Origin of the sequence: Nocardiopsis flavescens (genome assembly GCF_900141985.1) — a bacterium.
Classification (GTDB): domain Bacteria; phylum Actinomycetota; class Actinomycetes; order Streptosporangiales; family Streptosporangiaceae; genus Nocardiopsis; species Nocardiopsis flavescens.
In genome coordinates this window covers 1-115,343 of record NZ_FQZK01000002.1, presented here as the reverse complement: position 1 = coordinate 115,343, position 115,343 = coordinate 1, and the positions used below count along the sequence as shown (strand labels likewise).

General features: G+C 73.2%; 81 protein-coding genes, 2 tRNA genes and 2 pseudogenes (1 of these 85 running past the window's edge). 35 read left to right on the top strand and 50 right to left on the bottom strand.

Annotated features, from left to right (window positions below):
• Positions 1-607 carry the 3' end of a DUF418 domain-containing protein gene (locus BUE45_RS04910; protein ID WP_073375637.1) on the top strand. Its footprint begins 614 nt before the window's first position, so only the last 607 of its 1,221 coding nucleotides appear in the window; the start codon falls outside the window, past its left edge; it ends in the stop codon at positions 605-607.
• A gap of 107 nt (positions 608-714) precedes the next feature.
• Here the strand turns inward: BUE45_RS04910 and BUE45_RS04905 are convergent, their stop codons facing one another.
• On the bottom strand, positions 715-2,811 hold the full coding sequence (locus tag BUE45_RS04905; protein ID WP_073375635.1) for a serine/threonine protein kinase: 2,097 nt from the start codon (positions 2,809-2,811) through the stop codon (positions 715-717).
• A 1,380-nt stretch (positions 2,812-4,191) separates the two neighbouring features.
• Complete coding sequence (locus BUE45_RS33205) at positions 4,192-4,578, bottom strand: ArsR/SmtB family transcription factor (RefSeq protein WP_073375633.1); 387 nt, start codon at positions 4,576-4,578, stop codon at positions 4,192-4,194.
• 91 nt (positions 4,579-4,669) lie between these two features.
• Between BUE45_RS33205 and BUE45_RS04895 the strand changes: the two genes are divergently transcribed.
• From BUE45_RS04895 to BUE45_RS04860, 6 genes are all read left to right on the top strand, one after another.
• The gene (locus BUE45_RS04895; RefSeq protein WP_073375631.1) at positions 4,670-5,659 is read left to right on the top strand and encodes an LLM class flavin-dependent oxidoreductase; all 990 of its coding nucleotides are present in this window, start codon (positions 4,670-4,672) and stop codon (positions 5,657-5,659) included.
• A 738-nt stretch (positions 5,660-6,397) separates the two neighbouring features.
• Complete coding sequence (locus tag BUE45_RS04890) at positions 6,398-6,610, top strand: hypothetical protein (RefSeq protein WP_084736951.1); 213 nt, start codon at positions 6,398-6,400, stop codon at positions 6,608-6,610.
• A gap of 122 nt (positions 6,611-6,732) precedes the next feature.
• Positions 6,733-7,725, top strand: a complete 993-nt coding sequence (locus BUE45_RS31145) for an OmpA family protein (RefSeq protein ID WP_084736950.1) — start codon at positions 6,733-6,735, stop codon at positions 7,723-7,725.
• A 74-nt stretch (positions 7,726-7,799) separates the two neighbouring features.
• Positions 7,800-8,261: a hypothetical protein gene (locus tag BUE45_RS04870; RefSeq protein WP_245832813.1), complete on the top strand. Its 462-nt coding sequence runs from the start codon at positions 7,800-7,802 to the stop codon at positions 8,259-8,261.
• A 200-nt stretch (positions 8,262-8,461) separates the two neighbouring features.
• Positions 8,462-8,944 (top strand): aggregation-promoting factor C-terminal-like domain-containing protein, encoded by a 483-nt coding sequence (locus BUE45_RS04865; RefSeq protein ID WP_245832811.1) that lies wholly within the window; start codon positions 8,462-8,464, stop codon positions 8,942-8,944.
• 629 nt (positions 8,945-9,573) lie between these two features.
• Entirely contained in the window at positions 9,574-11,985 is a 2,412-nt protein-coding gene (locus BUE45_RS04860; protein WP_073375623.1) for a glycosyltransferase family 4 protein, read from the top strand.
• Here BUE45_RS04860 and BUE45_RS04855 read toward each other — a convergent pair.
• Entirely contained in the window at positions 11,966-12,937 is a 972-nt protein-coding gene (locus BUE45_RS04855) for a hypothetical protein (RefSeq protein ID WP_143173273.1), read from the bottom strand. The genes BUE45_RS04860 and BUE45_RS04855 overlap by 20 nt on opposite strands.
• Before the next feature lie 373 nt (positions 12,938-13,310).
• Here BUE45_RS04855 and BUE45_RS04850 point away from each other — a divergent pair, with 373 nt between their 5' ends.
• From BUE45_RS04850 to BUE45_RS04840, 3 genes are all read left to right on the top strand, one after another.
• Positions 13,311-14,384 carry a VldE C-terminal domain-containing protein gene (locus BUE45_RS04850; protein ID WP_073375619.1) on the top strand — a complete coding sequence of 358 codons (1,074 nt, stop codon included), beginning with the start codon at positions 13,311-13,313 and terminating at the stop codon, positions 14,382-14,384.
• A 68-nt stretch (positions 14,385-14,452) separates the two neighbouring features.
• Positions 14,453-15,346, top strand: a complete 894-nt coding sequence (locus BUE45_RS04845; RefSeq protein ID WP_073375617.1) for a hypothetical protein — start codon at positions 14,453-14,455, stop codon at positions 15,344-15,346.
• A 671-nt stretch (positions 15,347-16,017) separates the two neighbouring features.
• A complete protein-coding gene (locus tag BUE45_RS04840) occupies positions 16,018-16,767 on the top strand; it encodes a hypothetical protein (protein WP_143173272.1) in 750 nt (249 codons plus the stop codon).
• A gap of 342 nt (positions 16,768-17,109) precedes the next feature.
• Here the strand turns inward: BUE45_RS04840 and BUE45_RS04835 are convergent, their stop codons facing one another.
• The 5 genes from BUE45_RS04835 to BUE45_RS04815 form a co-directional block, all read right to left on the bottom strand.
• A complete protein-coding gene (locus BUE45_RS04835; protein WP_073375613.1) occupies positions 17,110-18,156 on the bottom strand; it encodes a pectate lyase family protein in 1,047 nt (348 codons plus the stop codon).
• Positions 18,157-18,348: 192 nt separating this feature from the next.
• A complete protein-coding gene (locus tag BUE45_RS04830) occupies positions 18,349-20,058 on the bottom strand; it encodes an ABC transporter family substrate-binding protein (protein ID WP_073375611.1) in 1,710 nt (569 codons plus the stop codon).
• Positions 20,059-20,134: 76 nt separating this feature from the next.
• The gene (locus tag BUE45_RS04825; RefSeq protein ID WP_073375609.1) at positions 20,135-22,336 is read right to left on the bottom strand and encodes a dipeptide ABC transporter ATP-binding protein; all 2,202 of its coding nucleotides are present in this window, start codon (positions 22,334-22,336) and stop codon (positions 20,135-20,137) included.
• 13 nt (positions 22,337-22,349) lie between these two features.
• Positions 22,350-23,258, bottom strand: coding sequence for an ABC transporter permease (locus BUE45_RS04820; RefSeq protein ID WP_073375607.1), 909 nt, complete (start codon positions 23,256-23,258; stop codon positions 22,350-22,352).
• Positions 23,259-23,337: 79 nt separating this feature from the next.
• Complete coding sequence (locus tag BUE45_RS04815) at positions 23,338-24,318, bottom strand: ABC transporter permease (protein WP_073375605.1); 981 nt, start codon at positions 24,316-24,318, stop codon at positions 23,338-23,340.
• 1,704 nt (positions 24,319-26,022) lie between these two features.
• Between BUE45_RS04815 and BUE45_RS04805 the strand changes: the two genes are divergently transcribed.
• A complete protein-coding gene (locus tag BUE45_RS04805) occupies positions 26,023-26,448 on the top strand; it encodes an ATP-binding protein (RefSeq protein ID WP_084736943.1) in 426 nt (141 codons plus the stop codon).
• A 7-nt stretch (positions 26,449-26,455) separates the two neighbouring features.
• On the opposite strand, the gene BUE45_RS32410 is transcribed toward BUE45_RS04805, so the two are convergent.
• The 3 genes from BUE45_RS32410 to cmtR all read right to left on the bottom strand — a co-directional run bounded on the left by BUE45_RS32410 (position 26,456) and on the right by cmtR (position 30,855).
• On the bottom strand, positions 26,456-26,617 hold the full coding sequence (locus BUE45_RS32410) for a hypothetical protein (protein WP_178378457.1): 162 nt from the start codon (positions 26,615-26,617) through the stop codon (positions 26,456-26,458).
• Between the two features lie 135 nt (positions 26,618-26,752).
• Positions 26,753-29,956, bottom strand: a complete 3,204-nt coding sequence (locus tag BUE45_RS04800) for an efflux RND transporter permease subunit (protein ID WP_073375600.1) — start codon at positions 29,954-29,956, stop codon at positions 26,753-26,755.
• A gap of 542 nt (positions 29,957-30,498) precedes the next feature.
• On the bottom strand, positions 30,499-30,855 hold the full coding sequence (gene cmtR, locus BUE45_RS04795) for a Cd(II)/Pb(II)-sensing metalloregulatory transcriptional regulator CmtR (RefSeq protein WP_073375598.1): 357 nt from the start codon (positions 30,853-30,855) through the stop codon (positions 30,499-30,501).
• 95 nt (positions 30,856-30,950) lie between these two features.
• Here cmtR and BUE45_RS04790 point away from each other — a divergent pair, with 95 nt between their 5' ends.
• From BUE45_RS04790 to BUE45_RS04770, 5 genes are all read left to right on the top strand, one after another.
• Positions 30,951-31,871 carry a cation diffusion facilitator family transporter gene (locus tag BUE45_RS04790; RefSeq protein ID WP_073375596.1) on the top strand — a complete coding sequence of 307 codons (921 nt, stop codon included), beginning with the start codon at positions 30,951-30,953 and terminating at the stop codon, positions 31,869-31,871.
• Positions 31,872-32,114: 243 nt separating this feature from the next.
• Positions 32,115-33,473, top strand: a complete 1,359-nt coding sequence (locus BUE45_RS04785) for a TrkH family potassium uptake protein (protein ID WP_084736988.1) — start codon at positions 32,115-32,117, stop codon at positions 33,471-33,473.
• A gap of 29 nt (positions 33,474-33,502) precedes the next feature.
• On the top strand, positions 33,503-34,174 hold the full coding sequence (locus tag BUE45_RS04780; RefSeq protein WP_073375594.1) for a potassium channel family protein: 672 nt from the start codon (positions 33,503-33,505) through the stop codon (positions 34,172-34,174).
• Positions 34,175-34,257: 83 nt separating this feature from the next.
• Entirely contained in the window at positions 34,258-35,301 is a 1,044-nt protein-coding gene (locus BUE45_RS04775; protein WP_073376399.1) for a metal ABC transporter substrate-binding protein, read from the top strand.
• A gap of 274 nt (positions 35,302-35,575) precedes the next feature.
• The gene (locus BUE45_RS04770) at positions 35,576-35,809 is read left to right on the top strand and encodes a DUF397 domain-containing protein (protein WP_073375592.1); all 234 of its coding nucleotides are present in this window, start codon (positions 35,576-35,578) and stop codon (positions 35,807-35,809) included.
• Between the two features lie 295 nt (positions 35,810-36,104).
• Here the strand turns inward: BUE45_RS04770 and BUE45_RS04765 are convergent, their stop codons facing one another.
• On the bottom strand, positions 36,105-36,986 hold the full coding sequence (locus BUE45_RS04765) for a helix-turn-helix domain-containing protein (RefSeq protein ID WP_073375590.1): 882 nt from the start codon (positions 36,984-36,986) through the stop codon (positions 36,105-36,107).
• 222 nt (positions 36,987-37,208) lie between these two features.
• A complete protein-coding gene (locus BUE45_RS04760; RefSeq protein WP_073375588.1) occupies positions 37,209-37,706 on the bottom strand; it encodes an ATP-binding protein in 498 nt (165 codons plus the stop codon).
• Positions 37,707-38,005: 299 nt separating this feature from the next.
• Between BUE45_RS04760 and BUE45_RS04755 the strand changes: the two genes are divergently transcribed.
• A complete protein-coding gene (locus tag BUE45_RS04755; RefSeq protein WP_245832808.1) occupies positions 38,006-38,746 on the top strand; it encodes an SDR family oxidoreductase in 741 nt (246 codons plus the stop codon).
• 9 nt (positions 38,747-38,755) lie between these two features.
• On the opposite strand, the gene BUE45_RS04750 is transcribed toward BUE45_RS04755, so the two are convergent.
• From BUE45_RS04750 to BUE45_RS04730, 5 genes are all read right to left on the bottom strand, one after another.
• Positions 38,756-39,682 (bottom strand): serine hydrolase, encoded by a 927-nt coding sequence (locus BUE45_RS04750; RefSeq protein ID WP_245832806.1) that lies wholly within the window; start codon positions 39,680-39,682, stop codon positions 38,756-38,758.
• Positions 39,683-39,886: 204 nt separating this feature from the next.
• Entirely contained in the window at positions 39,887-40,501 is a 615-nt protein-coding gene (locus tag BUE45_RS04745) for an energy-coupling factor transporter transmembrane component T family protein (RefSeq protein WP_073375582.1), read from the bottom strand.
• The gene (locus tag BUE45_RS04740) at positions 40,498-41,178 is read right to left on the bottom strand and encodes an energy-coupling factor ABC transporter ATP-binding protein (protein WP_073375579.1); all 681 of its coding nucleotides are present in this window, start codon (positions 41,176-41,178) and stop codon (positions 40,498-40,500) included. The genes BUE45_RS04745 and BUE45_RS04740 overlap by 4 nt, the downstream gene beginning before the upstream one ends.
• Positions 41,178-41,813 carry a biotin transporter BioY gene (locus BUE45_RS04735; RefSeq protein ID WP_073375577.1) on the bottom strand — a complete coding sequence of 212 codons (636 nt, stop codon included), beginning with the start codon at positions 41,811-41,813 and terminating at the stop codon, positions 41,178-41,180. Before BUE45_RS04735 ends, BUE45_RS04740 begins: the two co-directional genes overlap by 1 nt.
• A 587-nt stretch (positions 41,814-42,400) precedes the next feature.
• Positions 42,401-43,600, bottom strand: a complete 1,200-nt coding sequence (locus tag BUE45_RS04730; RefSeq protein ID WP_073375575.1) for a lactonase family protein — start codon at positions 43,598-43,600, stop codon at positions 42,401-42,403.
• A 430-nt stretch (positions 43,601-44,030) separates the two neighbouring features.
• On the opposite strand from BUE45_RS04730, the gene BUE45_RS33200 reads away from it, so the two are divergent.
• Both BUE45_RS33200 and BUE45_RS04720 read left to right on the top strand, forming a co-directional pair.
• Entirely contained in the window at positions 44,031-44,747 is a 717-nt protein-coding gene (locus tag BUE45_RS33200) for a globin domain-containing protein (protein ID WP_084736941.1), read from the top strand.
• 58 nt (positions 44,748-44,805) lie between these two features.
• Complete coding sequence (locus BUE45_RS04720) at positions 44,806-45,456, top strand: pyridoxamine 5'-phosphate oxidase family protein (RefSeq protein WP_073375572.1); 651 nt, start codon at positions 44,806-44,808, stop codon at positions 45,454-45,456.
• A 358-nt stretch (positions 45,457-45,814) separates the two neighbouring features.
• Here the strand turns inward: BUE45_RS04720 and hrpA are convergent, their stop codons facing one another.
• Positions 45,815-49,765 carry an ATP-dependent RNA helicase HrpA gene (hrpA, locus tag BUE45_RS04715; RefSeq protein ID WP_073375570.1) on the bottom strand — a complete coding sequence of 1,317 codons (3,951 nt, stop codon included), beginning with the start codon at positions 49,763-49,765 and terminating at the stop codon, positions 45,815-45,817.
• Between the two features lie 174 nt (positions 49,766-49,939).
• On the opposite strand from hrpA, the gene BUE45_RS04710 reads away from it, so the two are divergent.
• Positions 49,940-50,503 carry a TetR/AcrR family transcriptional regulator gene (locus BUE45_RS04710; RefSeq protein ID WP_073375568.1) on the top strand — a complete coding sequence of 188 codons (564 nt, stop codon included), beginning with the start codon at positions 49,940-49,942 and terminating at the stop codon, positions 50,501-50,503.
• Between the two features lie 127 nt (positions 50,504-50,630).
• Here BUE45_RS04710 and BUE45_RS04705 read toward each other — a convergent pair whose 3' ends face one another.
• The 15 genes and pseudogenes from BUE45_RS04705 to BUE45_RS04635 all read right to left on the bottom strand — a co-directional run bounded on the left by BUE45_RS04705 (position 50,631) and on the right by BUE45_RS04635 (position 82,044).
• Positions 50,631-56,822, bottom strand: a complete 6,192-nt coding sequence (locus BUE45_RS04705; protein ID WP_084736940.1) for a type I polyketide synthase — start codon at positions 56,820-56,822, stop codon at positions 50,631-50,633.
• A gap of 49 nt (positions 56,823-56,871) precedes the next feature.
• Positions 56,872-60,189: a type I polyketide synthase gene (locus tag BUE45_RS04700; protein WP_073375564.1), complete on the bottom strand. Its 3,318-nt coding sequence runs from the start codon at positions 60,187-60,189 to the stop codon at positions 56,872-56,874.
• A complete protein-coding gene (locus tag BUE45_RS04695) occupies positions 60,176-68,239 on the bottom strand; it encodes a type I polyketide synthase (protein WP_073375562.1) in 8,064 nt (2,687 codons plus the stop codon). Before BUE45_RS04695 ends, BUE45_RS04700 begins: the two co-directional genes overlap by 14 nt.
• Before the next feature lie 387 nt (positions 68,240-68,626).
• A complete protein-coding gene (locus tag BUE45_RS04690) occupies positions 68,627-69,886 on the bottom strand; it encodes a styrene monooxygenase/indole monooxygenase family protein (RefSeq protein WP_073375560.1) in 1,260 nt (419 codons plus the stop codon).
• Between the two features lie 70 nt (positions 69,887-69,956).
• Positions 69,957-70,513: pseudogene (locus BUE45_RS04685) on the bottom strand (GTP-binding protein).
• Between the two features lie 22 nt (positions 70,514-70,535).
• Positions 70,536-70,895 (bottom strand): DUF742 domain-containing protein, encoded by a 360-nt coding sequence (locus tag BUE45_RS04680; protein ID WP_073375558.1) that lies wholly within the window; start codon positions 70,893-70,895, stop codon positions 70,536-70,538.
• A gap of 46 nt (positions 70,896-70,941) precedes the next feature.
• Positions 70,942-71,367 carry a roadblock/LC7 domain-containing protein gene (locus BUE45_RS04675; protein WP_073375556.1) on the bottom strand — a complete coding sequence of 142 codons (426 nt, stop codon included), beginning with the start codon at positions 71,365-71,367 and terminating at the stop codon, positions 70,942-70,944.
• 83 nt (positions 71,368-71,450) lie between these two features.
• A complete protein-coding gene (locus BUE45_RS04670; protein WP_245832804.1) occupies positions 71,451-73,961 on the bottom strand; it encodes an ATP-binding protein in 2,511 nt (836 codons plus the stop codon).
• Positions 73,962-74,483: 522 nt separating this feature from the next.
• The gene (gene ccrA, locus BUE45_RS04665) at positions 74,484-75,719 is read right to left on the bottom strand and encodes a crotonyl-CoA carboxylase/reductase (protein WP_073375552.1); all 1,236 of its coding nucleotides are present in this window, start codon (positions 75,717-75,719) and stop codon (positions 74,484-74,486) included.
• A 247-nt stretch (positions 75,720-75,966) separates the two neighbouring features.
• The gene (locus BUE45_RS04660) at positions 75,967-77,775 is read right to left on the bottom strand and encodes an ABC transporter substrate-binding protein (RefSeq protein WP_073375550.1); all 1,809 of its coding nucleotides are present in this window, start codon (positions 77,773-77,775) and stop codon (positions 75,967-75,969) included.
• Positions 77,772-77,960: a hypothetical protein gene (locus BUE45_RS04655; protein WP_073375548.1), complete on the bottom strand. Its 189-nt coding sequence runs from the start codon at positions 77,958-77,960 to the stop codon at positions 77,772-77,774. Before BUE45_RS04655 ends, BUE45_RS04660 begins: the two co-directional genes overlap by 4 nt.
• A gap of 4 nt (positions 77,961-77,964) precedes the next feature.
• On the bottom strand, positions 77,965-79,002 hold the full coding sequence (locus BUE45_RS04650; protein WP_073375546.1) for an ABC transporter ATP-binding protein: 1,038 nt from the start codon (positions 79,000-79,002) through the stop codon (positions 77,965-77,967).
• Positions 78,995-80,068 (bottom strand): ABC transporter ATP-binding protein, encoded by a 1,074-nt coding sequence (locus BUE45_RS04645; RefSeq protein WP_178378456.1) that lies wholly within the window; start codon positions 80,066-80,068, stop codon positions 78,995-78,997. Before BUE45_RS04645 ends, BUE45_RS04650 begins: the two co-directional genes overlap by 8 nt.
• Entirely contained in the window at positions 80,065-80,946 is an 882-nt protein-coding gene (locus BUE45_RS04640) for an ABC transporter permease (RefSeq protein ID WP_073375544.1), read from the bottom strand. The genes BUE45_RS04645 and BUE45_RS04640 overlap by 4 nt, the downstream gene beginning before the upstream one ends.
• A 6-nt stretch (positions 80,947-80,952) precedes the next feature.
• Positions 80,953-82,044, bottom strand: a complete 1,092-nt coding sequence (locus tag BUE45_RS04635) for an ABC transporter permease (RefSeq protein ID WP_073375541.1) — start codon at positions 82,042-82,044, stop codon at positions 80,953-80,955.
• A gap of 400 nt (positions 82,045-82,444) precedes the next feature.
• On the opposite strand from BUE45_RS04635, the gene BUE45_RS04630 reads away from it, so the two are divergent.
• Positions 82,445-84,076 (top strand): alpha/beta fold hydrolase, encoded by a 1,632-nt coding sequence (locus BUE45_RS04630; RefSeq protein WP_245832802.1) that lies wholly within the window; start codon positions 82,445-82,447, stop codon positions 84,074-84,076.
• Between the two features lie 62 nt (positions 84,077-84,138).
• Here the strand turns inward: BUE45_RS04630 and BUE45_RS04625 are convergent, their stop codons facing one another.
• The 5 genes from BUE45_RS04625 to BUE45_RS04605 all read right to left on the bottom strand — a co-directional run bounded on the left by BUE45_RS04625 (position 84,139) and on the right by BUE45_RS04605 (position 86,231).
• Positions 84,139-84,723: a septum formation family protein gene (locus tag BUE45_RS04625; protein WP_073375539.1), complete on the bottom strand. Its 585-nt coding sequence runs from the start codon at positions 84,721-84,723 to the stop codon at positions 84,139-84,141.
• Positions 84,724-84,860: 137 nt separating this feature from the next.
• Complete coding sequence (locus BUE45_RS04620; RefSeq protein ID WP_073375537.1) at positions 84,861-85,349, bottom strand: septum formation family protein; 489 nt, start codon at positions 85,347-85,349, stop codon at positions 84,861-84,863.
• A gap of 279 nt (positions 85,350-85,628) precedes the next feature.
• Positions 85,629-85,701 (bottom strand) — tRNA-Lys (locus tag BUE45_RS04615).
• A gap of 160 nt (positions 85,702-85,861) precedes the next feature.
• Positions 85,862-85,934: transfer RNA gene (locus tag BUE45_RS04610), tRNA-Lys, on the bottom strand.
• A gap of 111 nt (positions 85,935-86,045) precedes the next feature.
• Positions 86,046-86,231: a hypothetical protein gene (locus tag BUE45_RS04605; protein WP_073375535.1), complete on the bottom strand. Its 186-nt coding sequence runs from the start codon at positions 86,229-86,231 to the stop codon at positions 86,046-86,048.
• Between the two features lie 414 nt (positions 86,232-86,645).
• Here BUE45_RS04605 and BUE45_RS04600 point away from each other — a divergent pair, with 414 nt between their 5' ends.
• Complete coding sequence (locus BUE45_RS04600) at positions 86,646-87,614, top strand: MurR/RpiR family transcriptional regulator (protein WP_073375533.1); 969 nt, start codon at positions 86,646-86,648, stop codon at positions 87,612-87,614.
• Between the two features lie 51 nt (positions 87,615-87,665).
• Positions 87,666-88,619: an N-acetylmuramic acid 6-phosphate etherase gene (locus BUE45_RS04595; protein ID WP_073375531.1), complete on the top strand. Its 954-nt coding sequence runs from the start codon at positions 87,666-87,668 to the stop codon at positions 88,617-88,619.
• A 72-nt stretch (positions 88,620-88,691) separates the two neighbouring features.
• On the opposite strand, the gene BUE45_RS04590 is transcribed toward BUE45_RS04595, so the two are convergent.
• Positions 88,692-89,474, bottom strand: a complete 783-nt coding sequence (locus BUE45_RS04590) for a SanA/YdcF family protein (RefSeq protein WP_143173271.1) — start codon at positions 89,472-89,474, stop codon at positions 88,692-88,694.
• A gap of 50 nt (positions 89,475-89,524) precedes the next feature.
• Here BUE45_RS04590 and BUE45_RS04585 point away from each other — a divergent pair, with 50 nt between their 5' ends.
• On the top strand, positions 89,525-91,090 hold the full coding sequence (locus BUE45_RS04585) for a DUF885 family protein (RefSeq protein ID WP_073375527.1): 1,566 nt from the start codon (positions 89,525-89,527) through the stop codon (positions 91,088-91,090).
• 94 nt (positions 91,091-91,184) lie between these two features.
• Here the strand turns inward: BUE45_RS04585 and BUE45_RS04580 are convergent, their stop codons facing one another.
• The 3 genes from BUE45_RS04580 to BUE45_RS04570 all read right to left on the bottom strand — a co-directional run bounded on the left by BUE45_RS04580 (position 91,185) and on the right by BUE45_RS04570 (position 93,980).
• Positions 91,185-92,618, bottom strand: a complete 1,434-nt coding sequence (locus BUE45_RS04580) for a hypothetical protein (RefSeq protein ID WP_073375525.1) — start codon at positions 92,616-92,618, stop codon at positions 91,185-91,187.
• A gap of 19 nt (positions 92,619-92,637) precedes the next feature.
• Positions 92,638-93,237: a SanA/YdcF family protein gene (locus tag BUE45_RS04575; protein WP_073375523.1), complete on the bottom strand. Its 600-nt coding sequence runs from the start codon at positions 93,235-93,237 to the stop codon at positions 92,638-92,640.
• A gap of 80 nt (positions 93,238-93,317) precedes the next feature.
• Complete coding sequence (locus tag BUE45_RS04570; RefSeq protein ID WP_342745999.1) at positions 93,318-93,980, bottom strand: DUF1707 SHOCT-like domain-containing protein; 663 nt, start codon at positions 93,978-93,980, stop codon at positions 93,318-93,320.
• Positions 93,981-94,809: 829 nt separating this feature from the next.
• Between BUE45_RS04570 and BUE45_RS04565 the strand changes: the two genes are divergently transcribed.
• Complete coding sequence (locus tag BUE45_RS04565) at positions 94,810-96,636, top strand: UvrD-helicase domain-containing protein (RefSeq protein WP_073375521.1); 1,827 nt, start codon at positions 94,810-94,812, stop codon at positions 96,634-96,636.
• A 53-nt stretch (positions 96,637-96,689) separates the two neighbouring features.
• On the opposite strand, the gene BUE45_RS04560 is transcribed toward BUE45_RS04565, so the two are convergent.
• Positions 96,690-98,000, bottom strand: a complete 1,311-nt coding sequence (locus BUE45_RS04560) for a DUF6114 domain-containing protein (protein ID WP_073375519.1) — start codon at positions 97,998-98,000, stop codon at positions 96,690-96,692.
• 4 nt (positions 98,001-98,004) lie between these two features.
• Positions 98,005-98,652, bottom strand: a complete 648-nt coding sequence (locus tag BUE45_RS04555) for a DUF6230 family protein (protein WP_073375517.1) — start codon at positions 98,650-98,652, stop codon at positions 98,005-98,007.
• A gap of 310 nt (positions 98,653-98,962) precedes the next feature.
• Between BUE45_RS04555 and BUE45_RS04550 the strand changes: the two genes are divergently transcribed.
• Positions 98,963-100,732 (top strand): GMC oxidoreductase, encoded by a 1,770-nt coding sequence (locus BUE45_RS04550; protein ID WP_073376390.1) that lies wholly within the window; start codon positions 98,963-98,965, stop codon positions 100,730-100,732.
• Between the two features lie 25 nt (positions 100,733-100,757).
• Here BUE45_RS04550 and BUE45_RS04545 read toward each other — a convergent pair whose 3' ends face one another.
• Positions 100,758-101,546: a MerR family transcriptional regulator gene (locus BUE45_RS04545; RefSeq protein ID WP_073375515.1), complete on the bottom strand. Its 789-nt coding sequence runs from the start codon at positions 101,544-101,546 to the stop codon at positions 100,758-100,760.
• Positions 101,547-101,950: 404 nt separating this feature from the next.
• Between BUE45_RS04545 and BUE45_RS04540 the strand changes: the two genes are divergently transcribed.
• The 5 genes from BUE45_RS04540 to BUE45_RS04520 all read left to right on the top strand — a co-directional run bounded on the left by BUE45_RS04540 (position 101,951) and on the right by BUE45_RS04520 (position 106,765).
• Positions 101,951-102,820: an SDR family NAD(P)-dependent oxidoreductase gene (locus BUE45_RS04540; protein WP_073375513.1), complete on the top strand. Its 870-nt coding sequence runs from the start codon at positions 101,951-101,953 to the stop codon at positions 102,818-102,820.
• Positions 102,817-103,731, top strand: coding sequence for an AurF N-oxygenase family protein (locus BUE45_RS04535; protein ID WP_073375511.1), 915 nt, complete (start codon positions 102,817-102,819; stop codon positions 103,729-103,731). The genes BUE45_RS04540 and BUE45_RS04535 overlap by 4 nt, the downstream gene beginning before the upstream one ends.
• Before the next feature lie 197 nt (positions 103,732-103,928).
• Positions 103,929-105,458, top strand: coding sequence for a flavin-containing monooxygenase (locus BUE45_RS04530; RefSeq protein ID WP_178378455.1), 1,530 nt, complete (start codon positions 103,929-103,931; stop codon positions 105,456-105,458).
• Between the two features lie 34 nt (positions 105,459-105,492).
• The gene (locus tag BUE45_RS04525) at positions 105,493-105,843 is read left to right on the top strand and encodes a DUF4873 domain-containing protein (protein ID WP_073375507.1); all 351 of its coding nucleotides are present in this window, start codon (positions 105,493-105,495) and stop codon (positions 105,841-105,843) included.
• Between the two features lie 22 nt (positions 105,844-105,865).
• A complete protein-coding gene (locus BUE45_RS04520; RefSeq protein WP_073375505.1) occupies positions 105,866-106,765 on the top strand; it encodes an alpha/beta fold hydrolase in 900 nt (299 codons plus the stop codon).
• 48 nt (positions 106,766-106,813) lie between these two features.
• On the opposite strand, the gene BUE45_RS04515 is transcribed toward BUE45_RS04520, so the two are convergent.
• Both BUE45_RS04515 and BUE45_RS04510 read right to left on the bottom strand, forming a co-directional pair.
• On the bottom strand, positions 106,814-108,175 hold the full coding sequence (locus BUE45_RS04515) for a four-carbon acid sugar kinase family protein (protein WP_073375503.1): 1,362 nt from the start codon (positions 108,173-108,175) through the stop codon (positions 106,814-106,816).
• Positions 108,176-108,318: 143 nt separating this feature from the next.
• Entirely contained in the window at positions 108,319-109,410 is a 1,092-nt protein-coding gene (locus BUE45_RS04510; protein ID WP_073375501.1) for a Gfo/Idh/MocA family protein, read from the bottom strand.
• A 213-nt stretch (positions 109,411-109,623) separates the two neighbouring features.
• Between BUE45_RS04510 and BUE45_RS04505 the strand changes: the two genes are divergently transcribed.
• From BUE45_RS04505 to BUE45_RS04495, 3 genes are all read left to right on the top strand, one after another.
• Positions 109,624-110,982, top strand: coding sequence for an ABC transporter substrate-binding protein (locus BUE45_RS04505; RefSeq protein ID WP_073375498.1), 1,359 nt, complete (start codon positions 109,624-109,626; stop codon positions 110,980-110,982).
• A gap of 81 nt (positions 110,983-111,063) precedes the next feature.
• Positions 111,064-112,041: a carbohydrate ABC transporter permease gene (locus BUE45_RS04500; RefSeq protein WP_073375496.1), complete on the top strand. Its 978-nt coding sequence runs from the start codon at positions 111,064-111,066 to the stop codon at positions 112,039-112,041.
• Positions 112,038-112,982: a carbohydrate ABC transporter permease gene (locus BUE45_RS04495; RefSeq protein WP_073375494.1), complete on the top strand. Its 945-nt coding sequence runs from the start codon at positions 112,038-112,040 to the stop codon at positions 112,980-112,982. The genes BUE45_RS04500 and BUE45_RS04495 overlap by 4 nt, the downstream gene beginning before the upstream one ends.
• Before the next feature lie 228 nt (positions 112,983-113,210).
• Here BUE45_RS04495 and BUE45_RS04490 read toward each other — a convergent pair whose 3' ends face one another.
• Both BUE45_RS04490 and BUE45_RS04485 read right to left on the bottom strand, forming a co-directional pair.
• Positions 113,211-114,062: a fructosamine kinase family protein gene (locus BUE45_RS04490; RefSeq protein WP_084736987.1), complete on the bottom strand. Its 852-nt coding sequence runs from the start codon at positions 114,060-114,062 to the stop codon at positions 113,211-113,213.
• Positions 114,063-114,141: 79 nt separating this feature from the next.
• Entirely contained in the window at positions 114,142-114,672 is a 531-nt protein-coding gene (locus BUE45_RS04485; protein WP_073375491.1) for a low molecular weight protein-tyrosine-phosphatase, read from the bottom strand.
• 463 nt (positions 114,673-115,135) lie between these two features.
• Here BUE45_RS04485 and BUE45_RS32905 point away from each other — a divergent pair.
• Positions 115,136-115,343, top strand: a pseudogene (locus BUE45_RS32905) (NF041680 family putative transposase); the annotation flags it as partial.

Sequence of the window (115,343 nt, the reverse complement as noted above, 5' to 3'; positions counted from 1 at the left end):
CACGATGCTGCTCGTGGCGATGCCGGTGATCGCCGTGGGGATCTGGGCGGGGCACCGCCGTCTCCTGGAGGAGCCGGCCGTGCACCGGCCGCTGCTGCGGGCGGCGGCGGGCTGGGGGCTGGGCGGCGGCGTGCTGTCCGGGCTGCCGGACGCCCTGGCGACGGCGGGGGCGTTCGCCGCGGGGCCGCGGCTGGGCGGCGCGCTGGCGGTACTGCACGACCTGGGCGGCTGGGCGGGCGGTATCGGCTGGGCCGCCGTGCTCGCCCTGTTCGCGGCCCGCTGGGAACGGGGGAGCACGACGGCGGCCCCCGCGGAGCGCGCGCCCCGCATCGCCCGGACCGCGGTGACCGCCGTCGCGGCCGTGGGAGAGCGTTCGCTGAGCTGCTACCTGTGGCAGTCGCTGGTGTTCACCGCCGTCTTCGCGCCCTACGGCCTGGGGCTGGGCGCCTCGCTGGGGGCCGCGGAGGCGGCGGCCGTGGCGGTGGGGACCTGGCTCGCGTCGGTGGCGGCGGCCGAGGCCCTGCGCCGGGCGGGCCGCCGCGGACCCGCCGAGGTGCTGGTGCGCCGCCTGGTGCGGCCGCGTGAGCCCCTGGTCCAACCCTGCTGACCTCGACGTCCTCACCCCCGGGAGGGGCGGAGCCGCCGTTCCGGGGCAAGCGGGTGGACGCGCCCGGTCCCGCCACCGGTGCTCCGCCTCCGGGCCGACGCCGTCCGCTAGCGCTGGACCTCCTCCGGAGCCGGGACGCCCACGTCCAGGTCGGCGTCCAGGCCCGCGAACGTGTACCGGGTGTACCAGGTGGCGGGCGCCGGGACCGGCTCCGCGAAGGCCGCCGGCACGGTCTGCGCCACCGGCCGACCGTTGAGCACACCGCCGGCCTGGGGCGCGCCCTCGGTGGCGAACGCCAGGGGCTCGCCGTCCTCCGTCGCCACCAGCGTGAACGTCGACTCCTGCGCCGCCCCCGCCGAGGGCGTGAACGTCCCCTCGACCAGCACCACCGGGGCACCGTCCGGCGGCTCCTCCCCGGCCAGGTGCCCGTAGGCGTCCTCGGTCGGTCCGGGCGCGGTGAACACCGCCTCCTCCTCGGAGGTGACGGTGCCGGTCTCCACCACCCGGGCCAGCGGCTCCAGGATCCGCCCGACCTCGAACGCCTCCGCGGACGCGCCCGGTTCGGCGGAGGCCGCCGGACGCCACACGGCGGGCCCGTTCCAGGCGGTGCTGTCGCTCTGCAGCAGCTCCCCGTCCACCAGCAGGAGGTCGCTGGCCCGGGCTCCGCTGACGGTGCTGGTCCAGCGCACGGCCTCGGGGTCGGACCGGTACAGCACCCGGTCGAACAGGGTGGGTGCGGCGGCGGTGTCGACGGGAGGCGGCTGGCCGTACCCCTCGCCGTTCCCGGCGTGGGTGAGGATGGTCATCTCCAGGCTGCGCGCCGCCGTCAACCGCTCCAGGGAGGCCGACACCAGGTCCATACCGGTGGGCACGGCGCCCTCCCGGGCACCGTCCGGCTCCTCGCCGGGTGTCTCGGAGACGGGTTCGGCGTCCTGGGCGAGGGCGTCGAACAGCGCGTAGCCGCCGCCCCCGGCCACCGCCAGGACGAAGCAGCAGGCGGCCCCGACGGCGAACACGCGCCCGGCACCGCCGCGGCGCTCCCGGCGGCGGAGCCGGGACCGCCCTCCGCCCGCGCCGCTCCTGCGGTCCGGGCGGTCCCCTGGACCGCTCCGCGCCTCCTGCCGGGCTTCGGAGCCCTCGTCGGGCGCGGGCACCATGATCAGCTCGCCGGTGATGGGGTCGCGGGTGCTCACCAGCCGCCGCGCGTCGCGCACCCTGGTGCCCGGCTTCCAGGTGCGCCGCCCCGAGGCCGCCGCCTCCTCGTCCAGGCCCTGGGCGGCCCGTGTCCACCGCTCGGGGCGGTGCCAGGCCGTGTCCACGTACGGCCAGTGCGTGCGCACGAACCCGCGGAGCCGGTCGCCCCACTCCTCGCGGACGGTGTCTTCGGGGACCCCCAGCAGGGACAGGCACTCCAGGTGGGCCTCCTCGGCGGAGGGCCGCCGCGCCGGGTCCGGATCCAGCGCCCGCTCCAGGACGCGCGCCACCCCGGGCCGGAGGGCGGAGAGGTCCACGGGGCCGCGCACCAGGGCGGCCGCGCGGGCATGGGTGCCGACGGTGCCGAACGGCGGCAGGCCGGTGCCCGCGAAGAGGACGGTGCACGCCCACGAGAACACGTCGGAGGCCTCGTCGGGCCGGCTGCCGGCGTAGCGCTCCGGGGCCAGCCAGCCGGGGCCGCCGGTGGAGGCGAGGGTGTCCCCGTCGTCGACCTGGCGGGCGAGGCCGAAGTCGATCAGCCGGGGACCGGTGGCCGTGACCAGGACGTTCCCGGGTTTGACGTCGCCGTGCGGGACACGGCTGTCGTGCACGTCCGCGAGCGCCCCCGCGATACCGGCCGCCAGCACCAGCAGCGCCGCCCCGCCCATCGGGCCGCGCACCCCCGTGTGGCGCGCGAGGTCGAGGGCGGGCAGGTACTCGACGGCGGCCCAGGGGCGGTTGCGGTGGACGCCGCTGTCCAGCACCCCGAGCACACAGGATCCGGGAAGCCGGCGCACGTGGACGACCTTGCCGGAGGGGTCGGTCGCGGACACCCACTCCTCGCCCATGGCCTTGAGCGCTAGCGGGTGCCCCTCGGGGGTGAGGGCCGCGTAGACGGCGCCCAGCGCGGAGTCGCCCAGGCGCCCGATCAGACGGTGGGCACCCACCCAGGACGGGTCGTCGGGCACGAGGGGCCGGACGTTCGGTGGTAAGACGACTGTCGGTGCCATGGGGGGTTCGCTTTCCACTCTCCCGCATGCGGGGGTCGGGGCCCCGGGCGCCCGCGCCCGGTGGACACCGCGCTTCCGTTTCCCGCGCCCGGGCCGACGGGCCGTACGGGGCCGGTTCTCGTACCGCGGTGAGAACCCCGGCGGGGCCCGGAGGCTCACTTCATGGCCGAATACCGACCGACCTTTGTACAAAAAAGGATATGTGTACCAGCGGTCCCGCACACCCCGGCCACGATCCTGTGCGTGGCCGATGACGGCCACGGGCGGCGGGCGGGCCGCGGCGGCACGAAAGGGGACCATGACCCGTTCCGCACCGTTTTCTCATTGATCACACTGATAAACCTGAAAAGACACAGAAAAGCCTTCTCCGTCCGATCGGGGCGGACCTCCGGACCCGGTCGGCCCGGCGGCGGCCGGCGGCGGCCTCCACCCGTACCGTCCCCGCGGATCCGCGGCGCCCGGCCGGGAGGGCGCGGGCACGGCCCGCACCCCTGCGCCACGCTCCCGCCGAGAGCCCCCGGCCGGGTCGGACCGGCGGCGGCCGGCGGAGACTGGGCGGGAGGGGTGCGGGGCCGGGACCGGATCCACCGCGGAGAGCAGGGGACGAAAGGCGGGAGGAAGCCCGGAACAGCGGACCGGACGACAAAAAGGAGAACCCGCACGGAAGGAATTTCACAACCGCGGAGAATGACAGGGGAAACCACGGATGATCGCGTGTGATGTGCGACACCGCCCCCCGGATCCGGCACTTCGGGCCGGCCGAACGCCCGCCGGCCGCACTCGAACACCGACTCCCGGACCCGCCGCGGCGAGAACCCGCGTCCACAGCACCCTTTTCGCCGTATAACGCGCCGATCCGCACGGACATCTTCGCCGAAACACCTCCGCGGACGGACGTACTCGTGCATACTCAGAGCAGCGGCTCCGGGAACGGCACCCCCGGCGGGGCGGGCGCGCGGGCGCGCACGCACACCCGTCACCGGAACGAGCCGCGGGCACCGCGTTCGAACACCTCATTTGCACAGGGTTCACATGAAGGTATAGAACTTGGTCAGGGGCCGAGGAAAGAAACCGTGTTTTCAGAACCCGGCCCCGGCATGCCGCAATGCAACGGGGGATGGCAGGTGGATCCGAAAACCGGGGGGTGAAACGGATCCACCTGCCACTTGTCGTGTCCGGCCACATATTTTCGAGAACGCGTCCGAGCCTTCGCCTTTTCCTCTAAAATGGGTTTCCGGGGCCGCCGGACGGCCCCGGGGCGGGCGGCACCCCGCACTCCCGTTCACTCCTACTCCCGGGGGTACGGGGTTCCGCCCGCCTCTCTGCGCGGACCGGGTCCGCCGACGGACTCCCGCGCCGCCACGCCCCGGCGGAGTGCGGCTAGGGCAGCGGCCGACCGCCGACCGCGGATACCCCTCCCCCGTCCGCGGGCACCCCCGCCCCGCAGGACGTCGCACCGCCCCCGCACGAGAGCACCGTCTCCAGCAGCCCAGGGAACCGCTCCGAGACGTCCCCCTCACGCAGCGAGATGAAGCAGCGGGTACCCTCCGTACGGCTCTGCACCAGGCCCGCGTTGCGCAGGATCTTCAGGTGGTGGCTCAGCGTCGACTGCGCGATCGGCAGGTCGATGTCCTTCCAGGCGCGCTCGCCGTCCCGGGCCGCGAGCATCCGCACGATCTTCAACCGCGTGGGTTCGGCCAGCGCGGCCAGCACCGTCACCAGCTCGACCCCGTCGAGCGGCGGATGGTGTTGCTCCCTCGCCCCCACGCGAACCTCCTCACACCGAATGGTCGCACCAGCATAGTGGGGCGGGTGTATCTTCGATATTCGACGATCATCGAACACCCGGGGGACAAGCATGCCCATCACCCTGTCCGTGCTCGACCATGCGAGCATCACCGAGGGATCCACCCCGGGACAGGCCCTGCGCGACGCCCGCGACCTGGCCCGGCACGCCGAATCGCTCGGCTACCGCCGCTTCTGGCTGTCCGAGCACCACAACATGCAGGCGATCGCCAGCGCCGCCACCTCCGTCTCGCTCGGCTTCATCGCCGAGGGCACCTCGACGATCCGCGTCGGCGCGGGCGGCGTCATGCTGCCCAACCACTCGCCGCTGATCATCGCGGAGCAGTTCGGGACCCTGGAGTCCCTCTACCCGGGCAGGGTGGACCTGGGCCTGGGCCGGGCGCCCGGCACCGACCCGCGCACCATGATGGCGCTGCGCCGCGACCACACCGCGGCCTCCGCGTTCCCGCACGACGTCCAGGAGCTCCAGTCCTACTTCGAGCCCGCCGAACCGGGCCAGCCGGTGCGCGCCGTGCCCGGTGAGGGACTGCGGGTGCCGCTGTGGATCCTGGGGTCGAGCCTGTTCGGCGCCCAGCTCGCCGCGCAGCTCGGCCTGCCGTACGCGTTCGCCTCGCACTTCGCGCCCGACGCCCTGTACGAGGCGCTGAAGGCCTACCGGGAGAACTTCACGCCTTCCGAGCAGCAGGAGACCCCGTACGCGATGGCGGGGGTGAACGCCTTCGTCGCCGACACCGACGAGGAGGCGAAACGCCTGTTCACCACCATGCAGCAGGCCTTCCTCGGCACGGTGCGCGGAGCGCGCGGCCTGCTGCGCCCGCCGGTCGACTCGCTCGACACCCTCTGGCGCCCGGGGGAACGGGAACGCCTGGACCACATGCTTCGTTACTCGTTCGTGGGCTCCCCGGAAACGGTGCGCCGCAAGCTCGAGCTGTTCGTCACCGACACCGGTGTGGACGAGCTGATGGTGTCGTCGATGATCTACGACAAGCAGGCCCGTCTGCGCTCTTTCGAGCTGTTGGCGGACGTCGCCGATCCGGGCTGAGTCCCGCCCCCGCCCCGGAGGGGACACCGGACAAGGGTGGCGGCCGATGGGCGCTGTTGGCAGGCGGCGCCGGCCGCCCCCTCCGGGAGGGGAGCACGGTGGGCCGGGCACCCCGGGTAGGGGGTGCCCGGCCCTTCCGCATCCGGTCGGAGCGCGGGCGAAACCCACGTGAACGACAGGTGAGGGGAGGCCGGGGGCGACGCGAAGAGCGGGCGCCCCGGTGGTCCGTGCGCGCCCCGGACCACGAGCGTCCCCGCCGGCCACCGGGCTGCGGCCCTCGCATCGCCCTCCTGGTGATGACTTCTCCTGGGGAGGCTGGGATGATGGTGACCCGTCGAGCACCGACCGTTATACGACCTTCTGCGCGCCCTGACTGAATGCGGTTCCGCACCGGGGAAGGGGCGAGGCACCGAAGCGGGTATCCCCACCTGCGCTTTCCCCGGTTGCGGGAACGTGCCTGTGGACAAGGTGTGGTGGCCGGGGCCGACGGGCATCGTGAAGAAGGATGGCCGCTTCCGGCCAGATCAGGGCATAGGCCCGGGATCGGTGCCGGATAGTGGGAATCCCGGGGCGTCTGCGCACGCAGGAGCCCCGCCGTGACCGAGTCCGCTGACAACGGTGGATCCCCGCCCCCGACCCACCCTGACAACGGCCCCCAGGCCGCAGAGGCGCACGGCCGCCAGACCACGGAACAGTGGCCTGCGGCCCGCGTCTCCTCCCCCAAGGAGCTGACCCCTTGTGAACGAGACAATGAGCAGGTTGTGGGCGACCCTGAGCGCCCTGATCGCCCCCCCGCCCAGGCAGAACGACGACGGCGCGACCATCATCGAGTACGCGGCGATACTCCTTCTCGTCGCCGCCGCCGCAACCCTCATCTGGGGCCTGGGGATTCCCGAGGACATCAGCGGATCGATCGGTACCGCCGTCTCAGACATTCTCAGCGGCCCCTGACTAGAAGCTCGAAGACGACCGTCAAGCCAATTGCCGACAGAAATGTAATGAATACTCCCAAAAGAGAGAAACCAGCCCGCCGAAAGCCAACCAAAAAAAGAAGAAAAAATACCACCCGCGGGATGTCTTCGCTGAGCGTGGCCACGCTCGTCATGCTTGCGTCCGGGTGCGTCATCTCTCCCGAGGACAGCGGATCCCAGAACACCCCCGAACCGGCACCCGAAGCCGCCCCCGGGCAAGAACCAGATCAGCCAGCAGGCGTCATCGCCGAAACCGTGACCACGACGACAGATCTGGGAAGCGACCTCAAAATCGAGGTCCTCGCCCTGGAGAACCTAGCAAACAACATCCTCCGCCTCAGAATCAGGATAAGAAACGACTCCCCAGAATCCTTCTCTCTCTCGAACGCGCTTTCCGAGGAGCGGGACAGAAATACAGCCAGCAGCATCACCCTCATAGACGCCGTCAATCAAAAAAGGTACCTCAGCTACGACTTGAGCAACGGCACATGCTTCTGCTCAAAGCCGCTCGAAGGCCCCATCGCAAGTGGATCAAGCGAAGAACTATGGATCGCCTACCCGGGGCCGGCGGATGAAATAGAGTCCATGACGATCGTCACACCCTTGACTCCGCCGATGTTGGACATCCCCGTCACGGAATCTACTGAAAGCATTGAGAACGAATCCCTGGGACCCGATCAGATACTCGATCTGACCCTGATATCAGACGGCCTCGAAGATCAAACAGGCCGGACCGAGAGCGGGGACGAAGTCAGCATCATTCTCTCTTCGGACGTTCTGTTCGAAACCGACAGCGCAGAACTGAGCCCTGAAGCCCGAGAGATACTCGAGCAGGTGGCACAAGAAATTGATGACGCAACCTCATCGGTAGTCAATATCGACGGACATGCCGACAACACCGGCAACGATGCCACCAATATACCCCTCTCCGAAAGCCGAGCATCGGCGGTCGAAGGAATACTCTCAGAACTCGTCACACGGGAGGGCTTGACGTTCGAATCCGCCGGGCACGGGTCAAGCCAACCCATCGCGGAAAACAGCACCGAAGAAGGTCGCGAGAGAAACAGGCGCGTCAGTGTCACCTTTGAAAAGTAGGGGACATGAAAAATAAATCAACCCGACGAATAGGGCTTTTCTCTGCAACCGTGGGGCTCTCAATAATTTTCTCCATGGGAGTCGTCTCCGCCGCCCCCGCAACCAGGTCCGGCGATCTGGAAACCCTCGGATCATCCCAGGGCAACGACGAACAATCAGCCAACCTCACAGCAGAAGCAAACCAGGCAAGTCGCAACACGGAAGGAAATATCCTCTCCATTACATGGAGCATAAAAAATGAAGGAAACGAGCGAGTAGTACTGACTTGGCTTGCCGGACGCTCTTATTTGTACACAGGAGGGAACTACGCAGGGGTCACCATTGTCGACTCCAACGGGGCTTCCAGATATCACCCCATCATGGACAATCTGGGATCCTGCTTGTGCTCCGGGAGTTCATCTTCAACTTTCAAAAAGAGGATAGAACCCGGAGAGCAGGTCGCCTACTGGTCCATGTACTCCGTACCCGAAAACGTGGACAGCGTGACTTTGGAGATACCCGGGTTCGAGCCGATCGAGGACGTTCCGATCTCCTGAACCGCATCCCTCAACCACCCCTGGAGACTTTTTTGTTCGCCTCCCGACACACGCGTTCAGGAGAGCCCCGGAGGCCGTCGCCTTCGCGGCCGTCCGGGCGCGCGGGGGAACGTGGTGGACCCCCGCGGATCCGGCGTCGGCCGTGGCCCGCGGATTCCCGTGACGGGGACCGGGGCGCCGCGCTCACCGAGACCGCGGCCGTGCTGATCCTGGTGGCCGCCGTCATGGTCGCGGTGTACCAGCTGGAGCTGAGCAGGACCTTCAACGAAGGCGTGCGGCAGATGGTGTGCCTGGTGCGCGGCCCCTCCTGCGGGGAGACGTGGACCGAGGCCGACCGGCCGGAGGAGCCGGAGCAGTACGAGTGGGGCGGGGGCAACCCGAACAGGCTCGACAACCAGAACATCGCCCGGAACCTCGCCGAGGGCTACGACTGGCGCGACACCGAATGGCAGTGCCTGGACAACCTCTGGGGAGCGATGTCCCACTGGGACCACACGGTCACCGACCCGGACTCCGGGGCCGTCGGCATCCCGGGGTTCGTCCCGGGAGCGCACGGCAGCCTGCCCACGGGTTTCCGGGACAGCGCGCAGGCGCAGATCGAGTGGGGCCTGCAGCACATCAGCGAGGCCCACGGGACCCCGTGCGCGGCCTGGTCGTACTGGCAGGGCAGCGGCTCCTACTGAGCGCCCGCCGGGGCCGCGCACCCCGCCTCGAACCGCCTTCGCGCGTACCGGCCCGCGCCCCCGCCGCAGCCGGCCGGACCACCCGGCCCCGGTCCCCCGTGTTCGCGGGCACCGTCCCGCCACCGGCCGGACGCACCGGACGAGGAGCCCCTCCCGTATGTCCCAGGGGAGCCGCGCTGAGAGCCCGGGAAGGGCCGAGGATCGGCCGTCCGGTGCCCTGCACGGGACACCGAGGCCCCGGTGCCAGGGGTGGTGGCGACCGGGCTCGGGGCCGCGCCGATACGGCCCGTCGGTACGACCGCCCGTCGGTACGACCGCCCGCCGCCGTCGGCCCGCGGACCACGCCGCAGGCCCCGCCTGGGCCGTCCAGGGCAGGGCCCCCGCCCGCGCCGCCGGGCCCGGTTCGGGCTCCGTACACCGGGAACGGCGGGCAAAACACCGACATGGCGCGGCAAACGTTGCGGCAGGAATCCACATAAGGGCACTTATGGGTTGATCGGCGCTTTTAGCCTGATCATTCCTGCTACCGCTCCCGCCGCCCCGGCGGTGGGGGCGTCCGGTGCGGGGAGGAGACACCCGGGGCCGATCCGTGCGGGGGCGCGGACCGGCCCCGAGAACACGGGGGCCCGGTGAAGATCGCCTATCTGATCAACGACATGTACGGCATCGGGGGCACCATCCGCACCGTCGCCAACCAGGCGGCCGCCCTGGCGTCCCGGCACGACGTGGAGGTCGTCTCGGTGTTCCGCCACCGGGACGAGCCCGCCCTGCCCATGCCCCCCGGGGTCGGCCTGCGCCCGCTCGTCGACGTGCGCGAGCACGACGGCTCCACGGGGGTCGGCGGCCGGCCGCTGTACGAGGGATCGGAGCGGGCCGGTCTGCCCCCCGTGCTCTTCCCGCCGGAGGACTCCAGGGGCTCCACCCACAGCAGGCTCACCGACGACCGGTTGGAGGAGTACCTGACCACCACGGACGCCGATGTCGTCGTCGGCACCCGGCCCGGGCTCAACATCGCCGTGGCCCGGTGCGCGCCCGGGAACGTGGTCAAGGTGGGCCAGGAGCACCTCACCTACGAGCAGCACTCCGAGGCTCTGCGGCGGGTGATGGCGCGGGAGTACGCGGGCCTGGACGCCTTCGTCACCGTCACCGAGGCCGACGCCCGCACCTATTCCCGGAACATGCCGCTGCCGGGGGTTCGGGTGCTGTCCATCCCCAACTCGGTCCCCGCGCCGCCGTTCACCGCCAACGGGCACAACAGCCGCACCATCGTCTCCGCCGGCCGGCTGGCGCCCAGCAAGCGGCACGACCTGCTGGTGAAGGCGTTCGCGTCACTGGCCGAGGAGTACCCCGAATGGACGCTGCGCATCTACGGGCGGGGCGGGCGCCGCGGGGCCCTGGCCAAACTGGTGGGGTCTCTGGGGCTACAGGATCGGGTGTGGCTGATGGGGCCGCACACCCATGTGGAGGAGGCCTGGGCGCAGGGGGCGTTCGCGGCGGTGACCTCCAGCGAGGAGCCGTTCGGGATGACCATCGTGGAGGCCATGCGCTCCGGTCTGCCGGTCGTGAGCACGGACTGCCCGCACGGGCCAGCGTCCATCATCCGCGACGAGGAGGACGGCTTCCTGGTGCCCAACAGGTCCGTGAGCGGCATCGCCGAGGGCATGGCCCGGCTCATGGCCGACGACCCGCTGCGGCGCCGCATGTCGGCGGCGGCGCTGGCCGACTCCGAGCGGTTCGACCCGGCGAACGTGGTGCGCCTGCACGAGGGCCTGTTCTCCGAGCTGGCCGGAACGCCGCTGACGGCCTCCGACGCCGCTCCCCCCGTCCCCGCGCCGCGCGCCGAGCCCCCCGTGGCCTGCCGGGTGCGGGCGGGCGGCGACGGGCTGGTGACGCTGACCTTCACGGACCCGCCCGACCTGATCGAGCTGGTGCGCGCGGGGCAGCGCGTCACCCTGGCCCCCGACTGGCGCGGTCAGGTGGTGGTCGACCCGGCCCGGGAGCGGCTGGCCGCCGACACCTGGGAGGTGACCCGGGTGGACGGGGACTCCGTCGCCCCGGTACGGGACGTGGAGATCCACCAGCAGGGCTACCCGCTGCAGGCGCGGCGGACCCCGGAGCTGTCCCTGGTGGTCCCGACCCGCTCGGCCAAGGGCGGCCTGCTGCTGCACGTGCGCCGGTCGGCCCACCACGCCGAGGTCGGGCACGTGGAGGTCGCCGAGGGGCTCATCACCGTCCAGGGGCGGGTGCTGGGGCGCGAGGAGGCCGACGCCCGCGCCCGGATGGTGGTGCGGCTGCGGACCACCCGCCGGACCCTGCGGGAGTTCTCCTCCCCGGTGGCGTTCGGCGGGCTGTTCACCGCCGTGATCGACCCGGAGGCGGTGGTGCGCGGGCGTCACGGCGACTCCGAGGCGTGGGAGATGCGCCTGGTGCTGTCCGACGGCACCGAGTGCACCGTGGGCCGCCACCTGTCGGGGGTCGTCGGGTACAAGAAGATCATCGAGTACCCCGCCCAGGACGTGCGGCCCGCCCGCGGGCCCGGGTCCCGGGTGCGGCCCTACTACACGGTCAACGACCGGCTGGGGCTGAAGACCTCGGCGCTGGCGCCCACCGTGGAGGTCGAGGAGGTCCGGGTGCGCGCGGCCGGGGGCGGCGACCGCCTGCGCTTCGCGTTCCGGCTCACCGACACCCTGCCGGAGGGGGTGGAGGCGGCGGTGGAGGTCGTGCGGGGCACCGACGCCGGGCAGCGGTACCCGCTGGAGGTCGAGGGCCGCCTGCTCACCGGGGCCCCGCCGCTGCCCGCGCACCCCGACCACGCCGGCGTCGAAGGCCTGCGGGCCTCCTGGCAGGTGCGGCTGCTGGCGGGCCCGGCGGGGGCGCTGAGCCGGATCGGCGCCGGGAGCGTGCCGGGGCACACCGCCCGGCGCTGGAACCACGGCCCCTACGTGCGGTCGGTGACGGCGTCACCGCTGGCCAACGGCGACCTGAAGGTCACCGTGGCCGACGTGCACATGTGGTCGGCGCTCAACCGGCGGCTCCGGTGAACGGGTCGCGGCCGCCGTGCTCGGCGCGGAGCATGCGCTGGGCGCGGCCGAGCCGTTCCAGCAGCCAGTCGGGCATGTGGTCGGCGCTGCGCGGGAAGCGCACCGCGTCGCGGTAGAAGTCCCGGGGGTCGGGTTCGGCGTCGAACTCCGGCGGGTTGCCGTGGTCGAAGTGGATGCCGATCTCGCGGGACTCCTTGACGGTGAGCCGGGCGGTGAACCAGGTGCCCTTGCCGCGCTGGTACATGCCGGTGCGCAGCCGGTCGAGCAGGCGGGACGCCTCCGGCGGCAGCAGTTCCCACTCGCTGCCGCCCTCCCGGGCGACCGCGACGCGGGTGGAGGCCACGCCGACCAGGGCCTTGTGGTCGATGACGATCTCCCGCCACTCGTCCCAGACGGCCGCCATCGTGCGGTCGGCGATCTCCTGGACGGTGTCCATCATCTCCTCGGGGGTCATGTCCCCGGGGTCGATCCGGGACTCGCGCGAGGCGCCCGGGGCGGCCAGCGCCATCCACGGGGACACCGACTCGGGGACCAGGTCCCCCTCCAGCCGCTCCAGCAGCCAGTCCGGCATGTGGGCCCGGTCCCGGGGGAAGTGCTCCAGGTCCCTCAGGTAGCTGTCGTTGTCGCGGGGCTCGTCGAAGTGGGGCTCGTTCTCGTGGTCGTAGCGGACCCGGTAGCGCGCCGGGCGCTCCAGGTCGTAGTAGACCGTGTACCAGGTGCCGGTGCCGGGCCTGGACATGCCCGCGCGCAACTGCCGGAACTCGTGGAGCAGCGCCAGGGGCGGTACGCAGCCGACGCCGCTGCCGTCGGGGCGCAGCGCCTCCAGGTGGACCGACTCGCAGTCGACCAGCCCCGAGTACACCAGGCGGAGCTTGGTCCAGTCCTCAGGGGCGGCGTCCAGTAGCGCCGTCCCGATCCGACGGAGGGACCGGTCCTGTTCTACCGCTGTCATCGGAGTACGGGGATTCATACTCTCGCCTTCTGGTCAACGGACCACCGCCGATCGGGCGGTGGATCTACTGATACGGAATGTGTCGGACAGCGTCCATCCTCTCCGTTGGAGTCGGTTTTTGTCGGACACACGCGCTGAAAAGCGGGGTGTGTCACGCAACCGATGCCGAACACCCCCTCCCCCGTTCCGGGCCGCGCGCACCGTCCGCGACCGCACCCGGCCACGGTCCGCCCGTCCACAGGGACCGGGGTTCCCCTACCCATCATGGTGGCCTCGGGGTAGGCTGCGCCCGGTGGCCCCGCCGTGGTCGGGCGCTCACCCCGCGCCATCGCACACGCCTCCCCTCCCACCCCTGCACCCCCGGGACGCCAGCATGGGACCCCTGCCCCCCGCACCCCGACGACGCCACCTGCTCTGCCGCCGCGACGACGGGCAGGCCAACATCCTGCTCCTGTTCGGGCTGACCCTGGCCCTGCTGGCGCTGACGCTGCTGTTCGTGCGCGTGGGCGCCGCCGGCGACCAGCGCTCGCGGGTGCAGACGGCGGCGGACTCCGCCGCCCTGGCCGCGGTGAGCGCCCTACAGGAGTCGGCGGCGCAGGACCTGGTGGAGGGGCGGTTCCCCATGCCGCTGTTCGACGAGGACGTCGCCCGCGACCGCGCCGACGAGTACGCGCGGGCCAACGACGCCGTGGTGACCGACATCCGTGCCAGTGACAACGTGATGGGGCGCAACGGCAACATCGTGCGGGTCGAGGTGCGCGGGGCGATCTGCCAGAAGGAGCTGGAGGAGGACGGCTCCCGGCACTGGGGCGACGTCACCTGTGACGGCGAGGAGGACGGGAACACCCAGGTGGGGACGGCGGCGGCGATCGCGATCGCGGAGTTCCCCGAGTGCGGGCGCAACGCCGGGGGCATCTACTGCGCCGGCGCCGACATCACGAGCCTGGACCAGGCGCGCCGGGTGGTGGACGTGCACCTGGTGGACGCCGAGGGGCGCTACAGGTTCGACCCGAGCCGGGTGGTGTTCGGCGGCGGGGCGATCGTGGACTGCGCCTCGCTGGGCCAGCTGCACCCGGTCATGTGCCAGGTGCACGAGACGCTCCAGACGGAGTTCCCCGGGTTCTACATCAGCGCGGGCGGCTACCGCTACGAGCCCACCAGCGACCACGGCTACGGAATGGCCGTGGACTACATGATGGCGCCGCTGGGCGGGGTCCCCTCACCGGAGATGCACCAGACGGCGATCGGCGTGATCGACTGGACCATCCAGAACGCCCACCGGCTGGGCGTCAAGGGGGTCATCTACGACTACAGCATCTGGAACGCGGCCTTCGACCGGGTGGGACCCTGGACGGAGGTCAAGCGGGGCCTGTCCGATCGGGGCAGCAACACCCAGAACCACGTGGACCACATCCACCTGGCCGCCGGGCCGGGCGACATGCGCTGACCGGACGGGTTCTCCACAGGTCCGGAGAAGGGGTTGTCCCGGACGCGGCGCCCGCCGACCCTGGATCCATGACCCCTGGTAACCCCCTGGAATCCGAGCGTGGCACCGCGCCCGCGCACACGCACCTGCCCGACCGGGACCTGCTGCTGCGGACCCTGCGGCCGATCGTCCCCGTCCTGTCCCCGGACGCCGTGGTGCGGGACGTGACCGCCGCCTACCTGTGGGGGGTGGACCTGGTCTCCCCCGGGGAGCGCATCACCCGGCTGCCGCCACGGGTGGCGCTACCGGCCGGCAGGGCGCTGCGGGGCATGCCGGTCGCGGTGCGCCGGGAGTGCGTGCCGTCCGCCGACCGGGTGGCGGTGGAGGGGATCCCCGTCACTTCCGCGGAGCGCACCGCGGCGGAGGTGGCGGCGCTGGCCCCGTCGGTCCCGGTGGCCACCGCGCGGCTGGACGCCTTCCTCGCCCGCGGGCTGGTCGATCCGCGGCGGCTGGCGGAGCACCGCGCGCCGTTCACCCGGGCCCAGTACGCGCGGTTGTGCACGGCGGCGGGCTACGCGTCGCCGCTGAGCCAGTCCCCGGCCGAGTCGTGGCTGCGGGCCGTCGTCCTCCAGGCGGGGCTGCCCCCGCCGGTGGTGCAGTGCCCCGTGGCGGTGCACCGCCGGGTGCTCCACGCCGACCTGGGGTGGCCCGAGTACCGGGTGGCGGTGGAGTACGACAGCCTGCTGCACCACTCCGGGCGCCGGCGGGAGTACCGCGACCGGGCCCGGTACGCACTGATGCGCGCGGCGGAGTGGGAGGTCGTCCCGGTGACGGTCTACGCGCTGCGGCTCCACCCGGTGGAACTCCTCCTGCGGATCCGCGACGTGCTGGAGTCCCGGGGCTGGAGCTGCCCCCCGCAACGGCGGGAGCGGATCCGCCGCGACATCCGGAGCCTGCGGCGCAGGCCGCCCCGGCTGCGGTGAGGGGGCGGACATGGATCGCGGACACGCGCTGATCGAGTACGCGGCGGTGCTGACGCTGGTGGCGGTGCTGGTCGCCGCGGTGCTCCCCGCCCGGCCGGGATGGGAGGGCGTGGAGCGCGCCCTGGACCGGGTGACGCGGGGCCCCGGCCCGTCCCCGGACCGGACACCGGACCCGGCCGCCGCCGCCGAGGCCCTGCTGCGGTGCGGCCGCGGGCTGCCGGGACCGGACCCGGTGGGCCGGGTGGACTGCGCGCTGGCCGTGCTGGCCCTGCTGGACTCGGACGTGCTGGAGGCGACGGTCCTGCGGCTGGAGGCGGACGAGCTGTACGAGCTCTTCTCCAGCCGCTCCTTCTCCGACGGCCCGGCCGCCCGGATCGTCGTCCGGTGGCTGTGGGAGCACGCCTCGGAGGAGGTGCTGCGCCGCCTGTCCCGGACCGCCACGTTCGGGTTCCTGGAACAGGCCCTGGACTCCCCCGCGGGAGACTGGGTCCTGGGGTTCGCGAGCACGGGTGGTGACCACTTGTACGCGATCATCGAACGGAACACCGCTCCGCCGCGTCGTACCGGGCGCACGCACAACACCGCGATGTCGTCCGGGTACTCCGGGCGACGACCCCCACCCCCCGCGGTCCGCGCACGCACGCGCGCACCGCAGAATCGAGGTCGAGGCCGTGTCGTCGATGTCGTCGTTGCCCGACACCGCGTCCGAGAACGAACCGCCGGTCCCCGGCGGACGCCCGGGGTGGCCGATGACCCTGGCCATCCTCGCCGTGTGCCTGGCCGTGGTGGCCAGCGGCTGGTGGGTGGCCCAGGTGGTCTTCAAGGAACCCGCCACCGCGCGGCCCGATCCCGAGGACGCGGCGGCGTTCGTGCTGGACGCCGCCGACCGGATGGACCTGGCCGACTCCTACGCGCTGTCCTTCACGCGGCTCCTGGACGGGACCGCCGTGGGCGAGGGCGCCGCCGCCTACGAGGTGTCCGGGAACCCGCGGTTCGAGCTGTCGTTCGCCTACACGGACGGCCCGGAGGTGTACCACTACGACCTGGGGGACGGTGTCCCCATCACGACGGCGGGACACGGGCTGCTGATCCCGGAGGAGCCGTCCGAGGCGGACCGGTACCTGTGCTCGGCGGAGTTCGGCTCCGCCAAGCTGCACGAGATCGCCGGTACGTCGACCGACCTGGGCCTGACCGCCCGGGAGGAGCTGGACACGGAGGAGGGCGGGCGCAACGCCCTGCGCTACGAGGGGACGTTCACCGCGCGGGTCGGCGGCTACGACGCCGAGGAGGGGGCGAACACCCTGGAGTCGGTGGCCGGGGCGGCGTTCACCCTGTGGCTGTCCCCCGACGGGCACCCGCTGCGGCTCGCCTACGGCACCCCGGACGGCCTGGAGGAGATCTACGAGTACGCGGCCCCATGAGACCCGCGCCCGCCCGGTCCCCGCGGCCGCGGCCGGAGGGCGGAGCGGCCGGGGCGCCGGGGGCCTTCCGGGGAGGGCGGACGTCCCCCGGTCCGGCGGCGACGGCGGCGCGCAACCCACAGGAGAGGCGGACGCCCCGGTCCGCGGTCGACCATGACGCGGGACCCCGGGGAGAGCGGACGTCCCCTGTCGGGCGGCGCGCACACGCGCCGCCCGCGGAAGTGGCGGCCGGGGCGCACGGCGCCGGTCGGACCGCCGGGAGGCTACCGGGGTACCGGGCCGGGTGACGCGGGAGGGGCCGCGGGCCCGGGCGGGGCCGCTGGCGCAGGTACGGGAACGGGGTCAGGAGGCTCCGGCGGTGGCGGAGACGATGTCGGGGACGTCGGCGGTGTCGTCGAGCTCGTAGGCGTAGGGGGGGTCGTCGACGGTGCCGAACAGCTCGGGCTGGGCGGTGTCCACCAGGAGGTTGTCGCGGGTGACCGTGGCCCCGGGGGCCTCGGCGTCCACGCGGACGGAGAGGCCGTAGCCGTCGAAGTAGTTGCCCTCCACGAGCACCGCCGCCCCGTGCCCGGACTCCACACCGTACTCGGCCGCGCCCCGGTAGAGGTTGTTGAACACGTGCACCTCTCCGCCGCGGACCCGGGGGCTGCGGGTGTCGGTCCCGTCGAAGAGGTTGTGGTGGACGCTCACGCGCAGCGCGCCCGGAGCCTCCTCCTCGCCGCCGATGCTCAGCGCCGCGTCGGCGTCGCGGAAGTGGTTGCGGGAGACCGTCACGTGGTCGGCGCCGTCGGTGACGCCGACCAGCGGGTCGCCGCCGCCGTCGCGCAGGGTGTTGCCGTCGATCCACACGTGGTGGGCGCCGCCGCGCACGACCACCGCCGTGCCGTCGGTCTCCAGCGCCAGGCCGCGGACGACGACGTTGGCCGCCCCGTCCACGACCAGGTGCCCGCCGGTGAGTTCGGCGGCCTCCTCGGGCGCGGCCACCAGGGTCTTGTCGGAGCCGATCTCCACGGCTCCGTCCAGGTCGATCTCCCCGGCCACCTCGACCACGAGGGGCTCCTCGGCGGCCAGGTGCCGGGCGAGCTCGTCGGCGTCGGCCGCGGTCACGGTCTCGCCGGCGGACCCGCCGGTGACCGCCGGGTACTCCTCGCCGTCCAGGTCCAGGGGCTGGGCCGCCCAGCCGAGGGCGGTGTCCGGGGCGCCGTCGCCGGGAGCGGGGCCCGAGGGGCTCGCACTCTCGTCACCGGTGTCGGGGGCGGGGGTCTCGACGCCGGCCTGGGCGGGTTCGGAGGCGGGGGCGGGAGCGGGGTCCTCCCCACCGGAGCAGGCGGCCAGGGCGGCGCCGAGCGCCAGGGCCGTCGCGACGGTGAGGAGCGAGCGTGCGGTCATGGGGAGCTTTCCAGCGAGCGGGGCGGTCCGGGGGTACCGAGGGGGTCGAGCCACACCTTGCCACAGCCCGGGCCGCGGTCCCAACCCGGCCCTGAGACGACGGGAGGGCGCCGCCCCGGTGAGGGGCGGCGCCCGAAAGGACGTCCGCCTGCGGCGCGGAGCCGCCGGCGGGCGCGTGGCGCGACCGGGAGGCTACTCCGCGGCCCAGCCGATGTTCTCGTAGACGTAGTCGCCGGTGAGGCCGTACTCACCCCAGTTGTGCAGGTTGTCCTTGAGGACGTACTGGCCGGGGCGCTCGAACATGGGGATGGTCAGGACCTCTTCCCACAGGGCGGCGTCGATCTGGTTGGCGATCTCGGCGTACCGGTCGGGGTCGGTCTCCTGGGACAGCTCCTCGAAGAGGTCGTTGATCTCCTCGGTGGAGTGGAAGCTGGTGTTGTTGCCCCAGTCGGTGCCCTCGTCGTTGTACGGGCCGCCGTAGTTGCCGGCGCTGTCGGTCGGGTACGGGTTGCTGCCGGTCAGCACGAACGCGGCCAGCTCGTAGTTGCCCGGGACGATGTAGTCCGAGAACAGGGCGTTGCCCGGCACGTGCTGGACGTCGACCTCGATGCCGATCTCCGCGAGCATCTCGCGGGTGATGTCGGCCTCGTCCTTGGCCAGCTGCATGTCGTCGGAGGCGACGTAGCTGAGGGTCAGGGTGTCGCCGTCGGCGTTGGTGCGGAAGTCGGCGCCCTCTTCGAGGGTCCAGCCGGCCTCGTCGAGGAGCTCGCCGGCCCGCTCCGGGTTGTAGTCGCCGATGTCGCCGCTGTTGTCCTGGTAGCCGTGCTGGCTGGAGCGCAGGAGGCGGTTGACATCGCCGGTGATGGGCCAGTCGACGGGGCTAAGGGCGACCTCGGCCAGGGTGTCGCGGTTGATGCCCATGGAGAGCGCGTGGCGGACGTTCTTGTCCTGGAGGATCTCGCTGCCGGCGTTCACCGAGACGAAGCGGTGGCCGTTGTTGACGGCGCGGGTGAAGTAGGAGCCCTCCTTGCCCTCGAGGAGCTGGTACCCGGCGGCGTCGTAGCCGAGGTAGAAGCCGTCGATCTCACCGTTGTTGAACGCGGTGGCCTGGCCGTCGATCGCCACGTTCACGAAGATGATCTCGTCGAGCAGGGCGAGGTCGCCCCACCAGTCCTCGTTGCGGGTGACGGTGATGCGCTGGGTGACCTCGTCGAACTGCGGGTCCGCGAACGGGCCGGCGGTGACGAACTCCTCGCCCTCGGTGTAGCCGTCGGCGAACAGCTCCTCGTCCTCCATGTACTCCTTGGGGTACACGATGTCGAAGAGCGCGGGCCAGTCGGCGTAGGGCTGGGAGAACTCCAGGCTGAAGGAGAACTCGTCCTCGCCCTCGACGACCTCCTCGATGTACTTGTAGCCGTCGTCGCCCCGGATCTCGAACTCGCCGTCGGTCTCGCCCTTGATGACGTCGACCATGGCGGCGTAGTCCTCCCAGGTCACCGGCTCGCCGGTGGACCAGGTGGCCTCGGGGTTGAGGGTGAAGTCGACCGTGAGGCCGTCATCGCTCACCCCGTAGTCGAGCACGAACTCCTCGCGCGGCTCGTAGGTGCCGTCGGGCTGGAAGCGCGTGATGGAGGGCATCAGGGCGGCCATGACGCGGCGGACGTCGCCCTTGTTGCCCTGGATGTGGACCATGTTGTACTGGTCCTCGTACTCGCTGAGGGCCCAGATGAACTGGCCGCCCTCCTGCAGGTCCTCGCGCGCGGCCGGGTTGAGGTCGGTCGCCTCCAGGGACGCGACCTCCTCCGAGGCCTCGTCGGGCGACTGCTCGTCGTTGCTGCACGCGCTGGCCGCGACGACCAGTGCGGCGACGGGGGCGAGATAACGCGCCTTCCCGATTCGCATGGGGATTCCTCCTATGGGGATGAGAAGGCCGACGCGCGGGGCGGCGCCGGCCCGTGCCGTACCGGACCGTCCGGGTTCAGAGGACCGTCTGCCGCTCCGCGAAGTGGCAGGCGGCCGCCTGGTCGCCACCGTTGGTGGCTTCGAGCGCCGGTTCGATGCTCATGCACCTCTCCTGTTCGGGTTCGGAGAGGGTGATGAACTTCTGGCACCTGGTGCGGAACCTGCAACCCGACGGCGGGTTGGCGGGGCTGGGCAGGTCGCCGTCCAAGACGATGTGCGTGCGGGCGCGCTCCTTCTCCGGGTCGGGGATGGGGATCGCGGACAGCAGCGCCTGGGTGTAGGGGTGGGCGGGGCGGGTGTACACCGCATCGGTGTCGCCGATCTCGACGATCTTGCCCAGGTACATCACGGCCACGCGGTCGGCGATGTGCCGGACCACGGACAGGTCGTGCGCGACGAAGAGGTACGACAGGCCCAGGCGGGCCTGGAGTTCCTCCAGGAGGTTGACCACGCCCGCCTGGATGGACACGTCCAGGGCGGACACGGGCTCGTCCAGCACGAGGAGCCTGGGCTCCAGGGCCAGGGCGCGGGCGATGCCGATGCGCTGGCGCTGTCCGCCGGAGAACTCCGCCGGGTAGCGGGTGGCGTGCTCGGTGTTGAGCCCGACCAGGTCCAGGAGCTCGTAGACGCGGGCGGTGGTCTCGGCCGCGGGGCGGCGGTGGGTGCGCAGCGGCTCCGCGATGATGTCGAAGACCGGCATGCGCGGGTCCAGCGAGCTCATCGGGTCCTGGAAGACGATCTGCATGTCGCGGCGGAGCGCGAACCGGTCCGCGCCGCCGAGGCCGGAGGTGTCGCGCCCCATGACGCTGACGCTGCCGCCCTGCGGCTTCTCCAGCCCCATGATCTCCATCAGGGTGGTGGACTTGCCGCAGCCGGACTCGCCGACCAGCGCCAGGGTCTCGCCCTCCCGGATGTCGAAGTCGATGCCGTCGACCGCGTAGACGGTCCCGACCCGGCGCTTGAACACCGCGCCCTTGGTCAGCGCGTGGTGCTTGATCAGCGACTCCACCCGCAGCATCTCGGGGCGGTCCTCGCGGCGCGTCTTCGCGGCGGGGACCTCGGGGATCTCCGGGATGGGGTAGATGTCCTGGGCGGTCCAGGCGTTGTCGGCGATCTCCCCGGAGCGGATGCACGCCACCCGCTGGACCCCGGTGTCGCTGACGCCGGCGGCCTCGGCGGGGGCGCCCGCCTCCCGGGCGGCCCGGATCTGCGCCTCGGAGGGCTGCTCGCCCACCGGGAGCAGGTCGGGCTCGGCCAGCGAGCACTCGGGCCGGACGATGGGGCAGCGCGGCGCGAAGGGGCAGCCGGGCGGCAGAGCGCTCAGCGAGGGCGGGGTGCCCTTGATGGGGACGAGGGCGCCCTGGCGCTCCAGGTCCATCCGGGGCACGGCGCCGAGCAGGCCCATGGTGTAGGGCATGCGGCTGCCGTAGTAGATCTCGTCGACGGTGCCCATCTCGACGGGGCGGCCCGCGTACATGACGAGCATCCGGTCGACGAACCCGGCGACGACGCCGAGGTCGTGGGTGATCATCACGATCGCCGCGCCGGTCTCCTCGCGGGCGGTGCGCAGCAGGTCCAGGATCTGCGCCTGGATGGTGACGTCCAGCGCGGTGGTGGGCTCGTCGCAGATGATGACGTCGGGGTCGTTGGCCATCGCCATGGCGATCATGACGCGCTGGCGCATGCCGCCGGAGAACTCGTGCGGGAACGACCGGTAGCGGCCCTCGGGGTTGGGGATGCCCACCAGGTCGAGCAGGCGGACGGCGCGCTCGCGCGCCTGCGCCTTGCCGGCCCCGGGGTTGTGCACCAGGACGGCCTCGGCCAGCTGGTCCCCCACGGTGTACACGGGGGTCAGGCCCGACAGCGGGTCCTGGAACACCATGGAGATGACCTTGCCGCGGCGGGTGGCCATCTCGCGGTCGTCCAGGCCCAGCAGCTCCTCGCCGTGCAGTTTGACCGAGCCGGTGATGACGGCGTGGTCGGGCAGCAGGCCCATGGCGGCCATGGACGAGACGGACTTGCCCGAGCCGGACTCGCCGACGATGCCGAGCACCTCGCCGCGGTGGACCGAGTAGCTGACGCCCCGCACGGCGTTCACGTCGGCGTTGCCGCCGAGCCCGCGGAAGGTGACGTGGAGGTCCCTGACCTCCAGCACCGGGGTCTCGTCGCCGGATCGCCCCGAGGCGGCCTCGGTGTTCTCGATGGTCTGTGCGCTCATGTGTGCTTCCCCCCTAGGACCGGCGCGACTTGGACTGCGGGTCCAGGGCGTCACGCAGCCCGTCCCCGATCATGTTCACCGCGAGCACCAGGATCACCAGGAGCAGCGTGGGGAACGCGAAGATCCACCAGCTGCTGTTGGCGAACTTGGACCCGTCCGCGATCACCACGCCCAGGCTGATGTCGGGCGGCTGGACGCCGAAGCCGAAGTAGCTCAGCGAGGTCTCGCCGATGATCGCGGTGCTCACCGCGATGGTGGCGTCCGCGATGAGCAGGGACGACATGTTGGGCAGGATGTGCCGGAGGATGATCTTGTGCGAGGGGACGCCCATGAACCGGGCGGCGTGGATGTACTCGCGCTCGCGCAGCGAGATGGTCATGCCGCGGATCATCTTGGACGTGACCATCCAGCTGAACGCCGCCAGGAGGATCACCAGGACGAACCAGCCGCCGTCGCCGAAGTGCTTGGACAGGATGGCCAGGATGACGAAGCTGGGCAGGACCAGGGCCAGGTCGGCGATCCACATCAGGGCCCGGTCGGTGATGCTGCCGAAGTAGCCGGCGAACGCGCCGACCAGGGCCGCGATCCCGGTGGAGAGCAGGGCCACCAGCAGTCCGATGAGCAGCGACTTCTGCAGGCCGGCGGTGGCCTGGGTGAAGACGTCCTGGCCGGTCTTGTTGGTGCCCATCCAGTGCTCGGGCGAGGGCTCGTCCAGGAGGGCGGTGAAGTCGCGCTCACCGACCTCCCAGCCGGTCATGAGCGGGCCGGTGAAGGCGAAGACGGCGAGCAGGGCCAGCAGGGCCAGCCCGATGATCACCCGGGGGGTGCCCAGGAGCTGGCGGACGATGGTCTTGACCCGGTTGGGCGCCGGCGGCACGGCGGGTGCCTTGGCTGCCTCCGTGCTCGTTTCGGTCGTGCTCATGACTGGCTCTCCAGCTCGACTGCGGCGGGAACGTACTGGCGGGGCGGGGTGTGCGCGGACGCGCGGTTCCGTGTCACGGTCACACCCGCACCCTCGGGTCGAGCCAGGCGTAGAGGATGTCCGAGAGGAAGGACGCCACCATGATGGTCACGGCCATGAAGCAGGAGGCAGCGGCCACGACGTGGACGTCCTGCTGGAAGATCGCGTCGATGAGCCAGGCGCCCATGCCGTGCCAGCCGTAGATCTTCTCGGTGAAGGTCGCGCCGGAGACCATCACTCCGAAGGTGAAGGTGAAGTACGTGATCGTGGGGATCAGGGCGGTGCGCAGGGCGTGCTTGAACAGCGCCTTGCGGCGGGTGAGGCCCTTGGCCATGGCCGTGCGCACGAAGTCGGACCCGAGCACGTCCAGCATCATGTTGCGCTGGTAGCGGGCGAAGGCCGCGAAGAGCGCGACGGCGAGCACGAACGTCGGCAGGATGGCATGGTGGACCCGGTTGAGCAGGAGCTCCCACCACTCCCCCCGGAAACCCGCCGAATACTCCCCGGAGAACAGGAAGAGCTGGAAGCCGGCCACCCCGTTGATCGCGGTGGCGCCCACCTGGACGCTGAGCGCGATGACCACGGTGGGGATGGCGAGCACGACGAACGAGGCCACGGTGGCGGCCTTGTCGAACATCCGGTACTGGCGCACCGCCGCGTAGGCGCCGATGGCGATGCCCAGGGCGCTGCCCAGGATGGTGGCGACGGTGATGAGCCGCAGGGTGACCCCGGCCTTGAGCCAGATCTGCGGGGTGACCTCGCGTCCCTGGATGGTCTGTCCGAAGTCGCCCTGGACCACGCCGCCGAGCCAGGTGACGTACCGCTGCGCCAGCGGCGTCTGGTCGTTCAGGTTCAGGGTGTCGAGCTGTGTGTTGATCGCCTCGGGGGTCGGCGGGGGCTGCATCTGCTCGAAGTAGCCGCGCGGGTACAGGTTGGTGGCGGCGAGCAGGTACGCGAAACTCGTCGCGAGGAAGATCAGGACGACGTAGTTCAACAGTCGCCTGACCAGGAACTTACCCAAAACTCTCTCCGAACCTCACTGCCGAGCCCGGCGCGGTGGTCTGCTGACAGGGGCGGTCTTTCGCCGAGGGCACTGGTGGTGAGCGGTTCGGAGCCGGTGCGGCGGGCGGCCGGTCGAGCGTCCGTGGTCCCGCTACCACCGGTGGGGGTCACTCCCGGTGACTGCCGAAACACTATTGCGTCCGATTCACGATCCGTGACCGGAATGTCAAGAGTCTGGGGCATCGCTGGACACTCGACGGTAACCAGTGCATCAAGAAAAGACAACGGAGCCGCTTTTCCCTACCAACAGATGGCGATTTGTCAAGCTTTACACATAAAGCAACGAGTGCATCACATATAGCAATAAAAGCCCGTTGAGCTGCACGGATGCCCGTACCGCCCCACACACTACGTCATCAGTGTTTACACCAAACCCGACAAAACCGGCAACCCTCCCACCAAGAGACGACAAGCCTTCGTCCGCCGGAAACCGTCCTCCGAAGTCCGCCGGGTCCGCGACAGCGTGTCCGGCGAACGCCCGCCCGCGGAAAGCCCCGAAGGCCTCCGGAGTGGATATCACCCAGCGTGAGTCCGCTCAACCCGGCCTCACGAGGACGCGTGAGGCCCCCTCGGCGCCGCCGATCACCGCGGCGACACGACCGGAGAGGGCCGGCCGGGGGAGCAGCGGGACCGTGCTGCGCCACCGTGCCATCCCCCGCCAGGCGCCCGGGCCGCGGGAGGCGTCGCCCGCGATGCCCGGCACGGTCCGGGCCGGCGGGTCGACGGGGGCCGTTCCACGTGAGGTGGGCCGGGCCGCCGGGTGCGGCGCCACCAGCGCGGCCGGGGGCCACCGGGCTCCCCGCGCCGCCCGCGACACGGCCGGGGCCCGGCGCGCGGATCCGGCCGCGACCGCCGGGATCGCACGGCCCGGGGGCGCGCCCGCGGCGATCAGCACCGCCGCCGGCCAGGGCCGACCCCGGGCGGCCGACCGACAGCGCGGTCGGGGCCGCCGCACCGGCCGGGGAGAGGTCGCCGCCGACGAGAACGTGCCCTTCGTCGGCGATACGGACGGCGGGGTCGGGTCGGAAGCCGAGGCCGGGCGGCAGCGGGGAGCGGGAGGCCATGCCCCTTACCTTGACGGGTCGCCGACGGGGTGCGCAAGACCCCGCGGAGGACGAAGAACCCCAGGGCGTTATCGCATCGTTACTCATTCCCCTGCGTCCCACCAGTCACGGATTCCCGCCCTTGACCGGTGGCATACCCTGGCCGAACACCCTCTTTATCCAGGTCAAGAGGGGTTGTTCTGACCCGGCCAGGTCGGCCGGGTCCCCGGGAGAGCACGGAGCGTATGCTATGCGCGAATACGCCCTTCAGTGTCGTGGGGCACATCCGCTACCGGACGGGGCCGACCGCCCCGGCCCGGCCCCCGTATTCCGACCGTCGCCGCCCTCCGGCCGTGCGCCCCGCCGCGCGGCGCCGCGCCCCTCCCTGCACCCGGGGGCCTCGACCAGTGTGTCCACCCAGCGCCGTGACCCCTCGGGGCATGGACGCGACACCGAGGGACAGGCGCCACCGCGCCCTGTCCGCCGAGAACACACCGGGGAGTGAACCGCCCGTGACCGCAGCAGCACCCCATGACCCCCTCGTCCACCCCGGTGCGAGCGGTGCGCGCCCGCCGGGGCGGCCCGGGGCACCCGACCCTTCCTCCGCGCACCGGCCCACCATGGAAGAACAGCGCAGATCCACCCGTCGCCGCTTTCCCGGCATGCCGAGCCAGATCGCCTACGCGCGCAGGTTCGTCGCCAGGCAGCTGGCCGACTGCCCCGACCCCACCACCGCCACGCTGCTGACCAGCGAGCTGGCGACCAACGCCATCACGCACAGCGGCTCGGGGGACTCCACCGGCAAGTTCGAGGTGTGCGTCCACCGCGCTCCGGGCTGGGCCCGGGTGGAGGTCCGCGACCTGGGCAACATGAACGAGACGCCCCGGCCCCAGCACCGGGACCCCTACGACACGGCCGAGCACGGCCGTGGCCTGGACCTGGTCGAGGCGCTCTCCAGCAAGTGGGGCAGCGAGCCCCGCGGCGACGGTATGGGCCGCCAGGTGTGGTTCGAGCTGGTGTGGGACGAGGCCGAAGAGGAGGCGTGACCCCGGGTCACTCCCCCGCCGCGGCGTCCTCCCCCGCGGTCCCGGGCGCCTCCGGCAGCCGGTAGCGCTCGTACAGCAGGCGCGCGTAGTCCTTCGCCTCCTGGGAGGGTTCGGCGCCCAGTTCCTCGCGAACGAGATCGTCGAGTGACTTCTTCTGCGTTTCCGTCATGTGTCGCAGCCTGCCGTTTCTGCGGCGATGACACAAATCAACGCTCCGGTCACAGGATGCCACTTGCGCCCCGGGAAAGGCGCGGGGCGCCCCGTGCCGCAGCACGGGACGCCCTCTGCCTCGGAAGGTTCGGCGCTAGCCGACGGTCTCCTTGGCGCGCTCCGCGTCGACCGCGGCGCGCTTGGACCGGCGCAGCTCCTCGCGGGAGGCCCGGCGGGCCGCCCGGCGCTGCTTGCCCCACTCCACCAGCTGGTAGAGGACCGGGACCAGGACCAGCGTCAGCAGGGTGGAGGTCACCAGGCCGCCGATCACCACCATCGCCAGCGGAGCGGAGATGAACGCGCCGCCGCCGGTGATCCCCAGGGCCATCGGGGTCAGCGCCGCGATGGTGGCCAGGGCCGTCATGAGGATCGGGCGCAGACGGTGCCGGGCACCCTCCACGATCGCCTCCGTGAGCGGCATCCCCCGGTTCTGGTTCTGGTTGATCAGGTCCATCAGGACGATGGCGTTGGTGATGACCACGCCGATGAGCATCAGCATGCCGACCAGGCCCGCGATGCCCAGCGCCGTGCCGGTGATCAGCAGCAGCGCCAGCGAGCCGGTGATCGCGAACGGGATCGAGATCAGCAGCATGAACGGCTGGAGCAGGCTCTTGAAGGTCGCCACCATGATGAGGTAGCAGATGACCACGGCGGCCAGCATGGCCAGCGCCATCTGCATGAAGCCCTCGCTCTGCTCCTGGCTGACGCCGCCCAGCGTGGCGGTGGCGCCCTGGGGCAGGTCCAGCGTGTCGAGCGCCGCGGTGATCTCGGTGCTGACGGCGCCGAGGTCGGAGGCGGTGACACTGGCCTCGACGGTGGTACTGGTGATGCCGTCGATGCGGGTGAGCTGCGGCGGCTGTTCCACCTCCACCACGTCGGCGACCTCGGACAGCTCCACCGGTCCGGAGACCGGCGACATGACGACCAGTTCCTCCAGGTCCCCGACCCCGGTGGGCGCCTCGACGGCGCGGACCACGATGTCGCGGCGGCTGTCGTCGACGGTGACGGTCCCGGCGGTCTGCCCGTTGAAGGCGGCGCTCACCTGGCCGCCGACGGCGGCCTCGGTCAGGCCCAGCTCGGCGGCCTTCTCCGCGTCGACGCGGACCTCCATCGCGGGCTGGGAGGCGGAGATGCCGTTGGTGACGTCGGCGGCGCCGTCGATCCCCTTCAGCTCCTCCTCCACCAGGCCGGCGGCCTCGGCCAGGACCTCCTGGTCGTCGGCGGTGACCCGGACCTCGATGCCCGAGCCCGCGCCCATCGCGCCCATGGCGCTCATGGTCGGCTCGTACTCGGTCTCCAGGTCGGCCAGGGAGTCGCGCAGCACGCCGCGGTTGCGCTCCTGGTCGGTGTCGGCGTCCGCGGTGATCGTGTAGTCGATCTGGGAGGCGCCGCCGCCGCCGAACGGGCCGGCCATGGCGCTGCCGCCGACGTTGGTCTGGTAGGACTCCACCCACGCGAACCCGGCGAGCATCTCCTCGACCTTGACGGCCTCGGCGTCGGCCTCCTCCAGCGAGGTGCCCGGGGGCAGCTCCTGGACGAGGGCGTAGGTGTTCTCCTCCGACTGGCCCATCCAGTCGGTCTCCAGCTGCCCGGCCATGTAGACCGTGCCGCCGAAGATGACCGCGGAGGCGGCCAGGGTGACGATCGTGGCCTGCCTGCGCTTGGTGGTGATCCAGCGGATGACCGGCAGGTAGGCGCGCTGCAGGGGGCTGCGGAGCTCGCGCTCGGTCTCCTCGCGCTCGACCTCCTCCTGGGTGGCGTCACCGATGTCGCGCGGCTTGAGGAACCAGTAGCAGAGCACCGGGATGATCGTGATCGACACGATCAGCGAGGCCAGCAGCGCCAGGCTGGCGGTGACCGCGAACGGCATGAACAGCTCGCCGACCATGCCGCCGACGAAGGCCAGCGGCAGGAAGACCGCCACGGTGGCGAGGGTGGAGGAGACCACCGCGCCCGCGACCTCGCGGACACCGGTCTTGACCGCCTCCAGCTTCTCCTTGCCGTAGTCCAGGTGCCTGCGGATGTTCTCCAGGACCACGATGGAGTCGTCGACGACGCGGCCGATGGAGATCGTGATGGCCGCGAGGGTGAGCATGTTCAGGGAGAACCCGAACACCTGCATGCCCAGGAAGGCGATCAGCACCGACACCGGGATGGACACCGCGGTGACCAGGGTGGAGCGGATCGACAGCAGGAAGACCAGGATGACCACCACAGCGGCGATCAGGCCCATGCCGCCCTCTTCGAGCATCGCGAGGATGGACTCGTTGATGTAGGGCGCCTGGTCGAAGACCACGGTGATGTCGATGTCGTCGCCGAGGACGTCGGCCTGCTCGTCGAGGACGCGCTCGACGCCCTCGGAGACCTCGACGGTGTTGCCGTCGGGGGTCTTCATGATCATGACGCCGACGCTCGGGTCGCCGTTGACGCGGGCCAGGGTGGTGGCGTCGTCGCGGACCAGCTCGACGTCGGCGACCTCGGAGAGGCGGACCGGCTCGGGCTGGGCGGCCGGGGGCGCGCCGGGCATCGCCGAGGTGGCGCCGGCCTCCGGGGCGGCCGGTCGGATCCAGATGTCCTCGACCTGCTCGACCGAGGTGAACTGGGAGCCGGTGGTGACGTTGAGGGTGCGGCCGTCGGAGTCGATGTCCCCGCCGGGCATGAGCTGCCCGCTGCCCTGGAGGGCCTCGGTGATGTCCTGGGCGGTGACGCCCGCGTCGGCCAGCTCGTCCTCGTCCGGGGTGATGACCAGGTCGGAGGAGATCGCGCCGGTGACCATCGCCGACCGGACGCCCTCGACGGACTCCAGCTCGGGGATGAGGTGGGTCTCCAGCGGCTCGATCATGGCCTGGTCGTCGCCGTCCCCGGCGCCCGCGGCGAGCATGACGACGGGCATCATGTCGAGGCTGAAGGAGGTGACACTGGTCTCCACGCCGTCGGGCAGCATGCCCGCGACCTGGTCGACCGCGATCTGGGTCTGGCGGACCAGGTCGTCCTGGTCGGAGCCGTAGTCGAACTCGACCGTGACCTGGGCCGACCCGCCGCTGGAGGTCGAGGTGACCGAGGTGGCCCCCGCGACGCCCTGCACGGCCTGCTCCAGCGGCACGGTGACCTGGTTCTCCACGACCTGCGGGGAGGCTCCCTGGTAGGTGCCGGAGACCATCACCATCGGCAGGGACATCTGCGGGAAGAGCTCCCGCTTGGCGGCCCCCGCGGCGAGCACCCCGAAGAAGAGCACGGCCAGGGTGATGAGCAGTACCAGCGCCCGGTTCTTGAGGGACATGACCGCTAGACGGTTCATCCGGTCACCCCTTCCGGGCGGGCGGAGCCCGCGGGCGGGGTCCTGAAAGCCGATCTGGACATGAGAGGTTCTCGCTCCTACTCGCTGCGGACGTCGGACCGGTCGGTGCCGTGCGCACCGGTCGTCGCCGCGGGGCGGCGGTCCGGTCCTCAAGACGTGGGGTGGGGATGCCGTGCCCGTCCGGACGGAATCCGGTCGCGGGACCGTCCCGTCCCGCGGGGTGTTCCGCCGGGCACCGCATCCGCCGGGCGCATCCCCACAATACGTCGCGTTATATCTGGACTTCTCGTCCTCGGACCTTGTTCGGGGGCCTTTCAGGGGCGCGTCAGTCTTCTGTCAGGGTCCGGCCCTGACCAAAGTTAGGGACACGCGACAGAAGTCGGAGATCCACCGCCCGGACATGGGTGTTCGCTACGTTCAGCGACCCCTTCGCGCCTGTAACGGGCATCACAGTGCCAGGTTCCGGACATCCGCAACGGCGGCCACAGGAGCACGGGAAGGGAAAGAGGAGTGCGGGGTGGGGCCGGGGGGCAGGGAGGGGATCAGCCGGCCCGGAGCCCGGGCCCGTCGGCCTCCCCGGATCCTCCGGCGGGGGCCTCGTGCGGGCGCCCGGTGCCCCAGACGACGCGGAGCAGGTCCTCCAGGGCGTGGGCGAGCGAGGCGTCGACGAGTTCGTAGGCGACCCGGCGCCCGTGGGCGTGGGTGCGCACCAGTCCGCAGTCCCGCAGGCAGGACAGGTGGTTCGAGACGTTCTGCCGGGTCAGGCCGAGGCGTTCGGCCAGTTCGGCGGGGTAGCCGGGGCCTTCGAGGAGCGCCAGCAGGAGCCGGCAGCGGGTCGGGTCGGACAGGGCGCGGCCGAGCCGCTGGACGGCGGAGAGGCGCTGCTCGGAGGTCAACATGAAAATCATTATACATGGTTTGCTGTATAGACAGCCCAGGCTGTATAAACGGTGGTGACCGGACAGACGTGCGCACGCACAGGAGGAGGGGACCCATGGGCGCCGGACACGGGCACGGGCACGGACACGGGCACACGGCGGGGGCCGCCCACCGGGGCCGGCTCGCACTCGTGCTCGCGCTCATGCTCTGCGTTGCGGTGGTCCAGGTCGCGGGCGCGGCGTTCAGCGGCAGCCTCGCCCTGCTCGCCGACGCGGGGCACACCGTCACGGACTCCTTCGGGGTGGCCCTGGCCCTGGTCGCCGTGTGGATCGCCGCCCGCCCGGCCCGGGGCCGCAGCACCTTCGGGCACCAGCGGGCCGAGATCCTGGCCGCCGCCGCCAACGCCCTGGTGCTGTTCGCCCTGTGCGGGTTCATCGTGGTGGAGGCCGTGGACCGGCTCCGCTCCCCCGCCGAGGTGTCCGGTCCGGGCATGGTCGCCGTCGCCGCCGTGGGCCTGGTCGCCAACATCGTGGGAGCCCTGGTCCTGCGCTCGGGCGCCCGGGAGAGCCTCAACGTCAAGGGCGCCTACCTGGAGGTCGTCAGCGACGCCCTGGCCTCGGTGGGCGTCATCATCGGAGGCCTCGTCGTCTGGCTCACCGGCTGGACCCAGGCCGACACCGTCGTCTCCCTCGTCATCGCCGCGATCATCGTGCCCCGCGCCTGGTCCCTGCTGCGGGAGGCCGTGCACATCCTGCTGGAGTCCGCGCCCCGCGGCATGGACCTGGACGAGGTGCGCCGCCACCTGCTCGACCACCCGGCCGTGGTGGACGTCCACGACCTGCACATCTGGACCATCACCTCGGGGGTGCCGGTGATGTCGGCGCACGTGGTCGTCCCGCCGGAGCGGCTGCTCGACTCCGGGCGCACCCTGGACGAGTTGCACGCCTGCCTGGCCGGGCACTTCGACGTCGAGCACTCCACCCTCCAGCTGGAGCCCCCCGGGCACACCGACCACGAGGGCGCGCGGCACGTCTGAGCAGGGCGCGCCCCGGCCGGTATCGGACGGTCGCCGTGCCCGTTGCGCAGAGGTTTGGCAGAATCGTTCGCGATCGGAAGAACGAGGAGCCGCAGCCGTGTCGAGTGAACCCGCCGCAGGGTCGTCCGCCTTCACCGCACGGGCGGCGGTCCGGTGACCCGACCGGACGGCCGGGGGCCGCGGGACCGCCCGCCGGAGCGGCGCCGGGGCCCCTTCGCGGCCCTGTCCGGGGCGGTGCGGACGATGCGGGCCAAGGCCCGGCAGGAGCCCAACCCGCACCCGTGGGGAAAACCCGCCCAGCTGTTCCTTCTGGTGTTCGTCACGGTGGACCTGATCGGCACCGGCCTGCTCATGACCCCGGTGACCACCAACGACCTGCACGGCCTGGGCTTCGTCGACGCCCTGTTCACCGCCACCTCGGCCCTCTCGGTCTGTGGCCTGACGGTCCTCACCCTGGGCGAGGAGCTGAACATCGTCGGGCAGCTGATCGTCCTGTTCCTCATGCAGGTCGGGGGCATCGGCATCATGACCCTGGCGTCCCTGCTCGGCGTCGCGGTCATCCACAAGTTCGGCCTGCGGATGCAGCTGGCGGTGCGCGCCGAGCTGCCCACCGTCGCGGCCGGGGACGTGAGCGGCGTGGTCAGCCGGGTCGCGAAGATCTGCCTGATCGTCGAGGGGCTGGTGTTCCTGTGCATCACCCCGCGCCTGTGGCTCGGCTACGACATGTCGCTGGGCGAGGCCGCCTACTCGGGCCTGTTCCACTCGGTGTCGGCGTTCACCAACGCGGGCCTGGCCCTGTACTCCGACAGCTTCATGCGCTTCTCGGGGGACCCGTTCATCCTGGTCCCCTGCGCCGTCGCGATCATCCTGGGGGCGTTCGGGTTCCCCGTGCTGGTCGAGATCCGCCGGCGCCTGCGCACGCCCCGGCGGTGGTCGCTGCACACCAAGCTCACCCTGACGACCACCGTGGTGCTGTACGCGGCGGGCATCGTGCTGGTCACGGCCATGGAGTGGAGCAACCCGGCCACCCTGGGCGCGATGCCGTGGTACGCGCGGTTCACCGACGGCTTCTTCCACGGGGTGGTCCCCCGCAGCGGCGGCTTCAACTCCCTGGCGACCGGGGAGATGCGGGACTCGACCCTGCTGCTGACGATCATGCTGATGTTCGTGGGCGGGGGGAGCGGCGGCACCGCGGGGGGCATCAAGGTCGCCACCCTGGCGGTGATCGTCCTGGTGATCCTCGCCGAGGTGCGCGGCCACAGCACGGTCCACGTGTTCGACCGCCAGCTGCCCAACGAGGTGATCAGGCAGGCGCTGAGCCTCATCTTCCTGTCCGCGACGGTGATCGCCGTGTGCACGATCATCCTGTTGGAGGGCACGCGGTTCCACCTGCTCCCGGTGCTGTTCGAGGTGGTGTCGGCCTTCGGCGTGGTGGGCATGTCGACGGGTATCACCGCGGACCTGCCCGGCTGGGGCCAGTGCATGCTCACCCTCCTCATGGTGGCCGGGCGGATCGGGCCCATCACCTTCGTGACCGCGCTGGCCTTCCGGGACCGCCGCCGCCGCTACTCCCTGGCCGAGTCCCGGCCGATCATCGGCTGACCGCCGCAGCAACGAAAAGAGGTCTCCCCGTGCCGCAGCACAGGCGTCCCGACGACAAGCGCGTCCTGGTCATCGGGCTGGGAAGGTTCGGCAGCTCGCTGGCGCTGGAGCTGGTGGACCGGGGGTGGGAGGTGCTGGGAGTGGACTCCAACGCGCGCCTGGTGCAGACCTTCGCCGACGCCCTGACCCACACGGTGATCGCGGACAGCACCGACGAGGAGGCGCTGCGCCAGATCGGCGCCCCCGAGTTCACCCGGGCGGTGGTGGCGATCGGCACGCACCTGGAGGAGAGCATCCTCACCACGTCCCTCCTGGTCGACATGGGGGTGTCGACGATCTGGGCGAAGGCGACCAGCCGCCGGCACGGGAGGATCCTGGAGCAGGTCGGGGCCCACCACGTGGTCCAGCCCGAGCACGACATGGGCGAGCGGGTGGCCCACCTGCTGTCCGGCCGGATGCTCGACTACGTGGAGCTGGAGGAGGGCTTCTCCCTGGGCAAGACCAAGGCGCCCAAGGAGCTGATCGGCAAGCCCCTGCGCGAGACGAAGGTCCGCCAGAAGTACGGGATCACGGTGGTGTCGGTGAAGCGGATCAACTCGCCCTTCACCTACGCCACCGAGGAGACCGTGCTGCAGAAGGGCGACGTGATCGTGGTGGCGGGCCGGACGGACGACGTGGAGCGGTTCTCCGAGGTCATCTGAGGACCGCGGAGCGCGGATCACCGCATTCGGGGAGATCAGCGGTCAAATTGACAACCGTTTTCATTTTCCCGATCATGGTCCCCATGCGTACGATCCTGCGAACCGCCGCGCTGACCGCGGTGGCACTGATGACGGCCACCGCCTGCGGCGGCGGCGAGGGTTCCACGGCCGGCGGGGAGGGTCCCGCCCCCGCCGACGCCGACCTCACCGTGGTCACCGGCGTCTACCCCCTGGAGTGGCTGGCCCAGGAGGTCGGCGGCGAGGGAGTGGCCGTGCTCCAGCTGACCGAGCCGGGCATGGAGCCCCACGACCTGGAGCTGACGGGCCGCCAGATCGGCGAGCTCACCGAGGCCGACCTCGCGTTCTACGTGTCCGGCCTCCAGCCCGCCGTGGACGAGGCCGTCGAGCAGGAGGCCTCCGACCGGGCGCTGGACGTGGCCGACGTCGTGGAGCTGCACCCCGTCGGGGAGGGCGGCCACGACCACGGGGACGACGACGGCCACGGACACGAGGACGAGCACGGGCACGACGAGGACGGGCACGGCCACGAGGACGAGGACGGGCACGCCGAGGAGGAGGCGCAGGGCGACGGCCACGACCACGGCGACTTCGACCCCCACTTCTGGCTCGACGTCGACCTCATGGCCACGACCGCCCAGGCCCTGGGCGAGCGGCTGGGCGAGCTGAACCCGGACGCCGCCGACGAGTACACCGCCAACGCCGAGGCGGTCTCCGCCGACCTGGAGGCGATCGGCCGGGAGTACGAGGAGGGCCTGGCCTCCTGCGAGCGCAACGAGGTCGTGGTGGGCCACACCGCCTTCTCCTACCTGACCGAGCACTACGGCCTGGAGCAGGTGGGCGTCTCGGGCGTGGACCCCGACAGCGAGCCCTCCCCCACCCAGATCGCGGACATCGCCGACTTCGTCCGCGAGCACGGCGTCACCACGATCTTCACCGAGCCGCTCATGCCCGAGGCGACCGCGCAGACCATCGCCGCGGAGACCGGCGCCTCGGTGGAGGTCCTCGACCCGCTGGAGGGCGTCACCGACGACTCCCCGGGCGACGACTACCCGTCGATCATGCGCGGGAACCTGGAGGCGCTGCGGACCGCGCTGTCCTGCTCCTGACTCCCCCCGGGCCCCGCCGGACGCCGCGAGAGGCGACCGGCGGGGCTCCGTCGTGCGCGGGGGCCGGAGCCGCGGCTTCGGGTGCGCGTTTCGCCCCGAGATGCCCTTCCTGCGGAAGCACCCCGTCCTAGCACGTGCGACTGATGGGCGCGAATCCCGGACAAGTGGCGAGCGTCACGCTATCCTGGGGAACGTGCCAATGCGACTGCACGTGCATTTGGCAGTGCAGACGCACGGCACTTCCCCTCGTTTGACTCCAAAGGAGAACTTCGGCATGACCCCGTACAACGGCATCAACGCGACCGACCTGACCGAGGCCGCCTGGCAGAAGTCCCAGCGCAGCAACTCCCAGGGCGCCTGCGTCGAGATGGCGCGCCTGACCGACGGCTCCATCGCCGTCCGCAACTCCCGGTTCCCGTCCGGACCCGCCCTGGTCTACACCCAGGAGGAGATCGACTGCCTCATCCTGGGCGCCAAGGACGGGGACTTCGACAACCTGCTGGGCTGAGCGGGCCATCGCGCCGGCTTCCCCGCGGAACCCGGTCGGGGGGTCGCACCCGAGGGGTGGGACCCCCCGCACGCGTCGGCCCGGCGGGGCACCGCGGGCAGCGGGACGGCCGCCCCCGCGGCGGGTCCCGCGCACGCCCTCCGGGGGAGGGGGCGGGGGCGCACTCCCCCGGAACCGGGCGCGGGCCGGCGGGGACTCCGGCGGCACGGACGCCCCGGACACCGGCGGCACCGCGGAGAACGACGAAGGACCCCGTCGGGGGACGGGGTCCTTCTGTCGTCGTCGGCCGACCGGCTCAGTCCCGGTCCGCCGCGTCCTCGTCGGGTTCCCCGTCCGGGCCGCCGGAGAAGTCCTTGAGGATGGACCGCAGCATCTCCAGGCTCTCGTCGGGGGTCGCGGCGGAGACGCTCAGCCGGGTCATCGCCTTGGTGTAGGCCTCGACCACGCCCGGGCGGTCGTTCAGCTCCCCGTCGTGGAGCTGCTCCAGGTACACCATGTCGGCGAGCTCGTAGTCGGAGTAGCGCAGCAGGGTGAACGAGCCCGCCTCGGCGGCGTGCGCGCCGACCGAGAAGGGGATGATCTGGATGGTGATGTTGTCCTTCTCCGTGCTGAGCCGGACCAGGTGCTCGATCTGGCGGCGCATCACGCCCAGGCCCTTGGTGGTCACGCCGATGGGGCGGCGGACCGCGGCCTCGTCGAGGATGACCCACATGCGCATCTTGGCGTCGGTCTCGACGCGCTTCTGTCTCTTCAGCCGCGCCGCGAGCCGCTGCTCGGCGACCGTGTCGGCGGCGTCGACGCCGCTGAAGATGATCTCGCGGGCGTACTCCTCCGTCTGGAGCAGACCCGGGATGAACTGCGACTCGTAGATGCGGATCTGGTCGGCGGCCTCCTCGAACCCGATGTAATGGGTCAGCCACTTGTGGAGGGACTCGCCGAACTCCTTCCACCAACCGGGCTTGTTGGATTCCTTCGCGACTTCGAGCATTTCCTTGATCGTGCGGCGGTCGGTGCCGTACAACTTCAGGAGGTCCTCGATATCGCGCAGCTTGAAACCGACCCTGCCGAGTTCCATACGGCTGATCTTGGATGCCGAAGCGCGAATCCGCGCACCCGCGTCCTCCCGGCTGATACCACGCTGTTCGCGTCGGCTGCGCAGTTCGTGGCCGAGCAGCATGCGACGCACGGTGGGGCCACTCCCCTTGCGCAATCGAGCGATATCCACGTTCGCCGCCTCCCTGTCATTCCCGCACCGGGCGTCCGCACGCGCGGGACACCCGAGTACACGATATAGCCGATGTGATCGCGGTACCGGGGCCGGTCGCCTCCGGTCCCCTCCACTCCGCGGATCCGTGTCCGCAGGGGGCGGTGCGGAGGACGCCGTCCCGGCTCCGCCGGTTCACACGAATTGCGCCCAAACGAACTTTCCTCCGGGAGGAGTGGGAATCACACCCCACTCTCGCGCGAAGGCGCTCACCAAGGCAAGTCCCCGGCCGCCCTCCATGGTCGGGTCGGACCTCCTTCTGCGCGGCAGGCGATCTCCTCCGTCACGAACCGCGCAGATGAATTCGCCCCCGCTTCTCATGAGGGAGAGTTGAATACTCCCACCGCCCGGCCCCGCCGACACCAGCGGCCCGCCGTGGCGGACGGCATTGGTGACCAATTCCGAAACGACGACGGCGACATCGGGGGACAAGTGGTCCATCGCCCATTCCCTGAGCAGGGCTTCGGAAATCTCCCGTGCGGCCGACACGGAGTGGGCGCGGGGGGCGAAGGTCCACGTGACGGCGTCGTGCCGGTCGCCGCACAGGGGCGTGTTCCAGCGGCGGGAGCCGTGGGTGAGGACCCTGAGCCACCAGCCCCCGGTGGGCTCCATGACCGTCTCCGCACACTCCATGCCTTCCACTCCTCCCCGAACCGGTCGGGCGCGTGCTGCTGCACGGATCGAATGCACGTGCATCTTGGTCTTGCCAGACATCGTAGGCCACCCGGGGACGGCGTGCAGGAAAACCGGGGGACCGGATCCGGCGCTCGTCCGCACCCGGGGAGACCGCCCAGGTGGCGCCGCGTGCGTCCGGGCCGGGGGGCTTTCCGGATAACACCCCCGCGCACTTACCGACCGGTAGGAATGTCGATAGGATTCCTCCGCGCCCACCCCGAGAATTCTGGAGGTAACCCATGTCCGCAACGCCCCGAGTGGCCATTGTGACCGGAGCGGCCCGTGGTATCGGTGCCGCCACGGCGGAGCGCCTGGCGGCCGAGGGCCGGGCGGTCGCCGTCCTGGACCTGGAGGAGTCCGACGCGCAGCAGGTCGTGGACCGGATCACCGCGGCCGGGGGGACCGCGCTGGCGGTGGGCTGCGACGTCGCCGACGAGGACCGGGTGGCCGCCGCGGTCGACACCGTCGCCGAGCGCCTGGGGGCTCCCTCGATCCTGGTGAACAACGCCGGCGTGCTGCGCGACAACCTGCTGTTCAAGATGTCCGCCTCGGACTGGGACACCGTCATGAACGTGCACCTGCGCGGCTCCTTCCTCATGAGCCGGGCGGCCCAGGCGCACATGACCCCGCAGAACTGGGGCCGGATCGTCAACCTGTCCAGCTCCTCGGCGCTGGGCAACCGGGGCCAGGCCAACTACTCCGCCGCCAAGGCGGGGCTCCAGGGGTTCACCAAGACGCTGGCGATCGAGCTGGGCAGGTTCGGGGTCACCGTCAACGCCGTCGCTCCGGGCTTCGTGGAGACCGCGATGACCCGCGCCACCGCCGAGCGCATCGGCGTCTCCTACGACGACATGAAGAAGTTCAAGGAGGCGGAGATCCCGGTCCGCCGGGTGGGCCTGCCCGAGGACATCGCCAACGCGGTGGCCTTCTTCACCGCCGAGGCCTCCGGGTTCGTCTCCGGCCAGGTGCTGTACGTGGCCGGCGGCCCCCTGGACTAGGGCCGGGCGCTAGCGGCTCAGGTGGCCCGCCGGGTGGCCGACCGGCGGGTCCTCCAGGGTGGCGGCGACCTCCGCGACCAGCTCCTCGACCAGGGCGACCCCCGTGTCGTAGCCCGCGTTGCCCTCGGACATGACCGCGACCAGGTACTGGCGGTGGGGGCCGTCCACGTAGCCGACGCTGTTGACCGCCCAGCGGCCGCCGTCGGACTCCCGGGGCGTCCACCCGTTCTTCAGCCCCACGGTGTCCCGGGGCCCGGCCGCGGCGGACACGCCCCAGGCCTGCTCGGGGGCGACCGACTCCATGAGGCCGCGGACCAGCGCCCGCTGGTCGGCGGTGAGCGGCCCCTCCTCCGTGTACAGGGCCCGCAGCAGCCGGACCTGGTCGGCGGGCGTGGTCACGACGGCGCCCCACACCCCGTGCGGGTGCGGCTCCGTCCCGGTGAGCCCGAGCCGGGCGGCCCCCTCGGAGAAGCCCGGGTTGTAGCCGATCCGCGCGTAGAGCCCGTTGGTGACCTCGTTGTCGCTGTAGCGGATCATGTCCTCGGCCAGGCCGCGCTCGGCCGCGGTCAGGTCCCGGCCCTCGTCTCCCGCGCGCAGCACCAGCAGGGTGAGGATCATCAGCTTGGACACGCTGGCCGTGGGGAAGCCCTCCTGGGCGCCGTGGCTGAACGTCGCCCCGGTGCGCAGGTCCTGCACCGCGATCCCCGCGCGGGCCCCGCTGTCGCCGATGATCCCCTCCACCCGGGCCGCCAGGCCGTCGTACTGGCCCGCGGTGAGGACGGGCCCGCCGGCGGCGGGGGCGGTCACGGGGGCGAAGGGGACCGGCGGCAGCGCGCTCTCGGTCAGCATGGCGCGCACCAGCGCGGGATCGGCCCCGGGCAGGGCGACGGAGGAGGCCTGCGGGGACACGACCAGCAGCAGGACGAGGGCCGCCACCAGGAGGGCGCGCAGGCCGCGCGGGGCACGGGGGAGGCCGGCGGAGGGACACCGGGGCACACGATCACCGGTTCATGGACACGTTGTTCAGTGGCTTGGCTTGTCCATTATCCCGCCCGAATCCCGCACTTTCAGGGGTCGATACGGAATCGGTACGGAGGCGGCACGAAGGCGGGACGGCGTTTCGTGGGTGCGGCGCCCGTTTCAGACGTGGCCGTCCTCGTCGATCCCGCGGGCCACCAGGGCCTCCCCCGTCGCCTCGGCCATCCGGAACAACTGGACGATCAGCGGGGTCACCAGCAGGTACGGGCGCCCCGACAGGCCCCGGGCGCGGTAGCCCTCGACGGCGGAGCGCCAGGCGGCGGCGACCATGGGGATGGAGCGGACCGTCAGCGCCAGGACGAGCGCGACCCGGTCCGGCGAGACCCCGAACCGGGCCAGCGGCCGGGCCAGGTGCTCGAACAGGTCCAGCATCTCGCCGACCCGGGTGGTGAGGGTGACCGCGTTGGCCAGCAGCACCAGTGCCAGCAGCTGGGAGCACAGCCGCACCGCGGCCGAGGGATCGCCGAAGACCGCCTGGAAGAACCCGATGGCCAGCAGGAAGGGCCACAGCCCCCGCAGGATCGCCAGGACGCGCCTGAGCGGCAGCCCCGCCGCGGGGTACAGCAGGACGGCCGCGGCCAGCAGCCCCGCCGACACCCACGGGCTCCCCAGGGCGATGACCGCGACGCAGAGGAGGAGCAGGCCCGCGAGCTTGGCGCCCGCGGTCAGCCGGTACAGCACCCCCTCGCCGGGGACGTAGAGGCCGAGGGTGTTCACCGGCCGTCCATGAGCTTCACGTAGTGGTCGACGGCGTCGGCGGGACGGCCGTCGTAGGCGATCCGGCCGTCGTCGACCACCAGCACCCGGTCGAAGGAGGAGAGCAGGTCGAGGTCGTGGGTGAACAGGACGACCTGCTGCTCCAGGGAGTCGACCACCCGGTGGACCATGCGGGTGTTGGCCAGGTCGAGCAGGGTGGTGGGCTCGTCGCAGACGAGGACCTCCGGCTCGGTGGCCAGCACCGAGGCCAGGGCCAGCAGCTGCTTCTGCCCGCCGGAGAGCAGGTGTCCGGGGTGGTCGCGGTGGTCGGCCAGGCCGTAGCGCTCCAGCAGGGCGTCGACCCGCCGGGCCGTCTCCTGCCGACCCAGTTTGCGGGAGCGCAGGCCGATCTCCACGTCCTCGGCGACCGTGGGCATGATGATCTGGTTGGCGGCGTCGGAGAAGACGAACCCGACCCGGCGGCGGATGTGCCTGGCGTGGCGCCGGGTGTCCCACTCCCCCAGCGTCACCCGGCCGGCGTCGGGGACGACGAGGCCGTTGAGGGTGCGGGCGAGCGTGGACTTGCCCGATCCGTTCGCCCCGATCACGCCGATGCGGTGCTCGGCGAGGTCCAGGGTGATGTCGCGCAGCACCGGCCGCGCCTCGTAGGAGTGGGAGACACCCTCCAGTCGGAGCATCAGGCGTCCTCGCCCGTGGCCGCGGCGTCCTCCTCGATCACCGGTCGGCCGGCGGGCGGGACCGGGTAGGCGCGGTACACGGCGGCGGCGATCAGCGCGGCGGCCACGGCCTTGGCCAGGTCGCCCGGCAGGTAGACGGCCATGGCGGTGAACAGGCCGAGGAGGCCGTCGCCCATGGCGACGCCCATCCAGGGGACGCCGACGGCGTAGACGACGAGGATGCCGCCGACGATGTTGACCCCCAGCCCCGCCCAGAAGCGGTAGCGCCCGCCGCGGGTCAGCAGGTCGGTGAGCAGGCCGATGACCAGGGCCGCGGGGATCCAGCTGACGATGAACCCGGCCGAGGGCCCGGCCAGGACGGCCAGCCCGCCCACCCCGCCCGCGAAGAGCGGCAGCCCCGCCAGGCCCAGGGCGAGGAAGACGGCGACGGCGAGGGCCCCGCGCTTCCACCCCAGCAGGGCGGGGGCGAGCATGATGCCCAGCGTCTGGAGGGTGATCGGCACCGGGGACAGCGGCACGGCGATCTGGCCGGAGACGCTGAGCACGGCGATGAGCGCGGCGAACACGGCGATGAGCGCCAGGTCGCGCGCGGTGAGGCCGCGGTAGCGGACTCCGGGCATCCGGGTCGTGGGCATGCGTTTCCCCTCGGGAGGCGAACGGGAGTGGAACAGCACCCATTGTCCGTTACGGCGGCCCGTCGGCGGGAGGGCGGGGTTGTACAGAACCCGCCCGCCGGGCCTTGTCGACCTTCGCCTGTGTCACGCGTCACGACGGTGTCCGCGCCGGGCGGCCCCGGCCGTACCCGCACCGGTCGGCCGTACCCGGGTACCGGGGACGCCCGCGGGGCCTGTCCGGAGGGCGCCGGGGAGGCCGCCGTACACCGGTTCCGGGCCGGGGACGGCCGGGACGGTGCCCGCCACGGCTCCGGCGGGCTGCGGCTGCTCGTGGACGACGGCCGCGTCCCTGCGCGCCGGGCGGCCCGGTGCGGCCGGCGGGAGGACCCGGGTTCCGTCTCGTTGGCGGAGGAGGCCGCCGGGTCCCCCGGCCACGGCCGGCGCCCCGGCGAGGAGCCGGTGGACGTGCGGGGCACCGCGGCCGGCGAGGGGCCTGCGGCTCTCCCGAAAGGGCCGGCGGGCGCCGGTCGGCCGTGCGGCGACCGACACCCGCACGGACCCGGAGACGGTGCCTTCCCGGGTCGGGGACGACGGCCGACACCGGCCCCTCAGGGGCGGTCGCAGGTGCGGCGGATGCGGTTGATGGGGACCGGAAGGACGCAGACCGGGACGGGGATCTGGAGGCGGTGGCCGGTGTCCGCGGGGATCCCGGTGTCGGGGTCGATGCGCAACGAGCGCAGCTCGTCGCCGTTCTGGGCGGCCACGACGAGGTGGTCGGGCTCCTCGCGGTGGCCGCGGATGACGGCGAAGTGGCGGGGCCAGTCCCCGACGGGGGTGTCGGCCAGGTGCTCCAGGCGGGCGCCCTCGTCGCGGACCGCGAAGGTCGAGACGACGTTCGCGCCCCGGTTGGACACGTACACCCGCCCCTCGTAGGTGGTGGTGATCGGCAGGGCGTCGCCCTCGGCGATGTCGCGGCCCTCGACCTTGAGGCGGTGCAGGGCGATCTCCGCGGGGAAGTTGGCGTCGTGCAGGCCGCCGAGGGAGGGGACCGAGCCCAGGTGCTCGCCGCTGCCGCGGCGCGGGTTCCAGCGGACCACGTGGACGCGGGAGTCGAGCTCTCCGGCGACGTAGACGTGGTCGCCGTTGACGGCCATGTGGCGGGGACCGGTCCCGGCGGGCAGCGCCACCGTGCCGAACAGGCCCTCCTGCGGGTGGGCCGGCTCCTCGTCCTGGACCGGCACCGCGTACTGGTAGACGCGCAGCTCGTCGGTGCCCAGGTCGGCGGTGAGCAGGTAGCGCAGGCGGCGCTCGTGGGAGTTCATGGCCACGGCGGTGCTGTGCGCGTGCGGGCCCTCCTGGCGGTCGGAGACCGGTCCGCCGCCGCGGTGGGAGAGCTCGCGGCCGGCCGGGGACGGAGCCCCGTCGGGGCCGGTGGGCACGAAGGCCACCACGCCGTCGGCGTAGTTGGCCACGGCCACCTGCTCGGGGCCCAGGTAGCGGACGTGGCAGGGCGAGCCGCCCCCGGTGGGGACCCCGCCGAGTTCGGCGAGGTCGGCGTTCCCGTCGACGCGGAAGGCCGTCAGGGTGCCCTCGGCCCGCTCGTTGACCGCGTAGACCGTCGGCGGTTCGGGGCGGTAGGCCAGGAACGAGGGACCGGTGGTGTCCGCCGCGACGCCCTGGTCGAAGAGCTCCCCCGTCACCGGGTCGAAGCCGACCCGGTGGATGCCCCGGCCCCCGCCCGGCGGATCGGAGTCCGGGGTGTAGGTGCCCACGAGCAGGAGTCGTCGTCCGCTTGCCCAGTCGCCCAACGGGGACCTCGTTTCCTCACGTGCCTGCGCCCGGCTGTGGTCTGCGCCACCGCCGCATGCTACCGCTCAGCGGCCGGAGCGGGGGAATCGGTGCGGGGCACCGTGCCGCGGGGCGGCCGGGCCGCGGACAGCGACGGCGCGAACACGCTCCTGCCCGTAGCAGATCTGTTACAGTCCTCCCGAAAAGGCCACAAAAGCAACAAAGAACAACCGACACACCACGCGTACGTTCGTCTCCCCCGCGTCCCGGACCGAATACCGGCGGGCGCGCGAACGCACGTGAGGCCTAGGGCTCCCGCGCGCGCGACCCGCGCCGGACCCGGCGGGGGGCTCCGCGGTGCGGGCCCCTCCGGCCCGGTGGCAGTGGGCGCGCCCCGCCTCGCGCACTCACCCATCGTGGTTCCCCGCTCACCCGACCCTTGGACCGTCCTTGACCATCCGCCGTATATCCGAAGTTCCGCTCCCCGACCGGGAGATCATCGAACTGGTGCGCCACTCCTGCGTCGACGTCCCCGAGGGCTCGGTACGCCTGGCCAGGTCCTTCTACGACAACCTCTTCGAGATGGTCCCCTCCGTGCGGGACATGTTCTCCGCCGACATCAGGCCCCAGCAGCAGCGCATGGCCGACGCCCTGCTGTCGGTGGTCCGCCACCTCGACGACCCCGACGAGGTCGCCCTCCAGCTCCGCCGGCTGGGCCGCCAGCACCAGCGCGACCTGGGGGTCAAACCCGAGCACTACCCCTACGTGGGGCGTGCGCTGGTCCGCGCCGTCAGCGAGGTCTCGCCCACGTGGTCCTCCTCCATGAGCTCGGCCTGGGTGCTGGTCTACCAGTGGGTGACCGCCCACATGCTCGCCGGCGCCGAGGAGGCCGCCGCGCCGCCCCCGCCCGCGCGGAGCCGGTCGCAGGACCCGGTCGCGGCGCAGGACCCGGCACCCGCCCGCCACCGCTCCCCGGGCCGGTCCGGGGAGCGGGACCCGTACCGGGAGCCCGGCCCGGAGCAGGGCCACTACCAGGACCCCTACCGGGACCGCGGCCCCTCCAGGTACCAGGACCCGGGCCGGGGGCCGGAGCGCCCGCAGGAGCGGGCCCGGTACCAGGACCCGGACTTCGCGCAGGCCCGGCCGGCGGGCCGGGGTCCGCGCTGAGGGGTACTCCCCCGCGGCCCCTGCCCTCACGCACGCACACCGTCGAAAGACCCGACTCATGACACAGACCAGCCACACCCCCGCGACCGGTACCGAGGGCGAACGGTACGTCCAGCAGGTCATGGGGACGTCCGACCGCGCTGCGCGCTTCTACAACGACCAGATGCTGGACCACCTCAACATCGACATGCGGGCGTTCATCGCCCGCCAGGAGATGCTCTTCATCGCCACGGCCGACGACCGGGGCGAGTGCGACTCCAGCTTCCGCGCCGGACCCCCCGGGTTCGTCCACGTCATCGACGAGCGGACCCTGGCCTTTCCCGAGTACCGCGGCAACGGCGTCTTCGCCAGCGCGGGCAACGTCACCCAGAACCCGCACATCGGGCTGATGTTCCTCGACTTCCAGCGCGACCGCATCGGCCTGCACGTGAACGGCCGGGTGAAGATCATGGAGGACGACCGGCTGCGGTCGTACGTGCGGGACCTGCCGTTTCCGGAGGTCCCCGGGCAGCGGGCGCAGATGTGGATGCTGGTGCACGTCGAGGAGGCCTACATCCACTGCCGCAAGCACATCCCCCACCTGCGCAAGGTCGGGCCCGAGGAGGACTGGGGCACCGACGACGCGCGGCGCAAGGGCGGAGACTTCTTCGGCGCCAAGCAGCGCGGCGAGGCCCGGCGGCACGGCGGTGCGGGCGCACACGGGTACTGAGACCGCCGCACGGCGCCCGCCGCACCCTCCCCGGGGACCCTCTCGCCCCGCGGCTCCGCGGCCCCCGTGCACGACCTCCGGCCCGCGTTCGTGTGCCCGCCCGTGACGGGCGGGCACACGGGCGCGGGCCTTCGCCATACCGCACGGCGGCCGAAGCGGCGGAGACCCGCGCAAGAGCCCCTCCCGGCCCTCCCGGACACCGATCCCGGCGACGGGCGGGCACGCGGGCGCGGGCCCTCGCGTACCGCACGGAAGCCGAAGCGGCGGGGACCCGCGCTAGAACCCCTCCCGGCCCTCCCCGGACACCGGTCCCGGCGGTCCGCGCCCGTGCCCTCGGGCCGCCCCGGGGCCGGCGGACCTAGCGGCCCGCGGCGCGCAGCGCCTCGACGGCCTTGGCGATCCGCTTGTCGGACACCGGGTAGGCCGTGCGGATCGCCCCCTGGGCGAACAGGCTGACCCGGTACTCCTCCAGCATCCAGCGCAGCTCGACGGCGTCGGGGTCGGCGGACCTGCCCGGCTTGAGGCCGCCGACGGCCTTGGCCACGACCTGGCGCATCTGCTCCACCCTGGACATGTCCACCTGGTCCCGGCGCGGGTTCTCCGGCAGCTTCTGCAACCGGTACTCGATACCGCGCAGGTAGCGGTGCAGGTCGTCGAGGCGGCCCACACCGGCCGCGGAGACGAACCCATCCCCGACGAGCGAGGCCAGCTGGCCCTGGACGTCGTTGAGCGAGGGCAGCACCGCCAGGGACGTGGTGCCCTTCACCTTCTTGGTCACCTTGCGCCACAGCGCCAGCACCCGCGCGGCGGCGGGCAGGACCGCGGCGACCGTGTCGCCCAGGTCGGTGCGCACGCGCTCGGTCAGGGCCGCGAAGTCCGCGGGGTTCCACACCGGCCCGCCCGCGCGGTCGAGCAGGTGGTCGACGGCGGCGGCCTCGGCATCGGCCAGGAGCTTCTTGACCGACCCGTAGGGGCTGTCGGCCAGGGCCAGCTTGTCCGGGTTGTTGAGGCCCTTGCTGACGACGGCCGCCGGCGAGGGCAGGTTGAGCAGCAGGAGCCGGCGGGTGCCCAGCCGCATGGCGGCGCGCTGCTCGGCCTCGGTGTCGAAGATGCGCACGGCGACGCTGTCGCCCTCGTCGACCAGGGCCGGGTACCCCTTGACCCGCGGACCCAGCGCCTTGCGCTCCAGGGTGCGCTCCAGGGGCCCGAAGTCCCAGGCGGTGATCCCCTTCTTCTCCACCCCCTTGGCCTCGGCGGAGATGGCCTCGCGCAGGCGGGGCTTGAGCTTGGCGCGGAGCCGCTCCAGGTCCTTGTCCTCGGCCAGCGTGCGCCCACGGTCGTCCACCGCGCGGAACGTGATGCGCAGGTGGTCGGGCACCCGGGACAGGTCGAAGGCGTCGGCCGGGACGCGGTCCCCCGCCATGGCGGTCAGCTCGGCGGCCAGCGCCGCGGTGAGCGGCCCGCCGTAGGGGGTGAGCCCGCCCAGCGCGCGGTCGGCGTTGTCGGGGACGGGGACGAAGTTGCGGCGCAGCGGCTTGGGCAGCGAGCGGATGAGGGCGGTGACCAGCTCGGCCCGCAGGCCCGGGATCTGCCAGTCGAAGCCGTCGGCCTCCACCTGGTTGAGGACCTTGAGCGGGATGTGCGCGGTGACCCCGTCGGAGTCGCTGCCCGGCTCGAACTGGTAGGTGAGCGGGAAGACCAGGGCCCCCTGCCGCCAGGTGTCGGGGTAGTCGTCCTCGCTGACGGTCTCGACGCCGTCGTTGATGAGGTCCTCGCGGGTGAAGTCCAGGAGCTCGGGCCGCTCCTGCCGGGCCTTCTTCCACCAGGCGTCGAAGTGGGCGGCCGAGACGACGTCCTCGGGGACGCGCGCGTCGTAGAACCGGAACAGGGTCTCGTCGTCCACGACGATGTCGCGGCGCCGGGCCCGGTTCTCCAGGTCCTCCACCTCGTCCAGCAGGGCGCGGTTGTCGCGGAAGAAGTGGTGCCGGGTCTCCCAGTCGCCCTCGACCAGGGCGCGGCGGATGAACAGGTCCCGGGACATCTCCGGGTCGATCGACCCGTAGGACACCTTGCGCTGGACGACGATGGGCACCCCGTAGAGGGTGACCCGCTCGTAGGCGGTGACGGCGCCGCGCTTGCGCTCCCAGTGCGGTTCGCTGTAGCTGCGCTTGACGATGTCCCCGGCCAGCTCCTCGGCCCACTCCGGCTCGATGCGGGCGACCATGCGCCCCCACAGCTTGGAGGTCTCCACGAGTTCGCCGGCCATGACGAAGCGGGGCTGCTTCTTGAACAGCGCCGAGCCCGGGAAGATCGCGAACCGGGCGCCGCGGCCGCCCAGGTACTCGTGCTTCTCGGGGTCCTTGAGCCCCACGTGGGACAGCAGCCCGGACAGCAGCGACATGTGGACGGAGCGCGGGTCGGCGGCCTCGGGGCGCAGCGGCGGCACCTCGACGTCCATCTGCCGCAGCACCTGCTTGAGCTGGCCGTGGATGTCCTGCCACTCGCGCACGCGCAGGTAGTTGAGGAACTCGTCGCGGCACATGCGGCGGAACTGGTTGCCCGACAGCTCCTTCTGCTTGTCGCGCAGGTGGTTCCACAGGTTCAGGTAAGCGAGGAAGTCCGATTCCTTGTCGGTGAACCGGGCGTGCGCCTGCTGGGCCTGCTGCTGCTTGTCCTGGGGCCGCTCGCGCGGGTCCTGGATGGACAGCGCAGAGGTGATGACCAGGACCTCGGCCAGGCAGTCGCGCTTCTCGGCCTCCAGGACCATGCGGCCCAGGCGCGGGTCGACGGGCAGCTGCGCCAGGCGCCGGCCCAGCGGGGTGAGGCGGCGCTTGGCCCCGGAGGGGTCCGGGTGCAGGGCTCCCAGCTCGGTGAGGAGGTTGACGCCGTCCTTGATCTGGCGGTGGTCGGGGCCGTCCACGAACGGGAAGGCGGCGACGTCGCCCAGCCCCAGCGCGGCCATCTGGAGGATGACCGAGGCGAGGTTGGTGCGCAGGATCTCGGGGTCGGTGTACTCGGGGCGGGACAGGAAGTCCTCTTCGGAGTACAGCCGGATGCAGATGCCCTCGGAGACGCGGCCGGAGCGGCCCTTGCGCTGGTTGGCGGAGGCCTGGGAGACCGCCTCGATGGGCAGGCGCTGGACCTTGGTGCGGTGGGAGTAGCGCGAGATGCGCGCGGTGCCCGGGTCGATGACGTACTTGATGCCGGGGACCGTCAGGGAGGTCTCGGCGACGTTGGTGGCCAGGACGACGCGGCGGCCCGAATGGGAGGTCCACACGCGTCTCTGCTCCGCGACCGAGAGCCGGGCGTACAGCGGCAGGATCTCGGTGCCGCGGAGCCTGCGCTTCTCCAGGGCCTCGGCGGTGTCGCGGATCTCGCGCTCGCCGCTGAGGAAGACCAGGACGTCGCCGGGCTCCTCGTGCGAGAGCTCGTCGACGGCGTCGAGGATGGCCTGCGTCTGGTCGCGGTCCGTCCTTCCGTCCGGGTTCTTCTCCTCGGGGTCGAGGATCTCCTCCGAGATCGGCCGGTAGCGGACCTCGACCGGGTACGTGCGGCCGGACACCTCGACGATGGGGGCGTCGTCGAAGTGGCGGGAGAACCGCTCGGGGTCGATGGTCGCCGAGGTGATGACGACCTTCAGGTCGGGGCGCTTGGGCAGCAGCTGTTTGAGGTAGCCCAGCAGGAAGTCGACGTTGAGGCTGCGCTCGTGCGCCTCGTCGATGATGAGCGTGTCGTAGGCCCGCAGCATCCGGTCGTGCTGGATCTCGGCCAGCAGGATGCCGTCGGTCATCAGCTTGACGAGGGTGTCGTCGCCGGAGGTGTCGGTGAAGCGCACCTTGTAGCCGACGGTGGCGCCCAGGGGCGTGCCCACCTCCTCGGCGATGCGCTCGGCGACGGTGCGCGCGGCCAGCCTGCGGGGCTGGGTGTGGCCGATGGTGCCCATGACGCCGCGGCCCAGCTCCAGGCAGATCTTGGGCAGCTGGGTGGTCTTGCCCGAGCCGGTCTCGCCGGCGACGATGACGACCTGGTTGTCGCGGATGGCCTCGGCGATGTCGTCCCGGCGCGCGCTGACCGGCAGCACCTCGGGGTAGGTCAGCTCGGGGACGGACTCGCGGCGCAGGTCGACGCGCAGGCGGGCCTCGTCGACGTCCTTGGCGAGCTGCGCGAGGACGGAGGCGCGGCGGCGCTCGTCGCGCATCTTGGCGAGGCCGTCGATGCGGCGGCGCAGCCGGTGCCGGTCCACGGGCATGAGGTCGCGGAGCCGGGCGCGGAGGTGGTCCGCGGTGGGTGCGGGCGTGGTGGTGCTCATCAATAGTCAAGGGTAGGAGGAGCGGCAACCGGTTTTCGCGGCGGCCGCGCGGGAACGGGTGCGCACGAAGGTCCTCGGCGACCCACCGGCTCAACGCCGGGGCGGCCTCCTTTGTTCCGGTCCGCGTCGGCCGACGGTCCCGGACCGTACCGGCTCTGGCCCTAGCATGGGGGAATGCCCCACGACACACGTACCGTGCTGTTGGCCTCGGCCACCGCCCTGCTGGACGGCGGCGGAGTCGAGGCGGTGACACTCCGGGAGGTCGGCCGTCTGAGCGGGGTGTCCCACATGGCCCCCTACAAGCACTTCCAGGACAAGGAATCCCTGCTGGCGGTGATCGCCACCCGGGAGATGGAGCGCCTGGCCGACATGGTCGGCCACGCCGCGGGGACCCCCCACGACCCCGGCGGAACGCTCCGGTCCGTCCTGCACGCCTACGTCTCGTGGGCGCTGGAGCACCCGGTGCGGTTCCGGCTGATCTACGGCGGCCCCTGGACCTGTCCGCGGCCCGAGCTGGAGCGGGCGGCCGAGCGCACGGCCGGGGTGATGGCGGACGTGGTGCGCCTGTGCCAGAGCAGCGGGGAGATGCCCGACCGCGACCCGGAGCGGTGCACCTGCCTGCTGCTGGCGGCGGTGCACGGCGCCGTCCAGCTGGAGCTGGCCGGGCACCTCACCTCCGGGACCGACCCGGACGCCGTCGTCGACGACCTGCTGGACCTGCTGCGCTCCACCCGCTAGGGAGCGCAGCGGACCGGCCCCCTCCGGAAGCAGGCCCCCGCCGGGAACGCCGCGGCGTTCCCGGCGGGGGCCTTCGCGTGCGCGGTGCCCGGCCGCCCCGGGGCCCGGCGCCGGCGGACCCGCGCGCTCACAGGCCGCGGTCGGCGAGCCACGCGTGGAAGAGCGCGCCGACCACGTCGACGTGGCCCTCCAGCATGGTGAAGTGGTCGCCGGGGACCCGCAGCACCTCGTGCCCGACCGTCCAGGTGAACGGTGCGAGCTCCCGGCCGTCGCGGTCGACGGTGGGCTGCTCGGGGCGGACCTGGAGCACCGGGGTGGACACCGGCGCGGGCCGCCAGTCGCGGAACAGCCCCAGGTAGGCGCCCATCGCGGTGAGGCGGACGCCGTCCATGATGCCGATCATCTCGGCGCGTTCGACCACCCCGGTCTCGATGGTGGGCAGGCCCGACACGTCCAGGTCGGCGGGGTCGGGGGTGTCCATCAGCGCGGTGAGGACCGGGGCCCGGCCGCTCCCCCGCCGCTGGAGGTCCTCCAGCCGGCGCAGGACCTCGTGCGCGACCCAGCCGCCGGAGGACCGGCTGACCAGGACGTAGGGGTCGTCCCCGGCGCAGGCGGCGACCGCCTCGGCCAGGACCTCGGCGACGGCGCCGATGTCGGCCGGCAGGGGTTCGCCGTCGCCGAACCCGGGCTGGGCGATGACGTCCACCTTGCGGTGGCCGCGGATGCGCCCCGCGAACCTGGCGAACTCCTGGACCCCGGAGACCATGAGGATGGACGGCAGGCAGATGAGGCGGGTCGCCTCGCCCTCCCGGGACAGCCGGACCGGGACGCGGGGCGGGCCGGCGTCGGCGGACCCGGTGAAGGTGGGGCGCATCCGGGAGGCCGACCACAGCAGGTCGAGCCCGTCCGCGATGCGCCGGCGGCGGCAGGCGTCCACGAACAGCTCGACCAGGCCGTCGGAGGGCGACGGCGTCCGGACCGGCCCGGGCCCCTCGGCTCCCCCGGGACGCTCGTCCACGGCGGTCCGGGCCGCCAGGTGGGCGGCGAGCGCGCGCGGTGTCGGATGGGCGAAGGCCAGTCCGGCGGGCAGCCGCAGCCCGGTGGCCGCGGCGAGCCGGTTGCGCAGTTCCACGGCGGTGAGCGAGTCGAAGCCCATCTCCAGGAAGGGGTCGTCGGCCCCGATCTCCGCGGCGCCGCCGTGGCCGAGCACCTCCGCGGTGGCGGACAGCACGTGGGCCAGCGCGGCCCCGGGGCGCCGGTCGGCGGGGGTGCGGGCCAGGGTGGCGCGCAGGTCGTCGGCGGCGGGCCCGGAGGTCCCCGCACGGCGGCGGGGCGGGCGCACCAGGCCGGAGAGCATGGCGGAGACCGTCCCGGTGCGGGCGGCCCGGGCGCGGGCGCCGGCCAGGTCCATCGGGACGGGCAGCAGGTGCGGGCGGCCGGCGGCCAGGGCGTCGTCGAACAGGGCCAGCCCGTGCCGGGTGTCCATCGGCCCGGCCAGGCCGAGCCGGGCGTAGCGGCCGATGTCGCTGTCGTCCAGGCGCGCGGTGCCGGAGCCGCGGCGGGCCCACATGCCCCAGGACAGGGAGACCGCGTGCAGGCCGCGGGCCCGCCGGTGGTGGGCGAGCATGTCGGTGTAGGCGTTGGCGGCGCTGTAGTGGGCCTGTCCGGGGCTGCCCAGGGTTCCGGCCGCGGAGGAGAACAGCACGAACGCCGCGGCGTCGGGGACCAGGTCGTCCAGGTGGCGCACGGCGTCGACCTTGGGCCGCAGCACCCGGTCGACGGCCTCGGGGGTGATGGAGGAGAACAGGGCGTCGTCCAGGTCGGCGGCGACGTGCACGACCCCGGTCACCCGGTACCCGGCCAGCAGCGCGGCCAGGGCGTCGCGGTCGGCCGTGTCGCAGGCGGCCAGGGAGGTGCGGGCGCCGCGTCCGGACAGGTCGGCCTCCAGCTCGGCGGCGCCCTTGGCGTCGGGGCCGCTGCGGCTGACCAGGAGCAGGTCGCGCACGCCGTGGCGGTCCACCAGGTGGCGGGCGACCTCTCCGCCCAGGGTGCCGGTGGCGCCGGTGACCAGGACGGTGCCGTCCCCGAAGGAGAGGGGGCCGCCGGTGCGCTCGGTGCGGACCAGGCGGGGCGAGAGCGCGGCGCCGGAGCGGATCGCGGTCTGTTCGGCACCGCCGGTCAGGGCGGCGACCAGGACGGGGGCGCAGCGCCCGGGGTCGTCGGTGTCGACCGCGGCGAAGCGGCCGGGGTGCTCCTGGACGGCGGCGCGCACCAGCCCCCACAGCGGGGCGTGGACGAGGTCGGGGACGTCCTCGCCCTCTGCGGCGGCGACCGCGCCCCGGGTGAGGACGACCTGGCGGGCGTCCCCGGTGCGGGCGTCGGCGAGCAGGCGCTGCATGGCGGCCAGGGTGTCCTTCACGGCGGCGCGCACGTCGGCCGGACCGGGGGCGACCGGGGCGATCAGCCGGGGCAGCAGGACGTGGCCGGGGACGGGCGCGCCCTCGTCGAGGGCGGCCAGCAGGGCGTCGGCGTGGGGGTGGGCGCGGACGGTGTGCCCGGCCGCGGTGAGCGCCGAGGCCGCGTCGAGGAGGTCCTCGCCGACCACGGCCCAGTGCTGGTGCCCCGGCGCGGCCGGGTCGGCGGCCGGCTCCCACGCGATGTGGAAGAGGTCGTCGGAGGGGGGCCGCGGGGCCGGGGCTGCCGCCGCGGCGCGCAGGGTGAGGGATTCGACGGTGGCGACGGGGGCTCCGTCTGCGTCGGCCAGCAGCATCGACACCTCGTCGGCGCCGGTGGGCCGCACGTGGACGCGCAGCCGGGTGGCGCCCGCGGCGTGCAGGGTGACGCCGCTCCAGGCGAAGGGCAGCCGGACCCCGTCGCGGGGCATCCAGGGGGCGCAGCCGACGGCGTGCTGGGCGGCGTCGGCGAGGGCGGGGTGCAGGCCGAACCGGGAGGCCTCGGCGTGCCGGTCGGCGGGCAGCTCGACCTCGGCCCACACCTCGTCGCCGCGGGTCCAGGCGGCGGTGAGCCCGCGGAAGGCGGGCCCGTAGGAGTACCCGATCTCCTCCAGGCCGGAGTAGAGGCCTCCGGTGTCGACCGGGGAGGCGCCGTCCGGCGGCCAGGCGGCGAGGTCGCGCGGCGGGGCGGCGGGGTCGGGGGCCAGGACGCCGGCGGCGTGCCGGGTCCAGGGGCGCCCGCCGAGGTCGGGGGCCCCGGCCCCGCCCGCGGGGCGGGCGTGCACGGTGAGGGCGCGGCGCCCGTCCCGGTCGGCGGCCTCGACGACGACCTGGAGCTGGACGGCGCCCCGCTCGGGCAGCACCAGGGGGGCCTGCACGATCAGCTCGGCGGCGTGGGGCGTCCCGAGGCGCTCGCCGGCGGCGAGGGCCAGTTCGAGGAAGGCGGTGCCGGGCAGCAGCGCGGTGTCGCCGGCGGCGTGGTCCGCCAGCCAGGGGTGGGAGCCGCGGGAGAGGCGCCCGGTGAACACGACCGCGCCGGTGCCGGCCAGCGGCAGGGCGGCGCCCAGCAGCGGGTGCTCCTCGGTCTCCAGCCCGGCTGAGGCGACGTCGCCCCGGGCCGCGTCGGCGGCGAGCCACAGGCGCCGCCGCTGGAAGGCGTAGGTGGGCAGGTCGACGAACCGGGTGTCCCCGCCGAACACCGTGGACCAGTCGGGTGCGGCGCCGTGCGCGAAGGCCTCGGCCAGTGCGGTGCGCAGGCGCTCGGTGCCGCCCTCGCCGCGGCGCAGGGTGGCGACGGCGGCGGCGCCCGTACCCGCCTCGGCGATCGTCTCGGTGACGGGGACGGTGAGCACGGGGTGGGCGCTGACCTCGATGAACCGGGTGTGGCCCGCGGCGAGGAGGTTCTCGGTGGCGCGCTGGAAGAGCACCGGGCCGCTGAGCCCCGCGTACCAGTGTCCGGCGTCGGCGGGCCGGTCCAGCGGGCCGCCGGTGACCGGGGTGTACAGCGGGATGCGCGGGGCGGCGGGGGCCAGGTGCGCCAGGTCCGCGAGGAGTCCGTCGCGGACCGCCTCGGCGTGGGGCGTGTGGGAGATGAGGGAGTCGGCGAACAGCCGCGCCTGGACGCCCCGGGCGGCGCAGTCCTCCAGGAGCCGGCCGATCGCGGCGCGGTCGCCGCCGACGACGGTGGTGCCCGGGCTGTTGACCACGGCGACGTGCAGGTCGCCGAGCTCCGGCAGGCGCGGCGCGAGCGCGGCGGCGCCCTGCGAGACCACGGCCATGGCGACGTCCCCGCGGAGCCGCTCCAGCGCGCGGCTGCGCACGGCGATGACCTCGGCGGACTGTTCGAGGGTGAGGGCGCCGGCGATGTGCGCGGCGGCGACCTCGCCCTGGGAGTGGCCCACGACCGCGTCGGGGTGGACACCGTGGGAGCGCCACACGGCGGTGAGGCCGATCATGACCGCCCACAGCAGCTGGGGGACGATGTCGGCGCGGTCGGCGGCGGGGGCGCCGGGGCGGCCCAGGAGGACGTCGGTGAGCAGCCAGTCGTTGTGGGGGGCCAGGGCCCGCTCGCAGTCGGCGATGGTCCCGGCGAACACGGGCGACTCGGCGAGCAGCCCGCGGGCCATGCCCTCCCATTGGGAGCCCTGGCCGGGGTAGACGAAGACGGTCCGGCCCTCGCGGGCGCGGCCCCGGGCGATGCCGGGTTCGCGCACGGCGCCGGCGGCGAGGGCGTCCAGGCGCTCCAGGAGGGTGGCGCGGTCGGCTCCGACGACGGCGGCGCGGTGGGCGAGCGGGGTGCGGGACGAGGCCAGGGCGGCGCCGACGTCGGCCGGGTCGAGGCCGGGGTCGGCGGCGACCCGGTCGCGCAGGCGCAGGACCTGGTCGGTGAGCGCTTCGGGGGTGTGTCCGGAGAGCACCCACGGCACCGGGGCCGGGGCGCCGCCCGGGGTGAGGACGGCGCGCTCGCGGGCGGGGGCGGGCTCCGGCTCGGGGGCCTGTTCGAGGACGACGTGCACGTTGGTGCCGCTGGCGCCGAACGCGGAGACGCCGGCGCGGCGCGGCCTCCCGGTGGCGGGCCAGGGGCGGGCCTCGGTGAGGGGTGCGACACCCGCCGACGCCCAGTCCACGTGCGGGGTGGGCGCGGACACGTGCAGGGTGGGCGGCAGCGTCCCGTGGCGCAGCGCCTGGACGGTCTTGATGACGCCCGCGACCCCGGCCGCCGCGCCGGTGTGCCCGACGTTGGACTTGAGCGAGCCCAGCCACAGGGGCTCGCCGGCGCGGTCGCGCCCGTAGACGGCGGTGAGCGCGTTCGCCTCGATGGGGTCGCCCAGGCGGGTGCCGGTGCCGTGCGCCTCGACGGCGTCGACGTCGGCGGGGGTGAGGCGGGCGTCGGCCAGGGCGGCGCGGATGACCCGCTCCTGGGCGGGGCCGCTGGGCGCGGTGAGCCCGCTGGAGGCGCCGTCCTGGTTGAGGGCGGCGCCCCGCAGCAGGGCCAGGACGCGTCGGCCGTTGCGCCGGGCGTCGGAGAGGCGTTCGAGGACGACCATGCCCGCGGCCTCGCCCCACCCGGTGCCGTCGGCGTCGGCGGAGAAGGCCTTGCAGCGCCCGTCCGGGGACAGGACGCCGTGCCCGCCGAAGGAGACCCAGGGGGACACGTCGGTGTAGACGCCCGCGCCCCCGGCCAGGGCCAGGGACGACTCCCCGGCGCGCAGGGAGCGCACGGCCAGGGAGATGGCGGTCAGGGACGAGGAGCAGGCGGTGTCGACGGTGACGGCGGGCCCCTCCAGGCCCAGGGTGTAGGAGACCCGCCCGGCGGCGACGGCGGGCATCGCGCCGAGCATCCGGTAGCCGACGAGTTCGGGCGGCGAGTCCTGCACGGGCGGCCCGTAGGTCTGCCCGACCGTTCCCACGAACACCCCGGCGGGGGTGGCGCGCAGGGAGTCGGGGACGATCCCGGCGTGTTCGAGGGCCTCCCAGGCGGTCTCCAGGACCAGCCGGTGCTGGGGGTCCATGGCCAGCGCCTCGCGGGGGTTGATCCCGAAGAACGCCGGGTCGAAGTCCCCGGCGTCGGCGAGGAAGGACGCGGAGCGGACGTAGGTCGCCCCGGGGGCGTCCGGGTCCGGGGACAGCAGCCGGTCCAGGTCCCAGCCCCGGTCCCCGGGGAAGGGGCCCTGGGTCTCGCGGCCCTCCGCGACGAGGTCCCACAGGCCGTCGGGGCCGGAGATCCCGGGGAAGCGGCACCCGATGCCGACGATGGCGATCGGCTCGTGCCCGCGCTCCTCCAGCTCCTCGACCCGGGCCCTGGACCGGCGCAGGTCGACGGCCATCTTCTTGACCAGCTCGCGGAACTTGTCCTCGTTCGTCATTTGCGTCATAGGTGCGCTCTCACAACCGTGGTCGTCGGGTATCCGGGGTTCAGGAGATCCCGAACTCCCGGTCGATGAGGTCCAGGAGCTGGTCGTCGGTGGCCCCGTCCAGGTCGGGGCCGCCCGTCCCGGGCCCGGCCTCGACGCGGCGCAGCAGGCCGCGCAGCCGCTCGGAGAGCTCCCGGCGGACGTCGCCGGGGACGGGTCCGCCGGACTGGGCCGCGGAGACCGCGGTCTCCAGCCGGGCGAGTTCGTCCAGGACCGGCGGCCGGGGCGGCGTGTCGCGCGCGTCGAGCAGGCCGAGCAGGTGGTCGGCCAGGGCGGCCGGGGTGGACCGGTCCAGGACCACCGTCACCGGCAGGTCGATCCCGGTCAGCTCGACGAGGCGGTTGCGCAGGCGGACCGCGCCCAGCGAGCTGCCGCCCGCGTCGAGGAAGCCGCGCAGGGGTTCGACGGCGCCCGGCCCGTCGTGGCCCAAGATGGCGGCGGCCTCGGCCCGCACCAGGTCGAGGACGGCGCGGGAGCGCTCGGCCGGGGCCGCCCCCCGGGGCGGGGCCCAGGCCTCCTCCGCGGGCCCGGCGGCGGACGCGGGCTCGGCCGCGGCGGTCACGGGTGCGGCCGCGGCGGTGCGGGCGCGCCAGTAGCGGCGGCGCTGGAAGGCGTAGGTGGGCAGGTCGACCAGGCGCGCGCCGTCGCCGAACACCGCGGACCAGTCGGGCGCCGCGCCGTACGCGAACGCCTCGGCCAGGGCGAGCCGGAACCGGTCGGTGCCGCCCTCGTCCCGGCGCAGGGTGGAGACCACGGCGGTGTCGCGGACCCCCTGGGCCTCGGCGGTCTCCGCGAGGGCGGAGCCGAGCAGCGGGTGCGGGCCGACCTCGATGAACAGGTCGTGCCCGGTGGCGATGAGGGCCTTGGCGGTGTCGTGGAAGCGGACGGGCTCGGCGAGGTTGCGGTACCAGTAGTCGGCGTCCAGCTCCCCCTCCCCCGCGGGGGCGCCGGTGAGGCAGGAGTAGAAGGGGACCTCGCCCGCCCGGGAGGAGACCCCGGCCAGGTCCGCGCGGACGCGTTCGCGCAGCCGGGCCACGTGCGGGGTGTGCGAGGCGTAGTCCACCGCGATGCGGCGGGCCCGCACGCCCCGCTCCTCGTACTCCTTGACCAGGCACGCGACGTCCTCGGGCTGCCCGGCGACGACGGTGGAGGCGGGGCCGTTGACGACGGCGACGTGCAGGTCGGCCCCGCGCCCGGCCAGGTCGGCGCGGACCCGGTCCTCCGGCAGGGCGACCGAGGCCATGGCTCCGGTGCCGGACAGGTCCAGGACCGCGCGGCTGCGCAGCGCCACCACGGCGGCGCCGTCCTCCAGGGACAGCAGGCCGGCCGCGCAGGCGGCGGCGACCTCGCCCTGGGAGTGGCCCACGACCGCGTCGGGGCGGACGCCGTGGGCGCTCCACATCCCGGCGAGCGCGACCATGACCGCCCACAGCACGGGCTGGACGACGTCGACCCGCTCCAGGGAGGGCGCTCCGGGCTCGCGGCGCAGCACCGCGGTCAGCGACCAGTCGGTGTGGGGCGCCAGGGCCCGCTCGCAGTCGGCGATGGTCCCGGCGAACACCGGGGACGCGGTGAGCAGGTCCGCGGCCATGTCGGCCCACTGCCCGCCCTGTCCGGGGAACACCCAGACGACGCGGCGGTCGGGGCGGGCCCGGCCGGTGACGGCGGCGGGGTCGGGCCGGCGCTCCGCCAGGGCCGACAGCGACGCGGCCAGGGAGTCGCGGTCGTGGCCGGTGGCGACCGCGCGGTGGTCGAAGGCGGTGCGCGAGACCGCCAGGCTCCAGCCGACGTCGACCGGGTCGGCGGCGGGGTCGGCGGTGATCCGGTCGTGCAGCCGGGCGGCCTGCTCGGCGAGGGCGGCGGGGCCGCGGGCCGACAGCGGCCACAGGACCAGGCCGGGGCCGGCCTCCCGCCCGCCGGTCGGCGCGTCCGCCTCCGCCTCCGCCGGCGCCTGCTCGACGACTACGTGGGCGTTGGTGCCGCTCATCCCGAAGGAGGACACGGCGGCGCGGCGCGGCGCTTCCCCGGCCGGCCAGGACCGGGAGCGGTCCACCAGGCGCACGGTGCCCGCGGACCAGTCCACGTGCGAGGTGGGCTCGTCCGCGTGCAGGGTGCGCGGCAGCACGCCGTGGCGCAGGGCCAGGACCAGTTTGATGAGGCCGGAGATCCCGGCGGCGGCCTGCGCGTGCCCCAGGTTGGACTTGAGCGAGCCCAGCCAGAGCGGGCGGTCGGGGGTGTGCGCCCGCCCGTAGGCGGCGATGAGCGCCTGGGCCTCGATGGGGTCCCCCAGAGCGGTGCCGGTGCCGTGCGCCTCGACGAGGTCGATGTCGGCGGGGGTGAGGCGGGCGTCGGCCAGGGCGGCGCGGATGACCCGCTCCTGGGCGGGTCCGTTGGGGGCGGTGAGCCCGTTGGAGGCCCCGTCCTGGTTGACGGCGCTGCCCCGGATCACGGCGAGCACGGGGTGCCCGGCGCGGCGCGCGTCGGAGAGCCGCTCCAGGACGACCATCCCGGCGCCCTCGGAGAACCCGGCGCCGTCGGCCCCGGCGCCGAACGCCTTGCAGCGGCCGTCGGAGGCCAGCCCGCGCAGGTGCGTGAACTCGGTGAGGATGCCGGGCCGGGCCATGACGGTGGCCCCGCCCGCGAGTGCAAGGGAACACTCGCCCGCACGCAGCGCCCGCACGGCCAGATGCACGGCCACCAGAGAGGACGAGCAGGCGGTGTCGATCGTGACCGCAGGGCCGGTCAGGCCCAGGGTGTAGGACAGGCGGCCGGAGGCGACGCTGGTGGTGGTCCCGCTGACCGCGAACCCGTCGTCGGGCGCCTCGGCCAGGGAGGGGCCGTACTCCTGGGCGATGGCGCCCACGTAGACGCCCGCGTCCGTGCCGGAGAGGGAGCCCGGGGGGATCCCGGCGCGCTCCAGGGACTCCCACGCGACCTCCAGCAGCAGCCGCTGCTGCGGTTCCATCGCCTCCGCCTCGCGGGGGGAGATCCCGAAGAAGGCCGGGTCGAAGTCCGCCGCGTCGTCGAGGAACGCCCCCTGGGACATGGCCGACCGGGGGCCGCCCGCGTCGCCGCCGAGCAGGGAGTCCAGGTCCCAGCCGCGGTCGGCGGGCAGGGGGCCCAGCACCTCGTCCCCGCGTTCGAGCAGCTCCCACAGGGCGCCGGGGGTGTCGATGCCGCCGGGCAGCCGGCAGCCCAGGCCGACCACGGCGACGGGCTCGGGCGCCCGGTTCAGCTGCTCCTGGAGTCGCTCGTTCTTCTTCAGCGCCGAGCGCAGGGCCGCGACGAGTTTGGCGTTCTGCTCGCTATCGGTGGCCATCAGCGGTCTCCTGTTCGCCTTCGGTGGGGGACCCGTCGTCGTCCTCGCCCAGGGCGAGGTCCAGGAGTCCCTCCACGTCCAGGCCGTCGATACGGCTGTCCTCGACGGCGTCGTCGTCAGAGGTCTCGGTGGGCGGCGCGTGGTCGTCCGGCGCCTCGGGCCAGAGCGCGGCGGCGACGTGTCGGGCCAGGGCGCGGGGGGTGGGGTGGTCGAACACCACGGTGGCGGGCAGCCGCAGCCCGCAGGCGGCGCCCACGCGGTTGCGCAGCTCGACCCCGGTCAGGGAGTCCAGTCCCAGCTCCCGGAAGGGGCTGTCCGCGGGCACCCGTGCGGCCTCCTCGACGCCCCGGCCGAGCACGACCGCGGTGTGCTCGCGCACCGCCGCGAGGAGGACGCGCTCGCGTTCGGCCCCGGGGAGCCCGGCCAGGCGGTCCGCGGCCAGCGGGGGCCCGGCGGCCTCCGGTCCCGTCCCCGCCCCGTCGCGGGGGCCGGCCAGCCCGCTCAGGATCGGCAGGTCGGGCCCGTGGACGAGGTCGAGCAGGGCGGGCGCGAGCACGGCCCGGTCCAGGTAGAGGGCGGCGTCCATCCGGGCGAGGGCGCGGTCGGTGGCCATGGGCAGCAGCCCGCCCCGGCTCAGCGCGTCCAGGTCGCCGTCGCCGAGGTGGCCGGTCATCCCGCTGCTCTCGCCCCACAGGCCCCAGGCCAGGGACAGGGCGGGCAGGCCGCGCTGGCGGCGGTGGTGGGCGAGCGCGTCGCAGAACACGTTGGCCGCCGCGTAGTTGGCCTGGCCCGGGGAGCCCAGGGTCCCGGTGATCGAGGAGAACAGCAGGAACGTCCCCAGGTCGTGTCCGGCGGTCAGCTCGTGCAGGTTCCAGGCGGCGTCGGCCTTGGGGCGCAGGACCGCCTCCACCTTGGCGGGGTCCAGGGAGAGCACGGTGGCGTCGTCCAAAACCCCGGCGGTGTGCACCACGGCGCCGAGCGGCCGGTCCAGCGACCCGAGCAGGCGGGCCAGCGAGGCGCGGTCGGCGGCGTCGCAGGCGTGCACTTCGACCCGGGCGCCCAGGGCGCGCAGCTCCTCGGTCCGGGCGTCCTGGCCCCGGGCCCCGGCGCCGCTGCGGCTGAGCAGGACCAGGTCGCGCACCCCGTACCAGGTGGCGAGGTGCCGGGCCACCCGGTGGCCCAGGGTGCCGGTGCCCCCCGTGATGAGGACGGCGGCGCCCTCGGGGAAGGGCGCGGGCACGCGGAGCACCGTCTTGCCGGTGGTCTCGCCGCGCTGGAGCGCGCGGAAGGCCTCGCGGGCGTCGCGGATGTCGTGGACGCCCACCGGCAGGGGGCGCAGGGCCCCGGACGCGAAGAGCTCCATGATCCGGTCGAGCATCTGCCCGATCCGCTCCGGGGCCACCTCGGGCAGGACGAACGACTGGTAGCCGCGGCCGGGGTGGGCCGCGGCGACCTCGGACTCCTCGCGGACGTCGGTGCGCCCCATCTCCACGAACCGGCCGCCGGCGCCCGCGCCGTCGCCGGGCGCGCGCAGCAGGCGCAGGGAGGCGTCCACGAACTCCCCGCTGAGGGAGTTGAGGACGACGTCGAAGCCGCGGCCCCCGTTGGCGGCGCGCAGGGACGCCTCGAAGTCCAGGGTGCGGGAGGAGGACAGGTGGTCCCCGGGGACCCCGTACTCGACGGCCACCTTCCACTTGTGCGGGCTGGCGGTGCCGAACACCTTGGCGCCCATGTGGCGGGCGAGCTGGACGGCGGCCAGTCCCACCCCGCCCGCGGCGGCGTGGACCAGGACGCTCTCCCCCGGCCGGACCGCGGCGATGTCGACCAGGGCGTGGTAGGCGGTGAGGAAGACGACGGGGACGGCGGCGGCCTCCTCGAAGGTCCACCCCTCGGGGATGCGGGCGATCCGCCTGCGGTCGGCGACGGCCACCGGTCCGAAGGCCGACCGGAACATGCCGGCGACCCGGTCGCCGGGGGCCAGGTCGGTGACCCCGGGCCCGACCTCCAGGACGGTCCCGGCGCCCTCCAGGCCGATGCCGTGCTCGTCGGGGACCATGCCGAGGGTGACCACGACGTCGCGGAAGTTGACCCCGGCGGCGCGGACGGCGACCCGGACCTGGTGCTCGCCCAGCGGCGAGGCAGCCTCGGGGGCGGGCAGCGGGGTGAGCGCGTCCACGGAGCCCGGGGAGGGCGCGGCGAGCCGCCACAGCGGACCGGGCGGGACGAGCGCGCCCTCGTCGGCGGCGGACACCAGGCGGGGCACCAGGACCCGGCCCGAGCGCAGCGCGATCCGGGGCTCGCCCAGTTCCGCGACGCGGGAGAGGACCCGGTGGGACTCCTCCGAGCCGTCGGAGTCCACGATCACGAGCCGGTCCGGGTGCTCGCGCTGGGCCGAGCTCAGCAGGCCCCACACGGAGGAGGCGGCCAGTCCGCTGAGGCGGTCGTCGGGTCGGGTGACCACCGACCGCCAGGTGACCAGGACCAGGCGGGCCCCCGCGGTGCGGCCGTCGGAGAGCCAGGTGCGGAGCGAGGCCAGGGCCGACTCCAGCCCATCGCGGACGGCGGCGGGCACCGACCCCTGCTCGGCGTAGACGGCGCGGGCGGGCAGTTCGGCGTAGACGACGTCGGGGACCGGGCCCTGGGCCGGCAGCCCGTCCAGGGACGGCAGGTCCGTGGGGACCGCGCCGTCCGTCCCGGGGCCGTCGATCTCCTGCCAGTCCACCCGGTACAGGTCGGGCTCCTCGTCGGGTTCGCCGGGCAGCGCGGCGAGGTCCACGGGGCGCAGGACCAGCTCGTCGACGGTCAGCACCGGGGCGCCGGTGCCGTCTGCGGCGGTGAGCCGGTAGCGGTCGCCGTCCACGTGCTCCAGGAGGGTGCGCAGCACGCGGGCCGGCCGCTGCGCCGGGGTCGCGCGGACCCCGCTCCACGCGAACGGGACCAGCGGGGCTCCGCCGTGGGAGCCGTGGAGCAGCACCGCGTGCAGGGCGGCGTCGAACAGGGCCGGATGCGGCCCGGTGAAGGGCCCGGCGCCGGGGCCGTCGGGCAGGGCGGTCTCGGCGAGCAGGGCGCCGTCGACCCGGCGCCACACCCGGCGCAGGCCGCGAAAGACCGGGCCGTAGGCGTAGCCGCGGCGCAGCAGCCCGGCGTAGGCCTCCCCCTCGTCGAACCCGGCGTCCACGACGCCCTCCCCCGGCCAGTCGGCGGGGACGGTGGCGGGGATCTCCCGCTCCGGCGCGCCGCGGCCCGCGGGGGGCGCGTCCGGGAGGGCCGCGGCCAGGGCCCCCGAGGCGTGGCGGACCCATGGCCCGCCGGAGGCGCGGGCGTGGACCGTGAGCGGCCGGTGGCCGTCGGCGTCCGGGGCGGAGACCGTGACCTGGAGGTCGACGGTGCCCGCCCGCGGGAGCAGGATCGGGCTCTCCAGGGTGAGGTCGGCGATCCGGGGGGCCCCGGTGCGGGCTCCGGCGTGCAGGGCCAGCTCCACCAGGGCGGTGCCGGGCAGCAGGACCCGGTCGAGCAGCCGGTGGTCGGCGGTCCAGGCCTGTGCGCCGACGCCGACCGAACCGGTGAACACGGTGTCGCCGCCGACCAGTTCCAGGCCCGCGTCCAGCAGCGGGGCTCCGGCCGGTGCGGCGGCCCCGGACGCGGGAGCGGGCTCCACCCAGTGGCGGCGCCGCTGGAAGGGCCGGTCCGGCAGGCGCACCGGGGCGCCCTCGTCGGCGACGCCCTCCAGGATCAGGTGGGCGTTGGTGCCGCTGATGCCGAACGAGGACACCGCGGCGCGGCGGGGGCGGCCGGTGTCGGGCCAGGGCTCGTTCGCGGTGAGCAGCCGCACGCCGCTCCCCTCCCACTCCACGGCCGGGGTGGGGGTGTCGGCGTGCAGGGTGCGGGGCAGCCGGCCGTGGCGCAGTGCCTGGACGGTCTTGATCACCCCGGCCACGCCGGCGGCGGCCTGGGAGTGGCCGATGTTGGACTTGAGCGATCCCAGCCGCAGCGGTTCGTCGCGGTCGGGGCCGTAGACGGAGATGAGGGCGCCCGCCTCGATCGGGTCGCCCAGGCGGGTCCCGGTGCCGTGCGCCTCCACGGCGTCCACCTCGCCCGGCCGGAGCCCGGCGGTGGCCAGGGCCTGGCGCAGGACGCGCTCCTGGGCGACGGGGTTGGGGGCGGTGAGCCCGTTGGAGGCCCCGTCGGAGTTGACCGCGCCTCCCCGGAGCAGCGCCAGGACGGGGCGCCCGGCGCGGCGGGCGCAGGAGAGGCGCTCCAGGAGGAGCACGCCGGCCCCCTCGGCCCAGGCGGTGCCGTCGGCGCCCGCGCCGAACGCGCGGCAGCGGCCGTCGGCGGACAGCCCGCGCTGGGCGGAGAACTCCAGGAACATGCCCGGGGTGGCCATGACGGTGACGCCCCCGGCCAGCGCCATGGCGCATTCGTTGCGGCGCAGCGACTCGGCGGCCTGGTGGATCGCCACGAGGGACGAGGAGCAGGCGGTGTCGACGGTCAGCGCCGGTCCGTGCAGGCCCAGCACGTAGGAGATGCGGCCGGAGGCGACGCCGGCGGTGGAGCCGGTGAGGCGGTATCCGCCGTCGCCGTCCCGGGCCGGGTCGGCGAGCCGGGGGCCGTAGTCGGAGGCCATGGCGCCCACGAACACACCCACGGAGGAGCCCCGCAGGTCGTCGGCGGTGAGGCCGGCCCGGTGCACGGCCTCCCAGGAGGTCTCCAGCAGCAGGCGCTGCTGGGGGTCCATCGCGTCGGCCTCGCGGCGGGAGATCCCGAAGAAGTCGGCGTCGAAGAGGTCGGCGTCGTAGAGGAACCCGCCCCGCCGGGTGTAGGTGCGCCCGGGGGTGCCGGGCTCGGGGTGGTAGAGCGCGTCGGTGTCCCAGAAGCGGTTGTCGGGGAAGTCGCCGGTGGCGTCCGTCCCCTCCTCCACCAGGCGCCACAGCTCCTCGGGGGAGTCCGCCCCGCCGGGCAGCCGGCAGGCCATCGCGGTGATGGCGATCGGGTCGTCCTCGACCGCGGCGGGACGGGCCGCGGGAGGCTCCGGCACGGGTTCGGGGACCGGCCGGGGGGCGGCGGCCGGGGCGGTGCCCCCGCCCACGGTGACCTCGTCCCGGCCCAGCTCGCCGGCGAGGAACCGGGCCAGCGCCGCCGGGGTGGGCAGCTCGAACAGGGCGGTGTCGCCCAGGCGCACCCCCGTGGCCCGGTCCAGGGCGTCGCGCAGCTCCAGCATCATGATCGAGTCGAAGCCCAGGTCGCGGAACGCGCGCCGCTCCTCACCCGGCGCCAGGGCCCCGCGGGACAGCACCCGGGCGGCCTTCTCCGACACCAGTTCCAGCACCGGTGCCGTGCGCTCGGGCGACGCCCGCACCTCCTCCGGGGCGGCCGACCAGTCGACGGCCGCGCCGGTGCGGGCGCCGGTGGCGTTGTCGGGCCAGAACCGGCGGCGCTGGAACCGGTAGGAGGGCAGGTCGGTGCGGCGCGCCCCGGTGCCCTCGAACAGGCGCGGCCAGTCGACGTCCACCCCGGCGGTGAAGGCGCGCGCCGCCGAGTTCAGCAGCTGCGCCTGGTCGCCCTCGCCGCGGCGCAGGGTCTTGAGGACGTGCCCGGACACCCCCGCCCGGTCCAGCGACCCGCGCAGGCCGTGCGCGAGCACCGGGTGCGGGCCGACCTCCAGGAACACCCGGTGGCCGTCGCCGACCAGGGCGTCGACGGCGTCGGAGAACCGCACGGGGTTGCGCAGTCCGGCGTACCAGTAGTCGGCGTCCAGCGCCAGGTCGCCGAGTTCGGCCCCGGTGAGCGTGGAGTAGAAGGGGACGTCGGGGACGCGCCACCGGACCCGGCCCAGCGCCCGGGCGACGCGGTCGCGGATGCGCTCCACGTGCGGGGAGTGCGAGGCGTAGTCCACGTCGACGAGCGCGGCGTGCACCCCCCGGTCCGCGCAGTGCTCGACGGCGTCGCGCACGGCGCGCGGGGAGCCCGACACCACGACGGAGTCGGGTCCGTTGACGACGGCGACGTGCAGGTCGGGAAGGGTGCGGGCGAGTTCCACGGCCTCCTCGACAGGGATGCCCAGGGAGGCCATGCCGCCGCTGCCCGCGAGCCCGGTCAGGGCCTGGCTGCGCAGCGCCACGATCCGGGCGGCCTCGTCGACGGTCAGGGCGCCGGCCACGCAGGCCGCGGCCAGTTCGCCCTGGGAGTGGCCGATGACCGCCGCCGGGCGCACGCCCAGCGCGCCCCACACCTGGGCGAGGGAGACCATGACGGCCCACAGCACCGGCTGGATGACGTCGGCCCGCGCCCGGGGGCCGGTGACCGCGGGGGCCTGGGGCTCCCCGCGCAGCACCGAGGACAGGGACCAGTCGATGTAGGGTCCGAGCGCGCGCTCGCACTCTCCGACCCGGGCGGCGAACACCTCGGCCAGGGCTCCGTCGGAGTCCAGCAGGTCGCGGCCCATGCCGATCCACTGGCCGCCCTGTCCGGGGAAGACCAGGACCGGCCCGGGGTCGCCCGCGGAGGCGGCGCCCTCGGGACGGACCGACTCCAGTTCGCGGGCGCCGCCGTCGCCGGGGGCGAACACCACCGCGCGGTGCTCGAACACGTCGCGGGTGGTGGCCAGGGAGAAGCCGATGTCGCGGGCGGTGAGGCCGGGGTGGGCGCTCACGTGCGCGTGCAGGGCGGAGGCCTGGTCGCGCAGGGCCTCCTCCGAGCGCGCCGACAGGACCCACGGCACGGGGTCGAGGGCGCGCGCGGCCGTCGCCTCCGCGGCCCGGCGCCCGGCGGGCGCGGGCCCCAGCACGAGGTGGCAGTTGGTGCCGCCCATGCCGAAGGAGGAGACCCCGGCCAGCGGCGCGCGGCCGGGCCAGGGTTCACGGCGGGTCTGCACGGCCAGGCCCAGGGCGTCCAGGTCGATGCCGGGCGCGGGTTCGGTGAAGTTCAGGGTGGGCGGGATCTGCTGGTGCTCCAGGGCGAGGACGGTCTTGACCAGGCCGACGATCCCCGCGGCGCCCTCCAGGTGCCCCACGTTGGTCTTGGCCGACCCGACGCGCAGCGGCTCCCGCCGGCCGGCCGCGAAGACCTCGCCCAGGGCTGCCGCCTCCACCGGGTCGCCGGTGGGGGTGCCGGTGCCGTGCAGCTCGACGTAGCCGACCCGGTCGGAGCGCTTGCCCGCGTCGGCGTGCGCGGCGCGGATGACCTCGGCCTGTCCCCGGACGGTGGGCCGGGTGAGGAAGGAGTCGCCGCCGACGTGGTTGACGGCGCCCCCGTGGACGACGGCGTGGATCCGGTCCCCGTCGTCCAGGGCCCGGCCGAGCGGCTTGAGGAGGACGACGGCGCCGCCCTCGCCGCGCACGTACCCGTTGGCCCCGGCGTCGAAGGTGCGGATCCGGGCGTCGGGCGACAGACCGCCGAAGCGGGCGACCTGTTCGGTGCTCTCGGGGACGAGGATGAGGTTGACCCCGCCGGCCAGGGCGATCTCGCTCTCGCCCCGGCGCAGGCTCTCCATCGCCAGGTGCACGCCGACCAGGGCGGAGGACTGGCCCGAGTCCACGGTGAGGCTGGGGCCGCGCACCCCCAGGAAGTGGGAGACCCGGTTGGCGATCATGCCCCGGTGGGTGCCGGTGAGGGTGTGGTGGGTGATCGCCCCGGCACCGCCCCGGTCGTGCAGGAGGGCGTAGTCGGAGCCGATGGCGGCGAGGAAGACGCCCACGCGCGCGTCGCGCAGGGCGCCGGGGGCCGTGCGGGAGTTCTCGATCGCCTCGCGGCCGAGTTCGAGCATGAGCCGCTGCTGGGGGTCCATCGCCAGCGCCTCGCGCGGGGAGATCCCGAAGAAGTCGGCGTCGAAGTACTCTGCGTCGTGGAGGTACCCGCCCCAGCGGGGACCGCGCTCGGGGGAGCCGCCGCCGAGGCGCTCGGGCGGGGCGGCGATGGCCTCGCGGCCCTCGCCGAGCAGCCGCCAGAAGGCGTCGGGGGTGCCCGCCCCGGGAAGCCGGCAGGAGATGCCGACGACCGCGATGGGCTCCCGGGGGCCGGGGGCAGGGGTTCCGGTCGGTCCGCCGTGCATCGTCGCCCTTCCCTTTCGACTGCCCTAGCCTGACCCGAGCATGCCCCCGTCCTGGGACGTTGCCCGTGCATGTGCACGAGAACGCCGATATGGGCGTGACGAAATTCGGACATTGGGCAACACCAGAACCCACAGTCTCAGAGATTCACGGCAACTACCCCACGGAACAGCATTCAGGGTCAAACAGGAACCAACCTGAAGGAGGGTAACGCTTGCTCACGAGCACTGACAACAGTGGGGGCTTTTTCGGACAAGGGAACTCGGCCCCTGGCGTGCGGAGTTAATGAGGGCCTCCCTTTTTCGGCCATGGGAGAAACTCAATGCCCGGGTTTTCGGACAAGGGAAAAGGCCCGGTGCCCGGAGGGCACCGGGCTCTTCCCGTCCCGCTCAGGCGCCGTGGCGCGCCTGGACCTCGGTGACGTAGCGCTGGGCGGCCACCGGGTCGAACATCCAGGTCTTGTAATCGGACGGGGAGTCCCATCCCTGGATCCAGCGGTCGGCGACCTCTTCGTACTGGACCGCGGCGGCCAGCATGTTCATGATGTGCTCGGGCAGCGACTGCTCGACCATGGTGGACGCGAACTCCGCCCAGGCCTGGTTGTCCTGTCCGAATTCCCAGAACCGGTCGAAGATCCGGACCATGAACTCCTGGTCGAACGGCTTGTCGCCGTGCTCGATGATGCCCTCCAGGTACGCCTGGGCGCACCGGGTGGAGTTGTTCCAGCTCTGCCCCACGAACGGGTCCATGGTGACCACCACGTCGGCCATGCCGATGGCCAGCCCTCCGGAGGGGAGCCGGCCCACGGGGTTGCGCACCTGCGGCGTCAGGTCCTCGACGATGGTGCTGCGGCCGTCGACCAGCACCGCGTCCTTGGACCGCTCGAAGAACTCGGGCGCGTACTTGCGCATCAGGTCCTTCATCCGGCGCAGCTGCTCCTCCGGACCCGGCCGGTCCGGCCAGGCGTCCATCGGGCCGCCCTTCTTGTCGACCAGCAGCAGGTTGTGGGCGGGGCCCTCCTGGGTGAGGATCGGGACGAGCATGATGTTGCCCGCCTCCTCCGTCACCCCGAACCAGCCGATGTTCTCCGACTCCCCCGGGTTGGGCGGCCACAGGTCGTAGACGTAGGCCTGGGCCAGTGCCCGGGGACGGGTCCCGCTGAACCTGCTGGTGTCGTGGTCGAAGAGCTGGCCCAGCTCCCCGTGGCCGACCGCGACGATGATCAGGTCGAACATCCGGGAGAAGTAGTCGAGGTCGGTCACCGTGACCCCGTGGATCACCACCTTCCCACCCCGGTCCTCGAAGGACTCCAGCCAGTCGGCCATCTTGACCCGGCGGTCGACCGCCACCGAGTAGCCGTTCCCCGGGTGGGAGCGGCCCTTGATCGCCGTGACGGGGTCCCCCTCGCGGAACACCGCCAACTTCTGCTCGCGGATCTGCGGGGAGAGCGCGCTCCAGAAGTCGAGGTCGAACTTGCGCTCGTACTCCAGGGCAGTGGGGAAGGTGAACTGGGAGATCGAGGGCCGACCGGTACGGATCTCCAGCGATGACTGCCCCGTGATCACCGTGACGTCGTAGCCGTGGGTCAGGAGCCCGTGGGCCAGGTGCAGGCCGGCGTGGCCCGCGCCGACGATGAGGATCTTGCGCATGTGTCGCTTACTTTCCTGGGGAATCTACGGGACGACCAGGGGGAGCGTGCCGGGGGCGCCTCCCCGCCCGTCAGGCGACGGGCTCGCTGGCGCGGTTGTGCTCCAGGGCGTACCGGAGCAGGGCCTTGAGGACCTCTCCCCCGGACTGCCGCTGGCGCGCGTCGAAGTCGATGATGGGGACCTCCGGGCTGACCTCCAGGGCCTCGCGCACCTGCTCCGCCGTGTAGTCCAACTGCCCCTCGAAACGGTTCAGCGCAACGATGTAGGGGATGCGCTTGTTCGTCTCGAAGTAGTCGACGGCGTCGAAGGAGTCCGCCAGGCGGCGGCAGTCGACCACGACGACGGCACCGACGGCGCCCCGGACGAGGTCGTCCCACATGAACCAGAACCGCGCCTGGCCCGGTGTGCCGAACATGTACATGACGAGTTCGTCGTCGATGGTGATGCGGCCGAAGTCCATCGCGACGGTGGTGGTCGTCTTGTCGGGGTGATCGAGGTGTCGTCGTGACCGATACTCGCTTCGGTCATGATCGCCTCGGTGGTGACGGGCGGGATCTCGGACACCGAGCGCACCAGAGTCGTCTTGCCGGCGCCGAAGCCTCCGGCGATGACGATCTTGCTCGACATCTTCTTGCGATTGGACCGCTTGTCACTGGAAAAGTCGTTCGAGACCACGAAGAGCCCTCTCCAGAACCTGGTTTTCCGATGGACTGCTGCCGGTGATGGTCGGGTGGATGTACACCAGGTCCTGTTCGGCCAGGTCGCTGACCAGAACCTGGGTGACACCCAGGGGGATGTTCAATTCGGCCGAGATCTCGGCCAACGACCGGGTCTCCCGGCACAGCTTGTAAATACTGATCGACTCCGGCATGAGGGTGCCAGGGGGCTCCTGCCCGGGCTCGGAAGTCGAGACCAGGGTCTGCACCATCAGCGGATGCCGTGACCGCGTCCGCCCACCGGTGAAGGTGAACGGGCGAACGCGGTTACTCCTTCGCCTGCGGAAGCTCATTGACGTGGCAACCTCATTCCTGCCGAACCGTAACGGGTCACCGTCGTCAGTTCTGGATGACTTCGCGCAGCTGCGAGCGCAGCTGCGGCGTGAGCACGTGGGCGACGTTCTCGACGAGCTTGGCCATCTGGAAGCCCACGATCTTCAACTCGGTCCCGGGAGCGGTCAGCACCGCCATGCAGGAGCCGTCGCTGATCGCCATGATGAACAGGTGTCCGTGGTTGAAGCGCACGAGCAGCTGCTCGCACTCCCCGCGCTGGAACAGGCTCGCCCCGCCCACGGCCAGGCTGTGCAGGCCGCTGGCGATGGCGGCGAGCTGCTCGGCGTGCTCCTCCGGGAAGTCGCTGGAGTGGGTGAGGACCAGGCCGTCGGAGGAGACCACGACGGCGTGCTCGACACCGCGCACGTCGCGCACGAACCGGTCGATGAGCCACGAGAAGTTCTCAACACTGTCGTTCACGGGTTCAGTCATGCTCTACCTGCCTCGGCCGAGTGTCTTAGGGGTTCGGGGGATCTGCGCGCGCACCGGGGTGCGCACACCGGGGGCTCGGCCGCTCATTCCTCGGCCTTCCCGCCCGTGTCGTCCGTGGAGCCGTCCAGTTCCTCGCCCTCGAGGGCGGCGCGCTCGCCTTCGAGGAAGTCTCCCAGTTCGTCCCGGATCTGTTCGGCCCGGGCCTCTCCGGTGAGCTTGGGGGGCGTGTCCGTGCGCGACGAGGAGGACCCTTTGGAGTCGGGGCGCGGCATCATGCGCAGCGGGGAGCCGTGCGGGGTGGCACTGCGCCGGGGGAGCCCGGCGGAGGTCACCGAGGAGGTGCCCTTGCCCGGAGCGGTCGAGCCGGCCTGGGGGGAGCCGTTGGCCGGCGCGGTGGCCGGGGGGGCGGGGGCCGGGCGCACGGCGGCGGCGGGGACCGAGGAGGTCGGGACCGTGGACGTGCGCGTCTGCCCCGGGGTCCGCGGCGTGGCCACACGCAACAGCTCCTTGGGGACGATCACGTAGGCGCTCACCCCGCGGAAGGCGCGGGATTCGAGCTTGGCCGCCAGGCCGTGCTTCTTGGCGATCCGGCTGGCCACGTAGAGGCCCATGTGCCGGGGCGCCTCCTCGTCGAGCAGCGGCTCGCCGGAGAGCCGCTCGTTGAGCTCCACCAGCTGCTTGTCGGGGATGCCCACGCCCTCGTCCTCGACGACGATCATGAGGTTCCCGTCGTCCAGGCTCTGGCCGCTGATGACCACCTGGGAGTGCTCGGGCGAGTTGGCGGTGGCGTTGTCCAGCAGCTCGGCCAGCAGGTGGCTGATGTCGTCGGCGGCCATACCGGTGATGGACGTCTGCGGGAGCTTGCCCAGCTTGACCCTGGGGTAGTCCTTGATCTCGGAGACCGCGGCGCGGGCCACGTCGAGCAGCGGGACGATCTCGTCGTGGGCGTCGGACTCGCCGCCGTCGTGTCCGGTGAGCACCAGGAAGTTCTCCCCGTTGCGCCGCATCCGGGTCGCGAAGTTGTCGATCTGGAAGAGCTTGTCGAGCAGGTCGGGGTCCTGTGCGTCGGACTCCAGCTCCTCGACCATCTCCAGCAGGGCGTCGACGAGGGAGAGGTCGCGCATGGCCAGGCCCGCGAGCGCCTCGTTGAGCAGGCCCTTGCCGTCCTCGCGCACCGGCGGGACGATCGGGGCCGGCGGGGGCGCCGCCTCCGGCTCGGCCGGAGCCGCGACCGCCTCGGGCGCCGGGGCGGCCTCGGCCTCGGCGACGGTCTCCGCCTCGGCGGCGTCCTCCTCCGCGGCGGGCGCCTCCTCCTGCGGCTCGGCCCGGGTCAGCGCCTTGCCGTCCTCGCGGACCTCGGTGGCCGACGCCTGCTCCGCGAACAGGGTGGCGGCGGCGTCCGCCGCGACGACCTGCGGGGGCTGTCCGGCGGTGAACACGATGACGTGCTGGACCGGCTGGCCGTAGGGGTTCGCCTGGCCCGGGTAAAACACCGGCTGGCCCTGCACCACGTAGCCGGGCGGCTGGAAGGGCGCCGGGTAGACGTTGGGGTAGGGCATCGGCTGCGGCATTGGTGCCGGGTACACGGGGTACGGGTAGGCCATCGGCGGCTGCGGCTGCGGGTAGGGGTAGTCGGCCCGCGGCGGCGCGGGCGGCGGCGTCCGGTAGTCCTCCGGCATCGGGGCGCGCGGGTCCTGGCCGTAGGCGCCCGGGTGGCCGCGGTCGGCGTAGGGGTCGCGGTGGTCCGCCCGCGGGTCGCGCGGCGGGTACGGGTCCCGGTAGTGGTCCTCCCGGGGGGCGGGGTCGCGGCGCGGGACGTCGTAGCGGTGCCCGTCGGAGCGCCGGCCGTACTCGGGCGCGGGGCCCCGGTCGGCGTACCCGTTGTCGTAGGGCCCCCGGCGCTGCGCGGAGGCCTCGTACCGGTCGGCCCGGTCGGCCCGGTCGGCCTCGGCCCGCTGGGCGCGCCAGGCCTCCTGGCGGTGGCGTCCGTCGGCGGACGCCGGGTCGGCCGGCGGGCGCTGGTCGCGGTAGGAGGGGGCTCCCTCCGGAAGGCGGCCGCGGCGGTCGCCGCGCGCGGGCTCGGGCAGCGGGGACTCCGGCGTTGCGGATGTCGGGGTGTGTGACACAGGGGCCTCGAATCGCTCCGTCTGGGGGGGCTCCGGCGCTCCACCGCCGGGGGGCGGTGCCGGTTCCTCGGACGCGGGCGGGGTCTGGTGCACCGGGGCCTCCTCCTCGGACGCGGTGTGCTCTGTCGGAGCGGTGACTTCGGGCGTGCTGCGCGGCTCGGGCTCGTCGAGGCCGGCGCCGCGCCATTGACCGACGGGGGTGGCGTCGGGGGCGACCTCGTCGACCTCGACGCGTCGGACCGTGGTGTAGGGATTGGGGGCACCGGTACGGAGGGTCGGCCGGTAACCGTTCTCGGCGGAGCCGGAGAAGGGGCCGACGGGCCGTTCCACCGAGGGGACGTCCGCGGGGGCGCTCTCGCCTCCGCCCGCCGTCGTCTCCCCGTTCACGGGGGAGGCGGTGTGCCGACCGCCGTCCCGGTCCGCGGGGCGGCCGGGTTCCTGCGAGTGCGGATGCACGGGCTGATGCACGGGATTTCCTTGCTCGGTCTCCATGGAGCGGGTTTCCTGGATACGAACCATACGATAGATGGCCCTACGGAAACGCCCCTCACGCCTGACTGCGGGCTCCTCCTCCGTCGACGCCTTCGCCCCGTCCGCGGGGGATCGGGGAACGGAGCCGTCTGCCGGCGGCGGCGCCTCTGCCACTGTGTCGTCTCCTCGCCTCGGGTGGGCGGTCCGGCCCCGCACGGGCGGGGCGGGGATGGCGCCCCATTCCGGAGACAAGCACCCACGGCCCGCACAATTCCTGCACTTCCACCGGTAATCGTCGTTCGGTTCGCCAGACTAACAAAGGTGGACCCGGTTGGCAGAAGAATCAGAGAAGCACCGAAAAAGGATCCCGAACGCCCCCTATGACCAGCGCCGACCAGGGATCGGACCGTCCTCGGGAAACGAAAAGTTGCTTGGATTTATTGTGATTTGCCCACCTTGGGACCATAGTCGCTTTCCGGCCAGTGTCCCCACGAAACACAGGCCCCGCAGGGCCCGGGTTCACGTACCCGCGGCATTGACGAGAGCCACACGGTTCCCCCAGGGCTGAACATTCTCATACACCTCCTGATGGGCCTCCCCTATCCTGTCGAACCCCACCACCGAGGTCACGCACGGGTCCAGCAGTCCGCCCTGTACCAGGCCGATCACGGCGCGGCAGTCCGCGGTCGAGGCGAAGTGGGACCCCTGGAGCCTCTTGAGGCGCATCCACAGGAAGCGCAGGTCGATCTCGGAGCGGTACCCCGAGGTCGCGCCGCAGGTCACGACCATCCCCTCGTTGTCGCAGAGGTAGAGGGAGGTGGGCAGGGTGTCGGCGCCGCTGTGCTCGAAGACGATCCGGGGGTTGCGCCGCTCCCCCAGGACCTCCCAGAAACGGCGCCCGAAGGCGCGCACCCCGGAGAGCCAGGAGGCGTGGGCCACCGGGTCCTCCTCGTCCGGCATCCTCCCCCAGTGGTCGAAATCCGTGCGCAGGATCACTCCGGCGGCCCCCAGTTCGCGGCACACCCGCGCCCTCTCCTCGCTGGAGACCACCGCCACGGCACGGCCGCCGGCGTTGCGGACCAGTTGGACCGCGAAGGCGCCCAGGCCCCCCGCCCCGCCCCAGACGAGGACCGGGTCTCCGGGGCGGACGGTGTGGGGGTGCCAGCCGAAAAGCTGGCGGTGGGCCGTGGCCGCGGTCGCCAGGAAGCCCCCGGCGACCTCCCAGGACATGTCCGGCGGCTTGGGGTGGCACTGCACGTCCCGCACCAGGCAGAACTGGCCGAAGGAACCGTGGTTGGACTCGTAGCCCCAGGCCCGCATGCTCTGCGAGGCGGCCGGGTCCCGGCCGGTGCGGATGTCGTCCGCGCGCTCGTCCCAGTCCCCCGGGGAGAGGATGACGTGGTCTCCCACCTCCACCCCGCGCACCCCCGGTCCCACCGCCCAGACGATGCCGGCGCCGTCGGAGCCGCCGACGTGGTAGTCCTCGGCCTCCCCGGCCTTGCGGCGCAGGGCGACGACGTCGGCCGGCCTGCCCAGCGAGGCCCACACGTTGTTGTAGTTGATGCCCGCGGTCATCGTGTAGACGAGGACGCGGCCGGGTCCGACGCGGGGCACCGGGACGATCTCGCGGGCGAAGGCCCCGCGGGGCTCCCCGTAGCGCTCGGGGCGGATGGCCATGGCGTGCATGCGGGCCGGCACGTGCCCCTGCGGCGGGAGCTCGCCGAGGTCGTAGAGGTCCTTGAGCTCTCTGGGCATGGCGGGGGAGGCCTTCCACATTCGGGACCAGGGATGCGGAACCGGAGCGGCGGCGCCGGCGCGGGGCGGCGAGCCCTCGGCGCCCACCGAGAGTATCCCCGAAATACGCGCCTTCGGGCTCCAGGCCCCTTTCGTGACCAACGTCGGGACTTTGGTCCCGGTGTTCCGTGTGAACCGAAACGGGGCGGACCCGGTGAGGGGTCCGCCCCGGGTGCCCCGGAGGCCACTCCCGCCTCCGGCGACCCCGCTACTCCACCGGCCTCAGGTCACCCTGGATGAGGGACAGCATGACGTGGTTGTCCATGTAGATCTGGTTCTGCGCCGCCGGGTGGTCGTCGTCGAACCCGGCCACCCGGACGCCCTCCAGCGCGGGGGCGAGGTATTTGTATGTCCAGATCGGGATGCGCGGCAGCAGCTCGTTGAAGACGATCGCCATCGTCTTGAGCGCCTCGGTCTGCTCCTCCTCGGTGGGCGCGGTCTTGGCGACCTCCACCAGCGCCTCCAGGTCCACCTCGCCCTGGCTGGGGCTGTCGACCACCAGGTCGAAGGCCTGTCCCGGGGTCTCGCCGGTGCGCGCGTTCTCCACCAGGAAGTTCATCTGGAAGGCGCCCCAGTAGGACGGGATCTCGGGGTTGCCCCAGTGGCGGACGGCGACCTCGAAGTCGCCTGCCGACCAGATGCCCCACGGGTTGTCCGCGGGGACGTTGGAGGCCGTGGTCCTGATGCCGAAGTCGTTCCAGGCCTCCTCGACCTGGGTGGCGGTGAGCTCGAAGTCGCCCCAGCCGACGACGCCGATGACCTCGAAACCCGCCTCCGTGCCGTCGGGCAGCCGCCAGGTGCCGTCCTGCTTGGTCCACCCGGCCTCCTCCAGCAGCTCGGCCGCCCGGTCGTGGTCCAGGTCGTAGGTCTCGAACTCCGCCAGCTCCTGGGCGGTGAAGACCTGTTCGGCCTGGAGGTCCACCAGGCCCGCGTAGTACTCGACGCCGCTGTAGGCCTCGCCGCGCGCGACCCGGCCGATCTGGTCGCCGTCCAGCAGGTGGGCCAGCGCCTTGCGGACGCGCACGTCCTTCAGCTCCGGCTTCCTCTGGTAGTTGAACATCAGGCCGCAGCCGTCGTAGCCGGGGTGCTCGACCGAGCGCAGGCCCTCCACGCCCTCGAACGCCTGCTGGTCGGCGGCCGAGGTGGCCAGTGTGGAGTAGTCGATCTCGCCCTGCTGGATGAGCAGGGAGGCCTGCCGGTTGTCCCCCTTGTGGATGACGACCTCGTCGAAGCCGACCTCGGTGCCCTGGTACCCCTCCTCGTTGCGGACCAGGGTGATGCGCGCGTCGGCGATCTGGGCGGGGTCGAACCTGTACGGGCCGCTGCAGACGATCTCGTCGGGGTTGAAGGCGATGAACTCGGAGTTGAACTCCGTGTGTCCCTCGTCGCCCTGGCGGATCCCGTCGGCGACCATCGCGACGGCGCGCTCGCCGAAGTCGCCGTAGGTGGACTTGGAGAAGATGCGGTGCTTGACGACCTGGAGCTCGATGCCGGGGAAGGGGTTGTCGAAGCGGGCCCGGACTCCGAGGCCGTCCACTTTCTCCAGTTCGGTGATCTGCGGGAACCCGATGGACCAGGACGGCGCCTCCAGGACCCGGATGGCGAAGTTCTGGAGCAGGTCGTCGGCGTCGAGGCCGGTACCGTCGCTCCACTTCAGGCCGGGGCGCAGGCTGACGATGAGGTCGTCGCCCTCCCAGGCCGCGTTCTCCACGAGCAGGTAGTCCCACTCGTGGGTCTCCCAGTTGTAGAACGCTCCCGAGGGCAGGAACAGGTCCGCGTACACGGAGTTCATGAGCAGCGCGCCGTCCTCCACGGCCACGTTGCGGGTCTGGGCGTCGATGTCGAAGTCGTAGACGCCGGTGAAGCGGCCGGCGTCGGCGTCGGCGGCGTTGTCGCCGCCGGCGCAGGCCGCCAGGACGTTGGCGCCCGCGACGCCGACCGCGCCGAAGCCGACGGCCTTGAGCAGGCGCCTGCGGTCCAGGTCGCGGAGGAGGGGGGTGCGGGGGGTGGTGGTCATTCCCGGTGCTTCCTTTCGATGAGGACGGCGAGCAGTCCGAGGGAGAGCACGGCCAGGCCGATCACGACGGTGACGGCGCTGATCACGAACTCGGCTGTGCCGGGGGGGTTCAGCAGGGCGGTGAGGCCGGCGGTCAGGGCGAGGAAGGCCCCGGTGAGGAGCCCGAAGCGGCCGATGAGGAGCATCCGCTCACCCCCGGCCGACCACGTGGCAGGCGAGCAGCCGGTCGTGGCCGCGCACCAGCGGCGGGCGCAGGGTGTCGCACGCGCCCGGGGCGTAGAGGGGGCAGCGCGGGTGGAAGTCGCAGCCGGGGGGCAGGTCGGTCAGGTCGGGGATGTCCGCGCTGCGCAGCCGGACGCGCTCCTTGGTCCGGGCCAGGTCGGGATCGGGCTCGCAGACGGCCGAGACGAGCGCGCGCGTGTAGGGGTGCGCGGGGTCGTTGACCACCCGGGGCGTGCGGCCGTGCTCGACGACCTTGCCCAGGTACATGACGGCGATCTCGCCCTCCCAGGCGAAGTACTTGGCCACCGCCAGGTCGTGGGTGATGAACAGGAAGCCGACGCCCAGCTCGTCGCGCAGGCGCCCCAGGGTGTTGAGCAGGCTGACCCGGATGGAGACGTCGAGCATGGAGGTGGACTCGTCGGCGATGATCACCTCGGGGTTCATCGCCAGGGCCCGGGCGATGGCGACCCGCTGGCGCTGGCCGCCGGACATCTGGTGCGGGTACTTGTCGAGGAAGTCCCCGGCCGGGGTGAGGTCGACCCGCTCCAGGAGCCCGGCGGTGACCCGGCGCGCCTCCCGGCCGTCGGCGACCATGCGGTGGCGGCGCAGTCCGGCCGAGACCGTGGAGTAGACGGTGCGGACCGGGTTGAGGGAGGCGTAGGGGTCCTGGTGGATGTACTGGACCGCGCGCCGGAACACCGAGCGCTCCTTCCGGTCCATGGCGGCGATGTCCCGGCCGCGGAACAGCACCGACCCCGAGGTGGGCTCGGCCAGCCCGGCGGCCATCCGGGCGGTGGTGGTCTTGCCGCAGCCGGACTCCCCCACCAGGCACAGCGCCGTGCCCGGGCGGATCTCCAGGTCGACCCCGGCCACGGCCGGAACGTCGCCGCGCGCGCCGGGGAACACCTGGTGCACGCCGTTCAGGCTCAGGACGGGGGCGGGGTCGGGCCCGGGGGCGTCCGGTGGGAGGGCCGGGGCGGGCGCGGGTGCGGAGCGGTCAATCACGGGTGGCCCCCTCGGCGGCGAGTTCACGGGAACGCAGGCAGGCGGCGGCGTGGCTGAGGCCGTCGCCGCGGGTGTGCAGGACCTCCAGCTCCGGGCGCCGCTCTCCGCACACCTGCCGGGCGTGCCTGCAGCGGGGCGCGAAGGAGCAGCCCGGGGGCAGGGAGGCCAGCCCGGGCGGGCCGCCGGGCAGGGACTCGGGGACGACCAGGCCGCCGCTGACCGGCGGCACGGAGTCGATGAGCGCGGCGGTGTAGGGGTGGCGCGGCCGGTAGAAGATGTCGCGTGTGGTGCCGGTCTCGATGAGGCGGCCCGCGTACATCGTCCCGACCCGGTCGGCGAGTTCCGCGGCCAGGCCGAGGTCGTGGGTGATGAAGACCATCGAGAAGCGCAGTTCCTCGCGCAGTTCGGACAGGCGCTCGACGATGGCGCGCTGGGTGAGCAGGTCCAGGGCCGTGGTGGGCTCGTCCAGGATGAGCAGCTGCGGGCCCAACGCCAGGGCCAGGGCGATGAGGGCGCGCTGGCGCATGCCGCCGGAGAGTTCGTGGGGGTGGGCGTCCAGGACCCGGGCCGGGTCCAGGCGGACCATCTCCAGCAGGTGGGCGGACTCCTCGCGGATCTCGGCGCGGCGGCGGGGGCGGCCGGTCTCGTGGGCGCGGAAGGTGTCGAGGAAGTGGTCCTCGATCCGCAGCACCGGGTTGAAGGCGTTCATGGCGCCCTGGAAGACCATGGCGGCCTCGCTCCAGCGGAACCGGCGCAGTTCCTCCGCGCCCAGGGAGCGGATGTCGGCGGTGCTCCCGTCCTTGCGGCGGAAGAGGATCTCCCCGGCCGGGACGAGGCCGTTGCGCGGCAGCAGCCGCAGCAGGCCCAGGCCCAGGGTGGTCTTGCCGCAGCCGGACTCCCCCACCAGGGCCATGGACTGGCCGGGGTGGAGGTCGAAGGAGACGCCGTGCACGGCGGTGACACGGGAGCGGCGGCCGGTGCGGTAGGCGATGTCGACGCCGCGGACGGAGAGCAGGGGGCCCGGGTCCGCGGAGGGTTCGGTACGGGGGTCGGTCACGCGGCTCACCTGTCCCGGAGTCGTGGGTTGAGGGCCTGCTCCAGGGAGCGCGTCATGGTGACCAGGCCGATCTGGAAGAGCATGATCATCGTCATCGGGGCGACCAGGAACGGCACCGCGCTGGGGACCAGGAAGGCGTTGTTGTCCCAGGCCTGCTGGATCATCAGGCCCCAGTTGGCCGCGGTGCTGGGCAGCAGGCCCAGCAGGTACATGCCGACGACGGCGTAGATCGCGTTGGTGATCGCGATGATGAAGTTGATGAAGATGTAGCCGGCCATGTTGGGCAGCACCTCGGTGAAGAGGATGCGCGCGGTGCCCAGGTCCTGGAGCCGGGCGGCCTCGACGAACTCGCGCTCGCGCAGGGTGAGCACCTGGGCCCGGATGGAGCGCATGAGGTAGGGCCAGGTGACCAGGCCGATGATGAAGGCGACGACCATCGGCGAGGCGGTGCGGTAGAAGGAGGCCACCACCAGCATCAGGACGATGAACGGGATGGTCATCGTGATGTCGGTGAGCTGGAGCAGGAAGTGGTCGATCCGGCCCCGCGCGTATCCGGCGATCCCGCCCAGGGCGACGGCGATGGCCACGGTGATCAGCGCGGCGACGATACCGACCCAGATCGGCTCGCGTCCGCCCAGGACCAGCTGGACGAAGGTGTCCTTGCCCTCGTGGTTGGTGCCGAGCCAGTGCTCGGACGTGGCCGGTCCCCAGATCTTGGTGACGTCGGTGGGGTTGCGGGTGTCGATGAAGAGTGGCCCGGCGAAGGCGAAGAGGAGGACGCCCGCGACGATGCACAGGCCGATGAACCCGCTGGTGCTGCGGGTGATCCCGTGCCAGATGGCGCCCCAGACCCCGGTCGCCCCCGGGGAAACGGTGCTGACTGTCATGGTCCCCTACTTCCGGATACGCGGGTCGAGCCTGCTGTAGAGCAGGTCGGCGACGAGGTTGGCCGCCACCACACAGGTGGTGAGGACGACGAGGAGGCCCTGGAGGAGCGGGTAGTCGCGGTAGTTGACCGCGTCCAGCAGCAGGCCGCCGACACCCTTGTAGACCAGGACCTGCTCGACGAAGATCGCGCCGCCGACGAGGGTCCCGAAGCTGATGGCGATCTGCGCGACCAGCGGCAGGATGGCGTTGCGGCCCACGTAGGAGACCGCGATGCGGCGGTCGCGCAGGCCCCGGGCCCGGGCGACGGTCACGTAGTCCTCGCTCAGGACCTCGGTGGTGGAGGCCTTCATGATGAGCATCCAGGTGCCGATGATGGCCAGCACGTAGGTGAAGATCGGCAGTCCGGCGTGGTACAGGGCGTCGCCGAGGAACTCGGCGTTGAACCCGGCCTCGACCCCCGGGCTGAGCGTGCCGCGCAGCGCGATGGGGTCGAACCAACTGAGGTACATCCCGCCGCCGACGACCAGGAGCATCGCGATGAGGTAGTTGGGGATCGCCCCCAGGACCGAGGCGACGACGCTGAGGACGTGGTCGAGGACGCGGTTGCGGCGGTAGGCCATCGCCATGCCCAGGCCCAGGCCCAGGGTGACGGCGATGACGGTGCCGACGCCGATGCTGAACAGGGTCCAGGGCAGGTAGGCGGCGATGGAGTCGGCGACGGTGAACCCGGGCCGGTTGATGGTCATGCCCATGTCGAAGGTGGCCAGGCCGACGATGAAGTCCCACCACTGCTGCCACAGGGGGGCACCGGGGTCGTAGGCGAGGGAGTTCGCCGCGATGATCCGCGCCTCCTCCAGGCTCATCCCGCCCTGGGTGAGGCGTCCGGCCATGACGTCGATCGGGTCGCCGGGCATGGCGCGGCCGAGGAAGAAGGTCACGTTGGCAACCACGAAGACGACGACGAGGGCCTTGCGGACCTTGACCAGGGCGTAGTGGCGCCAGACGCGCAGGTGCGGGGGGAGGGGGGCGCCGTCGCGGGACGGCGCCGCGGTCCCGGTGTCCGGCGGCGGGGGCGATGCCGCGATTTCGGTGGCCACGGGTCTCCTTCGAGCGGGGAGGAGGGCGGTCGGAGGGGGCGGGGTCGGGGGCGGGGGCTGGGCGCGGTCGGGGCGCGGTCGGGGACCGGCGGCGGGCACCGATCCTTTCTATTAGGAAACTTTCCTAATAGAACGACAAAGTAACCCGATGAATGTGGCGCCCGCCACCTTCGTGACCAAACGGCGTCCTTGGCGCGACGCGATCGGCATGGCAAATGTCACTAAAAGTACATACCGCCACATAGCTCCGTTCACTTATATGGCCGGATCGCGCCAAAGCCGCCCTACCTGACTTTCGTGGGTGTCCCTCTCGAAACGGATGAACATACGGTTATCGGGCCGATACAGGACTCCCCGGCGCCGCCCCCGCGGCCCGGGCCGGAGCAGCGAAGGACCCCCCGTGCGCAGAGCACACGTACCGATCGTCGCGGGCGCCCTCGTGTCCGCCCTGACCCTCTCTCTCGCGGCCACCGCCCCCGCCGCCGCCGAGCCCGCCGACCCCCTGTCCGCCTTCCACGGTCAGGAGGTCGCCTGGGCCCCCTGCGAGGAGAGGCTCCTCGAAGGACTGGAGTGCGCCTGGATCGAGGTGCCCCTGGACTACGGGGACCCCGGAGGCGAGCGGGCCTCGGTCGCGATCAGCCGGCACACCGCCACCGATCCCGGGCGGCGGCGCGGCATCCTCCTGACCAACCCCGGCGGCCCCGGAGGGGCGGGCCGCTACATGGCCATCGAACCCCGGCCCGACCTCGGGATCGACTACGGGCTGGGCGCCCAGCGCGTCGCCGAGGTGTACGACGTCATCGGGATGGACCCGCGCGGCGGCGGCGCCTCCACCCCCTACCTCGACTGCGGCGCGGACCTGCCCCTGCCGCCCCCGCGCCCCGACGACGGCGAGTTCTCGGCCGTCACCCGGACGGCCATCGCCGTCCAGCGGTCCTGCGAGCGGGCCCACGGCGACCTCATCCCGCACATGACCACGGCGAACACCGCGCGGGACATGGACGTGGTCCGCGCCGCGCTGGGCGAGGAGCGGATCTCCTACTACGGGGCGTCCTACGGGACCTACCTGGGAGCGGTCTACGGGAGCCTGTTCCCCGAGCGGCTGGACCGCAGCGTCCTGGACTCCGCCGTCCTGCCCGACGGCATGTGGCGGGACCTCTTCCGCACCCAGAAGGAGGGCTACACGGCCAACGTGGACCGGTACACGGAGTGGGTCGCCGAACGCCACGGCTCCTACGGCTTGGGGTCCACCCCGGAGGAGGTGCTGGCCACCGTCGAGGAGACCCGCGCCCGGCTGGAGGAGGAGCCCCGGTACGACGTGCCCGGGCTGCCCGAGGGCACGCCCTTCACCGCGGACGACTTCGACATGTACGTCGGCATGATGTCCCGGAACCAGGGCATCTGGGACCTGGTCTCCCTCGAACTCGGGTACTTCGTCGACGGGAGGCCCTTCCCGGAGTTCGAGGCCCCCGAGTTCCCCGACCCGGAGGTGGAGCTCTCCAACGAATCCCTGCTCATGGCGGTGCTCTGCGAGGCCGAGTGGCCCTCGCGCCCGTCGGGCTACTACGCGGACATGCGGGAGGCGCGCGAGCACCACCCGTACGGCGTCGGGGCGTTCTGGGACTCCCCGCAGCCCTGCTCGTTCGCCTCGCGGGCCCCGGCGGAGCCGCTGGTGGAGCTGGAGCGCGACGGCTACGCGCCCGGCCTGGTGATCGCGGCGGAGTACGACGCCAACACCGTCTACGAGGGCGGGCCGCTCATGGCCGAGCGGCTGGACAACCCGCTGCTCACCATCACCGACGAGGGCGGCCACGGGTTCTACGGGTTCTCCGGCCACGACTGCGCGACCGCGGCCGTGGACGCCTACCTGGTGGACGGAGCGGCCCCCGGGGACGCGACCTGCGCGGGGATCCCCCGGCCGCGGGACGCCGCCCCCTCCGCACAGGCGCGGAGCGCGGTCGGCGAGGCCGTCGCCGGGTTCGTGGACGGGCGCGGGGACCCGCTCCCGCCCGTGGGCGCGCGGATCGGCTGACCCCGCACGGGAACGGCCCGCACCGCCGGTGGGCGGTGCGGGCCGTCGCGGCGGGAGGCGTCCTAGCGGTTGCTGCCGGCCAGGGTCCCGCTGGTGTCGGTGTCCGGCTCGTAGATGAGGCAGAGGACCTCGCGGTCGCCCGCGTCCCAGCCGGCCGCGGTCGGGAAGAGGGGCAGGATGTACAGCGCGGAGGAGTAGTAGTCGACGCCGACGAAGTTCTCGAACTCCGCCTCGCACAGCTCCTGGGACGACGTGGACACGGAGTCCTGGCCGGGGTAGTCGCCCGACTCGTCGATGTTCTCCACGTGGTAGACCTCGTAGACGTGCGGCTCCGCGCAGTCGATCTTGGGCACCGAGGAGATCTCGTCCTCGTTCTCACCGAACTCGGTCAGGCAGTCCCCGAGGAAGATGTCGAAGACGTCGGTGTCCTCGGGGTCCATCGGGACGGGGGACTCGACAGGGGTCTCCTCGGGGGTCTGCGCGGGCGTCTCGACCACATCGGGGGACGGGGCCACCTCGGCGCCCGGGCGCAGCGCGGGGGGCAGCAGCATCTCGGGGCTGCACGCCGTCAGCGACAGGGCCGCACCGACGACCACGGGGCCGAGCACGAGGCGCCCGTAGGGCGAACGGCGCAATTCCGACAACATGGCAACTCCACAGGGGTTCTTTTCAGGTGCCGCCGACGGACCCGGCGACATCTATCCAGATGCGCCACGGGCGGGCGTGGTTCCCGGTCGGACCGTAAAAATCCCGGTCCGCCCCTCTTGAGCGGACCGGGCGGGGCCTAGCGGGCGGCGCCGGCGAGGCTGCCGGTGACCGTCTCGCCGTCGGTGACGAGGTAGCAGACGATCTCGCGGTCGTCGAAGCTGTTCCAGCCCTCTTCGATCGGGGTGAGGTAGCTGAGGTAGATCTCCGACTCGGCGTAGGAGATGCCGACGAACTCCTCGAACTTGGTCTGGCAGACCTCCTCGGCGGAGGTGTTCAACGACTCGGCGCCCGGGTAGTCGCCCTCGGGCAGGACCTCGATGTGGTAGACCTCCGAGTCGTGCTCCTCGGCGCAGTCCACGGTCGGCACTTCGCTGACCTCCTCACCGCTGAGGGAGGCCTCCATCTCGGTACCGGTGAAGCAGTCGCCGACCTCCAGCTGGAAGACGTCGTCCTGGCCGGCGGCGGCGCCCAGCAGGCCGGTCAGCGCGCCGCAGCCGGTGAGGGACACGGCGGCGCCGCAGGCAGCTGCGGACAGGGCGAGGGCACGGAAGGGGGAAGGGGACATGGGGATACTCCGGAAGGTGATATCAGGGGAAGAACCGGCCCGAAACGGCGGCGAGACAACATTTCACCAGGTGAGGGCCGGTGTCAATCCATTTGTGAGGTACGCCCGGAAAACGGGGAGCCCGGTGCGAGGGTGCTCGGACCGTTTTCTTCGGGCCCGCAGGGGATGCGGTACAGCACAGCACGGGGCCACGACATTTCCCGTGCCCCCCGGAGCGGGGTCCGGGACCCCGGGGACGCGGAAGGCCCCCGGTCCGTGACCGGGGGCCCTCCCGCAGTGTGCGTCATCAGGGACTCGAACCCCGAACCCGCTGATTAAGAGTCAGCTGCTCTGCCAATTGAGCTAATGACGCCCGTTCGTCGCGCGCCGTGTACCGCGCTGCGACCTCGTCGATCCTACCGGACCCGCCGGGCGACGTCGCACCGCTCGGCCCGTGATCCGGACCACCCGAAAGGCCTCCGACGTGACCGGCCCCAGTGGAGGGCCGAGCCTTCCACCGGGGCCGTTCGCCGTGCGTCATCAGGGACTCGAACCCCGAACCCGCTGATTAAGAGTCAGCTGCTCTGCCAATTGAGCTAATGACGCCCGTCGTTTCCGAGGGGACCGGCCCCGTGGGCCGTACCCCTCTGCGACGTCGTTAACTCTAGCAGGACTCGCGGAGTGGTCGCGAACCGTTTGTCCGGTCGTCGGGGCGGGTCAGGAGAAGGCCAGGACCAGCGCGACGACGACCGCGACGGCCGCGACCACGCCGACGCCCGCGAGGACGATCGGCAGGACCGGGCGGCGCTCGGGCGCCTCCGGCTCGGGGTTGTCGTCGACGAAGCGCTGGAAGTGCTGTGTGGCCCCGGCGGGGTCCACATTGGGATCGTTGTTCTGTGTCATAGGGTCGACACTAGCGACTCGTGTGACCCGACCGCACCGTTGCCAACGAATTCGGTCGATATGACAAGACCCCACCACCGTTCACCCCGGTGAAAGGCGAACGTAAGAGGCCGCGGCCAGACTCATCACCGGCGGGCCCGAGCGACCGGTACTTCCCCGCGGCCGCGACGGCCCTCCCGGGCCCGGCGCGCGAGCACGCGGTGACACCGCGCACGGACCGTGTGCCGGGTCCGCCCGCGAAGCCCCCGCCCGCGCCGCACCCGACCCCGGCGCCTCCTCCCACCTCAGAGGGCGGACACGGGGCCCGCGACCGCCGGCACTTGCCGCGGAGCCGACCGCTTGGAATCCTGGAATCTCCCGCTTTTTCCCTTCCGCGCGTTGACTCTGCACCAAGACCGAAAGAAACTTTCCTCCATGGCGCACATTCCGAAGCCCACGGAAGGCCGCGTGGAATCGGGGATTCCACAGGTCCCCACCACCGTGCTCCGTATCCGTTCGCTGCTGCCCTCGCTGGCACCGGCCGAACGCCGGGTCGCCCAGCGCATCATCGACGACCCTGAGAGGGCCGCGGCCTCCTCCATCACACAGCTCGCCAAGGACTGCGCCACCTCCGAGGCCACCGTCATCCGCTTCTGCCGGACCATCGACTTCAGCGGGTACCGGGAGCTGCGCCTGGCCCTGGCCACCGAGGCCGGGCAGGCCCGCGGGGCCCGGACCACCGGCGGCCCCGAGCCCGACGGCGACATCAACCCCGACGACACCCTGGTGACGGTGGTCCAGAAGATCGCCTACACCGACGCCCGCGCGGTCGAGGAGACCGGGGCGGCCCTAGACGTCGACGTGCTCCGCACCGTCATCGACACGATGGCGGCTGCCCGCCGAATCGACGTCTACGGCGTGGGGGCCAGCGCGTTCGTCGGCGCCGACCTCCAGCAGAAGCTGCACCGGATCGGGCTCACCTCGTTCGCCTGGTCCGACGCACACGTGATGCTCACCAGCGCGGCCCTGCTGGACGGGCGCGACGTGGCCATCGGCATCTCCCACAGCGGTGCCACGATCGACACCGTGCAGGCGCTCACCGAGGCGGGGCGCCGGGGCGCCCGGACCGTGGCCATCACCAACTTCCCGCGCTCCCCCATCGGGTTCGCCGACCACGTGCTGACCACCGCGGCCCGGGAGACCACCTTCCGGTCCGGGGCGACCGCCAGCAGGCTGGCCCAGCTGACCGTGGTGGACTGCCTGTTCGTGGGGCTGGCCCAGAGCCGCTACGCCGACAGCAGGACGGCCCTGGAGACCACCGCCGACGCGGTGCGGGGGCTGCGCATCAACGACGACCGCAAACGTCGCCGGGGACGTCCCGACGACAAGACCAACGACGACTGACCCGGTCCCCCGGCGGCGGGCCGGGGCCCGGACGGGAAGGAACGGCAGCGGGTGCGGACCGAACAGGAGAGCGCTGTGGAGCACGACGGCGGGGACCGGCCCACGGGCGAGGCGGTGATCGTGCGCGCCCCCACGGAGGCGCGCAACCCGCGCACCCTGGACATCGACCGGGTGTCCGCCCTGGAGGTGCTGCGCAGGATCAACGCCGAGGACGCCACCGTTCCCGCCGCGGTGGAGGCCGCCCTGCCGGACCTGGCGCGGGCCGTCGAGCTGGGGGTGGCCGCCCTGGAGGGCGGGGCGGCCATCCACTACTTCGGCGCGGGCACCTCCGGGCGCATCGCCTCCCAGGACGCCGCGGAGCTGCCGCCCACCTACGGGGTGCCCCCCGAGTGGGTGAGGGCCCACCACGCGGGCGGCGGCACGGCGCTGATCCGCGCCGTCGAGGGCATCGAGGACGACTGGGAGTCGGGCCGCGCGGACGCCGCGGGGATCACCCCCGGCTCGCTGGCGGTCGGCCTGGCCGCCAGCGGGCGCACCCCGTACGTGGGCGGCGCGCTGGAGGCGGCGCGGGAGCGGTCCGCCGCCACCGTGCTCATCAGCGCCAACCCCGGGGCCCCGCTGGCGGACCGGGTGGACGTGCACGTGGGCATGGACACCGGCGCCGAGGTGATCGCCGGGTCGACCCGGATGAAGGCGGGGACCGCCCAGAAGCTGGCGCTGAACGCCTTCTCCACCGCCGTCATGGTGCGGATGGGGCTCACGTACTCCAACCTCATGGTGGGCGTGGACGCCACCAACGGGAAGCTGCGCGGCAGGGTCGTCACCATCCTGGCCGAGGCCGCCGACGCCGACGAGGAGGCCTGCGCGCGGGCGCTGACCGCGGCCGGCGGCGACACCCGCACGGCCCTGGTGTCGCTGCTGGCGGGGGTGGGCGCCGCCGAGGCCGGGGCCGCGCTGGCCGACGCCCGCGGGCGGGTCCGCGACGCCCTGGCGGCGCTCTCCTGAGCGGCGGCGCGGGCCCCGGGACGCCGTAGGCCCCACCGGGGCCCGCGCCCGGGGCGCGCCGCGGGCGGCCCCTCAGTCCCCGTCCTCGCGGGCGGCGGCCAGGGCGTCGTCGACGGCGGTCTCGTAGCGGCCCAGGAAGGTGGGGTCGGGGCGGGTGAGCGCGGTGCCCAGGGCGGCCACGGCCGCGGGCACCTCGCGCACCCAGCCGTACCGGGTGGAGAAGGCCCGTTCCTCCCCGGCGGCGTCGGCGACGCCGACCGCGTCGATGCCCGCCGCCCGGCACAGGCTCACCGCGCGGGGCAGGTGGAAGTCCTGGGTGACCACCGTCGCCCCGCTCACCCCGAACACCTCGCGGGCGCGCACGCACGACTCCCAGGTGGAGAACCCGGCGTAGTCGCCGACGATCCGCTCGGCGGGGACTCCGGCGGCCACGAGGTGGTCGCGCATGGTGTCGGTCTCGTTGTAGTGCTCCACGCTGTTGTCGCCGCTCACCAGCACCACCTCGACCCTGTCCGTGAAGTACAGGTCGGCGGCCAGTTCCAGTCTCCGCGCCAGCAGGCGGGTGGGCCGGCCGTCGTCGCGCACCCCGGCGCCCAGGACCAGGGCGACGGGTCGCTCGGGCGCGTCGGCGGCGGTGGCGTGGCGGTGCTCGGCGGTGCCGGCGACCACCCACGCGAACGGGGCGAACGCCGCCACCAGGGCGAGGGCGAGCAGGAGGAGCAGCAGGGGCCCGCGGCGGCGGCGCCGGGGGCGCTCCGGCGCGGTCCCGTCGGGGCTCTCGGCGGAGGCTTCTTCGGAGGTCGTCACATCCGGGGAGACGAGCGGGGGCGCCCCGGGGTTCCGCACCGCGCGCATCCGCCGGCACCCGCGTGCGCCCGGTGGCGGCGCTCACTAGGGTCGGGGGCATGTCACACCCCGAGAACCACGAACTCCCCGCGCGGCTGAGAGCCCTGGCCGACCTCGCGCCCGGGTCCATGCGCGAGGGCGCGGGCATGCACGAGTACGACGGCCGGATCGCCGACCTCTCCCCCGGGGGCGTGGCGGCCGCCCTGGCGGGCCTGGGCGGCGCCCCGCTGGAGGACCCCCACGACGAGGCGCACCTGGCCGCGTTCGAGGCCGAGGCCCGGTACGCGCTGGGCGAGGCCCTGCTGCACCGCTCCAACCCCCTGTACCACCTGGGCGAGCTCGACGTCTCCAACTACGACCGCGCCTACGCCCCGGAGGCCGCGCGCAGGGCCGCCCGCGACGCCCACCTGGCGCTGTGGCCGCGCGGGGTGGACAACGCGATCGCCTCCCTGGACCGGATCCCCGCGCCGGTGGCGCGCTCCCTCATCGGGGCGGTCCGGGGGCTGGCCGAGGGGCTGCCGCGGGACGTCCCCGCCGACCTGCGCGCGACCGCGCTGGCCGCGCACGCCCGCCTGGTGGCCCACGTGGAGCGGGCCGCCCTGGAGGGGCCCGAGGACGCCTCCCTGGGCGCCGGGGGGCTGGCCCGGCTGATGGGCGCGGGCGAGGCCCTGGCGGTCGACCCCGCCGAGCTGGCCGGGCGGGCGCGGGCCGAGCGCGACCGGCTGCGGGCACGGCTGGCCGAGGCGGTGGCCCGGGTCGCGCCCGGGGAGGAGCCCATGGCGGCGGTCCGGAAGCTGACCGCGCGGGGCCCGGACGGCGACGGGGTGCTCGACGCCGCCCGCCGGTGGACGGAGCTGGCGCTGGAGTTCACCGCCGAGCGGGGGCTGGTGCCCTACGGCGACGGCGAGTGCCGCGTGGACCTGTCGCCGCCCGCCCACCGCTGGGCCACCGCGATGATGTCCTGGTCCGGCCCGTGGGAGGCGGACACCCCGTCGTTCTACTACATCACCCCGCCCGACCCGGCCTGGGACGGGGCGGAGACGGCCGAGTGGCTGGAGATGTTCAGCGACACCACGCTGCCGGCGGTGAGCGTGCACGAGGTGGCCCCGGGGCACTTCTCGCACGGGCGGGCGCTGCGGCGGGCCCCCGGCCCGGTGCGGCGGGCGCTGCACTCGATGGCGTTCGCCGAAGGCTGGGCGCACTACGCCGAGGAGATGATGCTGGAGGAGGGCTTCGGGGCCTACGCCGCGGAGCGCTCGGGGGTCCCGGGGTGGACCGCCGACCACTACGAGATCGGGGTGTGGGTGGAGGCCCTGATCCGGGTGACCCGGCTGTCGGTGGCCCTCGGCATGCACACCGGGACGATGACGGTGGAGGAGGCGGCGGCGCTGTTCTCCGCGGACACCCCGCTCCAGGGTCCGGCGGCGCTGTCGGAGGCGCGGCGGGCCACGTTCGACCCCACCTACGGCCGGTACACGTGGGGCAAGCTGGAGATTTTGCGGCTGCGCGGGCAGGCGCGCGAGCGCTGGGGGGCGGGGTTCTCCCTCGCCAGGTTCCACCGGGCCCTGCTGGACCTGGGCTCCCCGCCGCTGGGGCTGATCGGCACCGCCCTCGACCGGGGCTGAGCCCGGGCCGGCCGCCGCGGTGACGGCGCCGGGCCCCCGGGGCGGCGCTCCCCGGGGGCCGGGACGCGGCGGGGGCCGCCGCGTCCGCGGCGGGTCAGCGGCCGCCGCCGAACAGGCGGCCGAAGAGCCCGCCCTGCGCCTGGGGCGGCTCGGGCCGCGCGGCGGGGGCGGGCGGCTCCACCACCTCGGGCTCGGTCTCCACGCCCACCGAGGCGCGGAACTCCTCCGGGTCCTCGGGCAGCCCCCAGGCCGCCAGGACCTCGCGCAGCTCCGGGTCCTCCCAGGCCCGGGCGGGCAGTTCCGCGATCGTCCACAGGACCTTGAGGGTCTCCTCGTCGTAGTCGGCGCTGAGGTGGTCCTCCTGGGTGGCCCCGCGGGTGCGCGGGCCCAGGACCAGCTCCAGGCCCGCCGCGGTGACCAGGGCGCGCGAGTCCTCCTCGCCCTTGATCAGCCCGGGCAGGATGTCCAGGCGCAGGCGGCGGGCGCGGTCGCCGGCGCGGCCCAGCGCGAGGAAGCCCAGGACCTGTGGCGAGCGCTCGCCACAGTGCGGCCACGACTCGTTGAACAGCCCCTCGTAGCCGCTGCCGGTCCCGCCGCCGCGCCCGATCCGGCGCAGGGCCTCGCGGGGCGTGTTGGAACCGTGGATCATCACCAGCGCCACCGAGGCGGCGAAGGAGTTGTACAGGTTGCCCCCGGCCATCTGGTGGGTGAGGGCGACGGTGAGGTCGATGTCGTCCGGTCCGGCCAGGGCGCCGAGGGCGAACAGCTCCGCGGGCAGCGGCTCGGCGCCGCCCTCCAGGGCCTGGTCCATCATGTCGCGCAGGCTGGAGGCCGCCTGGCGGGAGGGGCGCAGGTCCTTGGCGAGCAGGACCTGGGAGGCGCCGGTGATGCCGGCGACGATCCGCTCGGCGTCGGGGGTGAGGAAGGCCAGCAGGTAGGAGACCCACTCCCCCGCGCGGTCCATGCCGCCGCGGTTGCCCGCGCCCTTGAGGAGTTCGAGCAGGTCGGGAACGCGGGCGCGGAGGGCTTCGAAGGTGTCCAGCTCGGCCTGGAGGGCGGCCGCGCCGTACGGCAGCTCCAGGACCGCGAGGCGGTTGGCCATCCGGCGCCGCTGCTGCTCGTCGGGCGCCTCCTCCGCCCAGGTCCGGTACTGCGCGAGGACCTTCTCGGTGTCGGTGGACACGATCCAGGCCACCTCGTCGCGCCACTGCGCGAGGTCGCGCGGCTCGGGGAACAGGTCCTCGGCGTGCGAGGAGACCAGTTCGAGCAGCAGGCTCAGGGGGCGCCAGCGGTCGGTGGCGGGGGTCTGCCCGGAGCAGGCGGCGTCGACGAGGAAGTCCACCGCCCGGGGGGCCGCCGTGTGGCCGGGGGCGGGGAAGGCGATGATGTCGTGCAGCTCGGAGAGGGCGGTGTCGCTCCGGGTGACCTCCCCGAGCAGGGAGGCGATGCGCTCGCCGCCCTCCGGGGCCAGGGCCGCCCAGTCCACGCTCGCGGGGTCGTCGTGTGCGTCGTTCGGGGTCGCGTTCATGACCCCAGTATCGCCGTGTTCAGGGGCCGGTCCGGGCGGGGGCGGGCCGCAGGACGGCGTCGCGCAGGGCCTTGACGGCGGCGCCGGCCTCGCGCGCGTACCCGATGACGGTGGATCTGCGGCGGGCGCCCATGCTGGCGTCCCCCACGCCCACGGCGTCGATCCCCGCGGCCCGGGCCAGGGCGACGGTGCGGGGCAGGTGGAAGGACTGGGTGACCATGGTGGCGGAGCGGACGCCGAACAGGTCGCGGACCCGGACGCAGGTGTCCCAGGTGCGGTACCCGTGGGGGTCGGCGTCGATCCGGTCCCCGGGCACCCCGCGGGAGACGAGGTAGGCGGCCATGGTGTCGGTCTCGTGCCGCGAGACCTCGCGGTTGTCCCCCGAGACGATGACGCGCTCCACCCGGCCGTCGAGGAACAGGCGCACGGCCAGGTCGAGGCGGCGGGCCAGCAGCGGCGACGGGCCGTGCTCCCAGGCCGCCGCGCCCAGGACGACGGCGACCGGCCGGTGCGGGACGGTCTCGACCCGCCGCAGGCGGCCGGCGGAGGCGGCCAGGAGCCAGATGTAGGGGCTCAACGCCGCCGCGCAGGCCCCGGCCGCCACGATCCACACCGCCACCGCTGGTCCCCCGTCCGTTCAGGCGCCCGGCGTCCGCGGGCGCACCCCATGATCGCAGTCCCGGTGCGGACGCGGCACGGTCAGGCGCCGAAGAGCGCGGACCAGGAGAAGGGCTTGCGGTGCCCGACCTGGAGGGCGGCGCCGTGCGAGGTGCCCGTGACCACGAAGTGGGGGGCGGGCGGCTTGGGGATCGCGTCGGCGTCCACCTTCAGGCTCCCCAGCCAGGAGGTGTCGACGGAGACGTCGGCGGTGGCGTGCTCGGGCAGGATGATGTCGGCGCTGCCCCAGGAGACCTCCAGGTGGATCTCGACGCGGCCGTGCGGGATGTCCGCCTCGCGGAAGTCGAGCTTGGTCTCGCCGTACTTGTTGCGCACCTCGATGCGCCGGGGCACCTGCCAGCGGCCCTTGCGGACAATGCTGTCGCCGCTGGACCGGATGACCGTGAGGTCCTCGGGGCGCAGGTGCTCAGGAGAGCGGTCGGCGACGGGCGCGGGGGCGGGTACGCCCGGGGCGCCCGGGGAGCCGGGCAGGTCGGCGACGATGGGTTCGAGGTCGGCGTAGGTCTTGGCGCCGAAGGCGGCCTCCAGCCGCTCGTCGAGTTCGTCGAGGGTGATACGCCCCTCGGCCGCGGCATCCCTGAGCACCTCCGCCACCTGGTGGCGTTCGGCGTCGGAGATCCGCATACGGCCCTTGTCCTGGGAGACCACGAGCGCACCGTTCCCTTTCGTCGTCCTGGTGCTCACCACGGTAGGGCACGACCGCCGGGGGTGGGGAATGAGATTGTCCGTCCCTGGGCGCTTTGGTGCGGTCGGAGCGGGGGTACCGACTCCTCTGGGGCGCGTGCCGGAGCCGCCGCCCGCCGCGGGCGGGGCAGGGCACCGGGCCCCGGGCCGCCGGGCCTCCCCGGCGACGGACGCCGGCACGGCGCGGCGCACGCCCTCGGGTGGTCAGGACTCTGCCGGGGTAGGACGGACCCCGGCAGAGTCCTGGACCACACGGATGGCACTCGGCCGCCTCCCCTGTGCGTTACACGATCTCGTGCCCGGAACGGATCTGCACAGCACGTGTCCGAAACCGGCCACTGCGTTAAATGTCCTCGAAAATCCCGTATCTCCTCGGTGCTCACCGGTGCCCGTTCTTCTTGCGGGATTTCGGTCCGACGACCCCCAGCGGCACATCCCGCACCTGGGTTCCCAGTCTCCCCGCGCGGATCAGGCATTGTCGCCGTGCGTCACCGTGTTTCGGACAGCCACTAACACCGTTTTGGGACATTGGCCGTCGCCGGAGAACCGCAGGTCGGCGGAGGCGCGCGCCCGCCCCCGGGAAAAGTTCCGCGAAACCATCGAACGGGCTTTCGCAGAACCCCCTCCCACCTGCACCGGAGCGGCCCGCGGAAAACCCCGCGCGCCTGACGGGAATCCGCCTGCGAGCGGCGTTTGCCGGAATTCCCCGACGAGCATGTTCACAGGTGAGAGGGGGCGCAGGCCCGGCCCCCGCGCCCCGGCGCCGCCCGCTCCGAACACCTCGGACCCCGAGCCGCCATTCGGCCGAAGACCGGAGGAGACCCACGACGTGTCCGCCCTTGCGATCGCCCCGACCTTCCTCAGCGACTTCACCCGCCTCACGCCCGACGTCCAGCTCAGCACCCTGGCCGTGATGCGCGCCTACCAGGCCGGGGAGCGCCCCGTCCTGGAGACCGTCGCGGACGCGGCCGACCCGCGGGTCCGGATCGTCGGCATCGCCCCCGACTGGTCCGGCGTCATCGTGCCGGCCCCGGCCGGCGGCGAGCCCGACGACGGCCCCGGCGACGACACCGACCCGGACGGCCGCTACCGCCTGCTCACCGTGCTGCCGCGCGAGGAGGCGCTCCGCTTCGCCCGCCGCCTGCTCCCGGCGTCCCCGGAGATCGTCCCGCTCGGCCCCGGCGCCCCCGCCGACCCGCTCCCCAGCGGCCCGCCCGAACTCGCCGGAGCCCTGCGCGCGCCGTTCCGGCAGTGGCAGGTCACGCTCCACCCGGACCAGCACCGGATCACCGAGGCCCACCACAACGGGGCCGTGCAGATCACCGGCGGCCCCGGGACCGGCAAGACCGTCATCGCGCTGCACCGGGCCGCCCGCCTGGCCGAGCGCGACGCCGCCGCCCACCCCGGGGACCACCGCGAGTCCGTCCTGCTGACCACCTACAACCGGGCCCTGGCCCAGTCCCTGTCCGACCGCCTCGACCAGCTGCTGCCCGACCCCGGCGTGCGCGCACGGGTCCGGGTGGCGACCATCGACAGCCTCGCCCGCTCCGTGGTGCAGGCCAACGGCGGCATCCCGCCGCGCCTCATCGGCAAGGACGACCTGGCGCGCCGCTGGCGCGCGGTCGCGCTGGCCGACGGCCTCCCCTTCTCCGGCCGCTTCCTGGTCGACGAGTGGGAGCAGGTCATCCTCGCCAAGGGGCTGGAGCTGCTGCCCGACTACATCCGCTGCGAGCGCAGCGGCCGGGTGCAGCACCTGGCGCCCGAGCACCGGCGCCAGGTGTGGGAGACCGTGCGCCGCTACGTGGGCGCCATGCGGGTCGAGGGGCTGTGGTCCTACCCGCAGCTCGCCGCGGAGGCCGCCCGCGTCCTGGGCCGCGGCGGGCCGCTGTTCCGCCACGCGGTGGTCGACGAGGCGCAGGACCTGCACCCGGCCCAGTGGCGGATGGTGCGCGCCGCCGTCCCCGAGGGCCCCGACGACCTGTTCATCGTGGGCGACCCGCACCAGCGGGTGTCCGACAACCGGGTCTCGCTGGCCTCGCTCGGGATCAACGTGCGCGGGCGCGGCCAACGGCTCCGGGTGAGCTACCGGATCACCCAGGAGATCCTCGACTGGAGCATGCCGATCCTGGGCCGCCGCGCGGCGCTGGGCATGGACGACGACGCCGACACGCTGGCCGGGTACCGCTCGCTGCTGCGCGGCACGGCTCCGGTGGTGCGCGGCTGCGCCGACCGGGCCGAGGAGCTCGCGGCCCTGGGCGACTGGGTGCGGGTGTGGCTGGAGGCCGGGGTCGACCCGGCCGAGATCGCGGTGGCCGGGCGCAACCACTGGGTGGTGCGCGGGATCGCCAAGGAGCTGGCGGCGCGCGGCGTGCCCACGGCTCCGCTGGAGGAGACCGCGGTCCCGGGGGCGGTGCGCGTGGGCACGCTGCACCGGCTCAAGGGCCAGGAGTTCCGCTGCGTCGCGCTGGTGGGCGTCAGCGACCACCTGCTGCCGCCCAAGGCCGCCATCGAGTCCGCGGACGGCGACCAGGTGGCGCTGGAGCACGCCTTCCAGCAGGAGCGGACGCTGCTGTTCACCGCCTGCACGCGGGCCCGTGACGCCCTGTACGTGTCGCACGTGGGACGGGCGAGCCGGCTGGTCACCGAGGGCCGCTGACCCGGACCGGGGGCGCCGCGCGGACCGCGCGGCGCCCCGCCGTCCGCGGACGGTCAGCCGTCGAACCGGCCGTTCAGGTCGGTGATGTTCATCCTGTCGGTGCCCGCCATGGGGCTGGAGACGTCGACCTCGGTCACGAACATGTACGGGAGCAGCAGCGGCGGCGGGAAGTCCGGGGTGAACGTGACCGGCAGCGGGATGCCGAAGATCTCGATCCTCATCCGGGTGACGTGCAGGACGACGTCGCCGTCCAGGGTCATGGACGGCAGTCCCAGGCTCATCCGGGTCCCGTGCTCCTCGAACCACAGGTCGCCGCCGGTCACCTCCGCCCGGTTCATGGTGAGCCGGAGGTAGCGCCGGGGCCCGTCGGCGGTCGGGCACTCCACGACGCCGTCGTAGCGGGCACCGCTCATGGTCAGGACGTCGGCGGTCAGTCCGGAGGTGCGGACCGAGCCCTGGAAGCAGTCGCGGCCCCCGTCGACGGCGACCGCGGGCAGCTCGCCGGCCTCCCGGGCGGCCCGGCAGGCCAGGACCGCGTCGGCGAACTCCTGCTCGCTCCCGGCCAGGGCGCCCTCCCCGGTGCGGAACTCGCAGTCGGCCGGGTCGGCCTCCGGGACGTCGGTGTCCCCTCCGGCCCCGTCCTCCTCTTCTCCCTCCTGTTCCTCCTGCCCCTCCTCCGCTCCGGGCCCCTCCGGCGGGTCCTCCCCGCCCGGGTCCCCGGGCGAGGGGGAGGGAGAGGGGGACGGCGACGGCGGGGGGTCCTCCGGGGACTGCTCGTGGCCGCCTCCCGGGAAGAGCCAGTCCCACGGCCAGCCGAGGGCGGGAGCGGGGGCGGAGGCCAGCAGGAGCGCCGCCGCCAGGGGCAGGGCGAGGGCGGCCGCGGGACGGGTTCCGCCGCCGGCGCCCCCGGGGTCGGGGACCTCGTCGGGCCCGGGTCCCTGCGGGGCACGTGCCCGGCGGCGCCCGCCCGGCCGCCGACGGGCCTTGGGGCCCCAGGCGAACACGAGAGAACCGCCGACGATGCCGAGCAGCATCCCGATGACGAACCCGCCGAAGTTGGAGGTCACGAAGGTCACCAGGGCGAGCAGTACCCCGACCACGCCGAAGAACGTGTGCTGGGCGGGCTGGAACCAGCTCAGCGCGCCGAGCACGATCATGAGCGCCGCGATGAGGGTGCCGGAGACGCCGGCGACGCCGGCGTAGACGATCAGGTCGATCGGCAGGACGAGGGTCTGCGCGGCCGGGGCGACGAGCAGCTCGACTCCGGCCGCGACGAGGACGGCGCCGCCCCAGAACGGGCGGGCGCGCCGCCAGGAGCGGAACCGCCCCCACCCCGAGCGCAGGAGGGCCAGTGCACGGGTCATGGGATCAGAAGCACTCGTGGTCGCCGGGCTTGACCGCCAGCCCCAGGCCGGACAGGCGCAGGGAGCCCGAGGTCACGGCCCAGGTGGTCATCCTCATGTCCGAGACCGTGATGGTGTCGGCCTGGAGCCCGAAGCCGCCGGCGGGGCCCTGGCCGCCCTCGGCCCGGTCGAGGGTGCTGGCGTCCCGGCCGATCTCGATCTCGCCGAACTCGGCGTCGCCCCGGAGCTGCTCGATGTCGATGACGAGGTTCGTGCCCTCGACGGGGGTGCCCTCCCCGGCGGTGATGACCAGGGTGGCCCGGCCGATCGGCAGGTCCCAGAGCGAGGACATGCAGAGGTTGGCGAGTTCCGCGGTGTCGACCGTGGAGAGGCCGACCGGGCGTCCGGTGCCGTCGACGGAGGTGGCGACGTCGCCGTACTGGGTGAAGCCTTCACCGACGAGGCTGTCGGCGGACATCTTGAAGCTGTCGCCGGAGACGGCGAACGAGGCGGCGAGCAGGCCCTGCGTGGTCATGCCGCCGAGCACGGCGGCCGCGGCGAAGCCGGGCACGGCCACGAGGGCGAAGCGGCGCCAGCGGGTGCCGCGGACGCCTTCGTGCTGCTCAGGCGCGTCCTGGGACACCGCGGGCGTCTCCTCGGAAGCGTTGGGCATGGAAACCTCCAGTGATCCACCGCCCTCCGGGGAGGGGCGGCGAGGGGGAGAGGAACTTGCGCCGATGCACGCCTCGCGTGTTACATGGAACACACCTTACTCGGCGGTAGTGACGAACATTACAATAGTTATTGTCACGATTCCAGATGACACAAAGAATGTTGCGGACCCGTATCCGGCGCACTACGGGAGCCCGCGGCCTACCCGATAGCGAGATCAGTACGTGCACCGAGAGCGCAACGCGGACTCCCCCGCGACCCCCGGCAAGGCGACCGGAACGAACGAGGACGACCGCTTCGACCACGACGTCGTGGTCATCGGATCGGGCTTCGGCGGAGCGGTCAGCGCCCTCCGCCTCACCGAGAAGGGTTACCGTGTCGGCGTCCTGGAGGCGGGGCGGCGTTTCACACCCGAGACCCTGCCGTCATCGTCCTGGGACCTGAGGAACTTCCTCTGGGCCCCCGCGGCCGGGCTGTACGGCATCCAGCGGATCCACCTGCTGCGCGACGTGATGATCCTGGCCGGCGCCGGGGTCGGCGGCGGCTCCCTCAACTACGCCAACACGCTCTACCACCCGATGGACCCGTTCTTCGAGGACCCGCAGTGGCGCCACATCACCGACTGGAAGTCGGAGCTGGCGCCCTTCTACGACCAGGCCCGGCGCATGCTGGGCGTGCGCACCAACCCCACCGTCACCGCGTCCGACCGCCACCTCAAGGCGGTCGCCGACGAGATCGGCGCGGGCCACACCTTCCGGCTCACCCCGGTCGGCGTCTGCTTCGGCGACGGCGGGGACGGGGACGGGAGCCGCGCCGCCCCCGGCGCGTCCGTCGGCGACCCCTACTTCGGCGGTGCCGGACCGGACCGCAGGGCCTGCCGGGAGTGCGGCGAGTGCATGACCGGCTGCCGGCACGGCGCCAAGAACACCCTGACCGAGAACTACCTGTACTTCGCGGAGCGCGGCGGCGCCCGGGTGCACCCCCTGACCACGGTGGAGCGCGTCCGCCCCCTCCCCGACGGCGGGTACGCCGTCGACACCGTCCGCACCGACGCTCCCCGGCGCCGCGAGAACGCCCGCACGTTCACCGCCCGCCAGGTCGTGATCGCGGCCGGGACCTACAACACCCAGACCCTGCTGCACCGGATGAAGGACACGGGCCTGCTGCCCCGGCTGTCGGACCGGCTGGGCACGCTCACCCGGACCAACTCCGAGGCCCTGGTCGGCGCGATGAGCCGCCGCGTCCCGTGGACGGAGGACCTGACCCGCGGCGTGGCCATCACGTCCTCCATCCACCCCGACGAGAACACCCACATCGAACCGGTCCGCTACGGCAGGGGGTCCAACGCGATGGGCCTGCTCACCGCCATCCAGGTACCGGGCGGCGGCGCCGTTCCGCGCTGGCTGCGGTTCCTGGGCCTGGCCGCGCGGCACCCGGTCACCTTCGCCCGCAGCCTCTCCAACCGCCGCTGGTCGGAGCGGACCATCATCGGCCTGGTGATGCAGTCGCTGGACAACTCGCTGACCACGTCGCTCCGCGCGGGCCTGCTCGGCGGGCGCAGGCTCACCTCCCGGCAGGGGCACGGCGAGCCCAACCCCACCTGGATCCCGGCGGGCCAGGACGTGGCCACCCGCCTGGCCGGGCGGATCGACGGACACCCCGGCGGCACCGTCGGCGACCTGTTCGACATCCCGATGACGGCGCACTTCCTGGGCGGCTGCCCGATCGGCGACAGCGCCGGCACCGGTGTGATCGACCCCTACCACCGCCTGTACGGGTACCCGGACCTGCACGTGGTGGACGGGTCGGCGGTCACCGCGAACCTGGGGGTGAACCCGTCCCTGACGATCACCGCCCAGGCCGAGCGCGCGCTGGCGATGTGGCCCAACAAGGGCGGCGAGGACCCCCGCCCGGAGCAGGGCGGGGCCTACCGGCGGGTGCGCCCGGTGTTCCCCGACTCGCCGGCGGTGCCCCGCGGTGCCTTCGCCGAGCTACGGTTCACCGCCCCGCTGCCGCTGTCGGTCGCCGAGCCGGCGCCCGCGCCGCCGCCCGCCGGGGGTGCCGGGGCCGCCGGCTCCTGAGGGCCGCCCCCGGGGCCGCGGGGCGTCAGGTCCGCGCTCCGGGGGCGGGGGGCGGGGCGGGGACCCGGTCGCGCTCGCGGTCGAGGAGTTCCATGGCGTCGGCGAAGTGCTCGCCCATGACATGCGTGAGCTGGTTCGCCATCTCCTGGGCCAGGACCGCGTCGACGGCCTGCTGGGCGAGGGGACGGACCTTGCGGATCACCTCGGCGACCTCGGCCGGGTCCTCGGTGCGCAGCACCGTGCCGGGGGCGTACTCGGCGATGATGTGGTCGGCGACCAGGCGCGTCATGTGCTCGGCGACGTGGCCGACCTTGTCGCGCAGGTTCTCGGCGATGTCCAGGACGGAGCCCACCGTCATGCCCATGCGCACCAGTTCGACGCCGGCGTGCAGCAGGCGGGGGCTGGGGACCCGGAAGCGCAGGCCGTCGCGCTCGATCACGCCCAGGTCCAGTGCGCGCTTCACCGTCCTGGGGTTGACCCCCTTGCCGAAGAGTTCGCGCAGGTCCCCGAGGGTGAGGTAGTCGGCGATCTCATCGCTCCAGGCGTCCCCGATCGCCGACTCGAAGCCGAGGATGTCGGAGAGGTCCCCACCGCGCTCCCAGACCTGGAACATCTCGCCGATGTTGGCGAAGGTGTACCCGCGGCGCAGCAGCTGGCCGATCAGCCGCAGACGCGCCAGGTGCGCCTCGGAGTAGATGCCCACGCGGCCCTCACGGCGGGGCGGGGCGAGCAGTCCCCGGTCCTGGTACACCCGGACGTTGCGCACCGTCGTATCGGCCAGCCGGGCGAGTTCGTCAATGCGGTATTCGGCCATGGGTCCAGCCTAGAGACACCCTCGAACAGTACTTGTCAGTATCTTCCTGGTGCGGGCGCTTTCGACCATGACAATAGACGTTGTCATGTTTGCGACAGGAGTGCGCCAACCCGCACATACCCGCCCATGAGGCACGACCTGCCGGAGCCCCCCTCCACGCCTCCACAACAGAGAGCCCCCGGGCGCCCGCACCGGGACTTCCCGAAATCCACTTCCCGGCGGCCCGAAAACCGGGAACCGCCGCCGCCTCCCCTCGGTCGGAAACCCCGGGGCGCCCGCGCGACGCCGCGCATCCCGGCGAACACGGAGCGCGAACCTACCGGCGAGTAAATTTCCAGCGATGCCCCATTGCATTGTGACAATGCTCGTTGTAACGTTCCGGCAATGACCGTGGAGGAGATCACATGACGCCCCCCGTGCCGCGCCACCTGCGCAGGCTGCCCGGCCTGAACGCCGTCGTCACCGGCGCCTCCGGGGCCTTCGGCGGCGCCACGTCGGCCGTCCTGCGGCACCTGGGCGTCGACGTCGTCGGGATCGACCGCGAGGCCGCCCCCGGCGTCATCGGCTGCGACGTCACCGACGACGGGCAGGTGCGCCGGGGCGTGGCCGAGGCCGTCGAGCGGCTCGGCGGCCGTCTGGACCTGCTCGTCCACTACGCGGGCGTGGGCCCGGCCGTCGACATCGGGCGGGCACCGGACGTCCACGTCCACCAGGCCCTGGAGGTGAACCTGCTCGGCACCTGGCGGGTGACCGCCGCCGCGATGCCGGCCCTCCTGCGGAGCCGGGGGCGCGTGATCGTCACCGCCTCCCTGCTCGCCGGCCTCCCGCTGCCGTTCGCCGGCGCCTACACGGTGTCCAAGCGGGCCGTGACCGCCTACGCGGACTGCCTCCGCGCCGAGTACGGCACCCACATCGGGGTCACCACCGTCCACCCCGGCTACGTGGACACCCCGATCCACAGCAGCTCCCGCGCCACCGGCGTCGCGCTGGACGGCCTCGTCCCCGCCGAGACCGGGCGCGACACCGTCATGGCCGTGGTCCGGGCGGCCGGGGCCCGGCACGCGCCGCGCGACGTGGCCTCCACCGCGCTGGGAACCGCCGGCCTGCACCTGTTCCGGCACCTCCCCGGCACGACCGAGCAGATCGTGTCCCTGAAGATCGGGCTTCTCCTCGCCGACGGCGCCTTCGCCGAAGCCGAGATCGCCCAGGGGCTCCACACACGCCACGGCAGCCCCGAACCCCGGCCGACGGCGTCCCGAGGAGGACGAGAATGACCGCAGAGACCAGCGCCAAGCCCAAGCTCACCGACCGGGAGGACATCGCCAAGCGGCTCCTGCGCGGCTCGGCCAAGGCCTCCTTCGACCCGCTCGTCGAGATCGACTGGGACGCCCCCGTCGACCCGGACATGTGGGCCATCCGACCCGAGCGGATCTCCCTCTACGGCACCCCGCTGTGGGACTCCCTCAGCGAGGAGAAGCGCAAGGAGCTCAGCCGGCTGGAGGTCGCCAGCGTCGCGACCATCGGCATCTGGTTCGAGACCATCCTCATGCAGATGCTGGTGCGCCACGCCTACCGCAACGACCCCACCACGCTGCACGTCCAGTACGCCTACACCGAGATCGCCGACGAGTGCCGCCACACGGTGATGTTCGCCAAGATGGTGGAGCGGCTCGGCTGGCACACCCGCCGGCTCGACCCGGTGGCCTACCACCTGGGGCGCCTTTTCAAGGCCATCGCGCACGGGCCGCTGATCTTCGCGGGCGCCCTGTTCGTCGAGGAGCTCCTGGACCAGCTCCAGCGCGAGGCCGTCCCCGACGAGCGGATCCTGCCCCTGGTCCGCTCGGTCGCGCGCATCCACGTCACCGAGGAGGCGCGGCACATGCGCTACGCCCGCGAGGAGTTCCAGCGGGACTGGGCACAGCGCGGCGCCCTCAACAGGGCCTACAGCAGCCTCGTGCTGGGCCTGGTCACGTACTACTCGGCGACCCGCCTGATCAACCCCGAGGTCTACGCACAGGTCGGCCTCGACCCCCGCGAGGCCCACCGCGCCGCCCGGGCCAACCCCTACTGGACGGACACCAAGACCTGGGCCGCCCGCAAGGTGGTCGGCACGCTCGGCACCGCCGGGGCGATCACCGGCCTGGGCCGCCACTTCTGGAAGAAGGCGGGCCTGCTCGGCCGCTGATTCCGGCCCCACCGACCCGCGGTGGCGTCCCGTCCGGGGCGCCACCGCGACAGACCCCACCGCCGGAGGGCGCGACGCGCCACGCCCTCCGGCGGTGGACCCGGCCTCCCGGGGGCGTACGCGCCACGCCCCCGGGGGGACACACCGCCCGGACCGCCGCGGACCCCGCACGGGCCGACCGCACGAAGGGATCGACAGTGACCGAAGCACCACCGCACTTCCGGGTGGCCATCATCGGGTCCGGGTTCGCCGGGATCGGCATGGCGGTCCGGCTCAGGCAGGCCGGCCTGCGGGACCCGAGGGACTTCGTGATCCTGGAGCGGGCCGACGACGTCGGCGGCACCTGGCGGGACAACACCTACCCGGGCGCGGCCTGCGACGTCCCCTCGCACCTGTACTCCTTCTCCTTCGCGCTCAACCCCTCCTGGAGCCGGACCTTCTCCCCCCAGCCCGAGATCTTCGCCTACATCAAGCGGGTGGCCGGGGAGTACGGGATCCCGCGGCACGTGCGGTACGGGCACGAGGTGCTGTCCGCCCGCTGGGAGCCGGCGGACAACCGCTGGCGCGTCGAGACCTCCCGGGGAACGGTCACCGCGCAGTTCCTGGTCAGCGCGGCCGGACCCCTGGCCGATCCCTCGCTCCCCGACATCAAGGGGATCGACACCTTCGAGGGGCGGATGTTCCACTCGGCGCGCTGGGACCACGACCACGACCTCACCGGGCGGCGGGTCGCGGTGATCGGCACCGGCGCCTCCGCCATCCAGTTCGTGCCGCGGATCCAGCCCCGGGTCGGCAGGCTGTCGCTGTTCCAGCGCACCGCGCCCTGGGTGATGTTCCGCCACGACCGCGACATCACCCGGACCGAGGGCTGGCTGTACCGCAACCTCCCCCTGGCCCGGCAGATCGCCCGCAAGAGCATCTACTGGGGGCGGGAGACCTACGTCCTCGGCTTCGCGAAGGACCCCCGGCTGCTCTCCGTCGTGGAGCGGCTGGGCCGGGCCAACATCGCCCGCAGCATCACGGACCCCGCGCTGCGCGCCAAGGTGACCCCGGACTTCCGCGCCGGGTGCAAGCGCGTCCTGATGTCCAACGACTACTATCCGGCGCTGGCCGAGCCCAACGTCGACGTGGTCACCGACGGCATCGTCGAGATCCGCCCGCACGCGGTCGTCACCCGCGACGCGCGGGGGCGCGAGACCGAGCACGAGGTCGACACGATCATCCTGGGCACCGGGTTCCACGTGTCCGACCCGCCGGTCGCGCGGCGCGTGTTCGACGCCGCGGGCCGCTCCCTGTCCGAGAGCTGGGGCGCGAGCGTCCAGGCCTTCCGAGGCACCACCGTGGCCGGGTTCCCCAACGCCTTCGTCCTGGCCGGACCCAACACGGGGCTGGGGCACACCTCGCAGGTCTTCATGATCGAGGCCCAGATCCGGTACACGGTGGAGGCCCTCAAGTACCTGTGCAGGCAGGGGCTGGACCGGCTGGAGGTGCGGCCTCGGGCGCAGCGCTCCTACAACGAGATGATCGCCCGGAGCATGGAGGGCACCGTCTGGGTGACCGGCGGCTGCGACAGCTGGTACCTCGACGAGGAGGGCCGCAACACCACCCTGTGGCCCACCTTCACCTGGAACTTCGCCCTGCGCACCCGCTGGTTCGACCCGCACAACTACGATCTGCGGATCGACAGCGCCCGCCGCCGCACCGCGCGGGAGCGCGCCGCGGCCTGAGGCGGCACCCACGGCCCCAGCGAAGGAGGACGCGATGAGCGGTTTCGACGACGACGAGGAGGAGTACCGGGGAGAGGTCGCCCTGACCCCCCTCGGGGCGGACGGGGAGCCCGTGGCGGAGCCGGTCGCCGCCCGGTGCCACGTGGCGGGGCACTTCTCCCCGCTGACCGGCGACTACCGGTGGTCGGGGCGACTGTCGGCCTCCCCCGGGGTCACCGCCGCCTACGAGGACGGTGTGCGCACCGTCCTGATCCGCACCCCCGGCGGCGACGAGGGCGTCGCGACCCTGGCCGGGCCCGACCTGTGGGGCGGGCACCCGGTCTCCGGCGTGGGCACCCCGCCCTACCCGGTGCCGAGGATCGACCTGGGCGACCTGCTCGACTGACCCCCGAACGAGAGGTATCCCCATGGCGATCCGACACCTGGGCGCGGCCCGGAAGATACCCGTGGCCTCCGCCGACGGCACCGAACTGCACGTGGAGGTGCGCGGCCCGGAGAGCGGGCCGACCGTGGTGCTGTCCCACTGCTGGGCGACGTCGCTGGCCTCGTGGGGGCCGGTGGTCCGGCTGCTCGACGGGAACCTGCGCGTGGTGCTCTACGACCAGCGCGGCCACGGCCGCACCCCGGTGCCCCTGACCCCCGCCGGGTACGGGCCGGAGAAGTTGGCCGACGACCTGTGCGCGGTCCTGGAGGCCACCGTCCCGGCCGGCGAGCGCGCCGTGGTCGCCGGGCACAGCATGGGCGGGATGACGATCATGGCCGCCGGGGACCGGGAGGTGTTCCGGGACCGGGCGGCGGCGGTGGTGCTCACCAACACCGGGTGCACGCAGCTGGCCGGCCGGAGCACGGCGTTCCCGGTGCCCGCGGCGGCGGTCCGCTCCGCCGCGTCCGCACTGACGCTGCGCGCCCCGCTGCCGCTGGGCCCGCGCAACCGGCTCACGGCGCAGGCGCTGAAGTTCATCGCGATGAGCCCGGGCGCCGACCCGCGGATGGTGCGGCTGTGCGCGCGCATGGTGCACGCCTGCGACCCGGTGGCGCGCGGGCGCTGGGGCGACATGATCACCCGGCTGGACCTGGACGCGACGGTCCGCGCGATCTCCGCCCCGACCGTGGTCCTGGTGGGGACCGCCGACCGGATGACCCCGCCCTGGCACGCCCGCCACGTGGCCTCGCTGGTACGGGACTGCACGGAGGTCGTGGAGGTGCCCGGGGCCGGGCACATGGGGCCGCTGGAGTTCCCCGACGTGCTGGCCGACCGGATCGGGAAGCTGGCCGCGGACCACCTGGGCGCCGTCCTGTCGGAGTGAGGCGTGCCGCGGCGGACGCCCCGGGAGCCGCCCCCGGGGCGTCCGCCGTCAGGCCGGGTCGCGGACGAGGGTCGGCACCACGTGCTCGGAGACCTCCGAGTGGACCTGGTGCAGGCGGGCCTGGACGGCGCGGCGGAGCTTGGCCAGGCACTCGACCAGGGTGATGTCGTCGCCCACCAGGCCGCCCTTGGCGACCACCGGGGTCCCGTCCAGCGGGCCGCCGCCGATGTGGCCGTGGACGGCCAGCGGGACCACCTCGCCGCCGACCTCGAACGCGTGCACGTCCAGCTCGTCGAAGAGCCCGGAGACCAGGTCCCCGCCGGTCAGGTACAGCCCGCTGGGCAGGGCGTGCGCCCCCGTGCCCTCGGCGATCTCGTGGACGGTGTCGGCCACCAGGCGGGCGATGCGCCCCGGCAGCTCCGCCCGGACCCGCCCGGGCAGGGCCCGCACCCCCTCCGAGGTGGTGACCACCCGCAGCACGCACAGGTCGGGGAACCCCGCGGAGAGGAGCTTGTCCGCCAGTTCCCGCGCGACCTCGTCGGCGTGCTCGCTCCCGGGGTCGGTGAACGCGACCGCGTCCAGGTCCACGAACCGCACCGCGCCGGTGCGCGCCACCGTCGCCAGCTGGCGACGGGTCAGGTCCGTGGTGCTGGCGACGACCCCCAGCAGCGGGCCGCGGGTCCCGGCCTGGCCCCGCAGCCGGAGGGCGTAGGCCAGCAGCGCCCCGGTGGGCCCGGCGTCCACCGACACCCACACGGTCCCGTCGTCGTGGTGGGCGGCCGCGGCGGCCTCGGCGATGTCGGTGAGGCGGCGCTCGGTGGTGGCGTCGCACAGCACCACCGGCTCGTCCCCCGCCAGCAGTTCGGCGGTGAGCATGTCCTGTGTGACCGGGCGGACCGGAACGTGGCGCACCGCCAGGCCGGACTGGGCGGCGACGATGTCGGCCACGACCCCGGTCGTCATCGGGTGCAGCGGGTCGCGGGCGAGTTCGGTGTCCTGGAGCGGCACCCCGTTGAGCAGCTGGACGCCGTTCTCGGTGGTGCGCCCGCTCCCGGGGAAGGCCGGGGTGAGCAGCACCCGCACCCGTGTGCCGGCGGGGACCCGCTCGCGGACCTCCCGGTAGACCGCCTCCAGCTCGGCGCCGACGTTGCCGCGCAGGGTGGAGTCGGTGCGCTTGACCACCAGTCCCACCGGCCACACCGCCTCGACGACGTCGGCGATGAGGTCGACCGCCTGCTCCGCGGGGACGTGCCGGCTGTCGAGGTTGGCCACCACCACGTCGTGGTCGGCCGCGACCCGGCTGACGTGCTCGGGGGTCACGGTGGTCACCCGCATCCCCGTCCGGGCGAACCGTGCCCCGGTCGCGTTGGCACCGGTGAGGTCGTCTGCGACCACGAGGACCTGTGCCACGGCAGTCTCCTTCGGCGAAACGCTCGGGTAACCTCCCTCCAACATAGGCCCGGCCGGGCACGGCCGGGGCCGAACGGGCACGGCCGCGGGCGAGGTGTGGGCGAACCGTGTCCGATCCGCCGCGCCCGCGGGCGCCGCCGGGCTCAGCGCCCGGGCAGCGCGACGACCGTGCCCGTGCGGGCGCTGCGCCGGGCCGCCTCGATGACCTCCAGCCCGTGGATCACCTCGTGCGGGTCCACCGGCAGCGGCTCGCCCTCGCCCACCGCGTCGCGCACCCCCGCGTAGAACTCGGTGTAGGCGCCCCGCGCCGAGGGCACCCGGCGGGTGGCCCCGTCCGCCCCCAGCAGCCCCCACGCGGACTCCGGCAGCCCGCCCCAGTCCGCCGCGGCCGGGCTCTCCCCCGCGAGCAGCCGCGCCTCCTGCCCGTCCATCCCGTAGCTGGTGAAGGCCGCCGCGTCCCCCAGCACGCGAAAGCGGGGGCCGCCCTGCGCGGCGAGCGCGCTCATCCACAGCTGGGAGCGGGTCCCCCGGGCGTGGCGCAGCGACAGGAACACGTCGTCGTCGGCCTGCACGCCCTCGCGCAGGGAGTCCACCTCGGCGTAGACCGAGGCGACCGGGCCGAACAGGTTGACCGCCTGGTCGATCAGGTGCGGCCCCAGGTCGTAGAGCAGCCCGGCGCCGTTCTCCACCGCCCCGCTCTCGCGCCAGGTCCCCTTGGGCAGCGGCCGCCAGCGCTCGAACCGGGACTCGAACCGGTGGACCCGGCCCAGCGCGCCCTCCTCCACCAGGTTCCACAGGGTCAGGAAGTCGGCGTCCCACCGGCGGTTCTGGTACACGGTCAGCACCCGGCCCAGCTTGTCGGCCAGGTCGGTGAGCTCCCGCGCCTGCGCCGCGGTGAGCGCGAACGGCTTGTCCACCACCACGGACACGCCCGCCTCCAGGGCGGCCCGGGCCAGCGGCGCGTGGGTGTCGTTGGGCGTGGTGACGACGGCGATCTCGTAGCGCCCGACGTCGGCCCACAGGTCGGCGACGGTCGGGTACACCGTCGCGCCCGGGTGGCGCTCGCGGACCGTGCGGGCGCGCTCGGGGTTCCCGGTCACCACGGCGGACAGGCGCAGTCCGGGGACCGCCTCGATCACCGGGGCGTGGAAGACCTCGCCCCCCTTGCCGTAGCCGATCAGGGCGACGTGCAACTCGGGGCCGTCGTGGTCGGGGACCTGCGGTGCGTTGGACATGCCCCCAATCTACGGCTCGGGGTCCCGCGCGCCGCGGCGCGCGGACACGGTGCGCCGCGGTTCCGTCCCGTCACCGGGTCATGGGCGGTGACCAGCGCGTTTCGGCATCGTTACGAAAGGTTTTGCGAATTTTGTAGACATTTTCATGCGTTGCGGCTTCGATCGTGTTCCAGCGTGCCCCGAATCACATGTCCCCTCGCACAAGGGAGAGCCATGCCGAGAACAGATCCCAGGAACCGCCGCCCGTTGGCGCTGGCCGCAGCGGCGGGGAGCGTCGTCCTCCTCGCCTCCGGCTGCGGGTACCTCAGCGGGGAGGGCGGTGGGGGCGGCGGCGGAGACGCCTCCGACGTCGACTGCGCGCCCTTCGAGGCGTGGGCGGAGGTGGAGGGGACCGTCAGCATCTACTCCTCCATCCGCGACGAGGAGGCCGAGCGGATGGACCGCTCCTGGGCCGACTTCGAGGCGTGCACGGGCATCGACATCCAGCACGAGGGCAGCGGCGAGTTCGAGGCCCAGCTGCCCATCCGCCTGGAGGGCGGCAACGCCCCCGACCTGGCCCTGATCCCCCAGCCGGGCCTGCTCCAGCGGGTCGTCGACGACGGCTACGCGGTGCCCGTCGCCGACGGGGTGGCCGCCAACGCGGAGGAGGGCTGGGGCGAGGACTGGCTCGGCTACGCCACCTTCGACGGCGAGCTGTACGGCACCCCCTACGGCGCCAACATGAAGTCGATGGTCTGGTACTCCCCGGCCTACTTCTCCGAGAACGGCTACGAGGTCCCGCAGAGCTGGGACGAGATGACCGAGCTCAGCGACACCATCGCCGAGGACGGCACCAAGCCCTGGTGCGTGGGCTTCGAGTCCGGCGACGGCACCGGCTGGCCCGGCACCGACTGGATCGAGAACGCGCTGCTGCGCACCGCCGGGACCGACGTGTACAACCAGTGGGTCTCCCACGAGATCCCCTTCGACGACCCCCAGGTCGCCGAGGCGTTCGAGCTGGCCGGCGGCATCGTCCGCAACCCCGACTACGTCAACGGCACCTTCGGCGACGTCGAGAGCATCGCCGTGACCTCCTTCCAGGAGGCCGGCCTGCCGCTGCTCGACGGCGGCTGCGCCATGTACCTGATGGGGTCCTTCTACTCCGCGCAGTTCGAGGAGGGCGTCACCGTCGCCGAGGACGGCGACGTGTACGGCTTCGTCCTGCCGCCGCTGGAGGCGGGCGCCGAGGTCCCGGTCATGGGCGGCGGCGAGTTCGCCGTGCCGTTCGCGGACCGGCCGGAGGTCGCCGCGGTCCACGAGTACCTGTCCACGCCCGAGTACGCGAACAGCCGCGCCTCGCAGGGCGCCTGGGTGTCGGCCAACCAGAACATGGACCCGGCCGTGATCGAGGACCCGGCCTCGCAGTTCGCCGCCGAGGTCCTGCTCTCGCCCGACACCGTGTTCCACTTCGACGGCAGCGACGCGATGCCCTCCTCGGTCGGCACCAACGTGTTCTGGAACGGCATGATCGACTGGGTCACCGGCACCTCCACGGAGGACGTCCTGGAGACCATCGAGTCCGCCTGGCCGTAGCGGCCCGGGGACGGCGCCCCCGCCCGCCGTCCCCCGCCCGTCCCCTCCCCCACCTCCCGGTACTCACAAGGGGCCCCACCCATGGAGTTCTCGTTCCTGGACGAGCTTCCCAAGATCGTGTGGATGCTCATCGGGATCGCCGCCTTCCTCGGCGTCATCGGCCTGCTGCTGGTCGTCATCGACATGCCCCGCACCCGGCGCGACCGCTGGCAGGCGTTCCTGTTCCTCGCCCCCGCCCTGCTCCTGCTCGTGGGCGGGCTCATCTACCCCGTGCTGCGCACGACCTACCTGTCCTTCCACGACCGCTCCGGCGACGCGTTCGTGGGGCTGGCCAACTACCTCTGGATGTTCCAGCGGCCCGAGATCCTGCTGGTGCTGCGCAACACCCTGCTGTGGGTGCTGTTCGCGCCGGTGCTGTCCACCGCGATCGGCCTGGTCTACGCGGTGCTGGTCGACCGGTCCCGCTTCGAGTCGGTCGCCAAGTCCCTGGTGTTCATGCCGATGGCGATCTCGTTCGTCGGCGCGAGCATCATCTGGCGGTTCGTGTTCGCCTACCGGCCCGCCGACCAGGAGCAGTACGGACTGTTCAACCAGATCGTCGTGTGGTTCGGCGGCGAACCCCGGCTGTGGCTGCTGGAGCAGCCGCTCAACACGTTCCTGCTGATCATGGTGCTCATCTGGGTGCAGGCGGGCTTCGCGATGGTCGTGCTGTCGGCGGCCATCAAGGCCATCCCCGCCGAGATCGTCGAGGCGGCGCGCATCGACGGCGCGGGGGCCTTCCAGCTGTTCCGGAGCATCACCCTGCCGTCGGTGTGGCCGACCGTGCTGGTCGTCCTCATCACCATCACCGTGCAGACCCTGAAGGTGTTCGACATCGTCCGCACGATGACCGGCGGCAACTACGGCACCAGCGTGATCGCCAACGAGATGTACAGCCAGGCGTTCTCCCAGGGCCAGACCGGCCAGGGGTCGGCCCTGGCGGTGTTCCTGTTCGTCCTGGTCATCCCGCTGGTGGTGCTGCAGATCCGGCGTACCCGCAAGGCGAGGGAGCTGTCGTGAACCCCACCCCCACCATCACCGACGTCCGCGACGCGGGCCCGGCCTCCCGGGTGCGGCGCAGGCTGAGCGGGTCGGCGGCGAGCCTGGCGGCCCTCGTCATCGCCGTGCTGTGGACGGTGCCCACCGCGGGGCTGTTCATCTCCTCGTTCCGGCCCGCCGACGAGATCCGCACCACCGGGTGGTGGATGTTCTTCGCCTCCCCCGAGGTGACCCTGGACAACTACCGGGACGTGCTCTTCGGCAGTGCCAGCGACGGGCGCCTGGCCAGCCACTTCATCAACTCCTTCGTGATCACCCTGCCCGCGACGGTGTTCGTGCTGGGCCTGGCCGCGCTGGCCGCCTACGCGCTGGCGTGGATCGACTTCCGCGGCCGCGACTGGGTCTTCCTGGGGATCTTCGCCCTCCAGATCGTGCCGCTGCAGATGGCCCTGGTGCCGCTGCTGCGCTTCTTCTCCCAGGGGGTGACCGTCGGCGGGGCGCAGATCCTCCCGGCCTGGGAGCTGACCGGGGCGATGGCGTTCACCAACGTGTGGGTGGCGCACACGATCTTCGGGCTCCCGCTGGGCGTGTTCCTGCTGCACAACTTCATCTCGCAGCTGCCCCGGACCCTGTTCGAGGCGGCGCGGGTGGACGGCGCGGGGCACGGCCGCATCTTCCTGCGGATCGTGCTGCCCCTCATCACGCCGGCCCTGGTGTCGCTGGGCATCTTCCAGTTCCTGTGGACCTGGAACGACCTGCTGGTGGCGCTGATCTTCACCGGCGGCGACACCGCCACGGCCCCGCTGACCGTGCGGCTGGCCGAGCTGGCGGGCACCCGCGGCGAGGCCTGGCACCGGCTGACGGCGGGCGCGTTCGTGTCCATGATCGTGCCGCTGACGGTGTTCTTCCTGCTCCAGCGCCACTTCGTCCGCGGCCTGCTGGCGGGCAGCGTCAAGGGCTGAGGGGCACCGGCCGCGGAGGTCGGTGACGCCCACCGCGCCTGACACACGCGGGGAGGGCCTCCGGTAGCGGTGTGGACCGCGACGTCCACCGGCCGCCGGGGGCCCGCGGGCGCCCCGCCCACGCCGACGCCCGCCCCGCCCCGCGGGCGCCCCGCGCCGGCCCGCCGCGTCGTGCGCGACGGGTGGCCGCCGGGCCGCGCCGTTCCGGGAGGGGCGGCCGGACCCGCCTCAGCCCCGCAGGGCGGCGCGGGCCGCCTCCAGGGCCGTCGTCCGGTAGGCGGCGCCGAACAGGCACACGTGGACCAGCAGCGGGTACAGCTGGTGCAGGGCCACCCTGGACCGCCAACCCGCGGCCAGCGGCGCCATCTCGTTGTAGGCGTCGCGCACCCGCTCCAGGTGGGGCAGCCCGAACAGGGTGAGCATCGCCAGGTCGGCCTCCCGGTGTCCCCCGTGGGCGGCCGGGTCGACGAGCACCGCGTCCTTGCCGCGCCAGAGCACGTTGCCGTTCCACAGGTCGCCGTGGATGCGGGCGGGGGGTTCGGGCTCCCCCGCCAGCTGGGCGACCCGGTCCACCACCTTCTCCACGGTCCGGCCGTCGACGGGCGTCAGCCCGCCCTGGTCCACGGCCCGGCGCAGGCACGGGCGCAGCCGCTGCTCCGCGTAGAACACCGGCCAGGTCCGGGAGGGCGTGTTGTCCGCGGGCAGCGGACCCACGAATCCGGGCCAGGGGGCGCCGAAGTGGTCCGCCCCGGTCAGGTGCAGCCCCGCGAGCCGGCGGCCCAGCCGCTCGGCGGCGTGCGGGGAGGGGTCCCGCTCCTCCACCCACGGCAGCACCAGGATACGGTCGTCCCAGGCCAGCGGTTCGAGCACCGGCGACCCGAAGGCGTGCCCGAGCCACTCCAGCCCGCGCGCCTCGGAGGTGAGCACGGCGCTGGGCCCGGCGTTGCGCGGCAGCGACTTCACGAACAGGCGGGTGCCGTCCTCGGCCTCCGCGTAGGAGATGTCCCAGTCGTGGCTGCGCTGGGCCCGCACCGCCCGGCGCACCCGGCGGCCCAGCAGAACCGTCAGCCGCTCGGCCATGGTCCCCTTGACCGGGTCCCGACGCCGCCCCTCACCGCCGTCCGCGGCGCACACCGCCCCCTCCTCCACCCGGCCCCCGCTAGCGCCGCTTGAGCAGCGCGGCGAGTTCCCCGGTCAGGCCCTTGGCCGCGGCCTCCACCATGTTCAGGACGGCGGTGAAGCCGTCGTCGCCGCCGTAGTAGGGGTCGGGCACCTCGGGGTTGGGGCCGACCCCCGGGGCGAAGGAGCGGAACAGCCGCAGCCGGGCCGGGTCGAAGCCGTGCCCGGCCCCGTACCGGTCGGCCATGCGCCGCAGGTCGTCGAGGTTGTCCAGATCCATGGCCAGCAGCAGGTCGTAGCGGGCCAGGTCGTCCGGGTCGAACCGCCGGGCGGTGTGGTCGGTGAGGTACCCGTGCACGCGCAGCGTGGAGGAGGCCCGGGGGTCCATCTCCCCGCCCACGTGCCAGTCGCCGGTACCGGAGCTGTCCACCTCGACGAGGTCGCCCAGCCCGGCCCGTTCGAGGTCGGCGGCCAGCACCTTGGCGGCCATGGGAGAGCGGCAGATGTTGCCCAGGCACACCACGCCGACGCGGTAGGGGCCGTCGGGGTCGCGAGGTTCCGGCAAGCTCATACCCCTTACCGTAACGAAAAACCGCCGCTGCCACCCGCTTAGCGGCGGGCGCGTTCGCCGCGGTCCGGTAACGGCGCCGGGGGCTTCGCCCCGGCGGGACCCCCGCGCGCGGGCCGCGGAGGCGGCCCGCCGCGCGCCCCTAGGCGTGTTCGGCGGATGCTTTCGTTCGGTTCGGCGCTTGCGCCGAGTGAGGGGAGCGGCCTCCGGGCGATCTCTCGCGAGACGCCGAGCGCAGGTCGGCCCGGGTCGGCCGTCCGAGCGCAGGCGGCGCGGCGAGAGGCCGCCCGGTGGTCGCGAGCCGGAATGATCCGCCGAACACGCCCTAGCTTGGCGTTTAACCTGGAGCCCGTGACCGGATACCGGCCTGGTCACGGGCTTCGTCGTTTCCCGTACACAACAACGGTCTTCGCGTGATCATGTGCTTCAACCACGAACACACCTGATCACAACGAAGACCGTCACCATGAGTCTGCTGCACCACCACGCCCCTGTCGAGCCACTGCCGGAATTGTCCCGCTTCCGAGCGCAGTTCCACGCCTGCCTGACCACACGCGCTGATGCCCTCTTCGAGGTCTGCGAAGCCCTGGTCAGCACCCCGACCCCCGTGCGCCACCTGGCCCAACTCTCGTTGGAGCCCGAACACCACCGCGGTCACGGCTCGGCCTACGCCG

What these genes read in the sequence shown, in the direction of transcription:
- BUE45_RS04700 (WP_073375564.1), bottom strand. Translation starts at nt 60,189, where the DNA reads ATGGCCACCGATAGCGAGCAGAACGCCAAACTCGTCGCGGCCCTGCGC.
- BUE45_RS04600 (WP_073375533.1), top strand. Translation starts at nt 86,646, where the DNA reads ATGGCGCACATTCCGAAGCCCACGGAAGGCCGCGTGGAATCGGGGATT.
- BUE45_RS04585 (WP_073375527.1), top strand. Translation starts at nt 89,525, where the DNA reads ATGTCACACCCCGAGAACCACGAACTCCCCGCGCGGCTGAGAGCCCTG.
- BUE45_RS04590 (WP_143173271.1), bottom strand. Translation starts at nt 89,474, where the DNA reads ATGCGCGCGGTGCGGAACCCCGGGGCGCCCCCGCTCGTCTCCCCGGAT.
- BUE45_RS04500 (WP_073375496.1), top strand. Translation starts at nt 111,064, where the DNA reads ATGGAGTTCTCGTTCCTGGACGAGCTTCCCAAGATCGTGTGGATGCTC.
- BUE45_RS04620 (WP_073375537.1), bottom strand. Translation starts at nt 85,349, where the DNA reads ATGTCCCCTTCCCCCTTCCGTGCCCTCGCCCTGTCCGCAGCTGCCTGC.
- BUE45_RS04525 (WP_073375507.1), top strand. Translation starts at nt 105,493, where the DNA reads ATGAGCGGTTTCGACGACGACGAGGAGGAGTACCGGGGAGAGGTCGCC.
- BUE45_RS04485 (WP_073375491.1), bottom strand. Translation starts at nt 114,672, where the DNA reads ATGAGCTTGCCGGAACCTCGCGACCCCGACGGCCCCTACCGCGTCGGC.
- BUE45_RS04680 (WP_073375558.1), bottom strand. Translation starts at nt 70,895, where the DNA reads ATGAGCTTCCGCAGGCGAAGGAGTAACCGCGTTCGCCCGTTCACCTTC.
- BUE45_RS04540 (WP_073375513.1), top strand. Translation starts at nt 101,951, where the DNA reads ATGACGCCCCCCGTGCCGCGCCACCTGCGCAGGCTGCCCGGCCTGAAC.
- BUE45_RS04655 (WP_073375548.1), bottom strand. Translation starts at nt 77,960, where the DNA reads ATGCTCCTCATCGGCCGCTTCGGGCTCCTCACCGGGGCCTTCCTCGCC.
- BUE45_RS04490 (WP_084736987.1), bottom strand. Translation starts at nt 114,062, where the DNA reads ATGGCCGAGCGGCTGACGGTTCTGCTGGGCCGCCGGGTGCGCCGGGCG.
- BUE45_RS04555 (WP_073375517.1), bottom strand. Translation starts at nt 98,652, where the DNA reads ATGCCCAACGCTTCCGAGGAGACGCCCGCGGTGTCCCAGGACGCGCCT.
- BUE45_RS32410 (WP_178378457.1), bottom strand. Translation starts at nt 26,617, where the DNA reads ATGACGGAAACGCAGAAGAAGTCACTCGACGATCTCGTTCGCGAGGAA.
- BUE45_RS04790 (WP_073375596.1), top strand. Translation starts at nt 30,951, where the DNA reads ATGGGCGCCGGACACGGGCACGGGCACGGACACGGGCACACGGCGGGG.
- cmtR (WP_073375598.1), bottom strand. Translation starts at nt 30,855, where the DNA reads ATGTTGACCTCCGAGCAGCGCCTCTCCGCCGTCCAGCGGCTCGGCCGC.
- BUE45_RS04695 (WP_073375562.1), bottom strand. Translation starts at nt 68,239, where the DNA reads ATGCACGGCGGACCGACCGGAACCCCTGCCCCCGGCCCCCGGGAGCCC.
- BUE45_RS04830 (WP_073375611.1), bottom strand. Translation starts at nt 20,058, where the DNA reads ATGCGAATCGGGAAGGCGCGTTATCTCGCCCCCGTCGCCGCACTGGTC.
- BUE45_RS04625 (WP_073375539.1), bottom strand. Translation starts at nt 84,723, where the DNA reads ATGTTGTCGGAATTGCGCCGTTCGCCCTACGGGCGCCTCGTGCTCGGC.
- BUE45_RS04675 (WP_073375556.1), bottom strand. Translation starts at nt 71,367, where the DNA reads ATGACTGAACCCGTGAACGACAGTGTTGAGAACTTCTCGTGGCTCATC.
- BUE45_RS04785 (WP_084736988.1), top strand. Translation starts at nt 32,115, where the DNA reads ATGCGGGCCAAGGCCCGGCAGGAGCCCAACCCGCACCCGTGGGGAAAA.
- BUE45_RS04820 (WP_073375607.1), bottom strand. Translation starts at nt 23,258, where the DNA reads ATGAGCACGACCGAAACGAGCACGGAGGCAGCCAAGGCACCCGCCGTG.
- BUE45_RS04545 (WP_073375515.1), bottom strand. Translation starts at nt 101,546, where the DNA reads ATGGCCGAATACCGCATTGACGAACTCGCCCGGCTGGCCGATACGACG.
- BUE45_RS04640 (WP_073375544.1), bottom strand. Translation starts at nt 80,946, where the DNA reads ATGACAGTCAGCACCGTTTCCCCGGGGGCGACCGGGGTCTGGGGCGCC.
- BUE45_RS04660 (WP_073375550.1), bottom strand. Translation starts at nt 77,775, where the DNA reads ATGACCACCACCCCCCGCACCCCCCTCCTCCGCGACCTGGACCGCAGG.
- BUE45_RS04850 (WP_073375619.1), top strand. Translation starts at nt 13,311, where the DNA reads ATGGGACCCCTGCCCCCCGCACCCCGACGACGCCACCTGCTCTGCCGC.
- BUE45_RS04905 (WP_073375635.1), bottom strand. Translation starts at nt 2,811, where the DNA reads ATGGCACCGACAGTCGTCTTACCACCGAACGTCCGGCCCCTCGTGCCC.
- BUE45_RS04870 (WP_245832813.1), top strand. Translation starts at nt 7,800, where the DNA reads ATGGGAGTCGTCTCCGCCGCCCCCGCAACCAGGTCCGGCGATCTGGAA.
- BUE45_RS04690 (WP_073375560.1), bottom strand. Translation starts at nt 69,886, where the DNA reads ATGCGCAAGATCCTCATCGTCGGCGCGGGCCACGCCGGCCTGCACCTG.
- BUE45_RS04895 (WP_073375631.1), top strand. Translation starts at nt 4,670, where the DNA reads ATGCCCATCACCCTGTCCGTGCTCGACCATGCGAGCATCACCGAGGGA.
- BUE45_RS04825 (WP_073375609.1), bottom strand. Translation starts at nt 22,336, where the DNA reads ATGAGCGCACAGACCATCGAGAACACCGAGGCCGCCTCGGGGCGATCC.
- BUE45_RS04835 (WP_073375613.1), bottom strand. Translation starts at nt 18,156, where the DNA reads ATGACCGCACGCTCGCTCCTCACCGTCGCGACGGCCCTGGCGCTCGGC.
- BUE45_RS04855 (WP_143173273.1), bottom strand. Translation starts at nt 12,937, where the DNA reads ATGACAGCGGTAGAACAGGACCGGTCCCTCCGTCGGATCGGGACGGCG.
- BUE45_RS04705 (WP_084736940.1), bottom strand. Translation starts at nt 56,822, where the DNA reads ATGACGAACGAGGACAAGTTCCGCGAGCTGGTCAAGAAGATGGCCGTC.
- BUE45_RS04580 (WP_073375525.1), bottom strand. Translation starts at nt 92,618, where the DNA reads ATGAACGCGACCCCGAACGACGCACACGACGACCCCGCGAGCGTGGAC.
- BUE45_RS04720 (WP_073375572.1), top strand. Translation starts at nt 44,806, where the DNA reads ATGACACAGACCAGCCACACCCCCGCGACCGGTACCGAGGGCGAACGG.
- BUE45_RS04760 (WP_073375588.1), bottom strand. Translation starts at nt 37,706, where the DNA reads ATGGAGTGTGCGGAGACGGTCATGGAGCCCACCGGGGGCTGGTGGCTC.
- BUE45_RS04770 (WP_073375592.1), top strand. Translation starts at nt 35,576, where the DNA reads ATGACCCCGTACAACGGCATCAACGCGACCGACCTGACCGAGGCCGCC.
- ccrA (WP_073375552.1), bottom strand. Translation starts at nt 75,719, where the DNA reads ATGCCCAGAGAGCTCAAGGACCTCTACGACCTCGGCGAGCTCCCGCCG.
- BUE45_RS04605 (WP_073375535.1), bottom strand. Translation starts at nt 86,231, where the DNA reads ATGACACAGAACAACGATCCCAATGTGGACCCCGCCGGGGCCACACAG.
- BUE45_RS04505 (WP_073375498.1), top strand. Translation starts at nt 109,624, where the DNA reads ATGCCGAGAACAGATCCCAGGAACCGCCGCCCGTTGGCGCTGGCCGCA.
- BUE45_RS04805 (WP_084736943.1), top strand. Translation starts at nt 26,023, where the DNA reads ATGGAAGAACAGCGCAGATCCACCCGTCGCCGCTTTCCCGGCATGCCG.
- BUE45_RS04765 (WP_073375590.1), bottom strand. Translation starts at nt 36,986, where the DNA reads ATGCTGCTCGGCCACGAACTGCGCAGCCGACGCGAACAGCGTGGTATC.
- BUE45_RS04510 (WP_073375501.1), bottom strand. Translation starts at nt 109,410, where the DNA reads ATGTCCAACGCACCGCAGGTCCCCGACCACGACGGCCCCGAGTTGCAC.
- BUE45_RS04535 (WP_073375511.1), top strand. Translation starts at nt 102,817, where the DNA reads ATGACCGCAGAGACCAGCGCCAAGCCCAAGCTCACCGACCGGGAGGAC.
- BUE45_RS04735 (WP_073375577.1), bottom strand. Translation starts at nt 41,813, where the DNA reads ATGCCCACGACCCGGATGCCCGGAGTCCGCTACCGCGGCCTCACCGCG.
- BUE45_RS04800 (WP_073375600.1), bottom strand. Translation starts at nt 29,956, where the DNA reads ATGAACCGTCTAGCGGTCATGTCCCTCAAGAACCGGGCGCTGGTACTG.
- BUE45_RS31145 (WP_084736950.1), top strand. Translation starts at nt 6,733, where the DNA reads ATGTCTTCGCTGAGCGTGGCCACGCTCGTCATGCTTGCGTCCGGGTGC.
- BUE45_RS04740 (WP_073375579.1), bottom strand. Translation starts at nt 41,178, where the DNA reads ATGCTCCGACTGGAGGGTGTCTCCCACTCCTACGAGGCGCGGCCGGTG.
- BUE45_RS04845 (WP_073375617.1), top strand. Translation starts at nt 14,453, where the DNA reads ATGACCCCTGGTAACCCCCTGGAATCCGAGCGTGGCACCGCGCCCGCG.
- BUE45_RS04520 (WP_073375505.1), top strand. Translation starts at nt 105,866, where the DNA reads ATGGCGATCCGACACCTGGGCGCGGCCCGGAAGATACCCGTGGCCTCC.
- BUE45_RS04775 (WP_073376399.1), top strand. Translation starts at nt 34,258, where the DNA reads ATGCGTACGATCCTGCGAACCGCCGCGCTGACCGCGGTGGCACTGATG.
- hrpA (WP_073375570.1), bottom strand. Translation starts at nt 49,765, where the DNA reads ATGAGCACCACCACGCCCGCACCCACCGCGGACCACCTCCGCGCCCGG.
- BUE45_RS04560 (WP_073375519.1), bottom strand. Translation starts at nt 98,000, where the DNA reads ATGACCCGTGCACTGGCCCTCCTGCGCTCGGGGTGGGGGCGGTTCCGC.
- BUE45_RS04710 (WP_073375568.1), top strand. Translation starts at nt 49,940, where the DNA reads ATGCCCCACGACACACGTACCGTGCTGTTGGCCTCGGCCACCGCCCTG.